Origin of the sequence: Paraburkholderia dipogonis, from assembly GCF_046027395.1 — a bacterium.
Classification (GTDB): domain Bacteria; phylum Pseudomonadota; class Gammaproteobacteria; order Burkholderiales; family Burkholderiaceae; genus Paraburkholderia; species Paraburkholderia dipogonis_A.
The window spans coordinates 1-115,343 of sequence record NZ_JAQQEG010000028.1 but is presented as its reverse complement, the minus strand read 5'-3'; the positions used below and the strand labels follow the sequence as shown (position 1 = coordinate 115,343).

Here is a 115,343-nt window from a genome sequence, read left to right as displayed (position 1 = left end):
TCGTCTAGCGGCCGGAAGCGAAACCGCGGCTGGAGATCGAGATGGAATTGCCGTCGGGGTCCTTGGCATTGGCAAATGTGTAGCCGTCCGCCCGATGCGTTGCGCCGAATTGCAGGCCGTCCTTCGCGCACTGCTCCTTGAACGCCTCGACGTCCCGAATATCGAAAACGAGTTTAACGGTCACTTGTCCGGACTTCACCGCCTTCCCCGCCTGATGAACCATGATGATGGCGCCGCCGTGCGGCGACACCAGTTCGACGACGCGGTCATCTGGGTCGACTTGGCAGGCGAATCCGAAGTGTCGTTCATAGAACGCGCAGGTCTTTGCGACGTCTTTTACATACAGCAAGATCCGGTTCAAAGTGGGGTGCATTGAATTCTCGATTGTTTTTATAACGGTGACTCGCAGTAAGCCTTGATCGTCACGGGCTCAATGCTATCGTCAAACTGTTGCAGCCTTACTGCGTCAATCGTCATCACATCTGATTCAGCATCACACTGTTCAATGTACGCCGCACGATCGGCGCGAGCGACGCGCCCAGCCGCTCGCCCTGACGTTCGTCGATCAGGCTCGTCAAAAGCTTGGAAAAACGCGGCTCTTCAACTCCCGATACGATGTATTGCCAGCGATACGCATCCAGCATCCCGGCTTTCACGCGCGCCTGTTCGTGATCCGTGAACGTGCGCCCGGCATTGGCGAGAAAGTACTCCGCGTCGGCTTCGGTCTGCAATTGCAGCAAACCGTCCAGCGCGCCGATCAATTCGATCAGGTCGCCAATCGCAGCATCACGCGCCGTGGCATCGAGTTTCGTGTCGTCGCGCACCCATTCGAGTTCGTCGATGATCGCGTGCTGCGACTCTTCCTTCCAGTGAAACAGGAAAACGTCTTTAAACAGCGGCGACAGACTGTCGTCGACCTCCATGCTCTGACGGTAATGCACTTGCGTCACGATCTCGATGCAGCAGGTCAGCGCGAGAATGGCCCACGTCGATTTGCCGAGAACGAAGTTCGCGACGTCGTCGGTCGGCGGCAGAAAACGGTAACCCGCCGGCATGTCTTCACCGGCCACTATCTCGATGCGGCGGAACAGTTCCTGATGCTTCAGTTCTTCTTCGGTGAAACGCATCACGGCTTCGAGCGCGATCTGGTCACCTAGCGCGTGATCGCGGCCCACTTCGAGCATCTTCGCGCCGACAAAACGCTCGACCAGTCGGAACATGTTCGCATAAGTGCGCCCCTGCACCTGCGACATCAACCGGCGTTCGCCCGTGTTCAGGAACGGCAGCCGGTCGACTTCCGTGAGACCGTCGGGCAGGAACTTGTGCGAGAGATCGAAGCGGCGTCCGCGAATCACGTCGCGGTCGATATCCCAGCGGATACGCCGGGACACTTCAATACATTTCGCGTAACGCTGGGACGGCAACTCAGCCTGGATAGCATTCATGGCACTACTCCTCGATGGAAAAGGGATTCGAGCGGCGCGGCGAGATTTCGCATGGGTCACCGTCTGAATCGAATGTTCCGTATCGGGGTCGTAGCGCACATGAGGCGGTGGTCCCGGCGCACCGCCGGGATAGTGTGGATTCGTGCGGTGCGAGGGGGACTTACGTCCCGGATCGCCGGGCAGGCCCGATATCGTCACGCGGCGGACGAATCGAAACCCGCCTTGCGGGCGAGCACGATGGCCTGCGAACGGTTCTCCACTTCGAGCTTCGCAAAGATGCTCGTGATGTGATTGCGCACGGTCTTTTCGCTGAGCGCGAGCCGCGCGGCAATCTGGGCGTTATCGCGTCCGCCCGCAATCAGCTCGACAATGTCGCGCTCACGCGGCGTCAGCGTGGCGAACACGGGGTCGATGCCGACGTCGGCGGAAAGGAAGTTTCTGATTTCTTCGCGCCAGCGCAGCCACGCGGGCTCCGTGTCGAGCAATAGATGATTTTCGCTTTCGAGCGGCACGAAACGCGCATCCGGAATCTGCCCCGCGAGCAGGCGGCTTTCTTCGAAGGGCACGCGGGCATCGCCGCTCGCGTGCAGCACCAGCGTCGGGCACGTGACCTGTTCGAGCAGATCGACGACATCGATCTCGTTGAAGACCCGCATGATCCGCGCGGCGTTGCGCGGCGTGGTGGTCATGCGCTCGAGTTCGTTGAACCAACGGTGCTGCTCGGGCGTGCCACCAGGGATGAACTGCGTCGTGAAGAATTGACGGAACGCCGGATTCTGCTGCCCCCAGCCGAGTTCGGCGAGCTTGACGAGTGTTTCGGCCTCGTCTCGCATCGCGTCGCCGCCCTGCCGCTTGAGCTTGCCGCGCGCATAGCCGCCGTAGAGTATCAGTTGCTTCACGCGCTCCGGATGCGCGACCGCGTAAGCGACGGAAATCGACGCGCCCTGCGATATGCCCAGCAATGTAAAGCGTTCGACGCCGCTCGCGTCGATCACGGCCTCGAGATCATGCAGCCAGGCTTCGAACGAAATCTCCGCTACGTCGCGATCAGACAAGCCGCAGCCGCGCTGGTCGTAGCGCACGAGCGTGTGCTTGCGGCTCAGCTCCTCGACCAGATGACTCCACACAGGACTCTTCAGATCGAGTTCGAGATGGCTCAGCCAGTTTGCAGCCTTGACGATCACCGGACCGGTGCCCGAGCTCGCATACGCGATGCGTACGCCGTCGCTGCTGGTACAGAAACGTATCTGCTGCCGGAGGCGGGGCGGACTAGCGGACATGAGACGCGCAATCTGGTTGTGGAGCCTGCGAGGCCGTGATTTGTCGGAGGAAAGAGACTTTCCCGCGACCCGCGCGGGATGACGTGATGAGCAGCTTTCAACATAGAAAGCCGTCACGATGTAATCAAACGCTGCAAACGTTCGAGCGCGGACGCGGGACGTGCCGTGGCACTCACGCAGTGCTACAAACTAGCCGCCGGCATCGCCGCGCCGAGCTTCGTCTTTTCCGAACCTTCGCTTCGCAATTAGCAGGTTTATCCGATCCTGAACGTACCGCAGACTGGAACTCATCTTCACTACGGACATCGTCCACGCAAGGAAAATCATGCGAACCTATCCGCGTAACAGCCCGCAAGCCGCAGCACGCATCGTCGCGCTGGCCCTCACTTCGGACGGTCACGTGTGCAGTTCGGAAGAGCGCGTGCTGCAGCGATTGAATATCGCCGGCGAACTCGGTCTCGCGCCCACGCAATTCGAGCAGATCGTGCAAACGCTGTGCGAGGACCATTCGGTCGCGCATCCGTCGTTCGCGCCGCCGGTGGGTCGTCTCGATCCGGCCATGCTCACCACCTTGATCGACGAGATCGACGATCCTGCGTTGCGCCGCAAGGTCATCCGCCTATGTGTCGCCGTGGCGGTCGCGGACGACTATCTGGCGGACGGCGAAATCGCCCTGCTGGCCGCCATGCTGAACGCGTGGGGGCCGAATCTGACGCCGGCCGCCAACCGTCACGGGCTGCCGTCGCGCGTCATGCGCGGTTATCAACGCGCGCCGGCCACCACCTGAGAGGCGAGCCCATGATGTTGGCCGCGACGCGAGCGGATGGCGTGAATCTCCTCGATCACGCCATCCGCACGGCCGAGCCAGCGCAGGCCCCGCAACAGCGACAGGTCCTCCGCGCCGAGTTCCGCGAGCGGAAACACGCCGAGACCGCGCGCGGCGAACACCGCCATCAGCGCGCTGTCCTCGAATTCGCCGACGATGCGCGGCCGGATGCCCTGTGCGTCGAACCACCGGTCGAGCCGCGCGCGCAAGGTGGCGTGGCGGGTCGGCAGAAGCACGGGCACGTCCGCGAGGCATTGCGGAAAGCCCGCGCGCGCGGATTTGCGCACGATTTCCGTCGGGCCGTACCAGTCGACCGGCGAACCGGCAAGGCGCTGGCTCAACACACGCAGATCAGCATTGTGCGGCGCCGGCTGGCAAGCGAGCACCAGATCGAGCCGATGCAGCGCGAGCTCCGAGATCAACTCGGCGTGCTCGCCCTCATGACATAAGAGCCTGAGCGACGGCGTACCAAGCACCGGCGCCAGCAGCGCGTGCGCCGCGAGCTTTGAAATGCCGTCGGAAAGACCGACGGCGAGCCGCGCCACACCTTCCCCGCCGGCCTCGCGCATCTCGTCGAGGAGCGCCTCGCCGAGCTGAAAAATCTGCTCCGCGCGATTGAACGCCGTCTCGCCGGCTTCCGTCATCGTGACGCCGCGCCCCGCCGGTTTCAGCAATTGGCGCCCGATCGATTTCTCCAGTTCCCGCACCTGCGCGCTGATGGTCTGAACCGCCATGTCGAGCCGCTCGGCCGCGCGCGCAAAGCCGCCCTCTTTCACAACGATCCAGAAATAGTACAGATGACGGTAATTGAGCATGACGTGACACTTCGAAAAAAACGATACGTCGCTCAGAGTATCACTGATTTATCCGAATCAAGGAGAAGGCGATCATGGCGTTAATCCGACATCACCCGCATTCATTCGCCCACGGACACCATGGATCCTCTGCTCACACTCGTTGCCGACCCCGCCGCCTGGGCCGCGCTGCTCACGCTGGTCGTGATGGAAATCGTGCTCGGCATCGACAACCTGATTTTCATTTCGATCCTCAGCAACAAGCTGCCGGAAGCGCAACGTGCGCGCACGCAGCGCATCGGCATCATGCTCGCGCTCGTCATGCGGCTCGGCCTGCTCGGCACGGTTGCGTGGATCGCGCAGTTGACCGCGCCTGCCATCACGCTGTTCGGCCACGCGTTTTCGTGGCGCGACCTGATTCTGCTCGGCGGTGGACTGTTCCTCGTCTGGAAGGCCACGCGTGAGATTCACCATCACGTGGTCCATGCGGAAGAGGAACGCAGCAAGGCGGGCAGCACCGTCCAGTTGACCGTGGCGGCCGCGATTGGCCAGATCCTGGTGCTCGATATGGTGTTCTCGGTCGACAGCATCATCACGGCGGTCGGCATGACCGAACACATGCCGATCATGTTCATCGCGGTGATCAGCGCGGTCCTGGCAATGCTGTTCGCAGCGCGCCCGCTGTCACGCTTTATCGACCGCAATCCGACCATCGTCACGCTCGCGCTCAGCTTTCTGCTCGTGATCGGCATGACGCTGATTGCGGAAGGTTTCGGCTCACACGTGCCTAAGGCCTACATCTACGTGGCGATGGCGTTCTCCGCCTTCGTCGAGGCGATGAACATGTTGGTGCGGCGCGCGAAATCGAAGCGCACTCAGCATCGGGCCGTGATCGATAGCGTGTGATGGTTTGTTTCCGGATCGGGCGGCACGCCCGGTCCAGCATTCGATGTCTTTCTACTCTTGAGGAGCGACACTATGAAATGCCCCGTTTGCAAGACCACCGACCTGCTGATGACCGAGCGCCGCTCGATCGAAGTCGACTACTGCCCGGACTGCCGGGGTGTGTGGCTCGATCGAGGGGAACTCGACAAGCTGATTGCGCAGGACGCCGCGGGTACCGACGCACCGCCCGCGCCGCGTGCGAGCCGCGATAGCCATCGGGAGCGGGATCATTCGTACGATAGCCACCGTGGCTACGACGATCGTCGAACGGACTATCGGACGCAGAAGAAAAAGCGCTCGATTTTCGACGTATTCGATTTCGACTGAGCGCCGTCAGCCATGAGGGAAGAAGCGCCGGGAACGTTCCGGCGCAAATCGCACTAGCGTGCTTTGCCGCGAACGCTCTTGCTGGCGTTGCCGGCGCGAGGCGCGTCTTTACCGGTGGGCGCGGCGCCGCCGTTTAGCTGCTCCATCCACGACAAGGCGTCGACGTAGGACAGAAACTGTTTGAGGTAGCCCGGCGAAACTTCGCGCATGAGCGAGAGCGCCCGGTGCACGAGGCTGCTCGAGTTGAGCGGGCCGGCGTTTCCAGGCACCTGCTCCAGCGACTGCCGCATCTGCTTCTCCGTGCGGACCTTCGACCAGACTTCCCTGAAGTAATCGAGCGCGGGCAGTTCGGGATAGGAAGCGGCGCGTGGCAAACCGGTCGCCGCGGCCACATGGTCCTGACTCGCGATGTAGTCGACAAGGCTCTTCAGCGTTGCATGCGCGGGCTCGTTCGCAGCGCGGACACCGGCGTCGTGGGCCGGAGATGCCGCGCGTTCGATATGCCCGGCATACGCGTCCAGCAGACCGGCTAGCCTCTCGTCCAGAATCCGCCGCGCTTCGCCGCTATGGCTGGCCGCGCGCCGCTCGAGCGCCTCGATGAAATGGAAGCGAACAGGATCCAGGCGATCGGCGCCGCGCTCGCGCCACGCGTCGAGCGTCGCACGGGCTCCGCTTGCCGGATCGTTATCACCGCCGTTACTCACGAGGCTTCACCGTTGCAGTCGATGGCCGCGGCACCGGCGCTATTTCCACGCGACGGTTTTTGGCGCGTCCCTGCTCGTCGGCATTCGAACTCACGGGTTGCCCTGAACCGAACGCAGCCGCAAACAGCGACGACGCGGGCACGCCGTCGTCGATCAGCGCGCGCGTCACCGTCAACGCGCGCTGCGCCGACAATTCCCAGTTGTCGGCGAAACGGCGATTGCCTTCGCGCAGGCGTTGGTCGTCGGTAAAGCCGCTCACCATCAGGATTTCGTCATTGGCGCCGAGATACGCGGACAGCGGCCCGGCCAGACTCCTCAGCAGATCCCGGCCTTGCGGCTGCAACTGATCCGAGTTCAACGCGAACAGCACATTGCCGCTGATGCCGATGCGCCCATTCACCAGCGTCACGCGCCCGGCCGCGAGCGGGCCCGCGAGCGCCTGCTCGAGCGTCTTGCGGCGCTGCGTTTCCAGTTGACGCTGCTTGACCTCCTGCTCCAGCTTGCTCGACAGCTCCAGTTGCACGCCGATCACGCCCACGAGGATCAGCACGAAGGCGCCCAGCAGCACCGACATCAGGTCGCCGAAAACCGGCCAGATCGGCGCGACCTGCTCCACGCCGCCGTCGATGTCCTCGCTCATGCCGCTTCAGCTCCCGCTGACGCGCGCCGGCCGGCGAGCTGCTGCAGGTCTTCGACGATCTGCTTCTGCGACATCACGCTCAGGTCGATGACTTCCCGCGCCTGCGCGACGTAGTACGCAAGCTGTTCGTCGCTGCGCGCGAGGGATTTGTCGAGCGCGGTTTCGATACGCTGCAGATGCGTCACCAGCTTGTCGTTCGACTCGCCGAACACTTGTACGGCGGCGCCGAACGCTTCGCCGAGACTCGCCACTTCGACGGCGCTGCCCGTGACTTGCGCGGCGACCGAGCCCAGCTTGCCGGTCTCGAGTTCGATCTTGTCGGTGAAGCGCGTGCCCACGCGCTCCAGCAAATCCGCCGACGTGGCAACGAGCGCATCGACCGCCGTGCGCTGCTCGGTGGATGCGTGATTGACGGCGTCGAGCAGGGTTTCCAGCGTTTCCAGCAGGCGGCTGCGCTCCTGCAGCATCGCGGTGTCGCGGACCATGCTGTCGGAGAGTTTCTGGCGCAGTTCGGCGACGACTTCGGCCGCGGCCTTGGGCGCTTCCGAGGCCGCTTGCACGAGTTGGCCGATCTCGGCGATCGTGTCGCTGGCGTGGGCCTGCGTCTGGGCCGAGATGTCGCGCGCGGTTTGCGCCAGCGTCTCGCAGATTTCCTGCTGACGGCTGGCGGTGCGTGCGCCCGCTTGTTCCCACTCCTGGCTCAACGTCGTGGCCATCGCGCCGAGCGCTTCGGTCCAGGCTGCCAGACGCTGCTGATCCCGCGAGGCCAATTCCGCCTGCAGGTTCGCCGCGGCCCTCGGCGCTTCCGCCGCGGCCTGCACGAGCCGCTCGATTTCGGCAATCGTGTTGCTGGCGTGCGCCTGCGTTTGGGCCGAAATATCACGCGCCGTTTGCGCCAGCGTCTCGCAGATTTCCTGCTGACGGCTCGCGGTTTGCGCGCCCGACTGCTCCCACTCCTTGCTCAACGTCGCTGCCATCGTGCCGAGCGTCTCGGTCCAGGCTGCCAACCGCTGCTGATCCCGCGAGGCCAATTCGGCCTGCAGATTCGCCGCGGCCTTCGGCGCTTCCGCCGCAGCCTCGACCAGCCGGTCGATTTCGGCAATCGTGTTGCGGGCGTGCGCCTGCGTTTGAGCCGAAATATCACGCGCCGTTTGCGCCAGCGTCTCGCAGATTTCCTGCTGACGGCTCGCGGTTTGCGCGCCCGACTGCTCCCACTCCTTGCTCAACGTCGTCGCCATCGCACCAAGCGCTTCGGTCCAAACCGCGAGCCGCTGTTCATCCTTCGAAGCCAGCGCGGTCTGCAAGTCCGCGTGCGACTGTCCGACGCCGCGCAGCAGGGACGCCGCGTGCTGCTCGAAAGTCGCGGCGGCCGCCGCCATTGCCTGCTGGTTGCTCGCCGCGAGCTTCTCGCCGACGCTCTCCTGACGCGACAGCGCTTCGTTCCAGGCCTGCGAGACGTTACCCGCCGTGCTGTCCAGCCGCGCGGAAACGCCATCCAGCAGACCGGCCGAGCGTTGCTCGAACGTGTCGGTGAAGCGATCCAGTGCGGCGCGCAGATGCTGCGCCAGTTCCTCGCTCGAACGCTGATGTCCCGCCAATGCCTTGTTCCAGATATCCGCGACGGTCGTCGTGCTCGTCTCGAAGCCGCTCGTCAGCCCGTCCAGTTGCCGCTGCACGGCGTGCGTGACGGTGTCGTGCAAGGCCGTCGTCTCGCGCGCGAGGCCGGCCATCGTGGCTTCCATGACCGGCTGCAGCGCCGCGCCGGCGGCGCGCGTGCTGTCCGCCACGCTCTCCTTCAACGACTGCTCGACCGAACTGGCGAGGCGCGCATAAGCGGCCTCGGCCCTGCCGTGGAAGGCCTCCTGGCTGGCGATCTGCCGCTCGTTCAACGCAAGGCTTTGTTGCTCGATGGCTGACATCATCGTCTGCAGCCGGTCGACCAGCGTGGGCATCACTTCAGCCTGACGTTGCAAAAGCCTGAAGGCCTCTTCGCGCTGATGGCTCTGCGAGTAGATGCGCAGGGTCGTCGCGATCTTCACGTCGAGCATCTGCGCTGCCTGCAGGCGCTCGCGCCGGCACAGCGCGGACAGCAGCCCCAGCATCGCGGAAGTCGCCACGCCCGCAATCGAGGTGCCAAACGCAAAGCCCAAGCCCTTGACCGGCGCGGCGAGCGAAGCGCGGATCGCCTGCAGGTCGGTCGCGCTTTCCAGCGCCATGCCGGTGCCGCGCAAGGTCACCACCATGCCGAGCAGCGTGCCGAGCATGCCTAGCAGCACCAGCAAGCCGACCAGGTAAGGCGTCAGCGCCGGACCCGGCAAGGCCACCCGCTCGCCCTCGACGCGCAGGCGCGCCGCGTTGCGCAAGCTCGGATGCAAAGGTTCGAGCCATGCGCCGAGGCTCGGCGGCGGCCCGGACAGCCCGGCGACCGCGTGCGTCAGCGTGGCCGTGGCCTCGTTGTAGCGGTGCAATTCGAGCGCGCCCGCCAGATAGCACACGCCGATCAATAAGGTGACGGCCAGCGCCAGCGGGTTCGAACCGAGGTAGCCGGCGGCGATCCAGCACACAGCGGCCAGACCGGCCAAAAACACAACGAGATCAATACGATATCTGGACATAGTGTCCCAGTTAGCTGGCGCGAAGGGCGGCGAGCAACCCTTCGACCGGTTGTAAACGAACATCCAGTTCGGCAAGCAACACGCTTTGCATGTCCTTGCGGAACACGTTCAGCCATGCGCCGGGAGGGAGCGCCGCTGCGTTGCTTGCCGCATCGCTTCCGAGGTCGTCCGCGGCCTCGGCGGCGGCCAGCGTCGCCTGCTCGGCCGCGCGCAGACGCTCGAAGTGGCCGGCGAGCAGCACAGGCACGCCAGCCAGCAGCGTGCGCTCGCGCTCCCCCAACGCGCGCTCCATCACCGCGTCCACCACCGCGAGCCGCGCCATGGCGGGCGTTCTGGTGGCCAGCATGCCCCGCAGACGGCCGCGCAGGTTGCCGATCGCCATTTCCATCGACTGCTGGATGGAGAGATAGCGTTGACGGAAAACCGCGTAATCGGCCGCCGGCTCCGCGGGCGCATTCTGCGACGACGCCTGTGCGGACCCATGCGCGGGCCCGCGCCGCCTGTCGGCCGCGAACACGCTATCGCCCGTGATGGTCTTCGCCAGCGAACTGCGCGCGCGCACGTACTCCGACTCTTCGGCGCTGCCGAAGCTTCGCGCGCCGGCGGCGACGGCGGGCGGATTGCCGCTCAGTGCCGAGGACAGCGCAATGGCGTCGGTCCAGCCGAGCCATTGGCTGAGCCGGTCCGAGAGCGATTGCCTGGATTCGGGGACATCGACATCCGCGAGGCGTGCCAGTAAGCGAATGAGCGCCGGGCCGCTGAGGGCGGTGCGCTGGGGGGCTTGCAACATACCACCGGAGACAAAAAAGTCGCCAGTTTACACGCTGTCGGCGCCTGGGCGGCTGCAAGTCGATCCGCGGATCGTGCGCGAGGCGCATTTTCTTGACCGGCGTTGTGCTCGGCGGCCCTGCCGGCTTGGTGATTCGGCCTGCTGCTTTGGCCTTCTTCGGCGTTGCGCTTCGGCTTGCTGCTTCGGCCTTCTGCTTCGGCCTTCTTCGGCCGTCTGCTCCGGCTCGCTGCTCCGGCTCGCTGCTCCGGCTCGCTGCTCCGGCTCGCTGCTCCGGCTCGCTGCTCCGCCGACCGCGCACTTACTGAAGCGACACGCCCTTGTTCGTCAGAAGATTTTCGCGCATCCAATGCTCCATGCTGCAAACCGCCATGCCGCGCCGCGCGTTGAACGTGCGATCCATGTCCCATGACACGCCCTCGCCTGCCGCGAACACCACGCGGTACTTCCTGATCGAGCTGTCGTGCTCCTCGGCCAGTTCGCCTTGCAATTGCGGCACGCTCCATTCGACGCGGCGAGCCTTGCGCCCGAACATCGCGTCGACGGCATCCGCCACCTGGCGATAAGTCACCGTGTCACCGGCGACGAACACGACCTCGTCCGCGATGCGCGGTTCGGCGAACACGATCTCCACGGTCAGCCTGCCGATGTCATCGGCCGTGGTGACCGTCACCGCGTTGTCCCAACTGCCGAGCGCGTGAACCGTGTTCTGCTCCAGATCCACCACGCCGAAGGACGGTTCGAACAGGAAACTCGTGAACATGCCGGTCGACACGATCACCCATTCGGTCCTGTCTTGCGCGCGCAGCAGGTCGCGTACGTCGAGCTGTTCGTCGAACAAGTCCTGCGCGCTGCCCCGGCCGATCACGTCGTAGTCCACGCCGAACTGCCACGGGAAATAACGCGAGACGCCAGCCGCGAGCACGGCACGGGCAATCTTCAACTGCACGCCTTTGCCGCCGACAAACCCGGTGCAGGAGATCACCGTATCGAAGCGCCGGAACAGCGCGGCAAGCGACGCCTCGGACTGCGCGGCCAAGTCGCCCGGCACAAGCTCGATGGAGAGCGCGCGCAGTTCGGCGACATCCTTCTGCTTGGCGGCATCGCTCGATTGCAGGGTTAATGGCCGCAGGAGAACCGCGACCGAGACGCCCGGCGTCGATACGGCCCGTCGCGCAAGACTGCGCAATACGGCGATGCCGAGTTCACCGGCGCCGAGGACGAGAATGGATTGAGTGTGCGACATGTGTAGGACCTTTTCGAAGTTCAGGAATGGATCACGTGGCGTTCGCTCGTGCGATCCGCGGTCACCGGTAACACGCTGCTGCGTAGTAGCTTCACGCAGACGTCAACCGGACGATCTGGAGTCTAGGTGCGCAAGTCGCCGCCATTGTTCGCCCTCACGGAATTGAGAAAGCGCCCGCGTCGAACCCACCGGCTCAAGCCGGATAAGCGAACGACTCCATGTAAGATGAACGCCCGCTGCAACGCGCCCGTGGACGGCGCCGCGCGAACCTGGACAGGTGCCCCGCTCATGGACAAACTTCAAGCGATGACGATTTTCATGCGCATCGTCGAGGCTCAGAGCTTCAGCAAGGCCGCGGAGACGCTTTCGCTGCCTCGTTCGTCGGTGACCACGATGATCAAGAATCTGGAGCATGAGCTGGGCGCGGCCCTGCTTCGGCGCAGCACACGCACGCTCAGCCTGACCGATGCGGGCGAGCGGTACTACGCGTCCTGCCGGGCGATTCTCGCGGAGATCGCGCGCGTGGAAAGCGAGTTGTCCGCCGACGCAGCGACCCCGCGTGGACGTGTCCGCGCGGACATGCCGGGCGTGATTGGGCGCGCGATGGTGTTGCCGCGGCTCCGCGAATTCGAGCAACGCTTTCCCGGCATCGAACTCGTGCTCGGTCTGAGCGACCGGCCCGCGGACCTGATCTACGACGGCATCGATTGCGTAATCCGCACCGGCGAACTGGCCGATTCGAGCCTGATTGCACGGCGGCTCGGAGAACTGAGCTGGATCACGTGCGCGTCGCCGCGATATTTGAAAGAATATGGCGAGCCCGAAAGCGTGAGCGCGCTCAACGATCACCGTGCGATCAATTACATCTCAAACGCGACAGGAAGGCCGCTCGAGTGGCGGTTCCACGTGCAAGACGAAGATCTCACGATGACCATGCCAAGCCGCTTCTCGGTCAACGAAACAGAGGCCTATCTGCAATGCGGCCTGGAAGGATTGGGACTGATTCAGCTCTCGGAGTTCGTCGCGCTGCCGTATCTGAAATCAGGACGTCTGAAAGAAGTCCTCGCCAGTGTGCGATCGTCGGCCGTGCCTGTTTCGATCGTTTATCCGCACGGCCGGAATGCAAGCGGCGCGACCCGAACATTTGTCGACTGGATTGCGGAACTCTTCGAACAAAGCGACTTCAAGCGAGGCCTATAAGTAGAATGAAATTCGATACCGTTGTGCTCGGGGCGGGCATTGTCGGCGTATGCGTTGCCGTGCATTTGCAGAAACGTGGGCGCCAGGTCGCGCTGGTCGATCGCAAGCTGCCCGGCAACGAGACCTCGTTCGGCAACGCCGGGCTGATCCAGCGCGAAGGCGTTTATCCTTACGCGTTTCCTCGTGGACTCGGCACGTTGCTGCGCTACGCGCGCAACCAGTCGGCGGACGTTCGCTACCATCCCGATGCGATCCTCAAGACAGCGCCGTTCCTGTGGCAATACTGGCGCAACTCTCATCCGGCGCGGCACGCCGCCATTGCAAAGTCGTACGCGACGCTGATCGAGCATTGCGTGAGCGAGCACCGGGCGCTCGCTACCGATGCCGGCGCAAGCGCTCTGTTGCGCCCGATCGGCTGGATGAAGGTGTTCCGCACCGCCGCGGCTCGCGACGCGGAAATGCGCCTTGCCGAACAGTGGCATCGTGAATACGACGTCGAGTTCGAGGCGCTCGACGCCGCTCGCCTGCAACGGATGGAGCCCGATCTCGACAAGACGCTACTGGGCGGCCTGCGCTATCCGGCGTCCGATTCCGTGAGCGACCCGAACGCGCTCGTCACCGCTTACGCCAGGTATTTCGAAGCGCTCGGCGGACGGTTTTTTATCGGCGATGCGGACACGCTGCGCGACGGCTGGCAGGTCGATACGGAAGCGGGAACGATCTCTGCCTCGTCCGCGGTCGTGGCGTTGGGGCCGTGGTCGGACCGCGCGAGTACGCGATTGGGTTACCGCCTGCCCCTCGCGGTCAAACGCGGATATCACATGCACTACGAGCCGCAGGGGACGGCCCGTCTGAATCATCCGGTGCTCGACGCGGAAGGCGGCTACGTGCTGGCGCCGATGGCACGCGGCATCCGCTTGACGACGGGCGCGGAAATCGCGGACCTCGACGCGCCCAGGACACCGACGCAACTCGCGGCGGTCGAACCGGTTGCCCGCACGCTGTTTCCCTTGGGCAAGCGTCTCGATGACGAACCCTGGATGGGCCGACGTCCCTGTACATCGGACATGATGCCGATCATCGGGCCCGCGAAAAAACACCCGGGCTTGTGGTTCGCGTTCGGCCATGCGCATCACGGGCTGACCTTGGGGCCAATAACCGGACGTCTGATCGCCGAGATGATCACTGGCGAAAAAACGGTGGTGGACCCACAGCCGTTCAACGTGGAGCGGTTCTGACGGCGCGGGTCGCGCTTCGAGCCACAATAAAAAACGCCGCGGACAAACAAGCTCCGCGGCGTTCGTTTACCTCGACATCGATCGCTTAGGCCGCAGCCGCCACCCTGCGCGGCGACAGAACCGACACGACGAAACTCACGACGATATTGGCCACCAGCGCGATCAGGCCGATATACACCGGGTAGACCGCATCGCCGAGATGCAGGGCGAACACCGGCTTGAGGCCTTGCGAGATCGCGAGACTCGTTCCGAGCACGATCCCGACCAGCCAGCCAAGGAACAGGCCCGGCGTGTTCAAACGACGCGTGTACAACGAGAACACGATTGCCGGGAAAATCTGCAGGATCCACACGCCGCCCAGCAATTGCAGATCGATCGCGTATTGCGTCGGCAGGAACACGATGAACAGCAGCGCGCCGAACTTCACGACGAGCGAGACGATCTTCGCCGTGGAAGCCTCGCCTTCTGGCGAGATATTCGGCGAAACGAGCGGACGCCACAGGTTGCGCGTGAACAGATTGGCCGCGCCGATCGACATGATCGCCGCAGGCACCAGCGCGCTGATCGCAATCGCCGCCGCCGCGAAGCCGACGAACCACGACGGGAACAGCGTGTTGAACAGCGCCGGCACCATGTCCGAAGCCGACTTCACATGCACGCCGGCCGCGATCGCCATATAGCCGAGCAACGCAATCAGACCCAGCAGCAGCGTGTACGCCGGCAGGAAGATCGCATTCTTGCGCACGGTTTGCGCCGACGAGGACGACAGCACTGCCGTCATCGTATGCGGATACATGAACGCCGCCAGCGCTGAGCCCAAAGCCAGCGATGCATAGGCGGTGAATTGCGTCGGCTTCAGAATGATGCCGGTCGCGCCGCCCTTGGCCTTGAAATACGTATCGGCCGCGTCGAACACATGCGCGTAGCCGCCGAGCTTGGCCGGAATCAGCCAGATCGCCGCGATCACCACGATGTAGATCATGATGTCCTTGACGAACGCGATCATCGCCGGCGCGCGCAGGCCGCTTGCATACGTATAGAGCGCGAGAATCACGAAGGCGACGATCAGCGGCATTTCGCCCGTCACGCCGAGCCCCTTGATCACGACCTGCATGCCCACCAGTTGCAGCGCGATGTACGGCATGGTCGCGATAATGCCGGTGATCGCGACGGCCGCCGGAAACCACTTGCCGCCGTATTCGCCCTGCACGTAGTCCGCTGCCGTGATGTGGTTTTTCGCCTGAGCGATCTTCCACAGTTTCGGCATCACCGCAAACACGAACGGATAGACGATGATCGTGTACGGCAACGCAAAGAAGCCATACGCACCGACCGAATAGACCAGCGCGGGCACCGCGATCACCGTATAGGCTGTATAGAAGTCGCCGCCCACGAGGAACCACGAAATGACCGTGCCGAACTGGCGGCCGCCGAGGCCCCACTCGTGCAATTGCGTCAGGTCGCCCCGTTTCCAGCGCGCGGCAAAGAAGCCGATCACGGTGACGAGAACGAAGAATGCGATAAAGACGGTCATCGCAACCGGATTCACAGGATTCAGATCGTTCATTTGACACCTCGGTACACGACGTAAATCAGTAGCGAGGTCAACGGCACCCACAAGAACTGATACCAATAGAAGAACGGAAAGCCGGCGAACGACGGACGCGTGTCGTTATAGAACGGCAGCCACAGCAATGCAATGTACGGGATCAGCAGGATCAGCCATAGCCATGAACGGCCGGCAGGTTGGGAGGTCTCCACAATCATCTCCTAAGTCTATTATCGACACCGCGCACCGGGGCTTGTGGCCCGGCACGCGGAAACCGGTTACGTGATATTAGTCGGCAAAACCGGAATGCGCTCCTCGCGCTGCGCAAACGCCCTCAAGGCGCACTACGCCGCGGGGATGTAGTATTCGCCTTCGTGAGCGTCCTCACAAGCGCGCAACTACGTAAGCCGGCTACGTAATACTACGTAGCCGGTCGGCCGTCTTTTCAACGATGAAACTCAAAGCCAAGATTGTCCTGCTGGCGATCGTGCCCTTTCTGGCTGCCATCGCGAGCATCGAAATCGGTGTGCGCCAGGAAGCCACGGCGCTCGCCGAGACGCAGCACGCGACCACCCAGGCCGCCTATATGGCAAGCAAGGAGATCGAGCTCAAGCATTACGTCGAGCTCGCCACCACCGCGATCGCGCCGCTCTATAACGCCGGCCAGGACAATGCGCGCGACGACGCGACGCTGCGCACGCGCGCGCTCGACGTGCTGGAGAAAATGGACTTCGGCAAGGACGGCTATTTCTTCGTCTACGACATGCACGGCCGTTCGTTGATGCATCCGCGCGAGCCCGACCTCGTGGGGCGCGACCTGTGGGAAATGCGTGACCGCGAAGGCACGCTGACGATCCAGCAACTACTCGCCGCGGCCTCGCGCGGCGGCGGCTATGTACGCTACCTGTGGCATCGTCCGTCGACGGGCAAGGTGGCATCGAAACTCGGCTACGTGGTGCCGCTGGAGCGCTGGGGCTGGATGATCGGCACCGGCATTTATCTCGACGACGTGGATAGCACGCTCGCGCATATCGACGAGGGCGCGGCCGCCAACATCGATCGTACGATGAAATGGATCGACGCGATCGCCGTGGCCGGACTCGCCGTGATCGCGCTGTGCGCGCTCGTGCTCAACGTCACCGAATATCGCAGCGCGGACGCCAAACTGAAGCGGCTTGCGCAGCAGGTGGTCGAGTCGCAGGAAAACGAACGGGCGCGCCTGTCGCGTGAATTGCACGACGGCATCAGCCAGATGATGGTCTCCGTAAAGCTGCTGCTCGAATCCGCGCTGGCGCGCTTCGAGCGCAGCGAAGTGCGCGTGCCCGCGGCAGAGGCCGCGCTGGCCACCAGCCTCACGCGGCTTGGCGATACCTTGCGCGAAGTGCGGCGCATTTCTCACGCGCTGCGTCCGTCGATGCTCGACGATCTCGGCGTGGCGGCCGCGCTCGAGCAACTCTCGCGCGAACTCAGCGAGCAGTCAGGCATCGAAATCGGCTTCACGCAGATCGCCCACACTCACGCGGCGGCTTTGCCTGACGCGGTCAATACCGTGCTGTTCCGGATCGCCCAGGAAGCGCTGACGAATATCGTGCGCCACGCGCAGGCGACGAGCGCGGCGCTCGCGCTGGAAGTATCGAACGACGCCGTCACCCTGAACATCGCGGACAACGGACGCGGCTTCGACGTGACGCATGCGTTCGTCGGCCGGCGCTCGGGGGTGGGTCTGCGCAATATGCGCGAACGGCTCGAAGCGCTGGGCGGCACGCTCTCGCTCAGTTCACAGGCCGGCCACACGCTCGTCACCGCACGCGTGCCGCTGGGATCGACCGAGCCGACATTGCCGGCCTTGCAGGAAACCTGACCATGAACGACGCCTCACCCGCTATCGCCCGTCTGATTCTCGTCGACGATCATCCGCTCGTGCGCGACGGTTTGCGCGCGCGGCTCGAAGCGGTGCGCAACCTCGAAGTGGTCGGCGAAGCGGGCAATGCGCAGGAAGCGCTCGCCCTCGCCGCGAGCGCGGAACCCCATCTCGTGCTAATGGATGTCGGCATGAACGGAATGAACGGCATCACGCTGGCCGGTATGTTTCACGAGCGCTTCCCGGCGATTCGCGTTCTCATGCTGTCGATGCACGACAATCTCGAGTACGTGACCCAGGCGGTGCGCGCAGGCGCGAGCGGCTACGTGCTCAAGGACTCGCCCTCGACGGAAATCATCCAGGCGATCGGCGCGGTGCTCGAAGGTAGACAGTTTTTCAGTGCGGGACTGGGCGCGCGTCTGATTCAGGCTTCGGCGACGCAGTCGCCCGTCGAACGGCTGACGCCGCGCGAGCGCGACATTCTCGACGCGCTCGCGGAGGGCCTGTCGAGCAAGCAGATCGCTCAACGCAACGACCTCTCCGTGCGGACGGTGGAAACGCATCGGCTGAATCTGAAGCGCAAGCTCGATATTGAAGGTCAGGCCGAGTTGATCAAGTTCGCGGTCGAGAACCGGCGCACGAGTCGGTGAAGACCTGGCTGACGCGAGTCAGCGATCTCCGCATAATCAGCACTGCATCCACTCAAACCACTGCCGTCGTTCCGTCTGATCTACTCAACGCCCGACATCTGGAGCTGATGAGGATGAAACGTTCATTCCCATTGCGGCTAGCAAGTCTGCTGATCTGTTTCGCCGCCACTTATGCACACGCCGAAACGATCCGAATCAATCGCGGCCACGATCCGTTCTTTCAGATCTCCAAAGCGATCAGCGACTGTCCGGTGCCTTTGGGTCCACTCGAAACCGGGCAGGAATGGCTCGACGACAGCCATTACCGGATCGAACGCGGCAATAGTTGCTGGGTGGAAGGCCGCTGCCGTTTGTCGAACGCCTATCTGTACGACGTGGAAATGGCCGACGCCGTGCAGCGGCGCCTCACCAGCATCAATTTCGCCACGCACTGGCGCGAACAGTCGACGCTCTGGCTAACGCTGCAACGCCGTTTCATCTACGTCGAAGGTTGTGTCGCACCGGGTTTCGACAAGCAGGCCTTCCTCACCGAACTCGCAAAAACCGCGGACGTCGAGCGTGTAATCGACGACACGACCAATAATCCGCGTGCCCCACAACTCCCCTATAGAACGCTTGCGGACCCGGACAAGCCAGTGCTCGATCCGGGCAACTAGCCTGATAAGCCGACAGGCGATAGCAGCGCATACGTGATATCCGGTATCACGCCGCAACGCCTATATCGGCAATCGAACATAGCAACGCAGAAATCAAACTTTGGGCGTTTGGCGTCATTGCTACCATCGGCGACCCGACATAATCCGGTCAGCACAACAACGACAACAGAACGATCGCAGCGCCCTTCTCTTCGCCTTGGCATGATCGGCGGCGCTTGGGCGCGTCGCCGCCGCGCGCTCGAAAGAGAACGTGAAGTGGGGGGCCGTGCTCTATTCGAATCGCTGCGCAAAGACCTGTTCGACTCGCCCACCGCATTGGCGCGCATTCCGCCGGGCGGCTTTCTGACGATCTCGATCGTGCCGGCGCTATTGTCCGTGGCCAGTACTTCCGCACGCTGTCGCCAGTTGTGTCTCGACTCTATCGACAGCCAGCTCGTGCTGATCGACCGCAGTATTGAGCAGGCGCTTTTGCGACGCCGACTGGATGACCGTCCGGTAACTCAGGAATTGCGCGGATTCGCTCGTGCATATCACCGTGCCAAAGCGCTTCTCGCCACACCGCTAGCCGCTATAGGAGCGGAGAGCAGCGTGCCCTCTTCCCTATCGAATACCGAAGCCTATCTCTCTGGCACCGGTCACTAATCAAAAGATTCGTCAGAGTTGCGTATCCAGCAGCGGCACGAACTTTTCGATCAGCTTTTCCGTAAAGGGCCGATGCATCCATGCTTCGAGCGTGATCTGCTGTGACTTCTTTATATCGTCGGCGAAAACGGCGGTTTGCTGCTTCGCGAAGTCACGGTCGTAGATGTTCAGATTCGCTTCGTCGTTGAGCTTGAACGAACGGTTATCGAAATTGGTCGAGCCGACCGACACCAGGTATTCGTCCACCACCAGCAATTTGCAGTGAAACATGGTCGGCTGATACTCGTACATTTCCACGCCCGCTCTGAGCAGGTCGCCCCAGCACGCACGCGATGCTTCCCGCACGGTATGCGTGTCGATCCGTTTTCCGGGCATGATGATCTGCACTTTCACGCCGCGTTTCGCCGCCTCTACGATTGCGTTGATAGTCAGCTTGTCGGGAACGAAATAGGCACTCGCCAGATGAATGGAGTGCGTGGCCGCCGTGATCGCCATCAGATACATTAACTGCATGTCGTCGCTGCCGCCCGAGGGCGAACTGCTGAACATATGCGCGAGGCCATCGCCCATTGACTCGACATCGGGAAAATAGCCGGGACCGTGCAGCACATTGCCCGTTGCCTTGACCCAGTTGTCCATGAATACGGCCTGCATATGGCCGACTACCGGACCCGCCACGCGGAAATGCGTATCGCGCCAATGTTTTTCATTCTGCGCGTGGCCGGTCCACTCCGGCGCAATACCGACACCACCCGTAAAGCCGATATGCCCGTCGATCACCAGCAGTTTGCGGTGCGTGCGATCGTTCATGCGGCCAAGGCCGGTCCAATGGGGCTTGTGATACTGAATCACTTCCGCGCCGGCATCGCGAAGCAGATTCAAATAGTGCTTGTCCATTTTCGACGAGCCGACCCAGTCGAGCAGCACGTGTACCGCGATGCCTTCGCGCGCTTTATCCGCGAGTGCCTGCGCAATCTGCTCGCCAATCTCGCCGGACCAATAGATGAAGGTTTCAAACGTGATGGTGTGACGTGCGGAACGGATGCCTTCCAGCATCGATGGAAAAATGCGGTCGCCGTTGAGCAGCATTTCGAAGCGATTGCCCGAGATGACTGGCGGCCCGAGCAGCAACCCCATTGAGCGAAGGAATTGCGGATCGTCGCTCGCATAAAGGCGTTCGATCTTATGTTCGATCTTCTTCTCGCCGCTCGATAAATTGGCAATCACCAAGATGATGACGAGCGTGACGAAGGCGGTAATGGGAATCGTCAGCATGCGTGGCCTCGATGCTAATCGGCGGGACGCGTCGCATGCGCGTCCTGCGGTTTGACGAAGACTCCGGGCCTCGGCCCCGGCTTTTACGACGAACGCAGGACGCATTGCGCGTGCCCGTTGCAGGCCCGCACCTTGCTAGTCAAACGCATTACCTGACCAGCGAGAACGCTTCCCGGCTGGCTATTTCACCCGCGCCATAGACACCGACCACCGTGTAGTCCGACGCTACGCATTCGAATGTGGACTCCTGAAACGTGATGACGAAATGGCGCAGCGCGGGTTCTGTCGATGCGGCCGCCGCAAGCTCGGCGGCAAGCGACGAATTCAGGACTTCATGAACCGAGTAGCCGGTGAGACCGTGCGCGGCGAGTGGATGAATCTCGAGATCGCCGTCGCCGGGCGGACCCAGGCGATGAAATACCGTGTCCGGAAATAGCACCGCGCAAAAGGGATCGTCGTCGGGATCGAATGGTCCGAACCGTTCAAAGTCGGATTCCGCAATCGGATAAGAGAGAATGACCCGGCGGTCACTCGCGACGATGAAAGGTTCGGCGGTATCTTCCGCCGGATGAGGAACGGAGTCCAGCAGGACGACCTGGTCTTCCTGCTGGGGTGATTCAAGCGTACTGGTCATCTACTTCACGACTCGGTTGCGCTCATGCGCCGGCTGACGCCGGCGCGGCTTGCGGCGTAGCCGCGACAGTCGTCGCGACGGCTTTTCTGGTTGCGGTCTTGCGCACAGGTGCTTTCCTGGCTGCTTTGGTCGCGGCGCTCTTCTTCGCGGCCGGCTTTGCAGCGCCTTTCTTTGCCGCTACTTTCCTGGTGGCCGCGGTGGCTTTCTTTGCAACCGTCTTTTTGGCCGCGCCTGCTTTCTTTGCGACGACTTTTCGGGCTGCGGCTTTCTTGCTTACTACGCCGCTAGTTGCCGCCGACTTCACTTTGCCGGCCTTCTTTGCGGCTTTGTGACCGGCATCCGCCACCGTTGCCGAAGCGCTATCGATCAGGAACCTGGTGCGGTCCTTGACCGTGGCGAGCCATGCCGGCGCCGGGCCGCGGCCGCTCCAGGTCGCGCCGGTTTTCGGGTTGATGTACTTGGGCGGTTGCGCGCCTTTCGGCTGACCTTTGCTGCCTTTCGCATGGGTGACAGCAGCCTTGGCCGCCGACTTCAATTCGCTCGCGCCTTCGACCAGGAACTGTGCGCGATCTTTCACGCCGGCAATCCAACCCGGCGCGCGGCCATGGCCCGTCCAGGTCGCGCCGGTTTTATGGTCGCGGTACTTTGCTATTGCCTTACCGGAGCTGACGGCTTTCGCCTTGCCATTGCCATTCAGGCCTCTCGCGGCGCGCCGGGCTTTTGCCTGGGCTTCGATATCCGCAGTAGTCAGGCCATGTTTGAGCATCAGGTCACGAATCTGGTCGACAGCGACTTGCGCTTTCCTGGCAATAAGGACGTCAGCTTGCGCCTGAAGCTTTTTAAGCTTTGCTTGGATTTGCTCTAACGTGGGCATTTGATTGCTCCTTATGTGGTAATCGATCGAACTATGCCACGAATGACGCGAGAAAGGCAGATCGGCGTGGTTATAAAAACACGAGTCGGAGTCGATCATGCATCCGGTGGAGTACGAACTTTTTGGGTTCTTTACTCCGTCGCCACACTTTTTCTGTCTTTTCCTTTGCCACTCCCCCCTCTCTTCTATTGTCTTTCCAATTGTTGGGCTGCCGATCACATCGGCGTAAACACGACGGCCTGACGGTCGGCGATGTACCGCACACTGCGCATGAAACGGTACTGCTGGTCATCCGCGGTAATGCGGTTCAGGCCCATCCGGGTCAACGACAGCATCTCGTCAGCCTGAAAGGCGGCCACCACACCGTGCCCGGTCAATGCCTCCAATGCGCCGGACGGGTCACCGACATAAACACTGCGCACATGCGTGCCGGCTCGCATCAGGACCACGCTTTCGCCTTCGTCGAGCGCCAGTTCGAGATAGCCGGCAAGCGTTCGCAACGACTCCGGCGTCGACGCCCGGGACTGATAGATTGCAGCATTCGATGGTGTCATTTTCGTTTCCCCGTCACACGCATCAAGAAAAGGCAGCCGCTGTGCATCGCGGCATTAGTCGCTTCTACTATAGGCAAGCATTCGAAGATTCAAAGGACGGCAGTACATTTTTATTGTTTGAGTGCGTTTGCGCCGGTCAGTTTTTATCAAAACACTTTTTGCCGGCCACGAAATCCAGCTTTCCCGAGATGCAATGCGCTAGCCGGAACCTCCGTAACCCCGCGTTACCAATCTCGCAGCGCTGTTTCACCTGTGTCCGGACCGCCCTTCTACACTCCGAACCGTAACTCGACGCAAAGCTCTGGAAAGCCCCCAAGGGCGAACCTGAGCCAATCGGAAGCATCGCACTTCGATATGCAAGGAGAAAACAAATGAACCAGAAGATCATCGGCGCGGTATTGGGACTGGCAGTGCTGGCGGCATCGTCGGCAGCCTCGGCGCACGTGGATGTGGCTGTCGGAGTCGGCATTCCAGTCGGCGTGGTTGCAGCGCCGCCGCCCGTCTATGTCGCGCGCGGTCCGGCTGCGGTCCCGGTTGCCTACGGCGGTTACGGCGACTGGCGCGCACGCGAGTGGCGCGAGCGCCGTGAATGGCGGGAACGCGAATGGCGCCGTGAGCATTGGCGCGAACACGAATGGCGTGAACGGCACTGGGGCGGCTATTGAAATGACGCCGAATAGCGCCACGTTGGAACACCTCAATTGAACGGTACTTTTCAGATGAAAGCGGGTTACGTCAGAACCGCCCTCGCGGCGGTCGCACTCACTTCAGCAGCGCTCGGCACGGCGAACGCGGCCGGCTGCATGAAGGGAGCCGTCGTAGGCGGGGTGGCGGGACACTATGCCGGACACCACGCAGTGGTCGGCGCGGTCGGCGGCTGTCTGGTAGGGCGGCACATGGCCAAAAAGCATGCGGAAGAACAGGCCGCGCAACGTCAGCAAGCCAGAATTGAATAACCAGGTTCGGGGCGCCGGCGCCCCGTTCAGGCAATTCGCAATCCGTGCGTCGGCAGGATCTCCTGCGTGGTCACGAAGCGGTGCTGCTTGACCGCGTCGTGAAATAGGCGGTAATCGCTTTTTTCAAAGGCGTCCGTCCATACCGGCTTGTCTCCGGTGTCGTCGTCGAACTTCAAACCGGTGGCCAGGAACTTCCAGGAGCCGGGACCTTTAGGCACATACTCCGGAATCGACTCTTTCAAACCCGGAATACCGCCGGCCTTCACGACGCGGCAAATGTGCCGCAAGCGATCATTGTCGTCCTCCAGCCGGTTCGTATTAAGCAGGTTCGTGAGCACGTCTCTCACATCGTCGGGCATGCCGGGCAAATTCTCGAAATCTTGCCGCCCCGCCAGATAGGCGCGCACCGCGCGGCACGCCATCTCGGCCGCTTGCACGAATTCCGGCAGGTTGTGTCGTTGGACGAACTCATTTCTACCATCGATGTAATGCCATTTAGCCCACGGCTGGTCAGGATAGTGCAAGGCAGCGCCATGACCGACGGGCAGCGCAACGGTCAGCACATCCTCCTCGATGTGTTCGATCAGGTGCTCGCTCGCGAGTCTGAGTTTGGCGAACCAGCCTTTGCGCGTGCAGTCCTGAGCCTCCAGCAGATGAACCCGATTCCACGGACTTTCGATGCCGGCGAACCCCTGATGCGCCCATGTATCGACATAGGTGTGAAGCGTCACGCCCAACCGATGCAGTCCTGTCTCGGTGTCGCGGCGCAGGATCGCGCGCCGCACCACCTCGCGCGCCACCGCGCTATCCGGCCGGCACACGGCTTTTTCGTGCAACGTCGAGCCAACGGCCGCCGGCAGAAAATGAAAGGGCGTCCACACCAGCCGGTTCTTGTCGTCCTCGGTGGTGGCGTAGTCGAATAACTTGTGGGCGGTGGCAAAGCGTTCGAACGTCTCGCCGCCCTTGAAGCGCAAGATGCCCGCGGTCGTCGCATCGTCCACATATTGGCAGGCGTGCGCCACGGTGATCGCGTCGCCGGCCGGCATGCCAGCCACGCGGGCGGCAATATAGACGACACCATAATGAAAGTCGATATTCATGGCAGGCGCTCCTGACGCGCGACGAATGACGACGGGGGATTCTGGACTGCGCGGCGAGGTGGATGCCGCGTCGGCGCGTGAGTAGATAGTAGACGACCGAACGCGCCGGGACTTTAAAAAACCGCGCGCCGCCCTGTTTCATGCCGAGTCCGGCGCATACGCGCCGTTCCGCTAAATAGACTTGTGACAATCGGGCGCTGCATTTTCCCGTTTTTATTATTTGCGCCGTCCGGCGGCTCAGCTATGCTGTGTGCCATTGGAAACCATTTGTAATGCGAAAAGGCATAACCGGGCGCACGACTCTCAGTCCAACCCTGCGGGCAGGACACGCTAACTCAAAGGATAATTCCTGTGAAACTCGACAATTGGAAAGAAGGCGCAAGTCCGGAACGGCGCAAGCTGCTACGCAGCAAGCTTCACGTCCTGCTGGCCACGATCGGCACGCTGGCGTCCGTGGTCGGGATCTGCGTGGCCATTAACGGCGGACTGGAATTCAATCGCACCAAAGTTTTCATCGGAGTCGGCATTACCGTCGTCTCTACCATCATTTATATCTCGATGCTTTTCGCGCCATCCGAGTGAGATCCGGCCTTCTCCTGTTGCGCAAAGGCGCCGCCATCGAGTCGGCGGTTACGACAGGTGGGTAATTTTCAGGCGGCTATTCCAACGCGAGTTCAGGTAGTCGAGCGCCAGCCGCCGGTGGCAGTGGTGTGGTAAATGTTCACTGCAAAGCAGGCAAGCCGAGCGGAATAGATCGACGTCCAGATTGCTTTCTACCCGGCGCTTTGCGATCAGTTCGACGTAAGCCGCCGAGAAATCGTCCCACGTCAGTTCTTTGGCCTTGTAGCGCTTGAACAGGTCGGGCTCCGGAGCCAGGTCGGGAATTTCCTGATAAGCGGCGCCGCACAACTTGTCGAGAAAGAAAGGCAGATCCTGTTTCTTGGCGAAGCCGGCAAGTTGCGAGGTATTGCTCAGGCGGATGTCGAGCACCATCCGCACCTGTGCGTCTTTTAGCAAGTCGAAAAATTCCTGAGCCGTCTTGCCGGTAAATCCGATGGTGGCCACCTGCACGGCATTGTTTTCGCGTCTCGTCACGATGAGTACCTGGCGGTGGGCAAACGCAGTGCCCGGAAAAAGAAAAGCCCCGCTGCGATATCCGGAGCGGGGCTCAGTCTCAGTTCACGTCGCGCTGGCTTACTTGACGATAGCGACCAGTTCGACCTCGAAGGTCAGGTCGCTGTTCGGCGGAATCACGCCGACGCCGCGATCGCCGTAAGCGGTCGCTGCCGGGCAGGTCAGTTTGGCCTTGCCGCCCACCTTCATTTTCTGCACGCCTTGCGTCCAGCACGGAATCACGCGATTAAGCGGGAACGTGGCCGGGCCGCCGTGTTTCGCGGAGCTATCGAACTCGGTACCGTTGGCCAGCGTGCCGCGGTAGTTGACCTTCACGACATCTTCGGCGGCCGGTTGGGCGCCAGTGCCTTGCGTCAGGTGTTCAACCACTACGCCGGAAGGCAGTTTTTCGGTGGTGGGCGCGGCGGCCATTGCCGTCGAAGACAGAAGAGCTGCTGCGACCAATGCAACGATAGATTTCAAAGCGAGTCTCCAGATGGGTAGTGCGCCTCATTGTAACGGATCGCATCTGGCGCACCGGTACCGCCGGTTTGCATGGGCAAAGCTGGACTGCGGACGTCGTCTATTGCGGCGCGTTCATAAGCGAGCCAGCACGCTTCACATTACTGATCGCGCGCATGATCGTACTGCTCTGGGCGACGCCCGCGTCGCAGCGCAGCACCTTGCGCGCAGTGCAGCCGGTTGCTTCAAAGTGACTTACGGCGAGCGTTTTTAGTCAGTCCAGGCTTTGTACCGCGTAGGCGCACGTCGTCGCGTGGCCGCGTGCGTTGAAGTCCGCGAGCACTGTCTCGCGTTCGCGGACATCGGCCAGCACGGCCGGATCGAGTAGCGCGGTAATCACTTCTTCGCGCTCGCGGCTCGCTTCCACCATGACGTCTCCAGACGGGCTCCAGATCGCGCTCGCACCGCACGTGGCCCAGCCGCCGGTCGTGCCGACGTGATTCGACAACAACGCGTACACGGTGTTGTCGAATGCCCGCGCGGGAAACCAGATGCGCGACTGGTGGTAGCCGGTCTTCACGCTGAAGAGCGCGCTCACGAGATACGCGTGCGCGCCGTTGACCGCCGCAAGCCGCGCGTGCTCCGGGAAGCCTGAGTCGTAGCACACGCCGAGCGCGAGGCGCCAGCCGTCGATTTCAAGCAAGCGGCCTTGCGTGCCCGGGCGATAGATCTTTGTCTCGCTGCTGTACAGGTATTGCTTGTGATACGGATCGAGCTGCTCGCCGGAACGGCTGAACACCAGCGAAGAAATATGCAGGCCGCCCTCGCCGCGCGTGGCCGCACCGACGATCACGGCAATCTCGCGCTGCCGGCAAATGTTCCGAATCGGTTCGAGGCGCGCGTCGTGTGCGTCGAACGCGTATTTCGCGGGATCGCCGGCGATCAGGTCCGGTTCGTAGCCGCTGAGGAATTTCTCGGGAAAAGCTGTAGATACCATTTGCTTTACAACGCCCCGCCCCGCTACACAAGGCTTTCCGGGCGGCGCGTGGGGAAAATTCCGTTCCCCACAGCCCCTCAATCATCCATTCCCCCACGTTTCCCCACACGCTGCGGTGCGGGGAAACCTTCGTCCCCCAACAGAGCGACTGCCCTACATATTAGACATGTGTCTCGTTTGAGATTCAAGCTAACAGCGGTCCCTCGCAGGGACCTACAAGGCACGTGCCTTGTTTAAAGTCCGAACAGGTGAACTGTCGATGCTGCGGCGCACGTGATATGGGTAACGACGCGCGCGTTCCCCACGAGTGCAAGGTGACAAGGGCTACAGGTCCCTGCGCTGGCCGGAAACTCAACGCCATAAATCATGCCCTATGATTTTTGGAGATCAGGCCGTTGCTTCCGCCGGTGCACGCTTGATCGCCTTCGGCGCATGCTTGCGCGCCTGCCACAGATCGTAATCAAGCTGCATCCCCAACCAAAGGTCAGCCCGCCCCCCACGCTCAACACCGAGCCACTGCTCGATGCGTAGGGCCATTTCGGGAGTGATCGCCGCGTGCTCATTCAGGAGCCGCGAAAGCATGACCCGCGACACGCCAAGCTGGCTCGCCGCCTCGGTGACGCTCAGATTCAGCGCGGGCAGAACGTCCTCGCGCAGGATTGCCGCCGGATGCGGCGGATTAAACATACCGGTCATAGCTTTCTTCACTATGTGAACTCAATAAACGCCGTGCACCAGCGTTGAAATATGGAAACTGCCTAACGGTAGTCTTCGTAGTCGACAAGGATTGCGTCCTCGCCGTCAAACTCGAATGTCAGTCTCCAGTTGCCGTTGACCCGAACGGACCAGCACGCCTTCCGCCTGCCCTCCAGTTCGTGCAACCCCCAGCCGGGCTGGTTCATATCGTCTGGCGATTTTGCCCTGTTCAGAGCGGTCAGCAGACGACCCAGTTTGGACGCGTGCGCCGCCTGAATGCCGGCCTTGGAGCCAGTCGAGAAGAAACGCTCCACACCCTTGTGTCTGAAAGATTTGATCATTTTTCATAGCTTTGCGTCGCGGAAGCCCGATGCGACGAATCCAACCCCGATCTGAGCAACAGTATAAACTGTAAATTAACACTTTACAAGTTAGCCTGCGCCTTGCAAGTGAGATCAAACACCTTGCATGGCTAGCGGAAGTCCGGCGAGCAAGGCCCGCGCGCCGGACGATAGTTAAGGCCGCATTTGTGTCATTTTCATACAAGGTTGCGAGAGTATTGCCCCTCGCAAACCCTAGAACGGCCAGCGTTACCTCAGTCGAGAGTTTCCCCCTCCGGTATCAGTTCTGGATGCTGCCTGCAAATCGGCACAATTGCTTTCTCAAACAATGTGTAAATGACGTCGGCCATGCCACGACGGAAGGTGGAAAAAACTTCCGGCGAGCAATTCGCTTGCACAACTTTGATTGCATCGTTGACAGACTTATTTGCGTCATACAGTAATGCAATCACTTCGGTGGCAGTTTCCTTATTTTCGATCATCCCTAGGCTCCTTAGTCATTAAGTCGGATGTCAAATGCGGGGACATCCATGCAGTTCAGCGCAATCGTTCACGCAGTTCCAGTATCTAAATCCGACGTCTACGCCTGTTGGTAACACAGCATCGCATTTTTCACGACACGCCGTTCTCACCTGCGCGCAATCTCCCGTGTCATTACATTTGATGAACCCTGCTGAATCAACTGTACTGCTTGCAAACAGCTTTGCGTAAAGTGCGTTCCGCTGCGACAGGTTGGGGGTCAAAACAGGAAACGGCAACTGGTTCTGCGCCGCGACCTGGATCTCAACCGGATTATCAGCAACCGGTTTTCCGGTCTGTGCATTGATATAGAGGCCATGGAGGAACAGGGACCACGCCGGGCGAGCCTGGATATAACCACATCCAGTACACAGGGTGCTGATGCTCGCAGGCGCATCCGACGCCGGCGATCTTACCCAGCCAAGAAGGCCGGCCGGAGGTCCGACAGGATCGAGACCCGCCTGATAGTTATCGAGCCACTTGTCCGTGTCATCACTACTGATGGCCGCCGCTGAGCCGCCATTTGTCGCGACAGTTGCGTTGCGAGACACCAGCTTTCCGTCGGCCGAATATCCGTAATCTACGGTTAGCAGACGGCGCGCTCGACCCGTTACAGGTCTCGCCTGTTCGTCGTACGTGAAGCGGGTGACTCGTCCTTTGGAGCCGTACGCGATACGGGCCTCACGATAATTGCCGGTCTGCCAGGTGACGCGGTGCGCTGCGTCCCTGTCCTGATCGCCAAAGAGCCACTGAGAGACCAAATTCTGCGCGGTGTTCAGATTCCCTGTGTAATCGTAGACGTAGACCCAGTCAGCGGTCTTGACGTTGTTAACATAGGTGATCGCCTCGACCAGCCGGTTGAACTGGTCATATCGCGCACCGACGGTCCGCTGTTGCTGCCCGTTCCAGGTCGCATTGAAACCCGCCTCGCCAGTCGGATCGTTTGTGATGCGCTCGCTATAGCCCGTGACGTTTCCGTTGCCATCGTAGACGAACGACATCAACTTTCCCGGCATGGCGACAGACGCCGGATGAAGGCTCGTTGCATCGGCGTACTGCACGGAAGTAACCGAGACGCCAGACGAGGCCCGCACCGTTGCCTTTACTGGACGACCAGTACCATCGTATGCATAGACAGCGTTACGTGCGGCCGCGTTAGTGCCCAGCAGAGCACCCGACGCGTCCCAGGTAAATCCATTTGATATGGCGCCACTGCTGCCCGTTGGGACAACCGTGTTTCCTATCGTCGAGAAAGAAAGCGTTCTTGCGCCATTGCTATCCGTGACAGCGGTCGTTCCCGATCCATACACAAACTGCACGTTCTTTGTTGTGTCGGGATGACTGACGGCAGTTGCCCGGCCCTGTGTGTCGTAGGTCCACGTCGCGATGCGCGAGCCGGTTTCGTCAATGATGCCCGTCAGCGCGCGCTTCGAATAGGCGTCGGCGTACGCATACTGGCGTACATTCCCGTCCGGCCATATGACGGACGTCAGATTGCCCCAGAGACCGTACTTATACTGTGTGATGCCACCCGTCGGATCAGTCAGTCGAGCGAGGCGGCCGCTCTGATCATATTCAAGCCGGAGCGTAAGATCGTAGGCAGCCTTGGTTCCGGGGCCATGCTGGGTGATCGTGACAAGGCGGCCCGATCCATCGTAGCTCAGTGTCCGGACGAACCCGGTCTTGGTCGTCTCCGACAACAGGACACCCTGCGCAGAATAGGTTTCGACGGCCTCGGTCACAAGATCCGTAAGCAACCAGCCAACGCCATTCCGGGCAAGGGTCAGGCCGCTGAAGACCGCGGTTCGCCACGTGCCGTTTGCCAGGGTAAAAGTTAACGGTTCACCGTTTGCGCGGTATGCATTGACCTTTACTGCATTGTCCCCCGTACCGACGATATCCAGCTTGCGTTGCCAGTTATGAACCCAGTTTGAGCCCATCGCCGGGGTGTTTAACGGGTAGGGTACGGAGCGGTAAGTGCGCGTGAATGTGACGGGGATTTCATCGCCGCTGACAAAGTCATTTTCGGTTGTCGTGACGACACCGCTAGCTGCAAATACAGGGTCGCTGACCGGACAGGTGACGTCGGACGGAGTACCGCCCGTCGCCCCGGCACAGTAGTCCGGTATCCAAGTTCCGCAGTTATAGTAATTCAGATAGTTGAAGGGATCATCTGGACCATCGTTCCCTGGCATAGTACCGCCCGTCTGTACCGCGCACTCCGGTGTCCCCGGGACTCCCAATGACTTCCGGAAGAGGTGCATACATTGGTCTTCTGTTGCTGCATTGCTGTAAGCAACAGACATGAGCAAGCCAGTTGCGACAATCAGGCGGCCGATCCCGCCCGGAAATCCACCTAAGACTTTCCACGCTTTCATTTTTCTCCTTTAATTTTTTCGTTTAGCCGACGCGCCCAGCAACTCTTGATGAGATTGCAATGCCTCCTATCCGACAATTCCTAAAATTGTGGCCTCCTTGCGTCCAGCTAAATCGCTCCATCAGCACTGACATAGCGCGCAGGAAATCGATGACGCACCTGTCAGGCATCACCGACGCGCGACGTGGGAAACTGCAAGCGGGAACGGCCGCAGGGTGTCGGCGAGCGCGAGAGAAATACTTGAGGAAATGGCCGGTGGCCGGAGCCCGGGCGTGGGGCCGTCGTCGGAAAAAAGACGGGGTGCCGTGAAGGCCAACCCAAAGGAAGTGCGACCACAGGGAAGGGATCGCCTCCAGATAGTAGTGCGAAGGTCTGCCCCGATAAACAGATGCGCGCTGCATCATCAAGTCACTTGTCACACTGCCCCCTACCGCCAGTAGCGGTCTGTTCAGGACAGGCTCCGCGATCTGTTAGCCCTGCACGCCCGCACGTACACCGATTGCCACGAGAGCGTCCGCGCGTTGGCGATAGGGCTGTGCCTACCGGCTCCCTCGGGTGCCGGAAAATCACAGGGTGTGATTTTTTCAGCGCTTTCGTCCCGTCTCGTACCACCGCACACCCGGCTCTTCATCCTTAGCCGGGTCAAGCGCGCGCCGCGCTTCATCGCGCGCATTCCCCTTGCCGAGTTCGGCCCAGCGCTGCAGGCTGCGGTGAATCTCCAGAACCTGCAGGGCGGTCGCCCGGTTCGCCCGTGCGGCCTCGATGGCCGCACTGCGCGTCGAGTCATACGGCGCGGTGGCTGCAATGCGAGCAAGCACGTCCGCCTGCTCGCGTAGCGTCATCCTGTACATGGTTCTCTCCTTCAGACTCTGTTCGGAGTTGTCCTTGCGCAGCGATGGCTCCCTGGAGGGTTGCGGTCGTTACCGGGCCGCCCGCGTCCTTTGTATTTGGCAACAGATATCCCGTATGCCCCGTCAGTTCGTGCAGTTCACGCAGCAGCCGTAACCCGAACGGCGACAGATGGATGGAGAAGCCCTTGCGGTTTTTCGACTGCGACGGCGGGATAAGCCACGTGGTCTTCTCGAAACTGACGTGCGCCCACTGCGCCGCGCAGATTTCGTTGACGCGCACGAGAGTCGCCAGCGTGATCCAGACGGCGAGTTCCTGCTCGCGGCGGATCGGTCTGGCAAATCCACGGCGGGGACCGGAACGAAAATCCCAGGCGTTGCGGATCAGTTGGAAACGGTTGCGTAGTTCTATGATCTCGTCGTCTTCCAGCACGCGGTCACACCAACTCTGGTAGTCAACGGGCATCATCCGCACGATATCAATCTCCTCGACAGGATTCATGTCAAGCAGCAACCTCCACGGCTTGCGCCTGCCCGCCCAGTTGAACATCGCATAGGAGTACATGTGAAGCGCCTTGCCGGTAGCAATTTTTCCTGCACCAATAAGTGCGCGGACGGCCCTGCGGATATGTTCAGGCCGAACATCACACACGCGCACATTGCCGGCAAGTGGCAGCAGGTGCAGCTCGAAAAAACGGCGGACTGTGCGCGCGCCCTTCGGCGTGTTATCCGCCATCGCTTCGGGATGCCACGCCTCGAACAGGGCCTGCACGGTCAGTTGGGATTCCGCGTTCTGGCACTCACGCTCGGACAACTCCTTCTGCTGCTGTACAACCTGAGCCTGCTCAACCCTGATCCTGTCCGTGACCAGCCTGCGCTGGCCCGCCGGATCGCCGCCGCGATGCACGCGCAGTTTCGTCTCATCGAGTTGCAGCCGGATGGCGGCGAGCGTGTCGCGCGGCCACGCGCCGAGCGGCATTTCACGGGAGTCGCCGTTGAAGCGGTAGCGATAACGGAAGTGGACGCTGATCCCTTTCTTTCCGGCATGTACCTTGCCGGACAGGCCGGTGCCGTCGTTCAGGATGTCGCCGTGATTGGCGGCACTGAGCTTTAGCAATGTACCCTCGCTAATCGATTGAGAGTCTTTTTTCCCCACGATATTCCCCACAAAACACCTGCGGCGTCCTAATTCTACGGACAACCGGAGGCCGTGTGCCAACAACTAGGTTGTTGAATTTAAACGGAATAGATGTTTATAGGGCTTGTGCGTTGCGGGATCAGTTGCTCCCAGCTTTCTCGGGAAAAACCACCAGTTTTGCGCCGGCGTCGGCGGCAAGAGCGGTCAATTCGACCGTTCTGGCGATGTTGGCCGCGACGTCGCCGGACACTGGTTGAGCTTGCGCAGCCGCGATTCGCAATGAAGTTTGCGGCAGCAATGCTTGTGCGTGATTCAACGCGCACTCCGTGATGAATGAAACGTTGCGACGCCCCCGCGCACTTTTTACCTTGGGCGGAGGCACGCGAAGCCTCGGCATTTAAACACGAGCGGCGCGCCGCGCGTAAGTGCGAAGATGCGTGGTGAACCACCTATGCGGTTTAGCGGTCCACATAGAAGATCCCCTCCTTCGAGTTGTTCGCCGACACGCGAATCCGATGCTAAAGAGCGCCTTCGATGACCGAGCCGGCTGATTCCGACGAGAACACAGTCCCAGCGCCTTCTGCGCTTACAGAGCGGCGCCGCGCGCCCCGGCCGCGCCGGATTCCGCGCAGCCGCGAGCAGCAGGCGCGGCTCGACGCGCGTGAGCCGGCGTTCGAGCCACTGCCTTTTTCCATCGACGAAACCGCTGCGCAACGCCCCTTTGCCGCGAAACTCGCCGAGTGGTTCGACGCGCGCCGTTGGCAGCCATTCGAATTTCAACGCGAGGTCTGGCAGGAAATTGGCCGTGGCGCGAGCGGTTTGCTGCACGCGACGACCGGCGCGGGTAAAACATGGGCGGTCTGGTTCGGCGCACTGGCCGCCTTCGCCGCCATGCCAACCACGCGAAAACGTGCGCCCCGCACACAGCCGGAGCCACTTACCGTGCTATGGATCACGCCGATGCGCGCGCTCGCCGCGGACACCGCTCGCGCGTTGCAAAGTTCGGCCGCGGAACTCGCCGTGCCGTGGAGCGTCGGGTTACGCACCGGCGATACGTCGTCGGCCGAGCGAGCGCGGCAGAACCGGCGCATGCCGTCGGCGCTGGTCACGACGCCGGAAAGTCTCTCGCTTATTCTCACTCGCCCGGATGCGCGCGATGTGCTCGCGCACGTGCGGTTGGTGATCGTCGACGAATGGCATGAACTGCTCGGCAACAAGCGTGGCACGCAGACGCAACTCGCGCTCGCGCGACTCGCGCATTGGCGGCCTGAATTACAGGTATGGGGCTTGTCGGCGACGCTCGGCAATCTGTCCTTCGCCGCCGATGTCTTGCTCGCGCCCGTGAAGACGCCACGCGTGAGCGTGCATGGCGCGCTGCCGAAAGCGTTGATCGTCGATACGGTGATTCCCGAGACCATCGAGCGGTTTCCGTGGGGTGGCCATGTGGGCATGCGCCAGGTCGGCGCCGTGGCCGAGGCGATCGGCGAGGCCCAGACCTCGCTCGTGTTTACCAATACACGCTCGCAATGCGAGGTCTGGTATCAGGCGCTGCTCGAAGCGCGGCCCGAATGGGCGGGTCTGATCGCGCTGCATCACGGCTCGCTCGATCAGGAAGTGCGCGAATGGGTCGAGCGTGGCCTCAAGAGCGGCTTGTTGAAAGTGGTTGTGTGCACATCGAGCCTCGATCTGGGCGTCGATTTTCTGCCGGTGGAGCGCGTGTTTCAGATCGGCTCGCCCAAGGGCGTCGCGCGCTTGATGCAGCGCGCGGGCCGTTCGGGTCACGCGCCGGGGCGGCCGTCACGTGTCACGATCGTGCCGACGCATGCGCTTGAACTGGTCGAAGCCGCCGCCGCGCGCGAGGCCGTAGAGAAGCGTCAGATAGAAGGCCGCGAAACGCCTGAGAAACCATTCGACGTGCTGGTACAGCATCTCGTCACCGTGGCGATCGGCGGTGGTTTCGACGCGCGCGAACTATACGGCGAAATTCGCAGCACCTATGCCTACCGGCAACTGACGCAGGCGGAGTTCGACTGGGCGCTCGGCTTCGTCGAAGGCGGCGGCACGGCGTTGCGCGCCTATCCTGACTACCATCGCGTGGTACGCGAAAGTGACGGCCTGTACCGCGTGCCGCGCGAGGATCTGGTGCGAAGGCATCGTAACAACATCGGCACGATCGTCGCGAACGGCACGTTGAATGTCGCTTATCTCTCGGGCGGACGGATCGGCGCGATCGAGGAATCGTTTATTTCACGGCTGAAACCGGGCGATATTTTTACTTTCGGCGGACGTGCACTCGAATTGATCCGCGTGCAGGATATGACCGCGTGGGTACGGCGCGCGACGTCATCCCGCGGAGCCATGCCGCAATGGGCGGGCAGCCGCATGCCGCTTTCCTCCGAACTCGCCGACGCCACGCTGACGATGCTCGCACGCGCCGCCGGCGGCATCTATGACGAACCCGAAATGCGCGCCGTGCGGCCGCTGCTCGAATTACAGCAGAAGTGGTCGGCCTTGCCTGAGCCGGGCGTGCTGGTGGTGGAGTTGGTGAAATCGCGCGAAGGACACCATTTCTTTTGCTATCCGTTTGCCGGGCGCACGGCGCATATCGGTTTGGGCGCATTGCTCGCATGGCGCGTCGCACGCGAAAAACCCGGCACCTTTTCTATTTCGATGAACGACTACGGCTTCGAGCTGTTGTCCGCGCAACCATTCGATTGGGCGGCGCAACTCGAAAGCGGTTTGCTCTCGCCTAAAGAACTGGATCACGACATTCTCGCCAGTCTCAATTCTTCGGAACTCTCGATGCGGCGCTTTCGCGAGATTGCACGCGTATCCGGGCTGGTGTTCCAGGGGCATCCAGGGCAGCAGAAAAGCGCGCGGCAATTGCAGGCGTCGAGTGGCCTCTTCTACGAGATCTTTCGCAATCACGATCGCGGCAATCTGTTGCTCAACCAGGCCGACGACGAAGTGCTGCTGCAGGAACTCGACGCCCGCCGCATTCGCATTGCGCTCGAACGCATGAACACGAGCCGTGTGGTCGTCACATGGCCGAAAAAGCCGACGCCGTTTGCGTTTCCGCTGATCGTCGGACGCCTGCGGGAGAAGGTCAGCACGGAGAAGCTCGCGGATCGCGTCGAGCGGATGCTGGCCGATCTCGAGAAGGCGGCCCGCACATGAAGCCGGCTTCGTTGCCGGTGGAGATCGCCGGGCACCCTCTTGTGCTGTCGAGCTTGCGCGCGATGTTCGATCCGGCGCTGCGCTGTCTGTTCGTCGCCGATGCGCATTTCGGCAAGGACGCGGTGTTTCGCGCACGCGGCATTCCCGTGCCGATCGGTTCTACCGCCGACAATCTGATGCGCCTGGATATTTTGATCGCCGAGTTCGAACCGGCCGTGCTGGTGTTTCTCGGCGACCTGCTGCATGCGCGCGAGGCGCATGTCAGCGAGACACTCGACGCACTGCATGTCTGGCGCGCGCGGCATGCGGGGCTGCGGGTTGTGCTGGTCGAGGGCAATCACGACCGGCATGCGGGCGCGCTGCCGGCGACGCTCGATGTCGAGTATGTGCAGGAACCTTGGCGTGTGGGGCCGTGGGCGTTGTGCCATCACCCGCAGAGCGTGGAAGGTGCGTATGCGCTCGCGGGGCATGTGCATCCGGTGTATCGGATTGCGACGCGCAACGATTCGGTACGGGTTCCGTGTTTCCGGTTCGGGACGGCGTGTGGTGTGTTGCCTGCGTTCGGGAGTTTTACTGGAGGCGCGCGCGAGGATAGTCGCGTGGCCGGGGAGAAGCTTTTTCTGGTGGTGCAGGAGAGGGTGATTGAAGTGGTGTGATGCGGGATTTCGTTATGGTTTTTTTGAGCGGACGGCTCGCGGAGGTTGAGGGTGGGAGCGAGCGTACGGGGGTCGTTCGCTCGCTCCGTTTGGCATCGGTAGGGAGGCCGGTCTCCCGGCCTCCGTGCGATGAAGGAGCGTCGCTCCCGCTCCGTTAGTGGTTGCCGCCGCCGTGGCCTCCGCCGCCGCCGCCGTAGCCGCCACCGTGGCCACCAAAGCCGCCACCGAAGCCGCCGCCGTGGCCCGAGCCGAAGCCGCCGCCGAAGCCGCCGCCGTGGCCTTGGCCTCCGTTGCCTGCGCCTGGGCCGTTTCCGCCATGGCCACCGTTGCCGTGGCCGCCTGCGCCTGGACCGTTTCCGCCGTTGCCGGGACCGCCTGCGCCATTGCCCGGGCCGCCTGCGCCGGGACCGCCATTACCAGCGCCGCCTCCGCCAGGACCGCTTCCGCCCTTGCCGCCGTTGCCGGGACCGCCATTGCCGGAGCCACCATTACCCGGGCCGCCTGCGCCAGGGCCGCCGTTGCCCGGGCCACCTGCGCCAGGACCGCTTCCGCCCTTGCCGCCCTTGCCGCCGTTGCCGGAGCCGCCGTTGCCCGGGCCGCCTGCGCCAGGACCGCCATTGCCAGGGCCACCCGCGCCGGGACCGCCATTGCCAGCACCGCCGCCAGGACCGCTTCCGCCCTTGCCGCCGTTGCCACCGTTGCCGGAGCCGCCATTGCCCGGGCCGCCTGCGCCGGGACCGCCATTGCCCGAACCACCCGCGCCAGGGCCGCCATTGCCCGAGCCGCCTGCGCCTGCGCCGGGGCCGCTTCCGCCTTTGCCGCCGTCGCCGTGACCACCGTCTCCGTGACCACCATTGCCGGGACCGCCTGCGCCAGGACCGTTTCCGCCATTGCCACCATCGCCGTGGCCGCCTTCTCCATGGCCACCATTGCCAGAGCCGCCTTCTCCATGGCCACCACTGCCAGAGCCGCCTGCGCCAGGACCATTTCCGCCCTTGCCACCATCGCCGTGGCCGCCGTCGCCATGACCGCTGTCACCGTGACCGCTAGCGCCGTGACCGCCGTCGCCCTTGCCACCATCGCCATGGCCGCCGTCGCCATGACCGCCGTCGCCGTGACCGCCGTCACCATGGCCGCCGTCGCCGTGACCGCCATCGCCATGACCACCGTCGCCGTGGCCGCCGTCGCCGTGACCACCGTCACCATGGCCACCGTCACCGTGACCGCCTTCGCCATGACCGCCGTCGCCGTGACCGCCATCGCCATGACCGCCTTCACCGTGGCCACCATCGCCGTGGCCGCCGTCGCCGTGACCACCGTCACCATGGCCACCGTCACCGTGACCGCCTTCGCCGTGACCGCCATCGCCATGACCACCATCACCATGGCCACCGTCGCCGTGACCACCGTCGCCGTGACCGTGACCACCATCGCCACCGTCGCCGTGACCGCCGTCACCGTGGCCGCCATCGCCGTGACCACCATCGCCATGATGACCACCGTCCCCATGACCACCGTCCCCATGACCGCCGTCGCCATGATGACCACCATCCCCATGACCATGGTGGCCATGATGACCGCCATCGCCGTGACCATGATGGCCATGATGACCATGCCCATGGCCGCCGTCGCCACCGTCACCGCCATCCCCGCCGGTGCCACCACCATCACCGCCATCACCCCCTGAGCCGGTCCCGCCGCTACCCGTTCCGCCGCTGCCACTACCCGTACTCCCGGAACCCAGTCCCGACGAGCCCGAACCAGCCCCGCCATTCCCGCCGCTATTGCCCGCGGTCGTCGACCCTGACGACGAAGTCCCGTTGCCGCCGCTGCCCGCAGCCGATACCGCCCCACCCGCAGCGGCGATTCCACTTCCACCAGGCATCACGAGGCTACTGATTTGCCGCTTGCAGCCAAGCGAGTCCAGACAATCGGCCGGTAGCGCTTGCGCCAACATCATCTTGTCCGAACTGACCGACGGCGCGGCCGACGCTGCCGGATTCGTTTGCGCACCCGCCATCGCCGCATACAGACTCACAGCAACTGCGAATACCGCCCGGCGCGTCCCCAGCGCCAGCGCGTCCCCGTTTTGCTTTTTCATTTCATTCTCCTAACTATATGCTTTGAGTGACCGGCCCTGGTAACAAGTGAATCTCTGTTCACTGTTAAAAATGAAACCTCAACGCCCAGTCGTCTTTGCCTCGCGTCACGCTAAAACCGCATGACGTTCGGCTTCTCTCGCGCGGAAAACCCCGGTCCGATTCAACGTGATTCGAAGAGAAGACAACTGGCTGTGCGCGAGCCTGTTTTTGAAAACGGCACAGCTGGGCCTGATGGACGTTGAAGTTATGCGCAGTGCCATTCAGTGACCGTGCGCTACCCCACGCAGTGCGATATCGCGGCGTTTTTTACGATTAATTGCGAAGCGGAACCGTCAAGGATCGTCAATTGCCCGCTTCATAAAGCGGCGAAAATTTCCGCCTTTAGATATGTACTCCAAACTATTATTTTTTTACATTTTCCTTGATCGGCTTGATCAGATGAATCAAGCCGATACGCTCGAATACTTCAAATACGTGTGTATCCGAACACAAAAGAGAAATTGCCCATGCACGAGTGAGGGCAATCACACAGACGGCGCAACTCGGACTATTTACTCTGCGCCATAATCACCTCCGTACTTCAGCAAGACGCAAAGACGGCAAGTGACTAAAAGCATGCCACCATCGGATCGGCTATCCCTCCTCGCCATAGAGAACTTGCGGCTCGCGCCGCATTCCAACTGTCGCGCGACCCCACCGCCACTTCCTTTTTGAATTCGTTTGCGATCTATGCGCCATCGCACGGACCAAGCGCGAATTCTGAATCGGGCGACAATACGAGCATCGCAATTCCATCGACAACAGGAGAACAGATGCTTCTATCCGAACAATGGGTGCTGGTCACAGGCGGCGCTCGCGGACTCGGCGCGGCGATTACGCGCGCGCTGGTGCGCGAAGGCGCGAGCGTGGTCGTGAACTACCGCAACAGCGAATCCCCGGCGCTCGCACTGAAAGACGAATTTGGCGATCGTGTGCTACCGCTTCGGGCGGACGTCACCGACGCGGCCGCCGTCACGCGCCTGTTTGAAAAAGCACAAACACAAACCGGACAACCCATCGTGTCGGTAGTGAACAACGCGCTGGCCGACTTCCAGTTCGACGGCGACGCTCGCCCGAAAATCGACTCCATCGACTGGGCGCGTTTCCAGCAGCAACTCGACGGCTCGCTCAAAGGCGCGCTCAACACGATTCAGGCGGCCGTCGCCGGCATGCGTTCGCAAGGGTTCGGCCGCATCGTCAACGTCGGCACCAATCTGTTCCAGAATCCCGTAGTTCCGTATCACGATTACACGGCGGCCAAAGCGGCGCTGTTGTCGCTCACGCGCACGGCCGCACACGATCTCGGCCCGGACGGCATCACAGTGAACATGGTGTCGGGCGGACTGCTGCGCACCACCGACGCGAGCGCGGCCACGCCGGAATTCGTCTTCGACCTGATCGCGAGCTCCACGCCGGTGCGCCGCGTCACGACACCGGAAGAATTCGCCGACGCCGTCCTGTTCTTCCTGTCGCCGTGGTCACGCGCGGTGACCGGCCAGAACCTGATCGTCGACGGCGGCCTCGTGAAGGGCTGAGCGGTTCGCTCACCACTCGCGCGCCTCCCGCGCGCGCGCCAAACCGGGAAGTGTCGCTGTGCGCCCACCACGCCGCGGCACAACCAACACTTCCCGTCAGTATCTTTTTCCGAAGTATTTCCACCATCCGCGGCGCCGGGACGACTTATCGCCGCTGGCGCGGCCCGCGGACGCTTGCCGCACGAGCTCTCGCGCACAATCGGTAAAAAACGCGGGTTTACCTTTGTTTGACTTCAGAGGGCAGGCTCGTTTACTGGACGCAAAACAAGCTTTCAGGACACTTCCGATTTGCTTTGGTCAGCTGAATAGTGTTCTGCAAAACTCTTCCACTATCTCAGGAGATTGAGCCATGGTTAATGTGTCCAGCAGCGCCGTCGACGAATTGAAAACCGCCATGCGGGGCCAGGTTCTGCTGCCCGGCGACGCGAGCTTCGATGAAGCACGCAGCATCTGGAACGCGATGATCGACCGGCGTCCGGCGCTCATCCTGCGTTGCGCAGGCGTAGCCGACGTGCGCCTCGGCGTGGCCTTCGCGCGCGACAACGGCCTGCCGCTCGCGATTCGCGGCGGCGGCCACAACATCGGCGGCAGCGCATTGTGCAACGACGGCGTCGTGCTCGACCTGTCGCAGATGAAATCGGTGCGAATCGATCCCGCGGCACGTCGCGCATATGTCGAACCGGGCGCAACGCTGCACGATTTCGATCATGAAGCGCAGGCCTTCGGACTCGCCACGCCGCTCGGCATCAACTCGACTACCGGCGTCGCGGGCCTGACGCTCGGCGGCGGCTTCGGCTGGCTGAGCCGTAGATACGGCATGACGGTGGACAATCTGGTATCAGCCGACGTCGTCACCGCCGAAGGCGAACTGGTCCACGCGAACGCCGACTCGCACGAAGATCTGTTCTGGGCGATTCGCGGCGGCGGCGGCAATTTCGGCATCGTCACGCGATTCGAGTTCGCCCTGCATCCGGTCGGACCGCTGGTATACGGGGGCCTCGTCGTCCTGCCGATCGACCAGGCGAGGGAAGCCCTGCTCAAGTACCGCGCGGCGAACGCTGGCATGCCGCAGGAACTGAGCGTATGGGCCGTGCTGCGACTCGCGCCGCCGTTGCCGTTTCTGCCACCGGAAGTACACGGCAAGCCGGTGATCGTCTTCGCGATGTGCTACACGGGTGCCGTCGAAAGCGGTCCGTCCGCGGTGGAATTCGTACGCGCTTTCGGGACGCCCGTCGGTGAACATCTCGGCCCGATGCCGTATGCCATGTGGCAACAGGCGTTCGACCCGCTGCTCACGCCGGGCGCGCGCAACTACTGGAAATCGCACAATCTCGTCGAGATCCCGGACGGTCTCATCGACGCGCTGCTCAACGCGATCGACAACCTGCCGTCGCCGCAATGCGAGATTTTCTTCGGGCAAATCGGCGAGCAGACCCAGCGCGTTCCAGTCGAAGCTACCGCCTATTCGAGCCGTGACACGCTGTACGCGATGAACGTGCACGGCCGCTGGGACGATGCGACCGACGACGAGCGCTGCGTCGGCTGGGCGCGCGCATTTTTCGATGCAGCGGCCCCGTTCGCGCTGGGCAGCGTCTACGTCAACTTCATGACGGAGGAAGAAGGCGGACGCGTCGCCGATGCGTACGGGCCGAATTACGAACGCCTCGTTGCCGTAAAAAACCGCTACGATCCACGCAACCTGTTCCGTCACAACCAGAACATCCGGCCGTCGGCGTAGCCGTAGACAGGCGGGGAACGGTCGTCGGGACCTTGCGCCCGGTCCCCCGCCACGCATGTCGAGCCCGCCGCGAACATGCGAGCGGCGGGACCGGGCACGCTGTATGCTGGTTAGCAATCGACGTACGGGCTTGCCTGCGTCACGGCACTATCGCTGCAATGAAACGAAAAACGCCGCCTTCATAACGTCAATAACGCAAAAGGACAACAATCATGCGCAGACGACAATTCATCATGACCACCAGCGCCGCGCTCGCCACCGCAGGTTTCGGCCTTGCCGGCTGCACGACGACGTCGCCGTCCTCAAGCGCATCGCCTTCGGCCAACGCCGGCAAGCGCGACAGCATCAACGCGGGGATCGATTCCACGCTGTCGCGTCTCTACGAGAACGTCACCGGCTCGCGCGAACTGGTGGCCAAGGCGCGCGGCATTCTGGTATTCCCGAACGTCATCTCGGCGGGCTTCTGGGTCGGCGGCCAGTACGGCGAAGGTGCGCTGCGCGTGGCCGGCCGCACGGCGGGTTACTACAGTACCGTCGCGGGTTCGTTCGGTTTGCAGATCGGCGCGCAATCCAAGGCGCTCATCTTCCTGTTCATGACGCAAGAGGCACTCGACAAATTCACCAGCAGCCAAGGCTGGGCTGCCGGCGCGGACGCCACTGTCGCCTTGCTGAAGATCGGCGCGAACGGCGCGGTCGACACGTCGACCGCCACCAGTCCGGTCGAAGCCTTTGTGCTGACGAACGGCGGCCTGATGGCAGGCGTATCGCTCGAGGGCACCAAGGTCTCGCGTCTGATGATCTGAGTTTGAGCGCATACGCGCATTGCCACGCAGCCACCTCGCCGGCTGCGTGGCATCTCCGCGCGACCCGGCACGCAAGCTGCCACGGCGTTGCCCGCCTCCGGTCACCCTGACCGCACTGCTGTAAAATTCACGCTTTTTGCAATCTTGCCCGGCCACCGCTGCGCCCCAGGCCGGGACACTCATCTGTCCGCCGACGCGCGTCTCGCTTGCATGCACGCCGTTTGCCCGGACTTCCCACCTCGCTGAAGATGAACACCGCTCGTCCCACTCACGGCTGGCTCGCCACGCTGCCCGGCATCAAAAGCAATGTCCTCGCAGGACTGACCTCGTCGTTCGCGCTGGTGCCGGAATGCATCGCCTTCGCGTTGGTCGCCCACCTCAATCCGTTGATGGGCCTGTATGGCGCTTTCTTCATCTGCGCCATCACGGCGTTGTTCGGCGGACGGCCTGGCATGATTTCCGGGGCCGCCGGTTCGATGGCGGTGGTCATCGTGGCGCTCGTCGTGCAACACGGTGCGCAATATCTGCTCGCGACGGTGATCCTCAGCGGCATGCTGATGGTGCTGTTCGGCGCGCTGCGGCTCGGCAAACTGATCCGCATGGTCCCGCATCCGGTGATGCTCGGCTTCGTCAACGGGCTGGCGATCATCATCGCGATGGCGCAGCTCGCCCACTTCAGACAGGGCACGCCGCAAGGCGAACAATGGCTGCACGGCAGCGCGCTGTTGATGATGTGCGGACTCGTCGCACTGACCATGGCGGTTGTCTATCTGCTGCCGCGGCTCACACGCGCGGCGCCGCCCGCGCTGGTGGCGATCGTCGGCGTGGGTCTCTTCACGCAGTCGCTGCATTTGCCGTCGCGCACGCTCGGCGACATGGCGCACATCGCGGGTGGCCTGCCGAGTCTGCAGATGCCGAACGTCCCGCTGAATCTGGAGACGCTGCATGTGGTGCTGCCCTATGCGGTGCTGATGGCGATCGTCGGTCTGTTGGAAACGTTGCTCACGTTCAATCTGACCGACGAGATCACTGAAACGCGCGGCCAGCCGAATCGCGAATGCCTCGCGCTCGGCGCGGCGAATATCGCTTCGGGTCTGTTCGGCGGCATGGGCGGCTGCGCCATGATCGGCCAGACCATGATCAATCTGAATTCTGGCGGCCGTTCGCGCCTGTCGGGTATCGTCAGCGGTGTGATGATCCTGATGTACATCCTGTTCCTGTCGCCGCTGATCGAGCGCATCCCGCTGGCGGCGCTGGTCGGTGTGATGTTCGTGGTCGCGCAGCAGACTTTCGCATGGGGCTCGCTGCGCGTGCTCGGCAAGGTACCGCGCAACGACGCGCTGGTGATCGTGGCGGTCACCATCATCACCGTGTTCTCCGATCTGGCGATCGCCGTGCTGTGCGGCATCGTGATCGCCGCGCTCAATTTCGCATGGCAGCACGCTCGTGAAATTCACGCGCATGTCGAAGATCGCGCCGGCGACAGGATCTACGCACCGCGCGGCACGCTGTTCTTCGCATCGACCACGCGTTTTCACGAGCTTTTCGATCCGGTAAAAGATCCCGCGCGCGTCACGGTCGACTGCCGCGATCTGCTGCTGGCCGATCATTCCGCGCTCGCGGCATTGCAAGGCTTGATCGAACGCTATCGAAAGGCTGGCAAGGAACTACGTATGAAGAATTTGTCCGAACGCAACCAGCGTCTGTTGAGCCGGGCCGGTATTGCATTTGCATGACAAATAGCACCACGGACACCTGAAAGTTGTGCGCACAACCTGACGGATTCCCAACGTCAATTTGCGCCTGGTGCAAATACTGACCGAAGGTAATATTTCCCGAGAACGTTGGTTTTTCGTACTACAGTAGACGTTCCGCGTGCAGTCTTCGGAGGCCACCGTGACAAGGCGCGTTTCGCTCGACGACGAATCCGAGTTTGCAATCTGGAAACGCAGAAGCGCAGCGGATGCCAGGCAATCGCGTCGCGTTCTAATAGGACATCGTGACAAGGCGATCGGCGAATCGCTGGTGCTGCTGCTTTCGCTGAAGGGCTACGACGCGATCTACGCCGCCGATCTGATCAAGGTGCAAAGCTTTCTGAAGTGGTGGAAGCCGCACGCGGTTTTACTCGACACGCGGCTCGACGCCGTTTCCAGCTATGAATTCACGCGCACCGCGCGCGCCGAACGATGCAACGCCGACGTCCTGATGCTGGCCATGAGCAACGTTTGGCCGCTCGACCCGATCGGCCTGCTGAAAGACGCCGGCTTCGACGGCCATTGCCGACGCCCCTGTTCGCTGTGGCGTGTCGCGGATATTCTGGAAAACCACTTCGCCCAGCCGTAAGCGGCCGGTCAGCGACCTTCCGGCAGCGTGAACACGGCAATCGCCGCGCTGAGTTGCCCGGTCTGCGCCTTCAGCACATCCGCTGACGCGCTCGCTTCTTCCACCAACGCTGCGTTCTGCTGGGTCGTTTGATCCATGCTCGCCACCGCGATGTTGACCTGCTCGATGCCCGAGCTTTGCTCCACCGAAGCCGCGCTGATCTCGCCCATGATGTCCGTCACGCGACGCACCGCCTGCACGACTTCATGCATGGTTTCGCCGGCGCGGCTCACATACTGCGAGCCACCTTCGATCTGCGCCGCGGACTCTTCGATCAGCGTCTTGATCTCCTTCGCGGCCGCCGCGCTACGCTGCGCGAGGCTGCGCACTTCGCCTGCCACCACGGCGAAGCCACGTCCTTCCTCGCCGGCGCGCGCCGCTTCGACCGCAGCGTTCAAAGCAAGAATGTTGGTCTGAAACGCGATCCCCTCGATCACGCCGATGATGTCGCCGATCCGATGCGACGACTGCGAAATGCCGCGCATCGTCTCGACCACCTGCCCGACCACTTCGCCGCCGCGCGCTGCCGTCTCCGATGCGTTATGCGCCAACTGGCTCGCCTGCTTCGCGTTGTCGGCGTTCTGCTTCACGGTCGCGGTGATCTGCTCCATGCTCGACGCGGTTTCGCCGAGCGCGGTGGCCTGCTGCTCAGTGCGTCGCGACAGGTCCGCATTGCCGGCGGCGATTTCGTTGGACACCGTCGAGATCAGCGTCGCGCCGCCGCGGATCTGCGCGATCGCGTGCGCGAGACGCTGCTGCATGCGCTGCATCGCGGCGAGCAGGCTGGTTTCGTCGCCGGCCTTGGTCTCCACCATCACGTCGAGGTCGCCGTCGGCGATACGCGCGGCAATCTGCGCCGCGTACGCCGGCTCGCCGCCGAGTTGCCGCAAGATGCTGCGCAGGATCACGCCGATCACGAGCGACACCACCAGACACAGCAGCAGCGCGGCGCCCACATACTGGATGAGCGTCGTGTAAAACGCGGCGTCGATATCGTCGGTGAAGACGCCGGTGACGATCGTCCAGTCCCACGGCTTGTACAGCCGCACGTAGTTGATCTTCGGCGCCATTTCATTGGAGCCCGGCTTCAGGAACTGCAAGTGGATGAAGCCTTCGCCTTCGCGCTGGGCGAGATCGGAGCCGTCCTTGAACACATGGCGCCCTTGCGGGTCGGTGAAGCCGCTCATGTCCTTGCCTTCGAGGTCGGCGCGCACGCCGTGCATCAGCACGCGGGCATGCGCGTCTTCGATCACGAGGTAGCCGCCGGCACCGTCGTAGCGCATTGCGCGCAGATCGGCCATCGCCGTGCGTTGCGCGTCGGCGAGCGGCATGGTGCCCGCGGCGACCTGGCCGTTATAGCGATCCAGCACGCTGTACGCGACGCTGACCACGCTCTTCAATTCGGCCTGGCGGTCGGCGATCATCGTGTCGCGTGTTTTGAAAGCGCCCCACAGGCCGATTGCCAGAATACCCATGCACATGACTGCTAGTGCGAGCCAAAGCCGCACCTTCAGGCGAAACCGTTCCATCTCCGTATCCCTTGTCCTTGTCGTCGACGCGCCGCTCGCGGCGGACGCCGCGGCGGTTCATGTCACTCTTTGGATTAACGGCGCAACGGGGGAAAACTTCAGGCTTTGCCGATCGGCTTCGGGCGCTGGGTCAGGGCAAGGGCGCGGGCTCTGACCAGAGCGATGACCCGGCTGGCTCCGCTTACCAAGAGACACGCGTGCGGCGGCGCCCTTCGCTCAATTTGATGTCGTGCTTGCGGATCGAGCTTGGTCTCACTCCGCCGGCAGCGTCAGCGAGGCGACTTCGCAGCGCGGCCACTGACGCAATACATCAGGCGCCAGCAATAGCTTGGCCGCTCGCACGCCCGCGCCCATGACGATCTGGGTCCGCTCCATGACGGCGGCATCGACGAGAATGCGCCAATCGTCCGGCAAGCCGAAAGCGGTGATACCGCCGAACTCCATGCCGCTGTGCTCCACCGCCGCTTCCCGCTTGGCGAACGAAAGCCGCTGCGCGCCCAGCGCCGCCTTCACCGCGCCGTTGATGTCGAGCCGCAGCGAACCCAGCGAGACCACCGCCGCGTAATGCTCGGCGCCCTCTTTCCTGTAGCGGATGACGATCGTGTTCGCGCAGTCTTCCAGACCGAAGCCGTAGCGCGCGCTGAATGCGGCGGTGTCCGACGCGTCGTCGGTGACGCAGAAAACCGTTACGCCTTGTGCCGGCAACTGCTCGACCACATGCGCAGGCAAATGCGCACCCAATTGTTCCGCTGCAATGACGTCCAGCCGCTGTACGAGTTCGTGCGAGTGCATAGTGAGCAAAAGTGTATGAGGATCCCTCGGCATTCTAACGGCACTCCTCGCCCGAGGTGCGCGGCCCGGCACGGTGGCGGCGCAAGCCGGTCGCGCTTGTTATAGTGACAGGCACAAGGTTTGCGAAAGGCTTTAACGCGAAGACTGCGGCGAAGCTGCTTGAGCAGTCCGCCCCGGTCCGCTCCCGCCACCTCGTATTGCCCGCACGGCGCAGCACCCATTGGGAAACACGACCATGGACATCGACACGCTTTCCGCCGAGAACCTCCAACTGGTGGCCCGCAAGCAGGCCAACTGGGCCATCGGCGCCTTCAAACAGTTCGCCGAAGACCGCTGCGCGGCCATGGCCGCCAGCATCGCCTTCTATGCCGCGTTCTCGCTCGCGCCCACGCTGGTCATGGTGATCGCCGTGGCCGGCTGGTTCTTCGGCGCCGAAGCCGCGCGTGGCGAGTTGTTCAACCATATCCACGGATTGCTCGGCGACCAGGCCGCCGCGGGCGTCCAGACGATCGTCGAAAACGCGCATCACAGCGGCAGCGCCGGCGGCATCGCGGCGATCATTTCGCTCGCGACGCTGGTGATCGGCGCTTCCGCGACCTTCTCGTCGCTCAATACCGCGCTCAATATAGTCTGGCCGAATACCGGGCCGCGCTCGTCGAGCGTGATCGCGCTAGTGCGCGTGCGTTTGATTTCGTTCGGGCTGGTGCTGGGCGTGGCGTTTCTGCTGATCGTGTCGCTGGTGCTCGATACGGTCATTACTTTCATCGGCAAATGGCTGTGGGGCGACTCGCCGTATGTAGTGATCGGCAATCTTCTGCAACTCGGCGTCGGCCTGCTCGTGCTGGCGTTCGCCTTCGCCGGCTTGCTCAAGTTTCTGCCGGATGCCCGCGTGCGCTGGCGGGATGCGCTCGTCGGCGGGATAGTCGCAGCCGTGCTGTTTTCGGCGGGCAAGAAGCTGTTCGCGCTGTATCTCGCGCACGCCGGCATGGCCACCTCGTTCGGCGCGGCCGGCTCGCTCGCCGTGCTGCTGATGTGGCTGTACTTCTCCGCCGCCGTGCTACTGCTCGGCGCGGAATTTTCGGCGGCGCGCGGGCGCATGCACGATCCCCGTGGAGGCTGGGGCATGCAGGACGACACGCCACCGGGCAGCCGCGCCAAGCTCGCCTCGGTGCTGGCGGCATCGACGGTTGCGGCGGATGCAGTGCCGCACGCGGACGCGGAAGCGGACGGCCGCACCGTGTCGGGCGACGCCGCGCTCGCCCCCGCCACGCGCGACGCAAAGGCTGGCGCGCTCAGCGGCGCAGCGCCGTCGGCGGCCTTCCGGGTGCAATCCAGAAACAGGCCGTCGGCGCGAGCGACGGCGCTCAAGGTCGGCCGTACGGTCGTGCTGGCCGAAGCGCAAGCGACGCGCATCGCCGCCGTCACGCTGGTCGGGGCGAGCCGCAAAGCCGTTGCGGCCGACCGCTACGTGAGGCGGCATCCGTGGACCTCGGTGCTATTCGCGGCCGCCGCTGGACTCGCTGCAACGATGGTTGCGCGCCGCAATGCCGACGGCGGCAGCGAACACTAAACCTCATGTCGCAACCAGCCCGGTACCAAGGCTGCACCTGTCAGCCTGGACGGTGGCGCCTGCTCACAGCGATGAAAACCTGTCCAGACGTCCCGTCAAGCGAGAACGGTCTCGATTTTTATAGAAACGCTACAAAATGAGCAGGAAAATTAGACGACTTCATTACAACTTACCTTCAAATCAGTGTCGAAAGTACATGTATTGAAGCCTTCACTGTCAACAAAACAACAATAATGCTGAGTCAACGATTAAATGTTGCGGAAACAGAAATAATCGTTAACGCGCTTTAAATACAAGGCTTTGCGTGGTTTGTCAGTTTTTGGAGACACTCTTTTTTTTCCAGTTCTTGCCGATTGACCCTCTGAGCTATTCTCCTTTCCGCAACAACGAAACTAATCATCTGCGTGGAGAAATGGATGAAACGAATCGCACTGTCTACCCTCTCGCTGGCGCTCCTCAGCGCCACTGGCGTGGCACATGCTCAAAGCAGCGTTACTCTGTACGGTTTGATCGACGAATCGATCCAGTACGCTCACAACACGGTTGACGCCAGCGGCAAGAACTCGAATCAAGTCGGCCTGGTCGGCGGCAACCTGCAAGGCGACCGTTTCGGCTTGAAGGGCACGGAAGACCTCGGCGGTGGCCTGAAGGCAATCTTCCAGTTGGAAAACGGCTTTGACCTGAACAGCGGCAAGCTGGCTCAGGGCGGCCGGATGTTCGGTCGTCAAGCCTACGTCGGCCTGACGGGCGACCAATGGGGTACGTTCACGCTGGGTCGTCAGTACGATCCGCTGGTCGATCTGGTCCAGCCGCTGACGGCTGACAACTACTTCGGTTCCACGTTCACCACGCCGGGCGACGTCGACAACAACGACAACTCCTCGCGCACGAACAGCGCCATCAAGTACACCTCGCCGGTGTGGGGCGGCTTCCAGTTCGAAGGCATGTACGCTCTGGGCGGCGTGGCTGGCGCAACGGGTTCGGGCCAAACGTGGTCGGGCGCGGCAACGTACGCAACGGGTCCGTTCAGCGTCGCGGCAGGTTACTTCCGCGCTGACAACGGCAACACGCTGGCTAGCCGTATCGCTGGCACGCCGCCGACGGCTGGCTGGAACGGCAGCACGTCGGACGGCACGTTCGACAACCAGGTCAACGGCGCCTACGCCGCGGCCAAGTCGATCGGCATCGCTTCGGTCGCTGTGCAATACGTCGCAGGCCCGTTCACGGCCAACCTGCGTTACAGCAACGCACAGTACAAGCCGGACGCGAACTCGGGCTTCGGTTCGACCGAGAAGTACAACATCGGTGGCGCATACCTGGGTTACCAGGCAACGCCGGCAATGCTGGTTGGCGTGGGCTACATCTACACCAAGGCTAGCGGCGATTCGAGCGCAACGTATCACCAGGTTTCCCTGGGCGGCGACTACAACCTGTCGAAGCGCACGGACGTCTACCTGGTTGGCGCATATCAGCACGCAAGCGGCCAGCAACGCACGTCGGCCGGCACGCTGGTCGATGCAGGCGCAGCAATCGGTTCGTACGGCTACAACTCGGCTTCCAGCTCGCAAGAACTGGTCAGCCTGGGCATCCGCCACAAGTTCTAATCGAACTTGACGGACTGCTGAAGCAACACGCAGTTGAAGACCAGCCACGGGCGAAAAGCCTGTGGCTGGTTTTTTTTCGTCCTGCGTTCCTGAATTCTTTGGGACGACGCAAATGAAAAAGGCCGTCAGCAAGCCTGATTCAGGCTCCAGACGACCCTTGGTGTGATGCCACGCGCCGAAGCGCTGGCGCGCTGAAGCAAGCGGATACGCGCTCAGCCTACTTTCGCTGCGCCTTGCCCCTCTCCGCCTGCGCCAACGTCTGCGCGGGCTTTGCATCGAGTTCATGTTCGATGCCGTCAGCGCCGACCGGCGCACGATGCAGCACCAGCGTCCGCTCCCGCTGCAACAGCGGCACATTCGGCGATTCCTGCCAGTCCGGATCGGGGATCTCGCCGAACACCTGGCGTAGCCGCTCGCCCCACGTCCGGTGAATCATCTCGAAGTACGTATTGTCGTGATCGATCGAGACGAAGCGCGTGACGCGCAGCGTGTCCTTCTGGTAGACCAGCAGATCGAGCGGCAAGCCAACCGACAGGTTCGAGCGCAGCGTCGAGTCCATGGAGATCAGCGCGCACTTGGCGGCTTCGTCGAGCGGCGTGGACGGCGTCAGCACACGGTCGATGATCGGCTTGCCGTACTTGGCCTCGCCGATCTGGAAATACGGATTCACCGCCGACGCCTCGATGAAATTCCCCGCCGCATAGATCATGAACAAACGCGGCCGGTTGCCCGCGATCTGGCCGCCGAGGATGAAGCTGCAATTGAAGTCGACGCCGAATTCCTGCAACGCCTCCGCCTCGCGCTGATGCACGCAACGCACCGCGCGGCCGATCACGCGGGCCGCGTCGGCCATGGTGGGCGCGCTCCAGAGGGTGGGCTGGGAAGGATCCGTGGGCTCGGACAGCTCGTGCAGCACCGCCTGAGTGAGCGACAGGTTGCCCGCGCCCAGCAACGTGAGCATCCGCTCGCCCGGCTGCTCGAACACCGACATCTTGCGCGCGGTGCTGATGTGATCGACGCCCGCATTGGTGCGCGTGTCCGAGAGGAACACGAGACCGTCGTCGACGGACATCGCTACACAGTAAGTCATAAGGAAAGGTACCCGCAAAAAACAACTGAACGGCGCTATTGTAATGCGGCGCGCATGCGCCCTATCCCGCTATACCCCGTTTATCGGCCTTTGCGGGCCTGATCTGAATGGTTATGAGGGCTGGCGCTCGCTCGCGCCTTCAGGGCAGTCTCCACGGCCCGCCCTCGTCTGCCTCTATTGTGACAGCTGCGAGCTGACCTTAACGGACACTTTCAGCTGCTCTTCCAGCCCGCCGATACGCCGGCCACGCACCGGCGCGGCCGCTTCATAGTCCCGCGCGACGGCGAGGCGGCAGTAGATTTCGCTGGCAAACGCGGCGTGCGTGACGTCGATGGAAATCCAGCCCTTGCCTTCGAGCCACACGTCCACCCAGGCATGGCTCGCGCCGTGCGTCACCTCGCCGGGTTCGATATAGCCGCTCACGTAGCGCGCCGGGATGCCGCGCGCGCGGCAGCACGCGAGCATCAGATGCGCGTGGTCCTGGCACACGCCGTTGCCGAGCGCGAGCGCCTGGGCGGCCGTGCTGGTGACTTCGGTAATGCCCGTGTTGTACTTCACGCGCTGCACGATCTGTTCGGACAGCGCGATCAGATTCGCCGAGCTCGTCAAGGTCGGCACCGATTCGGCCAGTTCGCGGACCGCGGCATCGGCCTCGGTCAGCCGCGTCGAGCAGGTGAAATGCTCGAGCGGAATCGGGCCGACGGCGTCGGGCAAATGGCCATCGATCAGCGGGATCGTGTCCACTTCGCCGGCCACGTGTAGACGAATCTCGCTATGAGGCTTGTTGATGACGAGCGTGTGCAGCACGTTGCCGTAGGCATCGAAGGTCGCGTCGAGCTTTCCAGGCGCGTCGATGCTCCAGCGCCGCACGACCTGTGAGGCGCCGCTCGCCGGCGTCAGACGCAGTTGCTGGATCGAATAATGGACAGTCGCTTCGTAGCGATAGGACGTGTCGTGGCGGATCGTCAGGTACATAAAGAAACTCCGTCAGGCGACTGGCAACATCAGATAGGTACGCGCAACCAGATTGCCCAGCTCGAACACGCGAGCGAGGAACTGCGTCAGATAGGCGTGCAGGCCGGCTTCGAAAATCTGCCGGATGTCGGAGTACACGAGTTCGGCGCGCAGCTTGCCGGCGAACCGTTCGCACTGGTTCGAGCCCGAGGTGCGCAGCATCGCCAGATTCGCGCAGACGCCTTCGAGCGACGCCAGCAGCGAACGCGGCATCTGCTGATTCAGGATCATCAGTTCAACCACGCGCGCCGGCGTGACGACGTCGCGATACACCTTGCGATAAATTTCCAGCGCCGACACCGAGCTCAGAATCGAGGTCCAGTAATAGAAGTCTTCGAGCTGGCGCGCGGCGTCGCGTGAATTCGGTTCGACGTCGGCAAAGCGCACGTCGAGAATCCGCGCGGTGTTGTCGGCGCGTTCGAGAAAGGTGCCCAACTGCGTGAAGAAGAATGCATCGTCCTGCAGCGCAGTGCCGATCGTCACGCCACGCGACAGATGCGAGCGGAACTTGACCCATTCGAACAGCGCGCCCGGATTGCTCGCGGCCTGGCCGGACGAAGCGCGCTCATTGAATTCGAGCCATGTGTCGTTGATGGTTTCCCACCACTCGGTCGTCAGCGTGCCGCGCACGGCGCGGGCATTTTCGCGCGCGGCCTGCAAGCACGAATGGATACTCGACGGATTGGTCGCATCGGCCACCATGAAATCGAGCACGTGTTCGCGGGTCGGTTCGTCGTAGCGCTGCGCAAAGGCGGTTTCGAGTTCGGAGATGCGCAGCACCGAGCGTTGTGCGCGCGCCTCCTGCTCGGGCGTCTGCGGCAACAGCAGCGCCTTCAGGTTGATATCGAGCATGCGGGCGGTGTTCTCCGCGCGCTCCATGTAGCGGGCCATCCAGAAAAGGTGATCGGCGGTTCGGCTTAGCATGACGGCGTTCCGTATCTGATGACGCGAGGCCTTGTCGAAGTAAAAGGCCCGCGCTGGTTATCCGTATGCGCTGGTGGCGTGCGTGTTGCGTATCGCGTGCTGCCCCGGCGCGTTGGGTTGCGGGCGCGGTTGCGTGAAGCCCGTGCAACCGCATCGGCAACCGCGTCAGTCGACCATCCACGTATCTTTGGTCCCGCCTCCCTGCGACGAATTGACGACGAGCGAGCCCTCCTGCAACGCCACGCGCGTGAGTCCGCCGGCGACCATCGTGACGGTCTTGCCGGACAGCACGAACGGACGCAAGTCGATGTGGCGCGGCGCGATGCCCGCCTCGACGAACGTCGGACACGCCGAAAGCGCCAGCGTCGGTTGCGCGATGTACCCTGCCGGCCGCGCAATCAGGCGCTCACGGAACGATTCGATTTCCGCTTTCGTCGATGCCGGTCCGACGAGCATGCCGTAGCCGCCCGCGCCGTGCACTTCCTTGACGACCAGCTCCGGCAGATGCGCGAGCGTGTAGGCCAGATCGTCCGGCTTGCGGCACTGAAACGTGGGCACGTTATTGAGGATCGGCTTCTCGCCGAGGTAAAACTCGATCATTTCCGGCACGTACGGGTAGATCGATTTGTCGTCGGCGATACCGGTGCCCATTGCGTTCGCGAGCGCCACGCGGCCCGCGCGATACGCGGTCAGCAGACCCGGCACGCCGAGCGCCGAGTCGTTACGGAAGGCGAGCGGGTCGAGGAAATCATCGTCGACGCGGCGGTAGATCACGTCGACGCGCTTCGGTCCCTGCGTGGTGCGCATGAACACGTAGTTGTCGTCGACGAACAGATCCTTGCCTTCCACCAGTTCCACGCCCATCTGCTGCGCGAGGAAGGTGTGCTCGAAATACGCGGAGTTGTACATGCCCGGCGTGAGCACCACCACGACCGGATCGTCGACGCCTTCCGGCGCCACCGAGCGCAGCGTATCGAGCAATAGATCGGGATAATGCGCGACCGGCGCAATGCGGTTCTGCACGAACAGCTCGGGGAAAAGCCGCATCATCATCTTGCGGTTTTCCAGCATATAGGAGACGCCCGACGGCACCCGCAGGTTGTCTTCGAGCACGTAGAACTCGCCCTCGTCGCCCGCGCGCACCACGTCGACACCGGCGATATGCGCGTAAACACCGAGCGGCACATTCACGCCCTGCATTTCAGGCCGGTATTGCGCGTTGGTATACACCTGCTCGGCCGGCACGATACCGGCGCGCACGATGTTGCGGTCGTGATAGACGTCGTGGATGAACAGATTGAGCGCCTGCACCCGCTGGCGCAAACCGGCCTCCAACGTCTGCCATTCGCTGCGCGGAATGATGCGCGGAATCAGGTCGAAGGGGATCAGCCGCTCAGTGCCGGACAGGTCGCCGTTCACCGCGAAGGTGATGCCGACCCGGCGAAACAGCAGGTCGGCTTCCGCACGCTTGCGCGCGATCGCCTCGTTGCCCTGCTTCACCAGCCACCGCTCAAAGCGCGCGTAGTGTGGCCGCACGGCATCGTCATGATGACGCATCTCGTCATAGCATCGCATATCACGCCCCGCTCTTGTTGTCGGATAGAAGGCGAATGCGCTGCGCATTCGGTGTTCGACAATCGATCAAGCAAGCGCTATGCCATTGAGCTTTTCGCGGACTACACAGGTTGCATGCACGCGAATAGCGCATCCCGGCCGGCATGGCTTCGATGCCATCGTACTGCGGCGGCCCATGATGCGCTAGTACGGTGCATGTGCGGCACCGCGGTGCTTCTGCGGATCAGTCCACGAGACGGCCCAGCGACACCACAATACGCTAACAGCGCGCATAAAAAATCCCCGTGGATTTGCACCCACGGGGATTCGGACAACGTGCACTGCGGATCGTCCCCAAGGGGACTTCCTTCGAAGCGTCTCAAACGTCAGCCATTGTTAAACAACGGCAACGCGTGAAGCGCGATCAGCCTGCAGCTGCATCTTTCAGCTTCTTCAGCGGACGTGCCTTGATGCGCACGCTAGCCGGCTTGGCCGGGAACCAACGCTCTTCGCCCGAGAACGGGTCTTTGCCGAAGCGCTTCTTCTTCGCCGGCACAGCTTGCACGACGATCTTCAGAAGACCCGACAGCGTGAATTCGCCAGCGCCCTTCTTATGCACGGCGCCGAGGATCGTGTCTTCGAGCGCGGCCAGAACAGCCTTGGCGGTCTTCGGTTCCACAGCAGCGCGTTCAGCGACGTGTGCAGCCAGCGAGGCCTTCGTGAAGGTGTCCTTGATCGGCGACGGAGCGCTGGACGCCTTCACGGCGACCTTCTTAGCTGCGACGGCCTTCTTCGCAGGAACTTTCTTTGCAGCAACCTTCTTGGTCGGTACCGGGGCAGCAGCCTTCTTGGCCACCTTTTTTGCGGAAGTCGGCATGTTTCTCCTACCTGTTGTGGTCAGTGAATTGCACGAAGCGCACACGGTATGTGCACGCTTCAACGCCGGATTCTACAAGCGCTAATACGATTTGCGCGACTCTTTTATGTATAACAGCGAAGGTTTGTTGCGCGGCGCAGACTGCGCAACACATTTTGATGCTTGTTTTAGCGGGTAAACGTGCGTCGAGGGGCCTGGCAACACCAACACGTAACGTGCGTTACAAGTCATTTCGATGCATGAATAACGGCACTTTCTGCACGGACGATGGCCGGTGGATCGCTCGAGCATCGTAAAAAAACACGTCACGGCTCGCTCGTCACCGCCTTCCATGCGGCGGAAAAAACACGCCCCTGCAGCGAAAAGCGCTGCAGGGGGCGGCCAATCTCGCCCTGCGACAGAAAATCGCGGGCGGGAGTCAAAACACTTTTACTGCCGGCTGACGTGTTTGAGATCGTGTTCGCTTTCCTTCACGTGAGCCCAATACTCGTTTTCGTCGCGCGCCATGCCGAGCTCGCCGTTGCGATAAGCCATCGCCAGCGCGAGGTTGGCTTCGGGTAACTCCGCATTGGCCGCGCGCGTGAGCCATTGCAGCGCCAACGCGTCGTCGTGCGGCCGCGTCGCGCCGAAGCGATACTCGTTGGCAAGCTGGAACTGCGCGAGCGGCAGGCCCGCTTGCGCCGCCTGTTCGAGCCAGCGAATCGCCAGGCCGGCGTCGCGCGCCACACCGTAACCGTTGCGATAGAGCGTCGCGAGATCGTAGGCCGCCTGGGCATCGCGTGAATCATGCGATGCCGCCAGCGTCAGCCAACGGCGGCTTTCCACGTAGTCCGGCGCGACGCCGGACAACCCGCGCAACAGCAGATGCCCGAACGTGGCTTGCGCGCGCGGCGCGCCGTCGAGTGCGAGTTGCCGGTAAAGCTCGACGCCTTCGCGTTGCTCGTCGATCTGCGGCGAACTCACCAGCACGTCCGCGAGCGCTTCGCGCGCAGCCGCGTTGCCGAACGCCGAGGTCAGCCGCAACTGCCACAGCGGCCAGGCCGCATGCGTCGGGGTGCCTTGCATCTGCCAGTCGTCGATCTGCACGTCGGACACGCGCGTGGCCGCCACCGTGGCGAGCGTCCCGACGCAGATGGCCACGGCCGCCGCCAGCGTCAAAGAGAGGCGCGCGTTCATTGGTTGAGATTCACGGAGTAGACCGCGAGACCCTTGCCGGTGCCGTCGTCGGCCTGGATCTGGGCGACGTTGGCGATGCCGTTGGCCTGCGCGAGCGCCGTCAGGTTCGGCGCCGACAGGAAGGTCACCGGACCGGCCGTCGCTACCTTCGTGAAGCGCCAGCTACGATCGCCGCCGTTGCTCGCCGCTTTGATGGACTGCGCTTTCTTGATGTAGGCGATCAGCACATCGCGGCTCGCATCCGGCGACGCGTAAATCGTCTTGCTGCCGTCGAGCCCCGGGAAATTTCCGCCGCCGCTCGCGCGATAGTTGTTGGTCGCGACGATGAACGACTGCGTATCCGAGATCGCCACGCCCTGATATTTCAGGTCGCGAATCCGGCTGCCGACTGCCTGCGTCACGTCGATTTCGTAGCTGAAATCCTTCGACGTGATCATGTCGAAGTTATAGCCGGGATACGTGCTGACGAGGGCCTGCGCCACCGTGTTGGCCGGATCGATCGTGTTGAAACGCTTCGCCGCGGTTTCGAGCCACCCCTTCAGATCGGCGCCCGTCACCTTCACCGCGCAGATCGTGTTCGGGTACAGGTAGAGGTCGGCGGCGTTGTTGATCGCCACGTTGCCTTGCGCGACGTCGGTGAAATCGTTACCGCCGCCGAAGCCGCTCTTGAACGGCGCGCTCACCGACAGCACCGGAATGCCCGCATATTGCGGCAGATTCGCGTTGATGTAGTCCTGCGTGTAGGCCGCCTGCGCCTGGTTGACGATCTCGATGGCCGACACGTCGCCCACATCGGCAAAGTAGGTGGTCATGCGGAAATCCGTCGTGCCAATCGGCGTTTTCACATAGTTGATGGTCGCGACGTGTTCGACGGCGATTGCCTGCGAGACCGCCTGATCGACGGCTACGTAGCTGTTGTCCGCGTTCTGGATCGACCGGGCTTCCGCGGTGCTCGCGTTGCGATCCACCGTCCACGTGCCGTTGGCCTAGTTCAGCGCGAGCTTGATCACGCCGAGATGTTTGCCCCAAAAATTCGCCATCACGGTCGGCACGCCGTTGACGGTGCCCTTCACCTTGTCGACGCCCGGCAGGTTGAAATGCGTGACCGTGCTGTTTCTATCGGGGAAAACCTGATGCGAGTGGCCGATCAGCATCGCATCGATGCCGGGCACTTTGGACAGATAGTAGCTGCCGTTTTCCATCGACGGCGAATAGGCCGAGTTGTCGAGCCCACCATGCGACATCGCCACGATGATCTGCGCGCCCTTCGCCTTCATTTCCGGCCCGTACTTCGACGCGCTTTCCACGAGCCCTTGCGTGTAGACGTTGCCGTCGAGCCAGCGTTTGTCCCACGTCATGATGGCGGGCGGCGTGAAGCCGATCACGCCGATCTTCACCGGCGCGCTGACGGTCTTGCCGTCGGGCGTCGTGGCCGTGATCGCGCGTTCGAGGATCGTGTAGGGCTTGAAGATCGGCTGCTGCGATTTCGCGCCGAGCACGTTGGAGAGCACCAACGGAAAGTTCGGTCCCGCGCAGGCCGGCTGCGACGCAACCGGGCTCATGTTCGGCACGTCGAACGCGCTGCCGGTCACTTGCGCGAGAAACGGCAGGCCGTAGTTGAACTCGTGATTGCCGATCGTGCCCGCGTCGTACTTCAGCAGATTCATGACCTTATAGACGTCGAGCGTGGTCTTGCAATCGACCGGCGCGACCTGCGCCTGATAGTCGGCGAGCGCGGTGCCCTGGATCGTGTCGCAGTCGTCGAGCAACATGGTGTTGGGGAATTCCTTGCGCGCCGCCGCGATCAGCGTCGCGTGCGCTCGAGGCCGAGCGACTTGTCTTCCGCCAATGCGCCGATCACGCCACGCGCGCGCAGCCGCTTTCCTGCCATCAAAGTCACTCGTATCCTTGCCGCCCTCGGTTCGTTGTGTTGCCGTGCCGGTCCATCGGGCCGGCTGTGCACTACAAACAATTCCAGAGGCGCAAGAGTACGGTGGGTTTATGACAATGCTTTGTATGGCATTAGATAGCCTTAAGTAATATGCCCAAGCGACTCGCCAACTTACCGCGTGAGCCGCGACAGGATGCTAGCGAGCTTCGTGAGCGCGGTGTCGATGTGCTCGACCGCGATATTGCCGTAGCCGAACATCAGACCCGGCTGCGCCTTCACGCGCAGATGAAACGGCGCGAGACCATACAAGCCGATCGATGCTTCACGCGCCGCGTTCACCACCGCTTCTTCCGTCAACGGCGCTTTCAGACGCGCCGCCATGTGGATGCCGGCCGTCGGCACGATCGGTTCGAACCAGGGCGCGAGGCCGCCATGCAGATGGTCGAGCAACATCTGGCGGCGCGCCGCATAGGTCTTGTGCATGCGCCGCAGATGCTTGGCGAAATCACCGTTGAGCATGAACGACGCGAGCGCGGTTTGCGTGAGCGTGCAGCCGTGCCAGTCGCCAATCTGGCGCGCCTTGATGAGCGGGCCATAGAGCGAGGCCGGCGGCACCACGTAGCCGACTCGCAGTTCCGGAAAGATCGTCTTCGAAAACGTGCCGACGTAGGCGACGAGTCCGGCGCGGTCGAGGCTTTTCAGCGGCTCCATCGGCCGGCCTTCGAAACGGTACTCGCAGTCGTAGTCGTCTTCGATGATCACCGCGCCGCGTTTCTGCGCCCATTCGAGCAACTCGACGCGGCGCTCGAGGCTCATCGGCATACCGAGCGGAAACTGGTGCGAAGGCGTCACGTAGACGAGCCGCGCCTTGTCCGGCAGCTTGCTGACGATCAGCCCTTCGGCATCCACCGGCACGGGCACCACGCGCGCGCCGGTGGCCTTCAGGCATGCATGCGCCGGCGTATATCCGGGGTCCTCGATCGCCGCGACTTCGCCGGCACGCAGGGTAATGCGCGCCAGCAGATCGAGCGCATGCTGCGCGCCTTGCGTGACGATCACGTCTTCCCAGTTGCTCGCGACGGCGCGGTTGAAGGCCAGGTAGCGCGAGATCGCGAGGCGCAGCTCCTGCTCGCCGGCCGTGTCGCGATAGATGCCGGGGCCGCGCGCTTGCGCACGCAACGCGTGGTTCACGCAGCGGCGCCAGACGTCGAAGGGAAACAGCGTCTTGTCGGTCGCGCCGCCGACGAAGTCCTGCGGCGACGCCACCGAAGGCCGCGGCAACGGCAAGCTCTCGGGCATCTCCTCCCACAGCGGCTGGGCGCGAGCAGCGGCCTTTGCCTTGGCCCGCTCGCGCGACGACTCCGCCGCCCGCGCATGCGCGGAGCGCTCCACCGGCAGACGCTCCAGGCCATCGGCGACGAAGGTGCCCGAGCCGCCACGCGCGCTCAGATAGCCTTCGGAGAGCAGCCGTTCGAACACGTCGAGCGTGGTCTTGCGCGACACGCCCAGTTGCGTGGCGAGATCGCGCGTGGACGGCAGGCGCGTGCCGCCGGCGAGGCGCCCTTCAAGAATGCCGGCTCGCAACTGCCGATAGATCTGTCCGGACAGATCGTGATGACCTTCGACCGCGATATGGATTTCCATCCGGGTGGTTACCTTGAGTGTCCGGGGAGCGGTTATTTTGAAAAGACCAATGGCAACCGCTAGCTTACCTCTGCCGACGATCGTGAAGGTGGATGAAACACCGCTAACGGACTGTAGGAAGGCCGACCCGCCTAGGTCGGCTTTTTCCGCCGAGACAAGCGGGCCAACCGAGCATTCCTCCGCCCGGAAGAAACGACAAATATCCCAAAAACATGGACATCCGGCAATCTGCCAGGTTTACGCGGTCACCAAGGAAGCGACCTGGCGATGTGTTGACGCGCTAAGCGGGTCCGGAACTTCCTCTCAGAACAAGTAAAGCAGGTCTGCCTATGTCGCACTGGAATACGCTTTCGGTCCCGCTGGCGAACGGTTGGCAATGTACGTTGCTTCCCGCCAGCGATTACCTCAGCCCGTCTGGAGAATGGATTTTTTTCGTGCGGAGCAGCGAGCATAAGCAGCTTGAACGGGACCGGAACGATTTTGACTGGTACTTCCGGCCAACCAGCGACCTGAGAACCGTGACCGGAGGAGCGGCACTGCGCGCGATTCGATCGTTCCTGAGCGAGGCCATGAATGTGTCCCACTGGAACCTGCCAACCGATAACGCAGGGGTCCAGCGCATGCTTCGGGAGGCAGTGGCAAACGGTCGGCTGGTGCCCGTCATCAATCGTGAAGAAGACTCACCGGGCAAGGTATCCCGTCCTACGCCCGCGCCGCTGAGATGGCCGACGGGCGGTGGCGGATACTGTGGCAGCGGCCAGAAGTGGGCGACCTTCGCGGGGGCAGGTTCAGGCCCGCTGTCTTTCAACGGCGAGCCGATCCTGTCGGGCCCGTATGATCCGGAGACCCAGGAAGCCATGCTTACGACTGCACGCGGGACGATGGCTGCAAGTGGCGGAGGCGGTGGGCTGCCAGGCGCGATCGAGGCCGTGGTGGGTGCCGCACCTGGCATGAACTCCGGCGCGGAGGATGGTGGCGAGCACATGGTCTACGATGGCGGCGATACACACACGCCGCTTGGTGACGCGCTGCCTTTTGAGTACGCGCCGGATATGCCTGCTAACGATACAGAGGAGCTCGCCGCGCGTGGCGTTGGGATGACGGGCAACGAACCGGGCGGATACCGCATCAACCCGAATGGTCTTGACGTAGATTACTTCGATTCAAATGGCAGCCTTTGCGCCCAATATCATGAGAGTCATGGGGAAGTACACGGTCATAATTTCGTCGACGGGAAGAGAGATAACGTTCATATCCCAATGTCTCCCATTAACTGTAGATAACACCCAACCCACAAAAAAGGAGAGCGATGGACAGTTCAAACAAGACTTGGGGGTGGGACCTGGCAAAAAACGGCGCATGGCTTGCGGTGATTCTGGGGGGATACCCATCTTTTCACGATTCGGCCGTGCGGTCCTTCTGTATGCGGAGGTGTCGGCAATCGCGCGAAGGCGTCGACGGGCGGCCATTGCCGGGCGGCCGCACGCGTGAGCTCGTGGATATCCAACTGGAAGTGCTTCATAACCGCTATGGCGCGCCTCCGGTTGCGGATCGCCCCGATCACCTCGTCGTGCTCGATTGCCTGGACATTCGAACCTCAGAGATTGACGTAGACGCCATGCTCGAAGAGGCCACAATTATGGACATGTCCTTGTCCGCGATGCCGGATGGATTGATCAAGGTGGATCTTGTGCCGAATGTCGGTCTCGATATCCGCATAACTTGTAAAGAGGTCTTCGTTAGTGCGGTTCGCCCTTACAGTCGAAGCGATTTTTAAGCCTTACAGTGAGTCTGGTTGCGGGCACGAAAAAGCCATCTAGCCCTAGCCGACGCACGCCCCGTGGCGCGCGCCGCGTTCACCACTCCAGCGGATTACTCCGCCACCACCCCATTCAACGCCGCCGTCTGCCGAGCGCTCTCACGCGCCTCATCGCTGCAACGCTGATGTTCGCGCGAAAGCTTGCGCATCAACGGCAGCAACAGAACCGCCACCAGCGCGCCCACTGCCGCGAGCCAACCAAGGCCAGTAAACAGCTTCGTATAAAGCGGCAACGATTCGAGCGGATCCATATCGCCCGCCGGCATCTGCGCGAAGTTCGCGACCACGCTGCCCAGATATTGCGACACGCCAGTCGCCACGAAGTAAGCGCCCATCATGAAACCGCTCATGCGCGCCGGTACGTAGCGCGCGATCATGGCAAGCCCCAGACCGCTCACCAGCAATTCGCCGAGCGAATACAGCCCGTAGCCGCCCACCATGAACCACGACGACACGCGTCCGTTCACCGCGTAATTACCGCTCGCCGCGTAGACGAAGAAGCCGGCCGCGACCACCGCGAAACCGAACGCATACTTCACCGCCACCGGCACGTCCTTGCCGCTCTTCGCGAGCTTCGTATACAGCAGCGCGAGCACCGGGCTCAGCAACATGATCCAGATCGGGTTGAGCGCCTGGAACTGCGCGGCGCTCCAGGTGAACCACGTCTGGCCGAACAGAATGAAACGCGGATCGACATTGCGCAGCGCGAACAGCGTGAGCGACGTCGACATCTGCACGTAGAACACGAAGAACAGGATCACCTGCGCGGTCAGGATCAGCGCGGCGACCAGACCCGAGCGCTCCGAGCGTTCGCACTTCACCAGCATATAGCCGAAGATCGCCAGAATCGCGACGCCCGCCGTGTACACGCAAGCCACCGCGATCGCCTTGTGCTGCAGCACGAACATGGTCGCCGCACCGAGCGCGAGGCCGCCCAGCGCGACCGCGCCGACACGCTTCCAGCGCACCGGTTCGGCGTCCGGCGCGGAGCCGATATGCTCAAGCGTGCGGAACATGATGAAGTAGTTCAGCACCGACAGCAGCATCCCCGCGCAGCAGACGGCGAAGGCCGTATGCCAGCCCCAATGGTCCTTGATCCATGGCGTGGCGAGCATCGACACCGTCGAGCCGATGTTGACCGCCATGTAATAGATCGTGAACGCGCTGTCGATACGCGCGTCGTCGCCTTCATAGATACGGCGCACGAGATTCGCGGCGTTGGCCTTGAAGAGACCGTTGCCCACCACGATCACGCCGAGCGACGCGTACATATAGGCGAGTTGGTCATTGGGCAGCGCCAGCATGAAGTAGCCGACGGACAGCACGCCGGCGCCGAAGATCATCGTGCGGCGCGCGCCGAGAATCTTGTCGCCGATCCAGCCGCCGATCGACGGCGACGCATACACCAGCGCCGTGAATGCGCCCCATGTGAGGGTGGCGTGGCTGTCGGTGAATTGCAGCTTGTCGATCATGAACAGCACGAGCAGCGCGGCCATGCCGTAGTAGCCGAAACGCTCCCACATCTCGATCAGGAAGACCGTCGAAAACGAACGGGTCTGCGAGACGCGTGCGCTGGGCGGATTGGACGAATTCATCATGTACCTCTTGTTCAAACGGTTGCGGCGTCGCGCGATCTGGGCCGCGCGGCGCGTGAAACGAATCTGGAAAGACAGTCGGCGAAGCGTGCGCGTCACCGGTGCGCATAGGCACGGTGCGGACACAGCGCGTAGGCGCGCTCATCCGCGCGCTAGAGCGCCAAACCAGCAGATAAACCAGGGGATGGGATCGAGGCCCGCCACGCAAAATGCCCCGCAGGAAGTCCCCTTCGGGAACACTGCGTCACACCGGGCTCGGACTCCGGCATGCGGAGCGGGCTCAATGATAAAGCGTCGCGACGAACGGGGATTCTGAGGCCGACAGAGAGCGGCGTTGCCACGCGGCGGCAGGCGGAAAGCCCGCGGCGAGAAAAATCGGCAGTGATGGTCATGTCCTTACGCCGGCTGCCGTTCGGTTGGAACGTGCCGGACAGTGCTCCGCCGCGCAGGATCGCTGCGGGGCGGAATGATAAACAGCGGCCGGATTCGCGTGTGGTGTGCACACGCCCGCCCTTCCGCAAGCGGGGCTGATTCTGCAAACAGAAGCATGCTGAGTCACTCAGGGAATTCACTGATGCCACGTCAATAACCTGTCCTTACACGCCATACGCCTTGGCCGCACCGGCGCTTGCCGTCGAAAATAGTCTTTTGCGTCATACCTTTAATCTTCCTGATACTCATATTGCATAAAGTGGTTACCGGTGGGCAATACGGCAGCCGTTACCGCGTTTGTTTCCTATTTCTCGAAATAACCGGTCAATTTGGCTGGGATTAGATCCGGTTCTGGCAACATAGAGCGTTGTCTCGAAATGTGGTCTCTCGCATCACCGGGGCTAAAAAGGCCCGAAGCCCGGCCTGGACGCAATCAAACCATATTTACTTATATCAAACAAATTTTGACGGGCTAATTTCCTCCTGCTATGGTCACGACAATTCAAAAAAGCAATCCGGCACTAGAAATCGGCAGCAAGATCCGCGCGCTGCGCCAACGGCTCAAGCGCACGCTGGATGACACGGCAACCGCGGCGGGGATTTCCAAGCCGTTTTTGTCGCAGGTAGAGCGCGGGCTGGCGTCACCGTCCATCACATCGTTGGCCGGTATCGCCCACGCACTCGGGGTCACGGTGCAGTATTTCGTCGACACACCCAGCGAGGAACGCTGCGTGAGCCGAGGCGATCAGTTGAAGTTTTTCGGTTTTGCGGACTCGGCCAATCTGTTTGCGCGGCTGACCAACGTGACGGGCGGCCGTCAGCTCGAAGCGATCCTCGTGAGGATGCCGCCCGGGCAGAAGCGCTCTGAAGTCACCACGCATGCCGGGGAAGAGTTTGTTTATGTGATCGACGGCGAAGTGTCGTTGACGCTGGAAGGCAAAACGTTCGTGTTGCACGCGGGAGACAGCGCGCATTACGAATCGACGGTGCCGCACAGTTGGGTGAACACCGCGCGCATCGAGTCGGTGGTCGTCTGGGTGGGCACACCAAGACTGTTCTAAAGAGCAGGCACCTTATCCGGTTGAGCCGGCCAGGGATTGCCTGCATTACGAAATGTAAGGAATCCTGCATGTCGCGCTACCACCACGAGCAACAGGGGCCGCCCTGGTCCGAGCGACGCAGCTAAACGGGCGTCCCGGCGCCAGCGCGTTTCTCTCTCGACCTTTCCTGCGATCTCAACCGATGAAAACCCCGTTCGTCTACACGACGGCGCTGACCGCGCTCGTCCTCACGTTTGCCCCTTCCGCTTTCGCTGTCACGGTGCCGCCTGGCGTCACGCTCGCCGCCAGCCAGGAGATGACCCGCCAGGTGCCGGGCGAAACCGAATCGCTCGACCCCGCGCATATCGAGTCGTGGACCGGCAACACGATCGGGCTCGACCTGTTCGAAGGCCTGACGCGCATGGACGCGAGCGGCGCGATCGTGCCGGGCGTCGCGGAGTCGTGGTCGCGTAGCGGACCGAATACATGGGTTTTCAAGCTGCGCCACGATGCGCGCTGGAGCAACGGGCAGCCCGTCACGGCGGCCGACTTCGTCTACTCGTGGCAACGCGTGCTCGATCCGAAGACGGGTTCGAAATACACGGTGCTGGTCGAATTCGTGAAGAATGCCAAGGCGATTCTCGCCGGTAAAGCGCCGCTCGCGAGCCTCGGCGTGCGCGCCGTCGATCCGTACACGCTCGAAGTGACGACCGAAGTGCCCGCGACGTTTTTCCCGCAGCTGACGGCCATGGCGACGATGACGCCGGTCAATCGCGCGGTCGTGGCGAAGTTCGGCGGCGACTGGACCCGTCCGGGCAACTTCGTGGGCAACGGCCCGTATGCGCTGACCGACTGGCAACCGAGCAATCGCCTCGTGGCCACCAGGAGCCCGACGTACTGGAACAACGGCAAGGTCGTGATTTCGAAAGTGACCTACCTGCCGATCGAAAACGACGAAACGGCGATGCGCATGTATCAGGCCGGCCAGTTCGACTACACGTATTCCATTCCGTCAGGCGTCTATGCGCAAGTCAGCAAACAGTTCGGCTCCGAGCTGAAAACCGGCCTGCAGATCGCCACGTACTACTACAGCCTGAACAACGACGACCCGGCCTTCAAGGACAAGCGCGTCCGCCAGGCGCTGGCGATGGTGCTGGACCGCGACCTGCTGACCAAACGTCTGACGGCCGACGGCGAAGTGCCGATGTACGGCCTGATCGCCAAGGGCACCGAAGGCTCAGGCGTCTTCACGCCGGAGTGGACGAGCTGGCCGATGCCCAAGCGCATCGACTACGCGCGCAACCTGCTGAAGACCGCGGGCTATTCGGACGCGAAGCCGCTGACGTTCACGCTCACCTACAACACCAACGACCTGCACAAGAAGGTCGCGCTGTTCGCCACGTCCGAATGGCGCACCAAGCTCGGCGTGACCGCCAAGCTTGAAAACGTCGAATACAAGGTACTGCTCAAACAGCGCCACGACGGCAAGGTGCAGGCCTCGCGCGACGGCTGGTTCGTCGACTACAACGACGCCAACTCGTTTTTCGATCTGATCCGCTGCAACAGCGTGCAGAACGACCAGCGCTATTGCAATCCGCAAGTCGACAAGCTGATCGACGAAGGCAACCAGCAACTCGACGACGCGAAGCGCACCGCGTTGTTCACGCAGGCGCACGATCTGGCCATGAACGATTACCCCGTGGTATCGCTCTTCCAGTATTCGGCCGACCGGCTGGTCAAGTCGTACGTAGGCGGCTACAAGCCGACCAACTACCTCGACATGCGCGCCACGCAAGACATGTATCTGACCAAGCACTAAACGCGGGGAGCACCGTCATGCTGGCCTATACGCTGCGCCGCACGCTCTGGGCGATCCCGACGATTCTCGCCGTGATCACCGCGTGCTATCTGCTGCTGCATCTCACCCCGGGCGGCCCGTTCGACACCGAGAAGCAACTCTCGGCGGCCGTACTGGCGAACCTGAACGCGAAGTATCACCTCGACGAACCGTTGTGGCTGCAGTACCTCCACTACCTCGGCTCGCTGCTGCACGGCGACCTCGGGCCGTCGTTCCGCTACGCCGACTGGTCGGTCAACGACCTGGTGTGGAAGGCGCTGCCGGTCAGCCTTGGCGTGGGCGGCGTGTCGGTGCCGATCGCGCTCGTGATCGGCGTCGCACTAGGCACGATCGCCGCGGTGCGGCGCGACCGCTTCGTCGATCATTTCGTGATGGTGCTCGGCAATATCGGCAACGTGGTGCCGCCCTTCGTGCTGGGCCCGGTACTCGTGTGGATCTTCGCGATCCTGCTGAAGACCTCAGAAGGACACGGCTGGCTGCCGGCCGGCGGTTGGGGCGACGGCGAGTGGCGCTATCGCGTGCTGCCGATCGTGCTGCTCACCATCATCAACGTCGCCGCGATTGCCCGCGTGATGCGCGGCAGCATGATCGAAGTGCTGTCGGGCAACTTCATTCGCACCGCGCGCGCCAAGGGTTTGCCGGGCCGCACGATCGTCTTGCGCCACGCGATGAAGCCCGCGCTGATGCCGGTCGTCTCGCTGCTCGGCTCGATCTGCATCTCGTCGATCACCGCGGCAGTGGTCACCGAATCGGTGTTCGCGCTGCCGGGCCTCGGCCAACTCGTCGTCAACGGCGCGATCAATCGCGACTACACCCTCGTACTCGGCCTCGTCGTGCTGACGACCGCTGTCGCCGTGCTGTTCAATCTGCTGGTCGACCTCGCGTATGCGTGGCTCGATCCGCGCATCCGGTATTGATCCATGCCCCGCTCAATTCAATCGACTGCCGCGGCGCTCGATCCGCTCGCGGCCATCGCCAGGGCGCCGCGTTCGCGCGGCCCGCTCGCCACCGCCGCGTGGCGCTTCGTGCGCAACCGCGCCGCCTTCGCCGGCTTCGTCGTGCTGATGCTGATCGTGATCGCCTGCGTGGCCGGTCCGTGGTTCCTGCCGAACAATCCGATCGATAGCGACTGGAGCGCGATCAGCCTGCCGCCCACGCTGCAAAACATGCACTGGTTCGGCACCGACGAACTCGGCCGCGATCTGCTCGCGCGCACGCTGCAAGGCGGGCGCGTGTCGCTCGAAGTCGGCCTGCTCGGCACGCTGGTGTCGGGGCTGATCGGCGTCGCGTACGGCGCGACCGCGGGTTATCTGGGCGGACGCGTCGATGCGGTGATGATGCGTATCGTCGACATGATGTACGCGATTCCCTACATGCTGATCGCCATCCTGATGATGACGATGTTCGGCCGCGCCTTCTATCTGGTCGTGCTCACCATCAGCGCATTTTCGTGGCTCGACATGGCGCGCGTGGTGCGCGGCCAGACGCTATCGCTGCGCTCGCGCGAATTCATCGACGCGGCGAAGGCGATCGGCGTGAGTTCGCGTTCGATCATCGCGCGTCACATCGTGCCGAATCTGTTCGGCGTGGTCGTGGTGTACGCGAGCGTGACGGTGCCGAACATCGTGCTGACGGAATCGGTGCTGTCGTTTCTCGGCCTCGGCGTGCAGGAACCGATGACGAGCTGGGGCGTGCTGATTCAGGACGGCGCGCAGAAGCTCGAATCGATGCCCTGGCTGCTGCTGTGCCCGGCCGTGATGCTGTGCGTGACGCTGTATTGCGTGAATTTCGTCGGCGATGGTTTGCGCGACGCATTCGATCCGAAGGACCGTTGAGATGCCGCTACTCGAAGTCAAAGACCTCAGCGTGCGCTTTACGCGCCGCGAAGGCGCACCCGTCGACGCGGTGCAAGGCGTGTCGTTTTCGCTCGAGGCCGGCCGCACGCTTGGCATCGTCGGCGAATCGGGCTCCGGCAAGAGCCAGACCGTGATGGCGTTGCTGGGCCTTCTGGCCGGCAACGGCCGCGTGTCGGGCGCCGCGACCTATCGCGGCGAGAACCTGCTGACCATGAACGAAGCGGCGCTGAACCGGATTCGCGGCGACCGCATCGGCATGATCTTTCAGGACCCGATGACCTCGCTGAATCCGTTCCTGACGATCGAACGGCAGATGACCGAGACGCTGCAACTGCATCGCAAGATGTCGCGCCGCGAAGCGCGCCGCCGCGCGATCGAAACGCTCGAATCGGTGCGCATTCCCGACGCCGCGCGGCGCATCAACATGTATCCGCACGAGTTTTCGGGCGGCATGCGGCAGCGCGTGATGATCGCGATGGCGCTGCTTTCCGAGCCCGAAATCCTGATCGCCGACGAACCCACCACCGCACTCGACGTGACCGTGCAGGCGCAGATCATCGAACTGCTGCGCGAACTGAATCGCGAACGCGGCACGGCGATCATTCTGATCACGCACGACATGGGCGTCGTGGCCGGCCTGTGCGACGACGTGATGGTGATGTACGCCGGCCAGACCGTCGAGCAGGCGAGCGCCGCCGCGCTATTCGCCGCGCCGACGCATCCGTACACGCTCGGTCTTTTGAATGCGCTGCCGCGTCTGACCGACGATGACGACGACCGTCCGCTGCAAACCATTCCTGGCAACCCGCCGCTGCCCGGCGAAGTCGGTGCGGGTTGCGCATTCGCGCCGCGCTGCGGGTATTGCACCGAGCGCTGCCGCGAATCGCGTCCACCGCTTGCCGCTTCCGCTGATCACGCCGACGCGCTGCGCGCGTGCCATCGCCCAGTCGGGGAAATTCTCGAGGCACAACACGTATGAACACCACTCCCCTTGCAAATCAGGATGCGGCAACGTTGCTGCGCGTCGACAATCTCAAGGTGCAATTCGGCGTGCCGCGCGGCGGCTTTCCGTGGTCCGGCAAAGCGACGCTGCGCGCGGTGGACGGCGTGTCGTTCAACGTGCGGCGCGGCGAAACCGTGGGGCTCGTCGGCGAATCGGGTTGCGGCAAGTCGACGCTCGCGCGCGCGATCATCGGACTCGTGCCAGTGGCGAGCGGCAGCGTACGCTGGCTCGGCGACGAAACCGTGCTGCCGGGCGCGCGCCGCGATACCTCGCGTTTGCGCCGCGACGTGCAGATGATTTTCCAGGACCCGCTCGCCTCGCTAGATCCGCGCATGACGATCGAACAGATCGTTTCCGAACCGTTGATGACGCACGGCCAGGAAATCGCGCGTACCGACGTGCAGCGGCGCGTGCTGACCATGCTCGAACGCGTCGGTCTCAACGCGCAGCATCTGCGCCGTTATCCGCACGAGTTTTCCGGTGGCCAGTGTCAGCGCGTCGGCATTGCGCGCGCGCTGATCGGCGAGCCGCAACTGGTGATCTGCGACGAGCCGGTGTCCGCGCTCGACGTGTCGATCCAGGCGCAGATCGTCAACCTGCTGCGTGATCTGCAGCGCGAACTGTCGCTCTCCCTGCTATTCGTCGCGCACGATCTGGCCGTAGTCAAAGCAATCAGCCACCGCGTGCTGGTGATGTATCTGGGACGTGTGATGGAGTTCGGCGACAAGCGCGAGGTGTACGGCACGCCGCGTCATCCGTACACGCGGGCGTTGCTCTCGGCCGTGCCGGTGCCCGATCCGGTCGTCGAGCGCGCGCGCCGTCATCTGCTGTTGCGCGGCGAGATTGCCTCGCCGCTCAGTCCGCCCTCCGGTTGCGCGTTTCGCACGCGCTGCCCGGATGCGATCGAAGCCTGCGCGAGGGAGATTCCGCAGCCCGTCACGCACGGCGCCAGGGCGACACGGGTCGCGTGTATTCGCGTGGAAGACACCGTGAGGTAAGTGCCGCTGGCGCACCGCCAGAACACCGAAGAACCTGAGAGATTAAAACCGTATTCCCGGCGCGACGGGCCGTCGCGCCGTTGGATTCGTTCGTCCTGCCAAGCGCTGGACGAATGTTAAGCGTGGACTGGCTAACCGCCAGCCAAAGATTCACCACAATAATCAGAGACGTACTCAATGAAAGATACCCGATCAAAAAACCGGTCAAAAAAAACCGGAGCAGGAACGTTCTTTTACTGCGCATTCACGCTTCCCGCACTGACACTAGCCGCTAACGCGTATGCCGACGACGGCGTCACGGAGCCCACCTCCGAGGCGTCTAAAACTCAAACGCTCGCGCAAACGTTGTCGTCCCCCACGCAACTCGCGCAAACCACGCCGACGCAGCAAAACGATACGTCCGGCAAGCGCCGCGCTGAACAAGGCGGGCAAGTGCGCAACGACCAACCCGATACCACCAACGCCATCGTCAACGCCGAGGCCAGTCAGACGGTCACGCCGCCCGCGCCGCTGTCGAGCCAGGCGGCGAGCAAGGGCTTTATCGCCGACAGCCATCTGAATCTGCAGTTTCGCAACTACTCCGATTACTTCCAGGCGCCCAACACGATCTACCGTCACGCGTGGGTCCAGGGCGTGCAGGCCAACTATGAATCCGGCTACACGCAAGGGCTGGTCGGCTTCGGCGTCGATGCGTCGCTGTTCGGCGCGCTCAAGCTCGACGGCGGCAATGGCGCGGGCAACATGGTGCACGTGGGCAAGGACGGCGGCGGTTCGCAGCAGCTCGCGTGGGCGTATCCCGGCATGTACGACATCAAGGGGCGCATTTCGGAAACGGTCGTGAAGTACGGTTTGCAAGACGTGACGAACCCGTTCCTCGAACCGCACGACAACCGCGCGTTGCCGCCGACCTTCCTCGGCGTCTCGGTGGTCAGCAACGATCTCGCGCACACCGAGCTCCAGGCCGGCAGCTTCACCAAAGTCGACGCGCGCGGCCACACGAACCTGAGCAATCTCACCACCTCGTACGGCGGCACGCGGATCGATCGCCTGACTTATGTGGGCGGCACGTGGCACTACGCGAAGAACGGCGAGATGGCCCTATACGTCGATCAGGCCGACGACGTCTGGCGTCAGTACTACGGTTCGGTCGCTCAGTCGTTCGGCGATCCGACCACCATCAAGTGGAGCGGCCTCGCGAACCTCTACTCGACGCACGACACCGGCGCGTCGCGTCAGGGGCACATCAACAGCAATGCGTACAGCGTGTCGGTCTCCGCGCAGCACGGCCCGCATGCGGTTCTGCTCGGTTACCAGCAGGTGCTCGGCGACCAGTTCTTCGACTACGTCAACGAGACCAACGGCATCTACCTGACCAACTCCATGGACGTGGACTACAACGCGCCACACGAGCAGTCGCTGCAATTGCGCTATACGTTCGACGGCAAATACGCCGGCGTGCCGGGACTCAAGGCTATGTTCTGGGGGCAATACGGCTGGGGCGCGGATGCATCGGCGGGCGCGGCGGAGAATGCCTCGCCTTCCGCGCCGCTGCATGATCTGTACTGGAAGAACGGCGAACCGGTGCATGGCCATCACCACGAATTCGGCTTCATTCCGAGCTACACGCTGCAAAGCGGACGCTTCAAGGATACGAAGATCACGTTCATCGCGATGTGGCACAACAGCCAGTATCACTACTCGGACGGCAACAACATGGAGTACCGGCTGGTGGTGAATGTGCCAGTGAAGGTGTTCTAAGCGGTCCCAGGCGGTCCGCGAGGTGGCGCGGTTTGCGCGCTGCCTCGTTCATCGCGCGTGCGCTCAGCCGGTGATCCGTTCAGTGGTCATCGCACGCGACAAGCCGTGCATCGGCCGGCGCAACGCGACATCGAACGGATTGGTTTGCGGGCCGATCGCATCGGCCTGCGGCCGCAGCAATTCGACCACCATCGGCAGGCGGTCGTCGCCGAGACGCGCGGCCAGCGTGCCGACGCTCAACGCCGCCACCGCCACGCCGGTGCGATCCAGAATCGGCACCGCCACGCCCGCCGTCGGGCTGCGCTTCAGACAATGCGCGGATTACAACAACCCCGATCCGCAACTAGCGCAGAAGCTCGCGCAATTCCTGCTGTCCGCGCCGGCGCAGACCAAGGCCGCCGAGGCCGGCCGTCAGATTCCCACCAACCGTCTCGCGAAGATGACGCCGCCCATGCAGCAAAGCCTCGGCAACGTCGACGATCTGGTACGCAAGGTGACGGTGGTGGATTGGGATACGATCAACGCGCACCGCGTGCAGTGGGATACGCGCTGGAACCGGCAGATCGAGCGCCAAGCCTGGTCGGTGCGCTTCAACGAAAACGCGCGCCTTGCATCTCTGCAAGGCGCGCGCTTTTTTGTGCGTGAGAATGGGTGTCGTTCTAGAAGATCACCGACATCGCCACCGCAAGCCAGATCCCTACCACGCCGACAAGAAACAGATGCCGCGCAATGCGAATCCGGCTATCGCTGGACTCGGGCTCGACAGGGCTCGTGGCGACCCACGGCACGAGTCCGAGGCAGCCGAAACCGATCAGCGCGGACACGAACACGAAGACGTCGGCGACTCGCCACTGCGTCGGTTCATACAAACCCCAGTAGCCGAGAAAGACGATGCCGATCGAGAAGATCGTGGCCGAAGCGGCGCTGAGTGCGGGCACTGATCCGATTGGACTCGGCATGCTTCACCTCTGATCGTTAAGCTGTCATGGCCTGCCCGCTGAGTCCTGGCTCGCACCGTGGCATCGTTCAGGACGTGCGGGCCTGCCTCGCTTCATACGTCTTCAGATGACTATAGGCGATACGCAGCAACGACAAGCCGTGCTCACCCTTTTGCGCGTCGCCGCCGCGCGAGATCAGATCGCCGAGAATATGATCCGCCTCGGTATGCGAATGGTTTTCCACATCCCGCAGCATGGAAGCGGTAAGCGGCGAAGGCGTGAAGAGCGTTTGCGTGGCGCGTGCGTCGAAGTCCGGGCCCATCGTGAAACCGTTGTGCTCCGCCACCGCGCGGCATTCGCCCAGCAGATTCTCGATCACGCGCTTGCCGTCCGGCGCAGCCAGAATATCGCCCACCGAACCACGCATCAAGCACGTGCTGGCCGCCAATGTGGCCAGGAACACCCACTTCTCCCACATGCGCAGCAAAATGTTGTCGCTGACCAGCGCGTCGAAATTCGCGCCGGCCATGGCGTCGGCGATAGCCTGAACACGTTCCGACGTGCCGCCGGCCTGTTCGCCGAAAGTGATCGCGTGGGTGTCGTTCAGATGCACGATGTGCTGCTCGGCGTTGAGCGTGGCGGCGATCACGCATTGGCCGCCCAGCACGCGCGCGGCGCCGAACTTTTCGTTGAGCACGTCGATATGGCGCATGCCGTTGAGCATCGGCAGAATCAGCGTCGACTCGCCGACCAGCGGCGCGAAGGAATCGATGGCGTCGTCGAGACTGAAGGCTTTGCAGCTCAGCAGCACCAGATCGAACGGCTCTGCGCTGACGCCGGCGAGAATCGTTTGGGGATCGGGCAGTTTGAGATCGCCGCGCACGCTGCTGATGACGAGTCCGTCACGCTTGAGCTTTTCCGCCCGGCCTGGGCGCACGAGGAAGGTCACGTCCTGGCCCGCCGCTGCGAGACGCCCGCCGAAGTAGCCGCCCACGGCGCCCGCCCCTACTACTAGAATTCGCATCTTTGGCCTCTTGATAGATTTCGGTCACGCACTGGCGTCCATGAGCCACGGGTTCAGGAGGAGCTTATGCAGTGCGTTTGCAGAAATGTAGCAAAGATTGAAGATCGGCACCGACTCGATTGCCGTTGCCCGGATGTGTTGCATTGCACAGCGGCTTACGTCAGATCAATCCGCGTGATGCCGCTTGTGCGTCAGGTGTAGGACAGCGTCATTCTCAAAGCGTGCCGCAAATGGTGCGCTCGTAAAGCGCCAGCATGCTGGGCACATCCACGTCGATACATACTTTGCAGTCGGGCCGGCTATCCCAGGCTGGCGCGGGCACGGGCATTGTCGATGGCTTCTGGATGGTTTGGCCGACCGCGATACCGTCCGTCAACACACGCACGGGACCGCTGCGCGTCGTGTAGAGGTGCGGCGCCAGCACATAAGCCACCGCCGACGAATCATGCACATAGATGCCCTCGAGCTGCGCGCTTTGCTCGTGAAACGCCTCGTAGTGCCGCGACACTTGCCACACGAACTCGCCTGCCGCGCCGCCTCGATTGCGCAGCGACGCCAGATAATCATGGCTCATGATAGTGCGCTGCGTGACATCCAGACCGACGATCGCGACCGGCCACCCCGCGCCGAGCACAATGTCGGCGGCGTCCGGGTCGCCCAGAATATTGGCTTCGGCCGCGGGCGTGACGTTGCCGAGCACGCCGTCCGTGCCGAACGCGCCGCCCATGATCACCACCTGTTTGACGAGCGGGGCGATCTGCGGATCGTCGGCGAGCGCGAGAGCAAGGTTCGTGAGCGGGCCCACGGCGAGCAGCGTCACTTCGCCGGGATGGGCGCGCACCGTGTCGATGATGAAGCGGTGCGCGGGGCGCGCGTCGAGCGCGGCCTGCTCCGTTGTATCCGGTGCGATATTGCCGAGCCCGTTGTCGCCGTGAATCCACGCGAGCGGTTCAGGCGCAGTGCGCTTGAGCGGCGCCGCCGCGCCCTGCGCGACCGGCACGCCGGCGGCGAACCGTCCGGCGAGAAAGCGCGCGTTGCGCGTGGTCGTTGCGATCGTCGCGTTGCCGAATACGCTCGTCAGACCGAGCAATTCGAGATCCGGATGCAGCGCCTGAAACACGAGCGCCATCGCGTCGTCCACGCCTGGGTCGGTGTCGTAGATGACCTTGTGCTTGCTCATAGGTAGAACGCATCCGGCAATTGTTCGCGCGCGGTGGTGTCGCGCGTGGCGCCATGCAGATTGCCGAGGCGAATCGGCAGTTCAGGGCCGCCCAGTTCGATGATCACCTGGCGGCACGCGCCGCATGGCGCGATCGGGCCGTCCGTATCGCCGATCACGGCGAGCGCGGCGAACTGGTCACGCTGATAACCCGCCGCAATGGCGCTGAAAAACGCGGTACGTTCCGCGCAATTGCACAAACCGTACGAGGCGTTCTCGACGTTGCAGCCGTCGAACACCTGGCCATCTTTGGTCAGCAGCGCCGCGCCGACCTTGAATTTCGAATAAGGCGCATAGGCCTTTTCTCGCGCGACGCCCGCGCGTTCCAACAGTTGTTCCATATTCATCCAGCAATCCTCGATTCAATTCAGCGTAATGAACATGCCCGCAATCGTGGCGCTCATCAGGTTCGAGAGCGTCGCGGCGAGCACGACACGCAGGCCGTAACGCGCGACTTCGGCACGGCGCCCCGGCGCGACGGCGCTAAAGCCGCCCGTCAGCACCGCGATCGACGAAAAGTTCGCGAAGCCGCACAACGCAAACGACAGGATAGCAATGGTACGCGGATCGAGCGCCTGCAGACCGGCGGCGGTTACGCTCGCGGCGTCTTTCAGATACGGCGACAGCGACGCGTACGCGACGAACTCGTTGAGTATGACCTTCTGCCCGAGGAAATTGCCGGCAATCGTGGCCTCGTTCCAGGGCACGCCGATCAGATAGGCAAGCGGCGCGAATATCACGCCGAGCACCGATTGCATCGACAGTTGCGGATGGCCGAACCAGCCGCCGACGCCGCCCACGATTCCGTTGAGCAACGCAATCAGCCCGACGAACGCGATCAGCATCGCGCCGACCATCACCGCGATTTTCAGGCCCACGGTCGCGCCGGCACTCGCGGCTTCGATGATATTGGCGGGACGCTTCTCGTCGAAGTTGAGGTTGTCGAGATGAACGCGGCTTGGTTCGGTCGATGGGTGAATGATCTTCGCGAACAGCAAGCCGCCCGGCACCGCCATGAACGACGCCGCCAGCAGATACTCGATGCGCACGCCAAGCCCCGCATAACCCGCGAGCACCGAACCAGCGACGGCCGCCATGCCGCTCGACATCACCGCGAACAACTCGGCGCCGGTCATATCGCGCGTGAAGGGTTTGACCACGGCGGGCATTTCGCTTTGGCCCAGGAAGATCGTGGTGACCGCGGAGAACGACTCGAGTTTCGACACGCCGAGCAGCCTCTGAAACACCGTGCCGAGCACGATCACGATCCAGCGCATCACGCCGAGGTAGTACAGCACCGAGATCAACGCCGTGACGAAGATGATGGCCGGCAGCACGCGCACGGCGAACACGAAACCGCCGTCGCCGAAGACCTGGAACATCTTCGCTTGCACGAGTCCGCCGAACAGGAACTCGATGCCCGCGTTGCCGTAGCCGAGCACATGATTGACGCCGGACGCCGCGCCCGAAAGAATCGACTTGCCGACCGGCACGAACAGAATGAACGCGCCGATACCGATCTGCACCAGCAGCGCGCTGATTACAGTCCGTAAGCGGATGGCGCGACGGTTAGTAGAAAAGATGAACGCGATGAGTAGCAGTACGGCAATACCGAGGATGTTTCGAGCGATCAGTGCCATGTCTCGTGATGTTCTTGTGAAATGGCAATGATGCTAAACGAAACTGATGCCGGAATAAAAACTTTAAATATGGGACGGCACTCTAGTGCCGAAGAATGCATCACGGTTAATGCGTTGTGCATTGATCGAATGCGCAGCGAGGGTGCGTCGAAGTATTTCGCACGCCGACGCACCCTGCCGCTATTAACTCAAACTCACAGCATTTCCAATGCGAGCGCGATACCCTGACCGCCACCGATGCACAAGGTCACGATGCCGCGTTTGAGACCGTCGCGCCGCATCGAATGAAGCAGGCGTGTCGTCAGCACGGCGCCCGTTGCGCCGATCGGATGGCCATGCGCAATCGCACCGCCTTGCACGTTGATCAGTTCGTCCGCAATGCCGAGTTTGCGCGCGACCGCGATCGGCACGGCGGCAAACGCTTCATTGATTTCGAAGCGCTCGACGTCGTGCAATTGCCAACCGGCTCGCGCCAACGCCATCTCCACGGCCGGTACGGGACCGAGGCCGAACATGCCGGGCTCGACCGCGGCAACGCCATAAGACACGAGCCGCGCGAACGGCACGATCCCGCGTGCTTCCGCGAAACCACGCTCGGCCACCAGCATCGCGGCCGCGCCGCTGTTCAACCCGGGCGCGTTGCCTGCGGTGATCGTGCCTTCGGGGCGAAATGCCGGACGCAGTTTCGCGAGCGTTTCCACGGTGGTGTCGGGGCGCGGCTGTTCATCGCGCGTGAAATGCTGCGGGCCTTTGCGGCCGGCTATTTCCACGGCAACCAGTTCGGCGTCAAAATCGCCGCGCGCCTGCGCTTCGCTAAATCGCTGCTGCGAACGCGCGGCCCAACGGTCCTGGGTTTCGCGCGTGATGTCGAATTGCGCGACGAGGTCTTCGGTGTGCCAGCCGGAATGCTCGCCGGAAAACGCGTCGTTCAAGCCATCGCGCAACAGGCTGTCGTGGATTTGCGCGTTGCCCATGCGGTAGCCCCAGCGGCCGCCGTCGAGCAGATATGGCGCGCGGTCCATGTTCTCCATGCCGCCCGCCACGGCCGCATCGCCGAGACCCAGCAGGATTTCCTGGGCCGCCGACGCGATCGCCTGCGCGCCCGAGCCGCACACGCGATTGACCGTCAACGCCGGCACGGCCACCGGCACACCGCCGCCGATCGATGCCTGGCGCGCGGGATTCATCTTGTTGCCGGCCTGAATCACATTGCCCATCACAACCGACGCCAACTCGGCCGCGTCGAGCCCGCTGCGGCGCAACGTCTCACGCACGGCGACCGCGCCTATTCCGGTGGCGGGCACGTCCTTCAACGATCCGCCGAATGCGCCGATCGGCGTTCTCACCGGATTGCAGATCACTACTTCTCGCTGGTTCGCCATCATTTCTCTCCAGTTGGTTCAACACCTCATTGGCCACGCCCGTGCATCAGTCGATCAGTTGTTCGCCGATACCGCCGTGACCGCGTCAGGCACATCCCAGCCGCCGCCAAGCGACCGGTACAACGCGACCGCCGAAAGCGCATGTTCGCGTTTAGCCTGGTTCAACGACTCCGCGTCACGCAGATACGCCTCCTGCGCCGCGAGCACATCGAGGAAACTCGACGCGCCGCCCTTGTACAGTTCGCTCGACAGACGCAGCGCCTGGTTCGATGCATCGAGTGCGCCGCCAAGACGTTGCACCTGCACTGCGCCGCTCACCAGATCGCTGCGGTTGTCCTCGATTTCTTTCAGCGCTTGCAGCATGGTTTGCTGCAAGCCGAGTTGCGATTCGCGCATGCGGCTTTCGCTCGCGTCGATATTCGCGGTGATGCGGCCCGCGTTGAAGATGGGGCTCGTCGCGTTCAACGCGGCGCTGAAGAGGTTGTCGGTCAGCGTCGGCAAGCCGAGATAGGACGAGGCCAGCAAGCCGTCCGCGAGACTGAGCCGGAACTGCGGATAGCGCTGCGCTTTCGAGACGCCCACTTCCGCCGCGCGCTGTTCGACCGTCGCGTACGCTGTGCGCACGTCGGGACGCTGCAGAAGCGCTTCCGAGGGCAGCATCTGCGGCACGCTTTGCGCGGGCACCGGAATGTCGCGTGCGTTGGCGAGCAGCAAGCTGTCCACGCTCTCCGGCGTGCGGCCCGAATACACCGCGATCAGACTCAATTGATGTTGCACCGCCGATTGCACGAGCGGAATCTGCGCCTGCAAATCCTCGAGCTGGTTCTGCGCGCGCGCGACGTCCAGTTGCGTGGACAGCCCATAGTGCAGACGCTGCTGCGTGAGCTTCAGCGCGCGTGCGCGGATCTGCTCGTTGTCGCTCAGAATCTGCAACTGCGATTGCGCCCAGCGCAGATCGATATACGCTGCCGCGGTATTCGCCGCGAGCGCGAGGCGCACTTCGTTCAACGCCGACTGGCGTCCCGACACTTGCGCCTGCGCCGCCAGCACGGCGAGACGTTCGCCACCGAACACGTCGGGCGTCCAGCTCGCCGTCAAGCCGACGCCGGCCTGGCGCACATAGCCGAGCGGCGGCGGCGTGTTCTGACGCGAATCGGACGCGGTCGCGCTCGCGTTCAACTCAGGCAACAGAGCCGCGCGATTTTGCTTCGCCAGATCCTGCGCCTGCTTGACGCGCTCCACTGCCGCCTGCACATCGAGATTGCCGGTCAATACGGATTCGACCAGTTGATGCATGACCGGGTCGCCGAATTGCTCCCACCACGCGTTGGCGCTCACGCTGTCTTGCGGCGCGTCGACATTCCACGCGGCAGGCGCGACGGTCTTCACGGTTTGCGGCAAATCCGCGTGCGTTTCCGGTTGCACCGCGCACGCCGCGAGCGTCAGCAAGGCGGCGCTCGCCAGTACTTTGACAAGGATCGGTTTCATGTTGAATTCCTCAATGGGCATCAGGCGGCGGTGCGGTATTGCCGAACGGGCGCGAGAACAGCACGCTCAGCAGGCCGACCACGAAACAGAGCGACAGGGCGTAGAACGTGTCGGAGAACGTGAGCACGAGTGCTTCGCGCATCAGCAGCGCATGTAGTTCTCCGAGTCCGGCGTTGGCCGCGTTCAGTACGTTGCCGCCCACTGCCGCGAAATGCGCGCCTTGTTGTTGCAGGATCGATTCGACCACCGGACGGCCCACGTTCAGATGTTCATCCAGCCGCTCGTAGTGCAGGTTCAGGCGGTCGTTGAGCATCGTGCTGCTCACCGCAATGCCGATCGCGCCGCCGAGGTTACGCATCAAGTTGAACAGGCCGCTTGCCGAACGAAGCCTCGACATCGGCAAAGAACCCAACGCCATCGTGACGATCGGCGGAATGCAGAACTGCTGGCCGATGCCGCGCAACGCCTGCGGGATCAGCAACTCCTGCCAGCCCCATTGATTGGTCAGCGGCACATACAGATAACAGCCGACGCCGAACAGCACCAGGCCAAACACCAGCAGGATCCGCATATCGACGAAGCGCGCGACCATCGAATACGCCACCATCGCCACCAATTGAAAACAGCCGACCGACAGCAACGCCACGCCGATCTGCAACGAATCGAAGCCACGCACACGCGATAGGAACACCGGCGTCAGGAACACCGCGCAGAAAATCCCGATCCCGGTGATGAACGACAGCAGACTGCCGATGCCGAAGTTGCGGATCGCCAACGCGCGCAAATCGACGATCGGCTCTTTGGCGGTGAACGCATGCACGAGGAACAGGAATCCGCAGATCGCCGCTATCCACGTACACGTCACGATCACGTCGTCGCCGAACCAGTTTTTGCGCGGCCCTTCCTCCAGCACGTATTCGAGGCAACCGAGAAAACCGGACATCAGAAGGATGCCGAGGTAATCGCCTTTCTTCAGCAGCGACAGGTCGACGTTGTCGAAGTGCACATACTTCGGCACCATCAGCGTGACGGCTAAACCCGGCACCAGGTTCAGATAGAACAGCCAGTGCCACGACCATTGCGACGTGATCCAGCCGCCGATCACCGGACCGATAGTCGGTGCAAGCGTCGCGAGCGCGCTGATGGTGGTGGACGCAATCAGGCGCTCCTTGCCCGGGAACAGCACGAACGCCGTGGTGAATACAGTCGGGATCATCGCGGCGCCGAGCGCCCCCTGCAAACCGCGGAACAGGATCATCGAGTTGATGTCCCACGCGAGACCGCACAACATGCTGGTGATGGTGAAGCCGAGCGCGGAAAACGCGAACACCCAGCGCGTGGAGAACACGCGGGTGAGCCAGCCGGACATCGGAATCACCAGAATTTCGGCGATCAGATACGAGGTCTGCACCCACGAGAGTTCGTCCTGGCTCGCGGACAAACCGCCGCCGATATCCTTGAGCGACGACGCCACGATCTGAATATCGAGCGTCGCCATGAAAAACCCGATGCACATCAACGTGAAGGCCAGGACTTTGGTTCGCGTCGGTAAGTCGGCGGGGTTGGCGAGAACTTGGGTCATGATCGGCTCATCCACGCGCCGGCGTGCTGCCGCTATCGACATGCACTTTCACCGTGGCCGACAGGCCGGGACGCAGCACGCCTTGCATGGCCTTCGGCACATCCAGCCGCACACGCACCGGCACACGCTGCACGATCTTCGTGAAGTTGCCCGTGGCGTTCTCGGCGGGCAGCACGCTGAACGTCGCGCCGGTGGCCGGCGCAAGGCTTTCCACCACGCCGTGAATCGCAGTGCTCGATGCGTCGAGATCGACATCGACGTTGTCGCCGACGCGCATCTTCTTCAACTGGTCTTCCTTGAAGTTGGCGTCGATCCACAATCCGCTCGACGGCACCACGGTCAGCAGCGACACGCCGGTGTTCGCCAGCAGGCCGACACGCGCCGTGCGATTGCCGACATAGCCGTCGATCGGCGAGCGGATCGTCGTGTACTCCACATTCAGGGCCGCGACGCGCTGGGCGGCTTGCGCCGTCGCGATACGCGCCTCGGCGTCGCCGATCTGCGCATCGAGCACGGCGATCTGGCGTTGCGCCGCGATCAGCGCGGCGCCACTGCGATCGACCGCCGCGCGTGCTTTGGTCAGATCGGCATCCGCGCGTTCGACGACCTGGTTCGATACCGCGTCGTCCTTCACCAGTTCGCGGTAACGCGTCTGGTCCGCGGCGCTGCGCGTCAACTCGGCGCCGGACGCGCGCACCTCGGCGGCCTGCTCGTTGATGGTGGCGAGTTGCAAGGATTTCTTCGCCTGCAGTTCGGTCACCGCGGCTTGCGCGCTCTGCACTTCCGCCGTGGCTTGCGCGAGCCGCGCGTCGTAGTCGCGCGCATCGAGCCGGATCAGCACCTCGTTCGCGTGGACGAACTGGTTATCGTGCACGAGCACATCCGTGACGAAGCCGTTCACCTTCGGCGCCATCACGGTGACATCGCCGCCCACGTAGGCATCGTCAGTCGTTTCGACGAAGCGGCCGACGAAGAACCAGTACGACGCCGCAAGCGCCAGCACGACGAGCACTGTGATGACCGCGAGCAGCATCCAGGGAATGCGACGTGCCGGTTTGGCGGTCTGCGCCGCGCTCGGCGGGGCGATAGTCGATGGAGTAGTGGACATGATGTCGGTATGTGCGTATGCACTCGTTACGTTGAAAAAAACGGCGCGTGGGTGCGCCGGCCGTACGTCGCCGTATCCGCGACTTCAGATTGAATCCCGTGTGATGGCGAACAATTCGCCTCGCAATGCAGCCGCGCGCCGTTCGCCGAAACGATGCTCGAATTCGGCTTGCGCGGCATGCCAATGTTCACCGCCTGCCTTGAGACGTGCTTCGCCTGCTGGCGTGAGCGTGATCGTCAGCGCCCGCGCGTCGGCGCCGAGTGCGTCGCTCGACACGAGGCCGTTGCGGCGCAGCGGCTGGATCGTGCGGACCAGGGTGGTGCGCTCCACGCGCATGGCTTCAGCCATTTGTTTCATCGTCATGGGGCCGGTGCGTTTGAGCCGTCCCAGCAGCGAAAACTGCGTGATGGTCAGCCCGACATTCGCCAGGTGCCGGTCGTATATCTGCGAGACATAACGCGCGGCCTGGCGGATGGCAAAGCAGTCGTCGTCGAAGAGCCCTTCCATTGCTACACTTCCTCGTTAGTGAGTGCGTATGCACACAAACAGGCGAACCGATGCTCGTCAGAACGAGCGGGTGCGCCTCAACTAGCCGGTGATGCTGAAGAGTTCGGCGCGCAGCGTTTTGGCGCGCGCATGGCCGAACTTCTTTTCAAACTCGTCCTGCGCGGCGCGCCACGCGATGGCGGCCTGATCGAACGTGGCCTCGCCCTTCTCCGTCAGGCTGAACAGAAACGTGCGGCCGTCATGTTCCGCCGATTCGGCCACCACCAGCCCGTCGCGCTGCAAGGGTTTCATCGCGCGGACCAGCGTGGTGCGCTCCATCACCATCGCGTCCGCCAGATCCACCATGGGCAGATTCGGCGTGCGCGCGAGCTTGGCGAGAATCGTGAACTGCGCAGCCGTCAGGCCTACCTCGCCGAGGTGGCGTTCGTAGATTTGCGTGACGTGCCGCGCCGCCTGGCGCAGCGCAAAGCAGTTGCATTCGTCGTATGAGATGGGACGGTTCATGAGGTGGAGTCTATATGTGCATACGCACAGAGTCAAGTTGGGCTGCGTTGAACAGAGTGTTGCAAAAACCGGTCAGCGGCCAGTTCGAAATCGGACGTCTATAAGATAGATGTCTGCTTGCAATCAGGGCGGAAAATGGAAAACGGCTCGCAGCATGACGCGGCGAGCCGTTGTGCTCCATCAGCAACGAAGTGCAATAGGCGCGGCAAGCGCCCTCAAAGCAGCCTATAAGCCAATCGCGCCGCCGCCCTCGCGGTGCGCTTGTCCTGGTCGAGCGACGGGTTGCACTCCGCGATATCCGCCGCGCGCAGCTTGCCCGAGTCACGCACTTGCCGCACCATCGCCTCCACCACGGACAGCGGCACGCCCAACGCCGCGGGCGCCGACACACCCGGCGCGGTGGCGGCAGGAAGCACGTCGAGGTCGATGGTCAGATAGACGTCGTCTACATCGTCCAGCATCTGATCGAGTTCTCGCAAACGCAGGGCCAATTGCGTTTCCTGCATATCGACGTCGAGTACGTAGCGCACGCCGAGCCGTTGAGCATGCGCAAACAGCGAAGCCGTGTTGCCCAGATCGCTAATGCCGAAGCAGACGTAATTGAACGGCACGCCGCGTTCGGCGCAGTCGGTCGCGATCTGATCGAACGGCGTGCCCGAATTCGCAGGACGTTTCTGGCGCAGATCGAAGTGCGCGTCGAAGTTGATGATCAGCAGTTTGCGGGGCGTCGCCGGTTCAGAGGATTCACACCGCTGCTGGTGCAAACGCAGACCGCTATATGTTCCCCACGCCACTTCATGTCCGCCGCCGAATACCAATGGCCGACTACCGCTTGCCAGCACCTCGCTAACCACGCTTGCCAGTTCGGCTTGCGCGCCTTCGAGGTCGCCGTCGTCGCACACCACGTCGCCCGCGTCGGCAAGCGACGCCATCGAACTCTTCGCCGGCAGGCCCGCCAGCGCTCGCCGCAATTCCTTCGGTGCGTGCGCCGCGCCGATGCGGCCTTGATTGCGGCGCACCCCTTCATCGGACCCGAAGCCGACGATCACCGGCACCTCGCCCTGAATACTGGACGCACTGTCGAACGGCACGATCTGATTGAAAACACGCCGCGTATCACCGGGTTCGCCGTCGTCCGAGCGGCCCGCCCACACCTTGTCATCGAATGGAACTCTCATGCGCGCGACAACACCGCCTGCAAGAAAGCGCGCGTACGCGGCTGCGAAGGCGCCGAGAAAATCTCCGCCGGCGGACCCGCTTCGACGATCACCCCGCCGTCCATCACCACCACCACGTCGGCGACTTCTTTCGCGAAACCCATTTCGTGCGTGACGACCACCATTGTCATGCCTTCGCTCGCGAGCAGTTTCATGACCTGCAACACTTCGCCGACCAGTTCGGGATCGAGCGCGGAAGTCGGCTCGTCGAACAACATCACGCGTGGCTGCATAGCCAATGCGCGTGCAATCGCGACCCGCTGCTTCTGGCCACCCGACAGACTCGCCGGCATCACGTGCGCTTTGTGCGCAAGTCCCACTTTTTCCAGCAACGCAAGCGCGGCCGCTTCGGCCTCGGCCTTGCTGGCGCCGCGCAACATGCGCGGGCCAACGGTGATGTTATGCAGCACCGACAGATGCGGAAACAGATTGAAAGACTGAAACACCATGCCCACTTCGGTGCGCAGTGCATTCAGAGACCGCTCCTTGAGCATCTCGCCCTGATCGACCAGCCGATGCCCGCAGATATCGATCGTGCCGCCTTCCGCCTCTTCAAGGCCGTTGCAGCAGCGCAGAAACGTACTCTTGCCCGAGCCGCTCGGCCCGATCACCACTACGACCTGCTGCGGCTGAATGTCGAAATCGATGCCGTTGAGCACGGTATGCGAGCCGAACGACTTGGTCAGCCCGCGAATGCTGACGATGGGTTCATTAACGTTGGTCACGGTATTCATTGCACCATCCCTCCTGCACGCAAACGGCGCTCGACACGATGCAGCGCGTAGTTGGTCACCTGCGTCAATACCAGATAGACCAGCGCGATGGCCAGGTACACCTCGAGCGAACGGTACGACACGCTGATGATCTTTTGCCCTTCATGCATCAGATCGTCGATGGTCAGCAACGACACCAGCGCCGAGTTCTTGATCAACGCGATGAACTCGTTGCCGAGCGGCGGGATCATCCGCACGATGGCTTGCGGCAGAATGATCGCGCGCATGGCCTGTCCCGACGACATGCCGATGGAACGCGCCGCTTCCATCTGCCCGCGATCCACCGACTGAATCGCGCCACGCACGATCTCGGACACATAAGCCGCCGAATACAAACCGAGCCCGAGCATGCCGCACACAAAAGCCGGCAACAGAATGCCGAATTGCGGCAAGCCGAAAAACAGCAGAAAGAGCTGCACGAGCAACGGCGTGCCGCGGAAGAACGTCAGGTACGCCGTGCACAGGTAGTACACGATGCGCCGCTGCGGCGTGAGCCGGCCAATGCCGATCAGAAGGCCCAGCACACAGCTCAATGCGAGCGAGGCGGCGGTTACTTCGACCGTCACCAGCGCGCCGTGCATGATGTCCGGCCAGCCGGCGATGACCGGCGAAAAATCGAGTTCCATTTGGTTTGCTCAGCCGGTTATTGCGCGGTCGCGCCGAACCACTTCTTGACGATCGCCGCATAGGTGCCGTCGGCCTTGATCTTCGCGAGCGCGGTATTGAACGCGGCCTTCAGTTGCGGCTCGTCCTTGCGCACGGCAATGCCATAGGCTTCTGTCGTCAGCGGCTTGTCGAGCACACGGAAACCGCCGCGCGTTTTCACGAGTTGATACGCGGCCGGCTTGCCGGTCACGGCGGCGTCGGCGCGGCCGATGCCCACGAGGTCGAACATTTCCTGATTCTTCTCGACTTCGACGCGATTGATCTGCGGGAAGTTGTCGCGCAAGAAGTTCACCGACTTCGTGCCCACCTGAACCGAGACTTTCTTGCCGTTCAGCTCTTCCGCCGACTTGATCGGTGAATTGCTCTTTACCAGCACGACCAGGCCGCCCGCGTAATACGAGTCGGTGAAGTCGACCACTTTCGCGCGTTCGTCGGTGATGTAGATGCCGGAAATCGCCGCGTCGAAACGATGGGCGATCAAACCAGGAATCAGGCCTTTGAAGTCGATGTCGGTCCATTGGACCCGCTTGCCCATCGCCTTGGCGAGCGCATTCATCACGTCGACGTCGAAGCCGGTGCGTGCGCCGTTCTCGGTGTATTCCATCGGGGGGAAAGTGGCGTCGGTGGCCACGTTCAGCACGTCCGGCGTTTGGGCCGACGCGGCGCCGGAGAATCCTGCGCAGGTCACGGCAAACGTGACGCAGGCAAGAGACAACAGTCGTTGCAGCTTCATGGGGTAGGCTCCTTGTGGTTTTGCTCAGTTCGTTCGGAATCCAGATTGAAGGCGGGCCGCGAGCGGCTTCGCCCGGTCAATCGGTTTGCATATGCTCGGAAATGGCGCGGGCCGTACGTAGCGTCCCGTCGATGAATTGGCTTTCGCGGCCGATGGCGCGCGTGGACGGCGCCATCAGCGTGATCGACGCGCTGCTGCCGGCGCCGCGTCCGCTGCGATGAAATATCGGAGCGCTCACGCCCCACACGCCCGGATCGACTTCGCTGTCGCTGACCGCGTAGCCTTGGGCGCGAATCTGTTCGAGTTCGGCTTCGATCGCGGCGCGGCCGGCCGGGTCGTTGTCGAATACGCTGTCGAGCACTTCGGTGCGCGCTTTGTCGGCCATGAACGCGAGCAGCGATTTCGCCGACGCGCCCGCCTTGAGCGGCACGGCACGGCCTTTTTCGAACGAGCAGCGCAGCGAGTGCTGGCTGTCGACCATCTCGAGACACATCACTTGATGCTTGACGGCGACCACCAGTCCAATGCTTTCCTGCGAAGCCCGCGCGAGTTGCTGCATCTCGCTGCGGCTCGCTTCGACCAGCAGTGAATTCACGTCGAAGCCGAGCGCAAGCTGCAAGCTGATCGGACCCGGCGCGTAATGCCCCGCGTTTTCCGCGACGAAACCCCAGCGCTTGAGCAAGGCGATCTGCCGGTACAAGGTGCTTTGCGCGAGCCCGGTGACGGCAAGCAGATCCTTCACCGACATGGCCTTGCCGTGACTGGCAAGCGCCGCCAGCACGAGCAATACCCGTTCAGCCCCTGTCACACCTTGTTCCGCATTCACGATGACACCACCCGCAATCGATCACGGACTCAGAATGCCAGAACGTTCTCAGATTTCAAAAATCGGATTCCCGGCGAATGGGAATGAATGGCAAGGGTTTTCCCCGAGCAGGGCGAAATGAGAGTGTCGCGACGAATGCACGACAGGTCGAGCGTATTCATCTGGTCAGCAAGAGCGTGCCGCAAGCTCTAAAGCGCAAGCACCGTCACCCCCACTTCCACCCGATGCGCCCCACCACCGAGAATCATCCCGCGCAGCAAGGACACATCGCTGTAATCGCGGCCGATCGCAAGCGTCACATGATCCATATCGGCGAGCACGTCATTAGTCGGATCGAGATCGATCCAGCCGCTGCCGGGGCAATACACCGAGACCCACGCGTGCGACGCATCCGCACCGATCAACCGCGGCTGTCCCGGCGGCGGATCGTTGCGCAGGTAGCCGCTCACGTAGCGCGCCGGCAAACCCAGCGAGCGCAAGCAGCCGATCATCACCTGCGCGAAGTCCTGACACACGCCGCTTTTCAATTCAAAGGCGCGTTCGGCCGGCGTATCGAACATCGTCGCGGAAGGCTTGTAGGCGAAGTCTTCGTGAATGCGGTGCATCAGATCGATCGCGCCCGCGGCGACCGGCATGCCGGGCGGAAAACTCGGCAATGCATAGTCGCGCAGCGACGGCCGCGGCACGATATTCGGCGACGCGAAACAGAACTCCACCTCGGGCCGGAACTGGCCGCCGACGCGAAAGCGCAGCGCGTCGGCCACGTCGTCCCATTCGGGCGTCGCTTCCGGATCGAGATCGGTCCAACGCGGCATGAGCGCCACGGTCGTTTCGCTGACGAGTTGCAAGCGCTCGTGCGGCGCATCCAGCGCGAAATACAGCACGTCGTTGCCGAATGCGTCGATCCGACTGTTCAGATACGACGGTTCGGGTTCGATCTTTTCGCTATGCGAGACCACGCGTTGCCATGAACAGGCAATCGGCCGGATCGTCGCGAGATGCTGCGCGGTCTCCACGTACGTGGAGTAGCGATACGTCGTGCGATGCGAGACGGACAGCACGGTCGGCGTGTGCTTCATGACCACACCTGCGAGGCGACCGTGCTGGCATGACTGAAATAGCGCGCGCTGATTTCATGCGCGGCCGCGCCAACAAATCCGCCGATCTGATCGCACACCGCGATCAGATTGTCGTAGGCGCCGTTGTCGTCGACCGTGCACAGCGATTCGAGCGTCGATAACGCAGCGGCGGGCGCCATCAATTCAGCGAACGGACGATGCCGCGTGCTGCCCGCCGCCACGGCGATCTCATCGAGTTTTTTACGCAGACGCTCATACACGCCGTAGATGCCGCGCGGATTGGTCGGCTCGATGACCAGCAGGTCGAGCAAGGCCGGCACTTCGAAGCGGCCCGGATAGAGCGAGCGGTACGTCAGCGTGCTGTCGAACAACTGCAGCAGCAGATCGAATCCGGCGGGCGTCGAGAGTTGGCCTTTGTCGGCGACAACGCGCAGGAACGAGGTCATCGCGGACACGCGTTCGATGTGACGGCCCACGAACAGCAGACGCCACGCTTCGTCGCGTGTCATGCGGTCGCCCTGTGCGCCGCTGATTGCCGACAACTGCACCGACAGGTGTTCGAGCGCGCTCATCAGCGTGACGCGGTCGTAACGGTCGTAGCGCTCGCCGCGGCCGTTCCCGTTGCCTTGTGATGAAGATGACCCGCCGCTGTAACCCGGCGCCGGCATCAGCATCTGCAACGCGTCGCGGAAGTCGTTGCGCGCCGCGAGAATCGTGCGCCAGTGATCGTTCGACAGACGCCCGCGCACTTCGCCGTTCGAGCGCGCCTGGGAAGTCAGGTTCTGGCCAATGCTGGCGGTGCCGGTGCTCTCGCTCAGATTGGCGACCAGCGCGCGCTCGAAAGCTTGCGGCGAATGCGGCGAGAACAGGTCGCCGGATTGCACGAGCCCACAGTGCATGGCGAGTTCGACCAGGGTCGGAAACATCGCGTCGGCATCGTTGCCTTCCAGCGAGCCGAGGATCAGGCGCAACAGCCGCACGTTGTTCTCAGCGCGTTCGCCATAACGTCCGGCCCAGAACAGGTTTTCCGCCGCGCGGCTCGACACGGTGCGGTGCTTGCGCGCGAGGTCGGCGGGCTGCATCGGCGAAGGCAGCAGCGTGAAGGTCGACGTCGGCTGGCTCGACAGCACCCACGTATCGACGCTGCTGCCACCGTACTGCATGGACACGGTGGCCTGGCGCTCGGCGGCCATGCGGGTAAAGCCGCCCGGCATCACATGCCAGCCGCCGTTGACGTCCGCAATCGCATAGACGCGCAACACCGACGGACGGCGGCCGATGGTGCCGTCTTCGTAACGCGGCGTGCAGGAAAAGCGCTGCGCCTGCTGGATCGTGTAGGTGTCGGGCATGGCTTCGATCCGCTCGCGCCACGTCGACAAACGCTGCCGGCCTTGCTCCACGCCGGGCGGCGCATCGCGCCCGGTAACCGGCCACGTCGGCACGATGAACGCCTCATCGAGCCGCGTGAATGCATGCTCGCGCGCCGCCTCTTCGCCGCACCACCACGTCGCCACGCTCGGCAACACGAGGTCTTCATCGAGCAGCACTTCCGCGATGCCAGGCAGAAAACCGTGCAACGCCGGCGATTCGACAAACCCGGAACCCGGCACATTGGAGACGATCACATTGCCCGCGCGCATCACCTGCAACAAGCCGGGCACGCCGATGCTCGAATCGGCGCGCAGTTCGACCGGGTCGCAGAACGCATCGTCCAGACGCCGCAGCACCACGTGCACGCGTTCGAGACCGGCGAGCGTCTTCAGATAGAGCTTGTCGTCGCGCACGGTCAGGTCCTTGCCCTCGACCAGCGTCACGCCGAGATAGCGCGCCAGAAACACGTGCTCGAAGTAGGTTTCGCTGAACGGCCCCGGCGTGAGCAAGGCAATATGCGGCGAATGCTCGGCGCCTTCGCTGTCGTGCCGCATCGTGGCCTGCGCCGCCTGCGCGAGTGTCGCAATCAGTTGCGAGTAGGTCGGCGCGAGCCGGCTCACGCGCAGGGCACGGAACGGATCGGCGAACAGTGTCGACACGATCAGGCGGTTTTCCAGCGCATAACCGAGGCCGGACGGCGCCTCGGTGCGATGCGCCATCACGGTCCAGTCACCGTCGGGCGTGCGCGCCAGATCGACCGCGACCACTTGCAGGTATTGGCCGCCCGGTGGCGTAAAACCCTTCACCGAGCGCAGATAGCCAGGATGGCCGAAGACCAGCGCGGGCGGCAATTGCCCACGCTCGAGCAAGGTCTGCGGCCCATAAATATCGGCGACGATCGCGTTCAGCAGATGCGCGCGCTGCGTCACGCCGTGCTCGATATGCGCCCACTCGTCCTCGCTGATCAGGAACGGCAGCAGGTCGAGCGCCCAGGGCCTCGGCTCGCCGTTATCCGCGTAGACGTTGTAGCTGATGTCGTTGTCGCGGATCTGCTGCGCGACCGAGGCGAGGTGGTCGTCGAGCCGCGCAATGCCGTCTTCGCCGAGCCGCGCGAAGAATTGCCGCCACGGTTCGCGCAGCGCGCCCGAGGCGTCGCGTAACTCGTCCCAGTGTCCCTCGTAGGCCGGCAGCAGGCGCAAAAGGGACGAAGCGTCCGCGCGCGCCGCGGACGTTTCGAAGGGAAAAGTCGATTGAAAGGCCAAGGTCGTATCGTTTTAAGAGTGTGCTGGTTTCACCAGTAGCGCAGATCCAGTGTGAACGGAAATTCCAGACTGCGGTGCGGCGCATCGACCGTGAGCGGCCCCGGCGTATGTCCCGACGCAAAGAAGCGCGCGCGCCGCCGGCTTTCCGCCTCATAGGCGTTGACCGGGAAGGTCTGGTAATTGCGCCCGCCCGGATGAGCGACATGATACTGGCATCCGCCCACCGAGCGGCCGGCCCATGTATCGACCACATCGAAAGTCAGCGGCGCATCCACGCCGATGGTCGGATGCAGCGCCGACGGCTGTGACCACGCGCGAAAGCGCACGCCGGCCACATATTCGCTGACACGGCCGGTTGGCTGCAAAGGCACCGGCACGCCGTTGACGGTCAGCACATGGCGGTTGTCGTTCAGCCCGAGCGCGCGCACTTCGAGCCGCTCCACCGATGAATCCACATAGCGCACCGTACCGCCCGGCGAGCCCTCCTCGCCCATCACGTGCCACGGTTCGAGCGCGTTGCGGATGGTCAGCGAGACACCGTTCACCGTCGTCTCGCCCACCAGCGGGAAGCGGAATTCGAAGTGCGGCGCGAACCAGCTGCTGTCGAAGGCGAATCCCGCGCGGTTCAGTTCGCCGAGCACGTCGTCGAAATCCATCTTGACGAAGGTGCCGAGCGGGAAGCGGTCGTGCAGCTCCGTGCCCCAGCGCGTGAGCCGCTGCGTGTACGGCGTGTGCCAGAAGCGCGCCACCAGCGCGCGCAGCAGCAGTTGCTGCACGAGACTCATGCGCGCGTGCGGCGGCATTTCGAAGCCGCGCAATTCGAGCAAACCGAGACGGCCGGTCGGACCATCGGGCGAATAGAGTTTGTCGATGCAGAACTCGGCCCGGTGCGTGTTGCCCGTCACGTCGATCAGGATATTGCGCAGCGAGCGGTCGATCATCCACGCCGGCAGGTTCGCGCTGTCGCGGCCGCCGAGCATGTCGATCTGCCGCTGCAATTCGCGGAACGCCACTTCGAGCTCGTAGACCTGATCGTTGCGCGCTTCGTCGATGCGCGGCGCCTGGCTGGTCGGCCCGATGAACAGGCCGGAAAACAGATACGACAGCGACGGGTGGTTATGCCAGTACGCGATCAGGCTCGCCAGCAGATCGGGACGGCGCAGGAACGGACTGTCTGCGGGTGTCGCGCCGCCGAGCACGAAGTGATTGCCGCCGCCGGTTCCGGTGTGCCGCCCGTCGGTCATGAACTTCTCGCTGCTGAGATAGCTTTCAGCCGCCGACTGGTACAGATACTCCGTGTGATCGACCAGTTGATCCCAGTTCGCCGCGGGATGAATGTTCACCTCGATCACGCCCGGATCCGGCGTGACCTGCAGTATTTTCAGGCGCGCGTCGCGCGGTGGCGGATAGCCTTCGAGCACCACCTGCATGCGCAACTCGGCGGCCGTCGCTTCGACGGCGGCGAGCAGATCGAGATAGTCATCGAGTTCGGTGAGCGGCGGCATGAACACATGCAGCAGCGTGCGGCCGCTGCCGAACGCTTCCGCTTCGGCTTTCGGACCGGCCGCGCGTTTCGGGTCGCGCGCCTCGACGCAAATCGCGGTGCGGATCGTTTCCTTCGATGACTGTCCACGCGCCGGCACCGCCTGGTCGCCGGGCTCACGCGCATAGGCCAGCACGCCGCCGCCTGGCATGCCGCTCAGCAACTCCGCCGCCGAGGACGACAACGCCGCCGCGCGCCGCGCATCGGCGGGGCTCATGCTGGGCTGCTCGCCGTCGTACTGCATGCGCAACTGCGCGGCCGAACGCAACGGCACGGGCGGCGCAAACGGGTCGTGCGCATGCTGGTACGGATAGTCGGTCTTCGACACCCACGGCAGCGAATCGAGCGGCAAGCGATAACCCATCGGCGAATCGCCCGGAATCAGGAACATGCGCTCGTCGCGGAAAAACCAGCGCCCGCTGACCCATTGCGGCGCCTCGTTGGGCACCTCGCGTTCGCGTGCGAGCGGCAGCACAAAGCCGGTCGCGCCGCCGAGGCCCGCGTCGAACACGCGGCGCAGGCGCACGCGCTCCAGTTCGTCGTCCAGCCGCGCGTCGAGTGGATCGACGTTGACCGGCAAACGACGTTCGCGCCACAGGTAGTACCAGACATCCTCGAAACCGGGCTGGATGCAGTCCGTGTCGAGCGAGAGCCTGGTTGCGAGATGCGCGAGGAAGCGTTGCGCGTCGGCGGCGGTGTAGGTGCCGGGCTCGCGTTCGTCAGCAAACAGCGACGGGTCGTGCCAGCAAGGCTCGCCGTCCGCGCGCCAGTACAGCGACATCGCCCAGCGCGGCAACTGCTCGCCCGGATACCACTTGCCCTGGCCGATATGCAGAAAGCCGTTCGCGCCGTAGCGCGAGCGCAGCTTGTCCATCAGCGCGACTGCGTAGCCGCGTTTGGTTGGGCCGAGCGCGTCGGTGTTCCATTCGGCGGCGTCGCGGTCGCGCACCGACACGAAGGTCGGCTCTCCGCCCATCGTCAAACGCACGTCCATGTCGGCGAGTTGTTGGTCAACCTGCGTGCCCATTCTCAGCACGTCGGCCCACACCGCTTCGCTGAACGGCTTGGTGACGCGCGGCGTCTCCAATATCCGTTCGATCGACATGGTGTGCTCGAACTCGACCTCGGACTCGTCGACGGCGCCAGAGATCGGCGCCGCGCTGCCCGGTTCTGGCGTGCAGGCGACGGGGATATGCCCTTCGCCCGCCAGCAGCCCCGACGTCGGATCGAGGCCGATCCAGCCGGCGCCCGGCAGGTAGACCTCGCACCACGCGTGCAGGTCGGTGAAGTCGACCTCGGTGCCGCTGGGGCCGTCGATGGATTTGACGTCGGGCGCGAGTTGCAGCAGGTAGCCGGACACGAAGCGCGCCGCCAGCCCCAGTTGGCGCAGGGTCTCGACCAGCAGCCAGCCCGAATCGCGGCACGACCCCGCGGCGCTCACGAGCGTTTCCTCGGGCGTCTGGACGCCCGGCTCCATGCGGATCAGGTAGCGGATCTCGCGTTGCAGCCGCTGATTCAGGCCGACGAGGAAGTCGGCGGTGGCGGCCGGCGTGAGGTCGATACTCGCGACGAACTCGGCGAAGCGCGGCGTCATCGGCCGCTTGACGCGGTACGGCGCGAGTTCCAGCGCGAGGCCGGGCGAATACTCGAAGGGAAACTGCTCGGCCGAGGGCTCGAGAAAGAAGTCGAACGGGTTGTAGACCGCCATTTCGGCAACCAGATCCACAGTCACCTTGAATTCACGCGTCTTCTCGGGGAACACGAGCCGCGCCTGATAGTTGGCGAACGCGTCCTGCTGCCAGTTGATGAAGTGTTCGGCCGGCTCGACCCGCATCGAATACGACAGAATCGGGGTCCGGCAATGCGGCGCAGGCCTGAGACGCACGACCTGGGGCGACAGTGAAACCAGCCTGTCGTAACGGTAATGTGTGACATGATGCAACGCGACGCGTATGGACACACCGGACTCCTGGACGAAGGATGGCAGCCCGCCAAAAAGCAAGCTTCATGCCGTTTGTTGAACGCTTGTTGAACAAGCGCGAAAAACCGCGTGCACAACACGTATTGCCCGGATCACCGCCTGCCGTGAAGTTTGCCGCGCTTCGCCGACCGTCCGGTCGATCGAACAAAGCGCCCTTCCCCTGTCGTTTTCAAGGCGGCGCACCAAAGCGGCGCAGCCGTCATGCACGATCATGCACGTAATGTGCGTTAAACCAGTGACGTCTGGCAAATGCGGCATGAAGATTGCGACCGTTGATCGTTTACGACCGCTCTCCCACCTCCCAGGCTCGACCGATGAAAACCTTCCATTGCAATCGCTGCTCGCACCTTGTGTTCTACGAAAATGTTCGTTGCGAACGGTGCGAGTCGTTGCTTGGCTATGTGCCTGAACTGGCGGAAATCAGCGCGTTCGAAGATGCCGGCGAAGGCCACTGGCGCAGCCTGCATCCGGGCGCTGAAGGCGCGTTGTTCCGCCAATGCCACAACTATGCGGTCGAAAACGTCTGCAACTGGATGATCCCCGCCGACTCGCCGGACGTGCTGTGCCGCGCCTGCCAGTTGACCCTCACGATTCCGAATCTGAGCGCGCCGGACAACCGGCTCTACTGGTACCGGCTGGAGATGGCCAAACGCCGTTTGCTGTACACGCTGGCCGAACTCGGCCTCGACGTGAAAGCGCGCCAGGCCGATCCCGAGCACGGCCTCGCCTTCGAATTCCTCGAGGACGGCGGCGACGGTTCGCGCGTCATGACCGGCCATGATAACGGGCTCATCACGCTGAACATCGCCGAAGCCGACGACGCCTATCGCGAGAAAGTCCGTACCGCGATGGGCGAGCCCTACCGCACCTTGCTCGGCCATTTCCGGCACGAGACCGGGCACTACTACTTCAGCCAGCTGGTGGAGAACAACCCGCGCTGGCTCGAGCCGTTCCGCAAACTGTTCGGCGACGAGAGCGTCGACTACGGCGAGGCGCTGAAGGCCTACTATCGCGACGGCGCGCCGGCCGAGTGGCAGGCGTCCTATATCAGCGCGTATGCCACGATGCATCCCTGGGAAGATTGGGCCGAGACGTGGGCGCATTACATGCTGATTGTCGACGTGCTCGATACGTCGACTTCGTACGGGGTGGCGTTGCTGCCCGATGACCCGAGCGAGCCGACGCTGACCGATCGCACGCCGGTGGAAGACGCGAGCTTCGAGAATCTGATGAAGCGCTGGTTTCCGCTCACCTATGCACTGAACAGCCTGAACCGCAGTCTCGGCATGCCGGACGGGTATCCGTTCACGCTGGCTGCGCCGGTGGTGGAGAAGCTGCGCTTCGTGCATCGCGTGATCGAAGGAGCTGGCGACAAGTCGCAACCGAGAGAAGCGGCGACGCCGCCGGGTCAGGCCGCGGTGGTGCCGGCGCAGGAGCCAGCGGCGCAGGCTGAGGCGGCGCAAACGGTGGAAGCGGCAGCGGCCGCGGCGCCGGTCGAAGCGATTGACGCACCGGCCGCGCAGGCTGAGCCGCAGGCCGCTGAGGTCGCGGTGTCAGCCACCGTGCCGGCAACGCAAGCCAGCTTGCAGCCGACGGCGTCGGTTGAGACTTCAGCCGCGCCGCTGCAACCGGTGGACGCGGCGGCTCCGCCGCAGCAACCCGTGGCATCCGAGCCACCGTTGCAGCCCGCGCCTATCGCCGCTCAGACCGCTCCGGCGAAGCGGGCTAGGCGGCGCTAGCCCGGGTTCGCGGAGCGACGGGCCTAGCTGAGGCCAGACCCGCGACATGCCAGACACGTTCAGCGCAGGCGACAACTGGTCTCTAGCGCCATGCACGGCGACGGCGGCGATGGCGGCGATGGCAGCGACGGCTCGTCCGTGCCCGCCGCACCGTCCGATCGTCTCGCGAAGCCTATCCGCCCGTCAAAGCCCGTCGCGCGGCTCATTTCAAGACGCCGAGCAATCCCGCCTCGTGATCGCTCCCAAAAACCCTTTCTCAAAATAAGACTCTTCCTAGATGCAGCCCGGTCGAATTCTTTGACAATCGGATTCCATTGGCGACACACGCAGCACGTGCAAATCGCCCTCAGTCGGTGCGACGTGCTTCGAATCACGCGTCACAACCCGCTATGGGTTGCAAACGCTCCGCCGCCCGCCTCCTTGTCATTGAACACAACGCGCACGCAGAACAACGCAGGCCGTTCACCATCGACCCAAGCCATGAGCACCGAATTTTCCCTCGATCGTTTCGAATCCCAGATCCAGTCCCGTGACTACGACGCCGCACACGAGGAATTCTGCGCGTTACTCCAAACGCTTTGCGATAAGCGAGGCAAGCTCGGCACTGAACCCTTCGCCCGCAGCAATCCGAACTCGCCTGGCGACGAAACCTCGCGGGACACCTTGCAGCGCATCGCCGACGGTTTCACAACGCTCTTTTCCGCCCCCGAGTACCCACTCGAAGCGGAAAAAATGAACATCATGTTCTGGGGGCGGCCGTGGATCAACATGATCTTCGCCGTGACATCGTATGGATCGACGGATCACATCGTGCGCAGACTCCTCGAAAACGTACAGGACAACGACGACGCCCGTGCTGCACTGACCCGCAAGCAACTCGTGCTCTACACCTCAGGCTCGCAATACGATATCGATTTCGCCGACCTGCATCAGCGCGACCCCGTGCTCGCCACGAGCCTCGGCGTTTCGATGGTCGCCGGTGCGGTGCACATTTCGCCCGCGGCGCACGAAAAACGCGAACGTCTGCTCGAATGGCTGCCGGGTGCGCTCGACACCATCGAAGACCTCGACGACTTGCCGACCGGCGCTGTATGCGGCGCCTACATGCATTGCAGTTATTCGACATCGCCGGACCGGCACGCGATCAAGCGCAGCATCAACAGGCTGGTGCGCAAAAAACTCGACACGCTCGGCCTGCTCGGCCACGAGGCCAGCGTCGCGCGTACACGAATCAGAGGACGCAAGCCGGTGATGCTCGTGGTGCTCGAATGGTTCACGGGCGGTCACTCGATTTATCGAACCCATTCGCGCACCATGCTCGCCGCGCGCAAGCATTTCGAAGTCGTCGCAATCGGCGAGGCACAGCACGTGGACGAAGCGGGACGCGCGATTTTCGACCGCTTCGTCGAATTCGAGCATCCGGAATATATTGGCGACTGCATCCGCCAGATCCAGGAATTCGCCACGCGCGAGAAACCGGACGTGCTCTATATGCCGAGCGTCGGCATGTTCTCGCACACGATCTTTCTGTCGAACCTGCGCGTGGCGCCGCTGCAGATCGCGGGTCTCGGCCATCCCGCCACGATGCACGCGGCGCATATGGACTACGTGAGCGTCGAGGAAGATTTCGTCGGCGACCCAGCATGCTTCAGCGAAAAAATGCTGCGTCTGCCGAAAGATGGCCAACCGTACGTGCCGTCGAAACTGCTCACCAACGTCGTGCCCTCTGTGCCAGAGCGCGGCGAAGTGGTCAACATCGGCGTGACTGCCAGCGCGATGAAGATCAATCCACACTTTCTCGAGGCGTGCAAGGCGATCGTTCACACCGCGCGCGTCCCGGTCAAATTCCATTTCATGACGTGCTGGAGCGAAAGCATCGATCTCGCGTACGTCAGAACGTCGATTTACGCGACGCTGCCGGAATCGAACGTAGACGTCTACGGCTCGCTCAACTACCCCGAGTATCTGAAGATCCTCAACACGATGGACATGTTCGTGAGCCCGTTCCCGTTCGGCAACACCAACGGCATCGTCGATTCGTTCACGATGGGACTGCCCGGCGTCAATCTGTGCGGGCGGGAAGTGTTCGAGCATATCGACAGCGGCCTCTTCGAGCGCGCGGGTCTGCCGTCATGGCTGACGGCTCACTCGGTCGACGAATACGTGCGCGCCGCCGCCCGGCTCGCTGAACAGCACGATGAGCGCGAAGCGCTGTGCCGGCGCCTGATCGACGAAAAGGCGGTCGAGCGTATCTTCGAGGGACGCCCCGAAACGTTCGGCGAAGGCATGTTGAAGTTGCTGAACGGTCTCGACAAAAAGTAAGCAATTCGCCCGCGTCAAACCAACGGGCCGCGACGGAAGATGTTCCGTCGCGGCCCGTTTTCACATCCGCCGAATCCGGCAAGCGCCGGCTGTCAACCGACTCAATACGCGACGTAAGGCCCCGCGCCGCCAGGCGTCGGCTGCTGCTCGACGGCGGCGTACACATTGCGGCCGTAGAAGAACGGCAAGCCCCAGTCGAAGATCGTGGACGTGACGAAAGCCGGTCCCGCCAGCAGGGGCAGCGCCGAATCGCCGCTATATGTCTGCGCAATCGTCGTGGCATTGCCGACGCTGAAATTCACCGCGCTCGTGGCGCCGTTCACGCCCTGGATCATCGCGCTCAGTTGCTCGGTCGAAACCGGACAGTAATACGAACTGTTCGGGCTCGCGCAGACCGGCAATGCGCTGGTCTGGAAGAACAGGCCAGTCGAGCCGCTGTCCAGGATACTGCGCGAATACGTGGTGCCGTTCTGCACGGTCGTGAAGGTGCCATTCGACGGACTCACGCCGATCACCTGCGCGCCGCCCAGCGTGTTGTTGGTCTGCGTGCCGATGCCGAACACCAGTTGTCCCGTGACCGACTGCGCGGCGCCGGATACCGTCGGCAGGCTCAGCATCGAACCGTTGTTGTCGGTGGCGAAGTACGGAATCGGATTGGCCACCTGCAACGCTTCGGCGAGCGGAATCGACGAGCATGTCGCACCGCCGCAGCCGTAGTACGTGCCGGCCAGCGCCTGCTGCACGCAGTTCGCGCCGCAATCGTGCTTGAACACACCGATGCCGAGAATGCCGTTGGCCTGCAACGTGGCCGGCGTGTTGCGCGATGCACCGAAGTTCGCGCAATCGGCCGGTAGCGCTGCGTAGTTCGGGTCGATCACCTGGATCGGCAGCGAAGCGGCTTTTTCGCCGGCAATCTGCAAATCGGCGAGCTTGACCGGGCCCCACGTGTAGCCGTCGAAAAACTGCATGCATTCGGCGACCAGATGGCCTGATGCGTCTTTCTGTTGCGGCAGCGTCATCGAAGCGGGCAACTGGGACGCGAACAGGCGCACGCCCCACGACCCGGTATCGACCAGCACATGGTCGATGGTTTGGCATTGCGTCGTGCCCGGCGCGCAGATCGTGAGGCTGACGAACGGCATGTTCGGCACATCGCTCACGCCGGAATCGATCGTCACGCGCACCGCGTTCGCGGCCAGCGTTTGCGACGACGGCGCGGTGTTGACCACGGAGGGACCGGACGAGGAACTGGTCGAACCGTTGGTGCCGGCCGCGCTGCCCGAACCGCTGGAGCCGCCGCCCCCGCCGCTGCACGCACTGACGAGTAACGCGAGCAGCGCCACGCACAGCAAAGTCTTGAACGAAGACATATCACGCATGATCCGCTCCGTTATTGAATGATGCCGACATCGACGCCCGCGGGCACCGCTTGCGGCAGATAGGCATAGCCGGAGAAAGCGCGCAGATGCCCGCCGGAGTACACGACCAGGTCGCTGCTGGAGACCGCGAGCGGCGTGCCGCGGCGCGTCGCGGTGGCGGCGACGTACACGTCGAACGACGTCCCCAGCATGGATTTCAGATCGGGCAGGGTCGGCCCTTCCCACGCGACACCGAACACGATGCCGTTTCGCGCGACGTACTCGCGCACCAGCGTGCCGGACGGCAGCGTCATCAGGTGTACCGAATACGCGCTTTGCGTAGTGGACGTGTGAGCCACTGCGCGCAAGCGGGACTGATCGCCGTCGACGGTGCTGACGTTCTGGCCGAGCGTCGCGTGCGCGGCAAACGACAGCGCGCAGCTTGCCCCGAGCATCGCGCGAGCAATGCTGGAATAAAGCATCGGTTTCAAGTGAGTTCCTTCGAAGTGAAACGCTCGTGACCAGACATCGAGCCGATCACGAACGGGAAACCAGGGGCGCACGCTTCGCCGGTGGTGCCGTGCTGCATTCACACCGGTTGGGCTGCGTGAATGCGTCTACGGAGTAGCGGCGAGAAACTTTAACCATCGCGGCGAGACGCTGCAATCGTTTGCGGAAGGATTTAAACCTTTCCGCCGCGTGGCGTCGTTTTAGCCTGTTTGATATTTCAGGACCAGATCACCAACGGGCGGCGCTTGAGCAAGCGTTCTTGCTTCGTGGCTCGTTTAAAGCGAACAGAAAAGCGAACTGTCCAAGGTCCGTGCAGAAAAAAATCAACGCGCGCAGCATTGCTCGACCAATGTAAGCGAATGCTGAAAACATCAAGCAAAATGTCCGTTTTCCTCTGACAATACGAAGCGCTAAAAGGCTTTTCGTGTGAAGAGAAAATCGACGCAGTGATCGTGATTCGCAGAACAAAAAAATGCCGCGGATGACTCGAGGGTCATCCGCGGCATGGGTCATTCGAACGTAACGCGTCAGCGATTCGACGCATCAGCGCCCGTTACTTTTTCTGCTGTTGCAAAAGCGATTTAAGCTCCTGCACGTTTTCTTCTACGCGTTTTGCGATCACCGCATACGACTCGGCTTGCGTTTGATACGCCGCTTGCGCCAGTTGTTGCATATCGGCAAGCGACTTGTGCAGGCTCTGCTGGATCAACTCGGCAGCTTTGCCCGATGGTGCAGCACCACCGGCCGACAATTGGCCCGTCAGCGACTGCAATTCGCTCAGCGTCGAGCGCAACATGTCGGCCTGTTTCTGGGCCAGCGACTGCATGCCCTGGAAGGCCGTCTGATTCGCCTGAACCAGTGCTTCCATGTCCTTGCGTCGCGCTTCCATGATGGCGGGTACGTCGAAGCCGGGGAGCTTGAACTGCTCCAGCATTTTGGTGAGATCGCCAAACGGATTGGCGGCGTCAGGTCGGTCCATGCGAAATCCTCCTTAACGGTTGAATACTCGCCGGCGGTGCATCGCCGCGTTGTGTCTCCGTGACGCATGCACTGGCGGCGTCGCGTGCGCCGCGCGTCCGCAGGAACGGGCTGGTTCTGGGGTCGGACGGCACATCGCTCAATCATGCGCCATCCGGAAACAATGCGCCAGCGGGCACACCCTGGCTCACGCGTCACCCGTCGACGGGACTTGGCGGCCATCGGCCGCGCGGCATGGAAGGCGCGGTAAGTTGCAAAGCGGCTTCAGTAACCCTACGAATCGGCATGTCGACTATCGTCGCTCATGTGCTGGCGCACTGTAGCGCCGGCCCTGTCTCGATGGGAGCGAGTTCATGAAAAAAGCAATCTTGAGCGCGGCGCTGAGCGCCGTTCTGACTCTGGCCGCGACGGCCGCATTTGCCCAGGAAGCGCCGCCGCCCGCGGCTCCTCAGTCGCATGGCGAGCCGCAGCGCGGCGACGGGCCGCCGCCGCATGGCCGGATGGGTCCGATGGGCCCCGGCTTCGCGGTGATCAACGATCTGGAACAGTTACGCCGCCTGTATGCAATGAGCGGACATCAAGGCGAAATCATCGCCGTGTATCACGACGTGCTGAACAAGACGCAAGATCCGATGCTGCGTCACTACGTGTATGACTCGCTGGCTCGCGAGCAGTTGAAGCCCGCCAATCCCGATCAGGCGATCGCGACGCTGCGCACCAGTCTGTCGGAAGACCTCGCCGCCGCGAACAAGGCACCGCACGGCGCGCCGGGCGGGATGCCGCCGCCGGCTCAGGCGCAGTAAATTCTTGCCGCGGCGTCACGACGTAAGCTTCGCCGTGACGCCGCGCATGAACCAGGTGATCAGTCCATGCCGTGCTTCACCGCCGCGTGCCTCGCTAACTGAGTGACCGTTCGACGCGCACGTTAGGGCGCCTCGAATGCGGACATTTTTTCCTTCGAGAACAGCCGCGCGGCAACTCAAACCGTCGAGCTTCCGATTGGAAGCGCTCCCGTCTGCACCTTGCCTAACCATTCATGATGCTGCGTTAGCTTTCCCACATTGCCGCTTCACTGACCACTTCTCATCTTCCGTCAGGTGATTAGGATATGAGCACTGCAACTCTGGTGCCCTGGTGAAGAATGCGCTACCCGCTGAACATGGCCGTCGCCGCCGTCCTACTGGTTTTTGTTCTTGTCTGCATCATCAAGCTCGCCTTGAACTGATGGGCGATACGCATGGCGCCGCCCGCGCCGTTGCATGACCTCACGCCGCTGGCCGGCGCGGTCGATCCACATCCGCACATCCTCTCTTTTCCCGCCACGTCCGCTGACTTTCGCGACACGCGAAAGCCCCGCCCGACGCCACTTCGCGCCGTGACATAGGACGAAATAATTGTTGAATGGAGTTCGGGAAGTGACGCGACCATACTTCGTTTCGCTGCCGGTGCGTACGAAACAGAACGCATGAGATCGAGGGTGCTTCACGAGCGAGACGTTTCGCCGATGATCAACGATCCTACGGTTGCCCGATCATCGAGAGAACCGTTCGAACATTCCGGCACCGCGTGCCGACGACAGGATCAACATGTTGACTTCAGTGAAATTCCTCAGAAAAAATGCCGCCCGTTTGGCCTGCGTGACGATGGTCTGCTGCAGCGCGCTGCTGACCGGTTGCGCCGGCAGCGGCATCAAGGATGCAAGCGCGGCGAGCACGCCGGTCCAGGTGCGCCCGGACAACATCTATGTCTACACCTTCGACGCCAATCCGGACGAGGTCAAACTGGACGGCGGCATGATGCAGAAAGTGAAGACGCAACTCGAAGGTTCGTCCGCTGCGCAAAAGCAAGCCGCCGATGCCGCCGAAGTCCGCGAACAGGTCGCCAACGAAATCGTGCATCAATTGCAGTCGATGGGTCTGCGTGCGATCCGCTCGGACATCCCCGCACCCGCCGATCAGAATGTGCTGCTCGTGCAAGGCAGCTTCGATACGATCGACTCGGGCAATCGCCGTCGCCGCATGTTGGTCGGCCTCGGTGCGGGCAAGAGCCAGGTCAGCAGCTCGGTGCAGATTCTGTATAAGCCCGCGGGCGGCACGCCGCGTCTGGTGCAAACCTTCACCGCCAACGCCGACAGCGGCAAGGCGCCGGGCATGGCCGAGACCGCGGGCGTGGGCGCGGCGGCCGGCAGTATCGCGACTTCGGCGGCCGTGGGTGGCGGCTTGCACGCCGTATCCGAAACCAAACGCGCGGGTGTGTCAGCGGATGCGAAGCGCCTCGCCGACGCGGTGGCCAAACAGATTGGTGAGATCGGTGTGAATGGCGGATGGCTGTCGACGGAGCACATCAAAGGTTGATAACGCATGGCCGGTGTGTTGAACCGGAACGATCATGAACAGCGCGCGGCAGAGTCGGGTTTCGATCCCACTCTGCCGTTCGCTTTTCAGGCCTTCGTATAACGCAGCCACACCGCACCGTGTTCCTTTTGTTCAACGGACGTGAGCTTCAGATACGCGGGCGCTTGCCACTTCTCCATCGCCACTTCGAACGAGGAAGGATGTTCGCTGCGGCCATCCACCAGCGGCAAAATCAGCACGCTCACTTCGTCGACTAGACCGGCATTCACGAACGCGCCGCTCACATGCGAACCGCCCTCCACGATCAGCTTCTTCACGCCGAGCTCACGCACCAGTGTCTGCACGACCTTGCCGAGATCGATTTCGGTCTTGCCGCCGAACACGTATGACACGCCGATCGATTGCAGGTAAGCGAGGTAGTCGTCGGCAACCTGTTCGGTCAGCACTTCGATCACGTGCGACTTGAGCGCGGTGTTGCTTTTCCAGGCCACGCGGCCCTGCGGGTCGATCGAAATCGCGTATTGGTCCGCTTTGCGTTCGACGAAATGATCGGTGCGAGGCACGGTGCCCTTGGCGAGCCCTTTCGGATAATCCGTGCCGTGGGAAATCTCCTGCATGGTGACGCGCCCGCAGATCCAGCCGTCGGCTTCGAAAGTGGCAGCCGTGTCTTCGTACAGGTCCGACGCGTAGTCGAGGTGCCAGCCGTCCGTCAGGCTGCGGCCGTCGAGCGAGGACATCATGTGAGCGACGATATAAGGGTTCATGCGTCAAGCCTCCGTGTCAGGTCAATGAAAAGACCTTGCAGCAAGGGCCGTTCCGCGAATCAGTAAAGGCCGCCGTGATGCGGCGCATGTCGCGCCTCGACCATGGCGCGTAGCGACTCCAGCCCACGGCTGATCCAGCTCTTGACCGTGCCGACCGGTGCATCGAGCGTATGCGCGATCTCCGATTGCGACTGCCCCCGGAAATAGGCGAGCGCGATCGCCTGTCGCTGACCCGGAGTCAACCGGCCGAGATAGCAGGACAGACGTTCGGCGTCCAGCGCGAACTCCTGCCAGAAGTTCACGTCGGCGTCGCTCGCGGCGATGCGCTCGTCGAGTTCCTCGACATACACGCCCGAGTACGGATTGCGCCGCAGATAATCGAGCGCCTGGTTCTTCACGATGGTCGACATCCACGTGGACGGCGAGGCCTTGGCCGGGTCGTACGAACCGGCGAAGCGCCAGATCTTGATGAAGCCGTCCTGCACCACTTCTTCGGCCGACTCGCTGGTGCGGGTCACACGCACCGCAAGGCCGAACAGCGACGGCGCCGACGCCCGGTACAGCGCCTCGAACGCGCCGGCCTCGTGCCTTGAAACACCCTCGAGCAGCGCTGCGAGATACGCGCTCTTCTGATCCAGCGCGGACGCGCAGAGGGTCGCGTCGGTCGAAGCATCATGTGACATTGCACATCCTCCGAGACGGTGCGCGCGTATTACGCCTGATCGGCCTGTGGCGACTGAGGTCCGGCAAACCAGCCCTCCTCCCGCGCGACGCGCTCGAGCGCCGCCTCGACCATCGCGCAAGCCCGGTTGCTGACGTCGCCCAGATAGCGGTGCAGCGCGGCGTCCTGCGCCGAACGCGACGTACACACGTCGCTGTAGCGTTCGAACGCTGAGAGCTTCATGACCAGCTCCGCCAAATGGCGCGGACATTCGCACGCGATCGTGGATGAACGGCCTGCGATGGCTTCCAGCTCGCGGTCGTCGTAGCGACGGCGCACGCGCGACCACACGGCGTCGTCGCCGATGCGTTCCTGAACGCGGACGCGTTCGCACAGGTCACCGAGCATCTGACGGAATTCCGTCCGGCTGTCGGGCTCGCGATAAAGACGCACGCCCGCCACGCGCAGAATCTCCGCCGCCGGGCCGGTACCGAAGCTGTAGACCACCGCGATCGCCTTCGCGCGGACGGCGTCGCCGAGCGCGATGATCTGCGACGCGATGTCCTCTTGCAGCGAGTCGACGCTGACCAGCAAGGCGTCGATCGATTCGCGGCGCTCACCGCTCGTGCCGGTGCCGGCCCCGGCGATAGAGAGATCGGCAAACGTGATCAGCTCGTTTACGCCGTAGGGCCGCAAATCGACACCCGACGCCTGAAAACGCTGTGCAAGGCCGCCGCCCACCAGAGCCATCCGCAGATCGACGGACTCGACGAGCGGTAGGTCAGCCGCGCCGCCGCTCTCGCGTCCGCTGCGCGCGGCCAGAAACTGCAATTGCTCGCGATCGAGCCGCGCGATTGCGCCGATCGCGTGGCCGCGGCTCACCAGCAGTTTGATCAAACTGAGTCGCCTGACGTCGTCTTCTGTGTAGAGACGCTGGCCTGACGCGGTTTTGGCCGGCCCTACCACACCGTAACGGCGCTCCCAGATTCGCAGGGTCGTGACCGGCATCTTCGCCAGGCGCGCCGCCTCGCCGCTTCTGTAGCCCTGTTGAGCCGGTTGTTGCTCGTCAGACGAAGTCATCATGAAACCCTAAGTGATTCGATTCTCGATTCAAGCATACTGCATTTCTAGCGAAACGAAACGAATTAGCGACTCACAATCCATTATTGAAACGGATTTTTTGATGCACTATGATTCTTAACGTCGCTCCCCATATTTCGCCTCCTCAGCCTGAAGACCACCCAAGACGCCCGCGCACGCGGCCAGCGGCCGCCTCGTCCGGCGCCGGACAGCCCTTCCAGCCATCCAGGTCAATGCACCGTGAAGACTTCTGACTCCCGCCCCCATATCGCGGTCGTCGGCGCAGGCATTGCCGGTCTGTCGTGCGCCACGACCCTGCGCGCCGCCGGATGCCGGCTGCGCCTGTTCGACCGAAGCCGCGGCCCGGCCGGCCGCATGAGCGCGCGGCGCGATGGAGACTGGCAGTGCGACCACGGCGCGCAATATTTCACCGCCCGCGACCGCGCGTTTCGGGCCGAAGTCGCGCGCTGGCAGAAAGCCGGGGCGGCAGCGGCGTGGCCCGCGCGCCTCGCCGTGCTGGGCGCGCCGGGTTCGATGGCGCACACCACGCGGATCGAGCGCTTCGTCGGCACGCCGCGCATGAGCGCGCCGGCGCGGCTGCTGGCTGAAACGCTGCCGCTCACCACCGAGTGCACGATCGAGAAAGTGTTGTGCGAGCCGCAAGGCTGGCGGCTCTGGTCGGCCGAGCACGGCGCCATTGATGACAAATTCGATGCGGTCGTGCTCGCCATGCCGGCGCCGCAAGTCGCGCCGCTGCTGCACGCGCCGGCGCCCGAACTCGCGTCGATGGCGCGCAGCACCGTAATGCGCGCGTGCTGGGCGCTGATGCTGCGCTTCGACGGACATGTGCCGCTGGCGTTCGACGCCGCGTTCGTCAACCACGGACCGCTTCGCTGGATGGCGCGCGACAGCAGCAAGCCCGGCCGCGGCGGTCCGGAAACCTGGCTGCTGCACGCGACCGCTGAGTGGAGCGAAGCGCACCTCGACACGCCGCCCGAGCAGGTGGCGGCCGCCATGCTGGAAGCCTTTCAGCATTGCGGCGGACCAAAGCCGGCGGCGTGGACCGCGCACCGCTGGCGTCACGCGGACGTCGCACCGGACGGCGATCCCACGCCGGGTTATGTATGGCGCGACGTCGATGGTCTGGGCCTGTGCGGCGATTGGCTGAATGGCGGACGAGTGGAAGGCGCATGGCTGAGCGGCAGAGCGCTCGGGCATGAGATGCTGCGGGCGCTGCAGTCCATCTAGCGCGTGGAGAGACGGGGCGCCGGGCGCTCGCGTGGGGACAGGATGCGATGTGCCGCCTGCCCCGGCGCATGAATTGGCGGGACAAGCGGCACGATCAATCGATACAGCAGACTTCGAGACGGAAGCTTAAGCGACCTTGTAGCGTTCCAGCCAATGCGCGTAAGGCGCCGGCAACGTCCATGACGGACGTTCGAGGCCGAGCTTTTTCGCCGCATGGTACGGCCAATGCGGATCGGCCAGATGCGCGCGGCCGACCATCACCAGATCCAGTTGCCCGTCCTTCACCGAACGATCCGCCAACTCCGGCGTGTCGATGCCCCAAGCCGACGAAACCGGGATGCCGGCCTCGCGGCGCACGCGCTCGGCGATCGGCGCGAGAAACGCCGGCGCCCACGGAATCGCCGCCGTCGGCGTGGAGAAGCCGACGCTGACGCTCAGCATGTCCAGCCCTTCGCGCTTGAAATTCTTCGCCAGTTCGATCGATTCGACCAAGGTTTCCTCGTCACGTCCGTCGTACTCGATCACGCCGAAACGCGCCGTCAACGGCAGATGCTCCGGCCACACCTTGCGCACCGCCGCCAGCGTTTCGAGCATGAAGCGGCTGCGGTTCTCGAGGCTGCCGCCGTAGGCGTCGTCGCGCTGATTGGAGTGCGTCGAGAAGAAGCTCTGGCCGAGATAGCCATGCGCGAAATGCAGTTCGAGCCATTCGAAGCCCGCGTCACGCGCACGCTTCGCAGCGGCGACGAAATCTTCGCGAACGCGCGCGATGTCGTCGAGCGTCATGGCTTTCGGCACCTTCGGCAGGCCGCCGCCGAACGCGATCGCCGAGGGCGCGATGGTTTGCCAGCCGCGGCTGTCGCCGTCGGCGATGTGGTCGTCGCCTTCCCACGGACGGTTCGCGCTGGCTTTGCGCCCCGCGTGGCCGATCTGGATGCCCGGCACCGCGCCGGCCGCCTTGATCGAGGCCACGACCGGCGCGAACGCCTGCGCCTGCTCGTCGGTCCAGATGCCGGCGCAGCCCGGCGTGATGCGGCCTTCGGGCGACACGGCCGTCGCCTCGACGATCACCAGCCCAGCGCCGCCGCGCGCCAGACCCGCCAGGTGGACGCGGTGCCAGTCGTTGATCAGGCCGTCTTCGGCGGTGTATTGGCACATCGGCGGAATGGCGATCCGGTTGCGCAGGGAAACGTCTTTGAGCTTGTAGGGCTGGAACAATGCGGACATCAGGCTAAACTCCTCTGGACTTGCTTGTACGGTAGTTCGATAAACATCGAATAACGAAGTATCGCAGAAACCTTTATCATTTGCAGGATGCGCACTTATAACCACCCCGCCGCCGAGGATTTCGCGCTCGGGCGGCTCTTTCATGCCCTGAGCGACCCGGTCCGCCTGGAGATCGTCCGGCGCCTCGCGTCGGTCGACGAGGCCACCTGTGGCGAACTCGACGGCGGCCGCCCGAAGTCGAGCGTGTCCCATCACTTCCGGATCCTGCGTGAGGCGGGCCTCGTGCGCACGCGCGTGGCCGGCACCGTGCATCAGAATTCGCTGCGCCGCCCGGAACTGGACGCCCGGTTCCCGGGGTTGATGGAGGCGATTCTCAAGCAGATCGTCGAGCAACCGGCGGAGAGCGAGCTGGCTTGAGTTTGGGAGCCGCCGCTTGCGCCGACGTGACTCAAGCGACGCGATCCGGCGCAGCTATTCCCGCCAGAGCTTGCGCATCAGCGCGAGCAGCGCCGTCGGTGCCGTGCCTTTTTGACAATAACCGTCGAAATTGTGACGTGCTTTGCCGGTTTCCCTGACGTGATCCTCATCGAGCGACGTGAACGCGACAATCCCCAGACTCTGCGTCGGCAGATAGCTGCGCAGCGCGCTCGCGGTTTCATAGCCGTCGCGCTCCGGCATCATGATGTCGAGCACCACGACGTCTGGTACCCAGTCCCGCACGCAGCGCAGCGCCTGCTCGCAGCCATTGGCGGCACGGGCTTCCACGCCTTCGTAGGAGAGATAGGTGGCGAGTGCCTCGGCGGCGCCGGCGTTGTCGTCGACGACCAGCACGCGCGGCATTTCGTGCAAGACCCGGATCTCACGGGCGCTCCACCTTTGGCAAGTAGCGGGGGTTCGGGGCATGTGTGACAGCTTGCGATAAAAACATCAGCGGTCAGCAAGCGGCGTACCAATGGTCAGTGGAAACGGGCGTCACGACGCCGGTGACGTTGCCTCGACCGCATCGCGTCCGGCTCCGTCACCGGGCGCGCACGCATGTCGGAGTGACGCCCCGAAGCTCAGCCACAACACCAGCGAACCCGTCGACACCGCGCCGAGCGCGATAAACGCGGCGGGATAACCGAAACGGTGCGCGAGGATTCCGCCCAACGCCGGGCTCAACGCCGCGCCGGCGCCCTGCACGGTCATCACGATGCCCTGCCCGACGTTCACCCGCCCGCTGCCTTCCAGCAGGCGCACCACCAGCGCCGGCACCGCGACGCTCTGCAATCCCGCGCCGATGCCGTCGAGCGCTTGCACCGGCCACACGCCCCACGCGTGTATCACCGACGCGGCGATCAGCCCGCGCATCGGCAGCGCCAGGAAAGTCAGGAGAATCACCCACCAGTAGCCGCGCCAGCGGATCAGCCGGCTCGCCAGCATCGCGGCCGCGACCATCACGAGTTGCGCGATGACGATGGTCTGCGCGGTGAACGCGCTCGGCTCGCCCTGATGGGCCGCGACGATCGCGAGCCCATAGAGCGGCAGCATGGCCGCGTTGCCCAGATGGAACAGGCCGAGCGCCGCGGCGAGCACTAGCAACGGACGGGATTGCAACAGCACCCGCAAGCCGCTCGCGGGTGCTTTGGCGTCGGCATTCGCATCGGGACCAGCGCCCCGCGCGGCATCGTGATCGATGGCATCGCCTGGAATCGACGCCACGGCGGCAATCGACAGCAAGCCGAACAACGCGCTCAGGACGAATACCGCGCCGAACCCGTAACGCCAGCCTAACCAACCCGACAGCGCCGCCGCAACGACATTGCCGCCATGATTGGCCACCTGATTGCGGCCGAACTGCCGGTCGAAACCCTGCTGCCTGACCATGCCCAGCGTCATGCCCGCCAAGGCCGGGCCGATCGCCGCGCCGGTGATCGCGGTCGCCACCTGGGACGCCGCCACCATCCAGTAGCCGTGCGAGATCCACAGCAAGCCGGACGCGAGCATGGTCATCAGACCGGCGCTCACGACGAGGCTGCGCTTATGGCGCGTCGCGTCGACCAGCGCGCCGGCCGGCGAAGTCGCGAGCATGCCGGCGATGCCGCCGATCGTCATGACCGTGCCGATCTGATCCGCGCCCCAGCCGCGCGCCTGCAGAAATACGCCGAGAAACGGTCCGATACCGGCTTGCACATCGGCCACGAAGAAATTCAGCGCCTCGAGCGCGCGCTGGGCTTTCACGATGCACCGCGCACGGCGCACCGGTCCCGCGCGCCGCGTGGCGAACGGTTCAAGCGTATCGGCTTCAACATGCGGACGACCTCACTGGCGACGAGTGCCGGGACGGCGGCCAGCCTGACGCAACTCGTATGCCATTGAGCCGCGAACGCCGCGAGTATGACCACGCGGCCAACGGTGACTCAACGTGCTGTCCGCTTCGTGGACAGCGGTTGTCCAGCGGCGCAACAGCCAGCCCGCGCCCGTCCGCTTGCAGCGTCGTCGAACGCCTGACGGTGGCTCGCGCACCACGGGCCGGAATTTTGCTACTGTCTAGCTCCAATCCTTCACCGCGCACTCATGGCCGCTGCTCCCCGACGTTTATCGTTCGCCAGTCAGCTGATCGTTTTCTGGCTGCTGGTCGCGGTGATGTGCGCGGTCCTGATCGGGCTCGTGTGGTTCATGGCGCAAGCGAATCTCGGACGGCAGATCGGCCTCGCGCGTCAGCAGGGGCTGGCCGGCTGCGAGACGATCGGGTCGCGCTACGACCTGTCGATCGACCGGACGCCCGAGCCGCTCGCCGCGCCACGGGCCGGTCAGCCCGCGGCTGCGTCCACCCCGCAACCGGCGTCGCCAAATGTACCGAACACGGACCTGATGCACGCGATCCTCGACATCGTGCTCGCGCAAATGGACGGCGTGGAAGGCGGCTTCTGGCGGCCGGACGGCGCGCCACGCGGCAGCTTCGACGCTTACGCGTTTCCGACCTATCAGGGCAGCGGCATCAAGCGCGACATCCCCGACGCCGAAACGCCGCTGATCCTGCGCACCTTGCGCGCTGCGTCCACGACTCGCGCGGCGGCATCCGGATTTGTCGAAGGCCAGCAGGACGCCGTGATCGTCATCGCCTGTCCGGTGCCGCATCGGGATGGCCTGTTTGCGTGGACACTGTCGCGCGTGCATCCGCCGCTCGGACCGTCGGGCAAAGCGCTCATCACGACGCTCGCGGTGCTGCTCGCGGTGATCGTCGGAATCGCGATCGCGCTCGGCGTTCTGCTGCGACGCTGGCGCGCCAATCTCGCGCGCATCGAGGCCAGCTTGAGCCGGCCTGCCGACCTGTTTGCGCCGATTGCGCCGACTGGCGAGCCCGACCTCGACAAGATCGTCCACGCCTTCAACGCTTATGGCGCGCGCACCACGTCATTGCAGCAGCAAGCCGGCGAACTGCATTCGCAGCTCGCGGCCGCGGAGCGCTTTGCGGCGATCGGCCGGTTTTCGGCGCAAATGGCGCACGAGATCCGCAACCCCATCGGCGCAATGCGGCTCAAGGCGGAAAATGCCCTGAACGGCGACGCCGAGCGCAAGCAGCGCGCGCGCGGCGCGATCCTCGAGCAGATTCAGCGGGTGGAGCGGCAACTGTCGGGTCTGCTCGCGCTGACCCAGCCCGTACGGATCGACGCCCATGCCGTCGACTTGCGCAGTTGGCTGGCCGAGCGCGTGGAATGGCATCACGACGCGGCCGCGCGGGCCGGTATCACGCTCGCGTTGGAGTGCGCCGACAGCCTTCCCGCGGAGGCCCGTTTCGACGCGGAGCAACTGGCGCGCGCCATCGATAATCTGATCCTCAACGCGCTGCGTCATACGCCATCCGGCGGCCACGTCACGCTGCGCGTGGCGCACTCCGCCGCGGCGCTGCGGATCGAAGTGACCGACGACGGCCCCGGCGTGCCACATGCCGAGCGCGAGCGCATCTTCGAACCGTTCGTGACCGGCCACGCTGCCGGTTCGGGGCTCGGCCTCGCCGTGGTCCGCGAGATCGCTGCCGCCCATGGCGGCAGTGCCTTCTATGAAGCGCGCGAGCGCGGCGCCTGTTTTGTGATCGAGATCCCATGGCGCACATCCTGATCGTCGACGACGACGACGCCTTCCGCGAAAGCCTCGCCGAAACGCTCGGCGACCTTGGCCATGTCATCGAGCAGGCGGGCAGCGGCCACGATGCGCTTGCGAGGCTTGCCGGCGACGCGCGTATCGACTGCATGTTTCTCGACATCCGCATGCCGGACCTGAGCGGCATCGACGTGCTCGAGCGTCTGCGCGCGATGCCGGCGCGCGCGGCGCTGCCCGTAGTCGTGCTGACCGCCTTCGCCACCAGCGACAACACCATTCACGCGATGCGGCTCGGCGCCTTCGAGCACCTGACCAAGCCGGTCGGGCGCGATGCGATCGCGTCCCTGCTGCACAAGATCGAAGCATCCAATCGCGGGGCGGCGGGCCCGCCCCGGCCGGCGGGGCCCGCACACGGCCCCCCCCCCCCCCCCCCC

Annotated in this window: 102 protein-coding genes and 4 pseudogenes; 40 read left to right on the top strand and 66 right to left on the bottom strand. The window is 63.1% G+C overall.

Annotation, left to right across the window (positions count from 1 at the left end; translation table 11 throughout):
• Positions 1-4 precede the first annotated feature (4 nt).
• From PQR32_RS27080 to PQR32_RS27070, 3 genes are all read right to left on the bottom strand, one after another.
• On the bottom strand, positions 5-373 hold the full coding sequence (locus PQR32_RS27080) for a VOC family protein (protein WP_408234091.1): 369 nt from the start codon (positions 371-373) through the stop codon (positions 5-7).
• 103 nt (positions 374-476) lie between these two features.
• Complete coding sequence (locus tag PQR32_RS27075) at positions 477-1,445, bottom strand: hypothetical protein (RefSeq protein ID WP_408234088.1); 969 nt, start codon at positions 1,443-1,445, stop codon at positions 477-479.
• Positions 1,446-1,639: 194 nt separating this feature from the next.
• Positions 1,640-2,725, bottom strand: a complete 1,086-nt coding sequence (locus tag PQR32_RS27070; RefSeq protein WP_408234085.1) for an alpha/beta fold hydrolase — start codon at positions 2,723-2,725, stop codon at positions 1,640-1,642.
• Between the two features lie 325 nt (positions 2,726-3,050).
• Between PQR32_RS27070 and PQR32_RS27065 the strand changes: the two genes are divergently transcribed.
• On the top strand, positions 3,051-3,512 hold the full coding sequence (locus PQR32_RS27065) for a TerB family tellurite resistance protein (protein ID WP_408234082.1): 462 nt from the start codon (positions 3,051-3,053) through the stop codon (positions 3,510-3,512).
• Here the strand turns inward: PQR32_RS27065 and PQR32_RS27060 are convergent.
• Positions 3,488-4,366 (bottom strand): LysR family transcriptional regulator, encoded by an 879-nt coding sequence (locus PQR32_RS27060; protein ID WP_408234079.1) that lies wholly within the window; start codon positions 4,364-4,366, stop codon positions 3,488-3,490. The two genes, PQR32_RS27065 and PQR32_RS27060, sit on opposite strands and share 25 nt — an antisense overlap.
• A gap of 120 nt (positions 4,367-4,486) precedes the next feature.
• On the opposite strand from PQR32_RS27060, the gene PQR32_RS27055 reads away from it, so the two are divergent.
• Both PQR32_RS27055 and PQR32_RS27050 read left to right on the top strand, forming a co-directional pair.
• Entirely contained in the window at positions 4,487-5,251 is a 765-nt protein-coding gene (locus PQR32_RS27055; protein WP_408234076.1) for a TerC family protein, read from the top strand.
• A gap of 72 nt (positions 5,252-5,323) precedes the next feature.
• A complete protein-coding gene (locus PQR32_RS27050; protein ID WP_408234073.1) occupies positions 5,324-5,617 on the top strand; it encodes a TFIIB-type zinc ribbon-containing protein in 294 nt (97 codons plus the stop codon).
• 53 nt (positions 5,618-5,670) lie between these two features.
• Here PQR32_RS27050 and PQR32_RS27045 read toward each other — a convergent pair whose 3' ends face one another.
• The 5 genes from PQR32_RS27045 to PQR32_RS27025 form a co-directional block, all read right to left on the bottom strand.
• Positions 5,671-6,321 (bottom strand): DUF2894 domain-containing protein, encoded by a 651-nt coding sequence (locus tag PQR32_RS27045; protein ID WP_408234070.1) that lies wholly within the window; start codon positions 6,319-6,321, stop codon positions 5,671-5,673.
• On the bottom strand, positions 6,314-6,961 hold the full coding sequence (locus PQR32_RS27040; RefSeq protein ID WP_408234067.1) for an OmpA family protein: 648 nt from the start codon (positions 6,959-6,961) through the stop codon (positions 6,314-6,316). Before PQR32_RS27040 ends, PQR32_RS27045 begins: the two co-directional genes overlap by 8 nt.
• Positions 6,958-9,576: a DUF802 domain-containing protein gene (locus PQR32_RS27035; RefSeq protein ID WP_408234064.1), complete on the bottom strand. Its 2,619-nt coding sequence runs from the start codon at positions 9,574-9,576 to the stop codon at positions 6,958-6,960. The genes PQR32_RS27040 and PQR32_RS27035 overlap by 4 nt, the downstream gene beginning before the upstream one ends.
• Before the next feature lie 10 nt (positions 9,577-9,586).
• Entirely contained in the window at positions 9,587-10,366 is a 780-nt protein-coding gene (locus PQR32_RS27030; RefSeq protein WP_408234061.1) for a DUF3348 domain-containing protein, read from the bottom strand.
• A 298-nt stretch (positions 10,367-10,664) separates the two neighbouring features.
• Positions 10,665-11,609 (bottom strand): aromatic alcohol reductase, encoded by a 945-nt coding sequence (locus PQR32_RS27025; RefSeq protein WP_408234058.1) that lies wholly within the window; start codon positions 11,607-11,609, stop codon positions 10,665-10,667.
• A 288-nt stretch (positions 11,610-11,897) separates the two neighbouring features.
• On the opposite strand from PQR32_RS27025, the gene PQR32_RS27020 reads away from it, so the two are divergent.
• Together PQR32_RS27020 and PQR32_RS27015 are read left to right on the top strand one after the other, a co-directional pair.
• Complete coding sequence (locus PQR32_RS27020; RefSeq protein ID WP_408234055.1) at positions 11,898-12,809, top strand: LysR family transcriptional regulator; 912 nt, start codon at positions 11,898-11,900, stop codon at positions 12,807-12,809.
• A gap of 5 nt (positions 12,810-12,814) precedes the next feature.
• Positions 12,815-14,047, top strand: a complete 1,233-nt coding sequence (locus PQR32_RS27015; protein WP_408234052.1) for an NAD(P)/FAD-dependent oxidoreductase — start codon at positions 12,815-12,817, stop codon at positions 14,045-14,047.
• Positions 14,048-14,132: 85 nt separating this feature from the next.
• Here the strand turns inward: PQR32_RS27015 and mctP are convergent, their stop codons facing one another.
• Positions 14,133-15,614, bottom strand: coding sequence for a monocarboxylate uptake permease MctP (gene mctP / locus PQR32_RS27010; RefSeq protein WP_408234049.1), 1,482 nt, complete (start codon positions 15,612-15,614; stop codon positions 14,133-14,135).
• Positions 15,611-15,808 carry a DUF3311 domain-containing protein gene (locus PQR32_RS27005; protein ID WP_007177944.1) on the bottom strand — a complete coding sequence of 66 codons (198 nt, stop codon included), beginning with the start codon at positions 15,806-15,808 and terminating at the stop codon, positions 15,611-15,613. Before PQR32_RS27005 ends, mctP begins: the two co-directional genes overlap by 4 nt.
• A gap of 239 nt (positions 15,809-16,047) precedes the next feature.
• Between PQR32_RS27005 and PQR32_RS27000 the strand changes: the two genes are divergently transcribed.
• The 4 genes from PQR32_RS27000 to PQR32_RS26985 all read left to right on the top strand — a co-directional run bounded on the left by PQR32_RS27000 (position 16,048) and on the right by PQR32_RS26985 (position 19,405).
• Positions 16,048-17,457 carry a cache domain-containing protein gene (locus tag PQR32_RS27000; protein ID WP_408234045.1) on the top strand — a complete coding sequence of 470 codons (1,410 nt, stop codon included), beginning with the start codon at positions 16,048-16,050 and terminating at the stop codon, positions 17,455-17,457.
• Positions 17,458-17,459: 2 nt separating this feature from the next.
• The gene (locus PQR32_RS26995; RefSeq protein ID WP_408234042.1) at positions 17,460-18,107 is read left to right on the top strand and encodes a response regulator; all 648 of its coding nucleotides are present in this window, start codon (positions 17,460-17,462) and stop codon (positions 18,105-18,107) included.
• Positions 18,108-18,220: 113 nt separating this feature from the next.
• Positions 18,221-18,763, top strand: coding sequence for a hypothetical protein (locus tag PQR32_RS26990; RefSeq protein ID WP_408234039.1), 543 nt, complete (start codon positions 18,221-18,223; stop codon positions 18,761-18,763).
• Positions 18,764-18,796: 33 nt separating this feature from the next.
• Entirely contained in the window at positions 18,797-19,405 is a 609-nt protein-coding gene (locus PQR32_RS26985; protein WP_408234036.1) for a hypothetical protein, read from the top strand.
• Positions 19,406-19,417: 12 nt separating this feature from the next.
• Here PQR32_RS26985 and cls read toward each other — a convergent pair whose 3' ends face one another.
• The 4 genes from cls to PQR32_RS26965 all read right to left on the bottom strand — a co-directional run bounded on the left by cls (position 19,418) and on the right by PQR32_RS26965 (position 22,742).
• Entirely contained in the window at positions 19,418-20,680 is a 1,263-nt protein-coding gene (cls, locus tag PQR32_RS26980) for a cardiolipin synthase (RefSeq protein WP_408234033.1), read from the bottom strand.
• 148 nt (positions 20,681-20,828) lie between these two features.
• Positions 20,829-21,314 carry a hypothetical protein gene (locus tag PQR32_RS26975; protein ID WP_408234030.1) on the bottom strand — a complete coding sequence of 162 codons (486 nt, stop codon included), beginning with the start codon at positions 21,312-21,314 and terminating at the stop codon, positions 20,829-20,831.
• 22 nt (positions 21,315-21,336) lie between these two features.
• A complete protein-coding gene (locus PQR32_RS26970; protein ID WP_408234127.1) occupies positions 21,337-22,188 on the bottom strand; it encodes an H-NS family nucleoid-associated regulatory protein in 852 nt (283 codons plus the stop codon).
• Between the two features lie 215 nt (positions 22,189-22,403).
• The gene (locus PQR32_RS26965) at positions 22,404-22,742 is read right to left on the bottom strand and encodes a hypothetical protein (RefSeq protein ID WP_408234027.1); all 339 of its coding nucleotides are present in this window, start codon (positions 22,740-22,742) and stop codon (positions 22,404-22,406) included.
• 371 nt (positions 22,743-23,113) lie between these two features.
• Between PQR32_RS26965 and PQR32_RS26960 the strand changes: the two genes are divergently transcribed.
• Positions 23,114-23,407: a hypothetical protein gene (locus tag PQR32_RS26960; protein ID WP_408234024.1), complete on the top strand. Its 294-nt coding sequence runs from the start codon at positions 23,114-23,116 to the stop codon at positions 23,405-23,407.
• Positions 23,408-23,461: 54 nt separating this feature from the next.
• Positions 23,462-23,698 carry a hypothetical protein gene (locus tag PQR32_RS26955; protein ID WP_408234124.1) on the top strand — a complete coding sequence of 79 codons (237 nt, stop codon included), beginning with the start codon at positions 23,462-23,464 and terminating at the stop codon, positions 23,696-23,698.
• 26 nt (positions 23,699-23,724) lie between these two features.
• Here PQR32_RS26955 and PQR32_RS26950 read toward each other — a convergent pair whose 3' ends face one another.
• The gene (locus PQR32_RS26950; RefSeq protein WP_132377813.1) at positions 23,725-24,798 is read right to left on the bottom strand and encodes a DUF6765 family protein; all 1,074 of its coding nucleotides are present in this window, start codon (positions 24,796-24,798) and stop codon (positions 23,725-23,727) included.
• 351 nt (positions 24,799-25,149) lie between these two features.
• On the opposite strand from PQR32_RS26950, the gene PQR32_RS26945 reads away from it, so the two are divergent.
• The gene (locus PQR32_RS26945) at positions 25,150-25,380 is read left to right on the top strand and encodes a DUF2964 family protein (protein WP_132377815.1); all 231 of its coding nucleotides are present in this window, start codon (positions 25,150-25,152) and stop codon (positions 25,378-25,380) included.
• Positions 25,381-25,428: 48 nt separating this feature from the next.
• Here the strand turns inward: PQR32_RS26945 and PQR32_RS26940 are convergent, their stop codons facing one another.
• The 10 genes from PQR32_RS26940 to PQR32_RS26895 all read right to left on the bottom strand — a co-directional run bounded on the left by PQR32_RS26940 (position 25,429) and on the right by PQR32_RS26895 (position 33,605).
• A complete protein-coding gene (locus PQR32_RS26940; protein WP_408234021.1) occupies positions 25,429-25,869 on the bottom strand; it encodes a DUF488 domain-containing protein in 441 nt (146 codons plus the stop codon).
• Between the two features lie 123 nt (positions 25,870-25,992).
• On the bottom strand, positions 25,993-26,394 hold the full coding sequence (locus tag PQR32_RS26935) for an FKBP-type peptidyl-prolyl cis-trans isomerase (RefSeq protein ID WP_408234018.1): 402 nt from the start codon (positions 26,392-26,394) through the stop codon (positions 25,993-25,995).
• Positions 26,395-26,647: 253 nt separating this feature from the next.
• Positions 26,648-27,370: a carbon-nitrogen hydrolase family protein gene (locus tag PQR32_RS26930; RefSeq protein ID WP_408234015.1), complete on the bottom strand. Its 723-nt coding sequence runs from the start codon at positions 27,368-27,370 to the stop codon at positions 26,648-26,650.
• Between the two features lie 387 nt (positions 27,371-27,757).
• Complete coding sequence (locus tag PQR32_RS26925) at positions 27,758-28,066, bottom strand: HigA family addiction module antitoxin (RefSeq protein ID WP_408234012.1); 309 nt, start codon at positions 28,064-28,066, stop codon at positions 27,758-27,760.
• Between the two features lie 62 nt (positions 28,067-28,128).
• Positions 28,129-28,407 (bottom strand): type II toxin-antitoxin system RelE/ParE family toxin, encoded by a 279-nt coding sequence (locus PQR32_RS26920; protein ID WP_408234009.1) that lies wholly within the window; start codon positions 28,405-28,407, stop codon positions 28,129-28,131.
• Between the two features lie 254 nt (positions 28,408-28,661).
• Entirely contained in the window at positions 28,662-28,889 is a 228-nt protein-coding gene (locus tag PQR32_RS26915; protein ID WP_408234006.1) for a hypothetical protein, read from the bottom strand.
• 30 nt (positions 28,890-28,919) lie between these two features.
• The gene (locus PQR32_RS26910) at positions 28,920-31,304 is read right to left on the bottom strand and encodes a DUF6531 domain-containing protein (RefSeq protein ID WP_408234003.1); all 2,385 of its coding nucleotides are present in this window, start codon (positions 31,302-31,304) and stop codon (positions 28,920-28,922) included.
• A 583-nt stretch (positions 31,305-31,887) separates the two neighbouring features.
• Complete coding sequence (locus tag PQR32_RS26905) at positions 31,888-32,154, bottom strand: hypothetical protein (protein WP_408234000.1); 267 nt, start codon at positions 32,152-32,154, stop codon at positions 31,888-31,890.
• Entirely contained in the window at positions 32,087-33,307 is a 1,221-nt protein-coding gene (locus tag PQR32_RS26900; RefSeq protein ID WP_408233997.1) for a tyrosine-type recombinase/integrase, read from the bottom strand. The genes PQR32_RS26905 and PQR32_RS26900 overlap by 68 nt, the downstream gene beginning before the upstream one ends.
• A gap of 121 nt (positions 33,308-33,428) precedes the next feature.
• Positions 33,429-33,605 carry a nitrilase-related carbon-nitrogen hydrolase gene (locus PQR32_RS26895; RefSeq protein ID WP_408233994.1) on the bottom strand — a complete coding sequence of 59 codons (177 nt, stop codon included), beginning with the start codon at positions 33,603-33,605 and terminating at the stop codon, positions 33,429-33,431.
• Between the two features lie 218 nt (positions 33,606-33,823).
• Here PQR32_RS26895 and PQR32_RS26890 point away from each other — a divergent pair, with 218 nt between their 5' ends.
• The 8 genes from PQR32_RS26890 to PQR32_RS26855 all read left to right on the top strand — a co-directional run bounded on the left by PQR32_RS26890 (position 33,824) and on the right by PQR32_RS26855 (position 45,682).
• Positions 33,824-36,466 carry a ligase-associated DNA damage response DEXH box helicase gene (locus PQR32_RS26890; RefSeq protein WP_408233991.1) on the top strand — a complete coding sequence of 881 codons (2,643 nt, stop codon included), beginning with the start codon at positions 33,824-33,826 and terminating at the stop codon, positions 36,464-36,466.
• Positions 36,463-37,122, top strand: a complete 660-nt coding sequence (gene pdeM, locus PQR32_RS26885; RefSeq protein ID WP_408233988.1) for a ligase-associated DNA damage response endonuclease PdeM — start codon at positions 36,463-36,465, stop codon at positions 37,120-37,122. Before PQR32_RS26890 ends, pdeM begins: the two co-directional genes overlap by 4 nt.
• A gap of 205 nt (positions 37,123-37,327) precedes the next feature.
• On the top strand, positions 37,328-38,809 hold the full coding sequence (locus PQR32_RS26880; protein WP_408233985.1) for a hypothetical protein: 1,482 nt from the start codon (positions 37,328-37,330) through the stop codon (positions 38,807-38,809).
• A gap of 1,227 nt (positions 38,810-40,036) precedes the next feature.
• On the top strand, positions 40,037-40,798 hold the full coding sequence (locus tag PQR32_RS26875; protein WP_408233982.1) for a 3-oxoacyl-ACP reductase: 762 nt from the start codon (positions 40,037-40,039) through the stop codon (positions 40,796-40,798).
• Positions 40,799-41,147: 349 nt separating this feature from the next.
• Positions 41,148-42,536: an FAD-binding oxidoreductase gene (locus PQR32_RS26870; RefSeq protein ID WP_408233979.1), complete on the top strand. Its 1,389-nt coding sequence runs from the start codon at positions 41,148-41,150 to the stop codon at positions 42,534-42,536.
• 212 nt (positions 42,537-42,748) lie between these two features.
• Positions 42,749-43,339, top strand: coding sequence for a BPSL1445 family SYLF domain-containing lipoprotein (locus PQR32_RS26865; RefSeq protein ID WP_408233976.1), 591 nt, complete (start codon positions 42,749-42,751; stop codon positions 43,337-43,339).
• A gap of 248 nt (positions 43,340-43,587) precedes the next feature.
• The gene (locus PQR32_RS26860) at positions 43,588-45,075 is read left to right on the top strand and encodes a SulP family inorganic anion transporter (RefSeq protein WP_408234121.1); all 1,488 of its coding nucleotides are present in this window, start codon (positions 43,588-43,590) and stop codon (positions 45,073-45,075) included.
• Positions 45,076-45,235: 160 nt separating this feature from the next.
• Positions 45,236-45,682, top strand: a complete 447-nt coding sequence (locus PQR32_RS26855; RefSeq protein ID WP_408233973.1) for a histidine kinase — start codon at positions 45,236-45,238, stop codon at positions 45,680-45,682.
• 8 nt (positions 45,683-45,690) lie between these two features.
• Here the strand turns inward: PQR32_RS26855 and PQR32_RS26850 are convergent, their stop codons facing one another.
• Positions 45,691-47,250, bottom strand: a complete 1,560-nt coding sequence (locus PQR32_RS26850; RefSeq protein ID WP_408233970.1) for a methyl-accepting chemotaxis protein — start codon at positions 47,248-47,250, stop codon at positions 45,691-45,693.
• A gap of 252 nt (positions 47,251-47,502) precedes the next feature.
• Positions 47,503-48,042, bottom strand: a complete 540-nt coding sequence (locus tag PQR32_RS26845; RefSeq protein WP_408234118.1) for a YbaK/EbsC family protein — start codon at positions 48,040-48,042, stop codon at positions 47,503-47,505.
• Positions 48,043-48,277: 235 nt separating this feature from the next.
• Here PQR32_RS26845 and PQR32_RS26840 point away from each other — a divergent pair, with 235 nt between their 5' ends.
• Entirely contained in the window at positions 48,278-49,612 is a 1,335-nt protein-coding gene (locus tag PQR32_RS26840; RefSeq protein ID WP_408233967.1) for a YihY/virulence factor BrkB family protein, read from the top strand.
• Between the two features lie 416 nt (positions 49,613-50,028).
• Positions 50,029-51,216: a porin gene (locus tag PQR32_RS26835; protein WP_408233964.1), complete on the top strand. Its 1,188-nt coding sequence runs from the start codon at positions 50,029-50,031 to the stop codon at positions 51,214-51,216.
• A gap of 217 nt (positions 51,217-51,433) precedes the next feature.
• On the opposite strand, the gene PQR32_RS26830 is transcribed toward PQR32_RS26835, so the two are convergent.
• The 8 genes and pseudogenes from PQR32_RS26830 to pdxR all read right to left on the bottom strand — a co-directional run bounded on the left by PQR32_RS26830 (position 51,434) and on the right by pdxR (position 61,386).
• Positions 51,434-52,306, bottom strand: a complete 873-nt coding sequence (locus PQR32_RS26830; RefSeq protein WP_408233961.1) for a proteasome-type protease — start codon at positions 52,304-52,306, stop codon at positions 51,434-51,436.
• A 174-nt stretch (positions 52,307-52,480) separates the two neighbouring features.
• Positions 52,481-53,281, bottom strand: a complete 801-nt coding sequence (locus tag PQR32_RS26825) for a transglutaminase family protein (protein ID WP_408233958.1) — start codon at positions 53,279-53,281, stop codon at positions 52,481-52,483.
• 12 nt (positions 53,282-53,293) lie between these two features.
• On the bottom strand, positions 53,294-54,244 hold the full coding sequence (locus tag PQR32_RS26820) for an alpha-E domain-containing protein (protein WP_408233955.1): 951 nt from the start codon (positions 54,242-54,244) through the stop codon (positions 53,294-53,296).
• 165 nt (positions 54,245-54,409) lie between these two features.
• The gene (locus PQR32_RS26815; protein WP_408233952.1) at positions 54,410-55,819 is read right to left on the bottom strand and encodes a circularly permuted type 2 ATP-grasp protein; all 1,410 of its coding nucleotides are present in this window, start codon (positions 55,817-55,819) and stop codon (positions 54,410-54,412) included.
• Between the two features lie 403 nt (positions 55,820-56,222).
• Complete coding sequence (locus PQR32_RS26810) at positions 56,223-56,675, bottom strand: HU family DNA-binding protein (RefSeq protein ID WP_007177969.1); 453 nt, start codon at positions 56,673-56,675, stop codon at positions 56,223-56,225.
• Positions 56,676-57,104: 429 nt separating this feature from the next.
• Complete coding sequence (locus PQR32_RS26805) at positions 57,105-57,851, bottom strand: tetratricopeptide repeat protein (protein WP_408233949.1); 747 nt, start codon at positions 57,849-57,851, stop codon at positions 57,105-57,107.
• Positions 57,848-59,700: pseudogene (locus PQR32_RS26800) on the bottom strand (bifunctional 2',3'-cyclic-nucleotide 2'-phosphodiesterase/3'-nucleotidase); the annotation flags it as partial. The gene PQR32_RS26805 and the pseudogene PQR32_RS26800, both read right to left, overlap by 4 nt.
• A gap of 213 nt (positions 59,701-59,913) precedes the next feature.
• Complete coding sequence (gene pdxR / locus PQR32_RS26795) at positions 59,914-61,386, bottom strand: MocR-like pyridoxine biosynthesis transcription factor PdxR (protein WP_408233946.1); 1,473 nt, start codon at positions 61,384-61,386, stop codon at positions 59,914-59,916.
• Positions 61,387-61,715: 329 nt separating this feature from the next.
• Between pdxR and PQR32_RS26790 the strand changes: the two genes are divergently transcribed.
• Entirely contained in the window at positions 61,716-62,669 is a 954-nt protein-coding gene (locus PQR32_RS26790) for a hypothetical protein (RefSeq protein WP_408233943.1), read from the top strand.
• 26 nt (positions 62,670-62,695) lie between these two features.
• On the top strand, positions 62,696-63,163 hold the full coding sequence (locus PQR32_RS26785; protein WP_408233940.1) for a hypothetical protein: 468 nt from the start codon (positions 62,696-62,698) through the stop codon (positions 63,161-63,163).
• A 95-nt stretch (positions 63,164-63,258) separates the two neighbouring features.
• Here PQR32_RS26785 and PQR32_RS26780 read toward each other — a convergent pair whose 3' ends face one another.
• On the bottom strand, positions 63,259-64,800 hold the full coding sequence (locus tag PQR32_RS26780; protein ID WP_408234115.1) for a peptide MFS transporter: 1,542 nt from the start codon (positions 64,798-64,800) through the stop codon (positions 63,259-63,261).
• A gap of 920 nt (positions 64,801-65,720) precedes the next feature.
• Between PQR32_RS26780 and PQR32_RS26775 the strand changes: the two genes are divergently transcribed.
• The 7 genes from PQR32_RS26775 to PQR32_RS26745 all read left to right on the top strand — a co-directional run bounded on the left by PQR32_RS26775 (position 65,721) and on the right by PQR32_RS26745 (position 73,745).
• Positions 65,721-66,293, top strand: a complete 573-nt coding sequence (locus PQR32_RS26775; protein WP_408205054.1) for a cupin domain-containing protein — start codon at positions 65,721-65,723, stop codon at positions 66,291-66,293.
• A 181-nt stretch (positions 66,294-66,474) separates the two neighbouring features.
• Positions 66,475-68,091 (top strand): peptide ABC transporter substrate-binding protein, encoded by a 1,617-nt coding sequence (locus PQR32_RS26770; protein ID WP_408233937.1) that lies wholly within the window; start codon positions 66,475-66,477, stop codon positions 68,089-68,091.
• 17 nt (positions 68,092-68,108) lie between these two features.
• Positions 68,109-69,047 carry an ABC transporter permease subunit gene (locus tag PQR32_RS26765; protein WP_408233934.1) on the top strand — a complete coding sequence of 313 codons (939 nt, stop codon included), beginning with the start codon at positions 68,109-68,111 and terminating at the stop codon, positions 69,045-69,047.
• A gap of 3 nt (positions 69,048-69,050) precedes the next feature.
• A complete protein-coding gene (locus PQR32_RS26760; RefSeq protein ID WP_007177975.1) occupies positions 69,051-69,965 on the top strand; it encodes an ABC transporter permease in 915 nt (304 codons plus the stop codon).
• Position 69,966: 1 nt separating this feature from the next.
• Positions 69,967-70,965 (top strand): ABC transporter ATP-binding protein, encoded by a 999-nt coding sequence (locus tag PQR32_RS26755; RefSeq protein WP_408233931.1) that lies wholly within the window; start codon positions 69,967-69,969, stop codon positions 70,963-70,965.
• A complete protein-coding gene (locus PQR32_RS26750; protein WP_408233928.1) occupies positions 70,962-71,987 on the top strand; it encodes an ABC transporter ATP-binding protein in 1,026 nt (341 codons plus the stop codon). Before PQR32_RS26755 ends, PQR32_RS26750 begins: the two co-directional genes overlap by 4 nt.
• Positions 71,988-72,164: 177 nt before the next feature.
• Positions 72,165-73,745 carry an OprD family outer membrane porin gene (locus PQR32_RS26745; RefSeq protein ID WP_408233925.1) on the top strand — a complete coding sequence of 527 codons (1,581 nt, stop codon included), beginning with the start codon at positions 72,165-72,167 and terminating at the stop codon, positions 73,743-73,745.
• Between the two features lie 63 nt (positions 73,746-73,808).
• On the opposite strand, the pseudogene PQR32_RS26740 reads toward PQR32_RS26745, so the two are convergent.
• Positions 73,809-74,036: pseudogene (locus PQR32_RS26740) on the bottom strand (IclR family transcriptional regulator); the annotation flags it as partial.
• Between the two features lie 22 nt (positions 74,037-74,058).
• Here PQR32_RS26740 and PQR32_RS26735 point away from each other — a divergent pair.
• Positions 74,059-74,316, top strand: a pseudogene (locus tag PQR32_RS26735) (ABC transporter substrate-binding protein); the annotation flags it as partial.
• An 88-nt stretch (positions 74,317-74,404) separates the two neighbouring features.
• Here the strand turns inward: PQR32_RS26735 and PQR32_RS26730 are convergent.
• The 19 genes from PQR32_RS26730 to PQR32_RS26640 form a co-directional block, all read right to left on the bottom strand.
• On the bottom strand, positions 74,405-74,704 hold the full coding sequence (locus tag PQR32_RS26730) for a hypothetical protein (RefSeq protein WP_408233922.1): 300 nt from the start codon (positions 74,702-74,704) through the stop codon (positions 74,405-74,407).
• Between the two features lie 67 nt (positions 74,705-74,771).
• The gene (panE, locus tag PQR32_RS26725; protein ID WP_408233919.1) at positions 74,772-75,707 is read right to left on the bottom strand and encodes a 2-dehydropantoate 2-reductase; all 936 of its coding nucleotides are present in this window, start codon (positions 75,705-75,707) and stop codon (positions 74,772-74,774) included.
• A 214-nt stretch (positions 75,708-75,921) separates the two neighbouring features.
• A complete protein-coding gene (locus tag PQR32_RS26720) occupies positions 75,922-76,887 on the bottom strand; it encodes a nucleoside hydrolase (protein ID WP_408233916.1) in 966 nt (321 codons plus the stop codon).
• Positions 76,884-77,273, bottom strand: coding sequence for a cytidine deaminase (locus tag PQR32_RS26715; protein WP_012426313.1), 390 nt, complete (start codon positions 77,271-77,273; stop codon positions 76,884-76,886). The genes PQR32_RS26720 and PQR32_RS26715 overlap by 4 nt, the downstream gene beginning before the upstream one ends.
• A gap of 15 nt (positions 77,274-77,288) precedes the next feature.
• Positions 77,289-78,566 carry a NupC/NupG family nucleoside CNT transporter gene (locus PQR32_RS26710; protein WP_408233912.1) on the bottom strand — a complete coding sequence of 426 codons (1,278 nt, stop codon included), beginning with the start codon at positions 78,564-78,566 and terminating at the stop codon, positions 77,289-77,291.
• Positions 78,567-78,760: 194 nt separating this feature from the next.
• Entirely contained in the window at positions 78,761-79,948 is a 1,188-nt protein-coding gene (locus PQR32_RS26705; protein WP_408233909.1) for a thiolase family protein, read from the bottom strand.
• A 54-nt stretch (positions 79,949-80,002) separates the two neighbouring features.
• The gene (locus PQR32_RS26700; RefSeq protein ID WP_408233906.1) at positions 80,003-81,436 is read right to left on the bottom strand and encodes an efflux transporter outer membrane subunit; all 1,434 of its coding nucleotides are present in this window, start codon (positions 81,434-81,436) and stop codon (positions 80,003-80,005) included.
• A 10-nt stretch (positions 81,437-81,446) separates the two neighbouring features.
• The gene (locus PQR32_RS26695) at positions 81,447-83,018 is read right to left on the bottom strand and encodes a DHA2 family efflux MFS transporter permease subunit (protein ID WP_408233903.1); all 1,572 of its coding nucleotides are present in this window, start codon (positions 83,016-83,018) and stop codon (positions 81,447-81,449) included.
• Positions 83,019-83,025: 7 nt separating this feature from the next.
• Positions 83,026-84,126: an HlyD family secretion protein gene (locus PQR32_RS26690; RefSeq protein ID WP_408233900.1), complete on the bottom strand. Its 1,101-nt coding sequence runs from the start codon at positions 84,124-84,126 to the stop codon at positions 83,026-83,028.
• 84 nt (positions 84,127-84,210) lie between these two features.
• Positions 84,211-84,633, bottom strand: coding sequence for a MarR family winged helix-turn-helix transcriptional regulator (locus tag PQR32_RS26685; protein ID WP_408233897.1), 423 nt, complete (start codon positions 84,631-84,633; stop codon positions 84,211-84,213).
• 81 nt (positions 84,634-84,714) lie between these two features.
• On the bottom strand, positions 84,715-85,137 hold the full coding sequence (locus tag PQR32_RS26680; RefSeq protein ID WP_408233894.1) for a MarR family winged helix-turn-helix transcriptional regulator: 423 nt from the start codon (positions 85,135-85,137) through the stop codon (positions 84,715-84,717).
• A gap of 215 nt (positions 85,138-85,352) precedes the next feature.
• Positions 85,353-86,315 carry a formimidoylglutamase gene (gene hutG / locus PQR32_RS26675; RefSeq protein ID WP_408233891.1) on the bottom strand — a complete coding sequence of 321 codons (963 nt, stop codon included), beginning with the start codon at positions 86,313-86,315 and terminating at the stop codon, positions 85,353-85,355.
• Positions 86,312-87,088 carry an amino acid ABC transporter ATP-binding protein gene (locus PQR32_RS26670; RefSeq protein ID WP_408233889.1) on the bottom strand — a complete coding sequence of 259 codons (777 nt, stop codon included), beginning with the start codon at positions 87,086-87,088 and terminating at the stop codon, positions 86,312-86,314. The genes hutG and PQR32_RS26670 overlap by 4 nt, the downstream gene beginning before the upstream one ends.
• On the bottom strand, positions 87,085-87,753 hold the full coding sequence (locus PQR32_RS26665) for an amino acid ABC transporter permease (protein WP_408233886.1): 669 nt from the start codon (positions 87,751-87,753) through the stop codon (positions 87,085-87,087). Before PQR32_RS26665 ends, PQR32_RS26670 begins: the two co-directional genes overlap by 4 nt.
• A gap of 17 nt (positions 87,754-87,770) precedes the next feature.
• Complete coding sequence (locus PQR32_RS26660) at positions 87,771-88,526, bottom strand: transporter substrate-binding domain-containing protein (RefSeq protein WP_408233883.1); 756 nt, start codon at positions 88,524-88,526, stop codon at positions 87,771-87,773.
• Between the two features lie 76 nt (positions 88,527-88,602).
• Positions 88,603-89,352, bottom strand: coding sequence for an IclR family transcriptional regulator (locus PQR32_RS26655; protein WP_279224520.1), 750 nt, complete (start codon positions 89,350-89,352; stop codon positions 88,603-88,605).
• Between the two features lie 188 nt (positions 89,353-89,540).
• Positions 89,541-90,431, bottom strand: coding sequence for a transglutaminase family protein (locus PQR32_RS26650; RefSeq protein WP_408233880.1), 891 nt, complete (start codon positions 90,429-90,431; stop codon positions 89,541-89,543).
• On the bottom strand, positions 90,428-93,064 hold the full coding sequence (locus tag PQR32_RS26645) for a circularly permuted type 2 ATP-grasp protein (protein ID WP_408233877.1): 2,637 nt from the start codon (positions 93,062-93,064) through the stop codon (positions 90,428-90,430). The genes PQR32_RS26650 and PQR32_RS26645 overlap by 4 nt, the downstream gene beginning before the upstream one ends.
• Positions 93,065-93,093: 29 nt before the next feature.
• Positions 93,094-96,567, bottom strand: a complete 3,474-nt coding sequence (locus PQR32_RS26640; protein WP_408233874.1) for a transglutaminase family protein — start codon at positions 96,565-96,567, stop codon at positions 93,094-93,096.
• Positions 96,568-96,902: 335 nt separating this feature from the next.
• Between PQR32_RS26640 and PQR32_RS26635 the strand changes: the two are divergent.
• Together PQR32_RS26635 and PQR32_RS26630 are read left to right on the top strand one after the other, a co-directional pair.
• Positions 96,903-97,967: pseudogene (locus tag PQR32_RS26635) on the top strand (zinc-binding metallopeptidase family protein); the annotation flags it as partial.
• 840 nt (positions 97,968-98,807) lie between these two features.
• Positions 98,808-100,649, top strand: coding sequence for an adhesin (locus PQR32_RS26630; protein ID WP_408233871.1), 1,842 nt, complete (start codon positions 98,808-98,810; stop codon positions 100,647-100,649).
• 101 nt (positions 100,650-100,750) lie between these two features.
• Here PQR32_RS26630 and PQR32_RS26625 read toward each other — a convergent pair whose 3' ends face one another.
• From PQR32_RS26625 to phaP, 3 genes are all read right to left on the bottom strand, one after another.
• Positions 100,751-102,028 (bottom strand): DUF3443 domain-containing protein, encoded by a 1,278-nt coding sequence (locus tag PQR32_RS26625; protein ID WP_408233868.1) that lies wholly within the window; start codon positions 102,026-102,028, stop codon positions 100,751-100,753.
• Between the two features lie 11 nt (positions 102,029-102,039).
• On the bottom strand, positions 102,040-102,489 hold the full coding sequence (locus tag PQR32_RS26620; RefSeq protein ID WP_408234112.1) for a DUF2844 domain-containing protein: 450 nt from the start codon (positions 102,487-102,489) through the stop codon (positions 102,040-102,042).
• A 581-nt stretch (positions 102,490-103,070) separates the two neighbouring features.
• Positions 103,071-103,496 carry a TIGR01841 family phasin gene (gene phaP / locus PQR32_RS26615; protein WP_408205019.1) on the bottom strand — a complete coding sequence of 142 codons (426 nt, stop codon included), beginning with the start codon at positions 103,494-103,496 and terminating at the stop codon, positions 103,071-103,073.
• Positions 103,497-103,848: 352 nt separating this feature from the next.
• Between phaP and PQR32_RS26610 the strand changes: the two genes are divergently transcribed.
• Positions 103,849-104,298: a hypothetical protein gene (locus PQR32_RS26610; RefSeq protein WP_408233865.1), complete on the top strand. Its 450-nt coding sequence runs from the start codon at positions 103,849-103,851 to the stop codon at positions 104,296-104,298.
• A 783-nt stretch (positions 104,299-105,081) separates the two neighbouring features.
• A complete protein-coding gene (locus tag PQR32_RS26605; protein WP_408233862.1) occupies positions 105,082-105,849 on the top strand; it encodes a DUF4410 domain-containing protein in 768 nt (255 codons plus the stop codon).
• Between the two features lie 86 nt (positions 105,850-105,935).
• Here PQR32_RS26605 and PQR32_RS26600 read toward each other — a convergent pair whose 3' ends face one another.
• The 3 genes from PQR32_RS26600 to PQR32_RS26590 are packed head-to-tail and all read right to left on the bottom strand — an operon-like array spanning position 105,936 to position 108,357.
• Positions 105,936-106,613: a dihydrofolate reductase family protein gene (locus tag PQR32_RS26600; protein ID WP_408233859.1), complete on the bottom strand. Its 678-nt coding sequence runs from the start codon at positions 106,611-106,613 to the stop codon at positions 105,936-105,938.
• A 59-nt stretch (positions 106,614-106,672) separates the two neighbouring features.
• Complete coding sequence (locus PQR32_RS26595) at positions 106,673-107,296, bottom strand: RNA polymerase sigma factor (RefSeq protein WP_408233856.1); 624 nt, start codon at positions 107,294-107,296, stop codon at positions 106,673-106,675.
• Positions 107,297-107,325: 29 nt separating this feature from the next.
• Complete coding sequence (locus PQR32_RS26590) at positions 107,326-108,357, bottom strand: MerR family transcriptional regulator (RefSeq protein WP_408233853.1); 1,032 nt, start codon at positions 108,355-108,357, stop codon at positions 107,326-107,328.
• Positions 108,358-108,594: 237 nt separating this feature from the next.
• On the opposite strand from PQR32_RS26590, the gene PQR32_RS26585 reads away from it, so the two are divergent.
• The gene (locus PQR32_RS26585) at positions 108,595-109,602 is read left to right on the top strand and encodes an NAD(P)/FAD-dependent oxidoreductase (RefSeq protein WP_408233850.1); all 1,008 of its coding nucleotides are present in this window, start codon (positions 108,595-108,597) and stop codon (positions 109,600-109,602) included.
• Positions 109,603-109,728: 126 nt separating this feature from the next.
• Here the strand turns inward: PQR32_RS26585 and PQR32_RS26580 are convergent, their stop codons facing one another.
• Positions 109,729-110,826, bottom strand: coding sequence for an NADH:flavin oxidoreductase/NADH oxidase (locus PQR32_RS26580; RefSeq protein ID WP_408233847.1), 1,098 nt, complete (start codon positions 110,824-110,826; stop codon positions 109,729-109,731).
• An 87-nt stretch (positions 110,827-110,913) separates the two neighbouring features.
• On the opposite strand from PQR32_RS26580, the gene PQR32_RS26575 reads away from it, so the two are divergent.
• Positions 110,914-111,243, top strand: coding sequence for an ArsR/SmtB family transcription factor (locus PQR32_RS26575; RefSeq protein WP_408233844.1), 330 nt, complete (start codon positions 110,914-110,916; stop codon positions 111,241-111,243).
• A gap of 54 nt (positions 111,244-111,297) precedes the next feature.
• Here PQR32_RS26575 and PQR32_RS26570 read toward each other — a convergent pair whose 3' ends face one another.
• Both PQR32_RS26570 and PQR32_RS26565 read right to left on the bottom strand, forming a co-directional pair.
• Positions 111,298-111,729: a response regulator gene (locus tag PQR32_RS26570; protein WP_408233841.1), complete on the bottom strand. Its 432-nt coding sequence runs from the start codon at positions 111,727-111,729 to the stop codon at positions 111,298-111,300.
• Positions 111,730-111,798: 69 nt separating this feature from the next.
• Positions 111,799-113,046 (bottom strand): MFS transporter, encoded by a 1,248-nt coding sequence (locus PQR32_RS26565; RefSeq protein ID WP_408233838.1) that lies wholly within the window; start codon positions 113,044-113,046, stop codon positions 111,799-111,801.
• Positions 113,047-113,382: 336 nt separating this feature from the next.
• On the opposite strand from PQR32_RS26565, the gene PQR32_RS26560 reads away from it, so the two are divergent.
• Positions 113,383-114,927: a sensor histidine kinase gene (locus PQR32_RS26560; protein ID WP_408233835.1), complete on the top strand. Its 1,545-nt coding sequence runs from the start codon at positions 113,383-113,385 to the stop codon at positions 114,925-114,927.
• Positions 114,912-115,343, top strand: a 432-nt coding sequence (locus PQR32_RS26555) for a response regulator (RefSeq protein ID WP_408233832.1), incomplete at its 3' end; no start/stop codon positions are given. The genes PQR32_RS26560 and PQR32_RS26555, both read left to right, overlap by 16 nt.

Coding starts and splice junctions, on each gene's coding strand:
- PQR32_RS27080 (WP_408234091.1), bottom strand. CDS start 373: ATGCACCCCACTTTGAACCGGATCTTGCTGTATGTAAAAGACGTCGCA.
- PQR32_RS27075 (WP_408234088.1), bottom strand. CDS start 1,445: ATGAATGCTATCCAGGCTGAGTTGCCGTCCCAGCGTTACGCGAAATGT.
- PQR32_RS27070 (WP_408234085.1), bottom strand. CDS start 2,725: ATGTCCGCTAGTCCGCCCCGCCTCCGGCAGCAGATACGTTTCTGTACC.
- PQR32_RS27065 (WP_408234082.1), top strand. CDS start 3,051: ATGCGAACCTATCCGCGTAACAGCCCGCAAGCCGCAGCACGCATCGTC.
- PQR32_RS27060 (WP_408234079.1), bottom strand. CDS start 4,366: ATGCTCAATTACCGTCATCTGTACTATTTCTGGATCGTTGTGAAAGAG.
- PQR32_RS27055 (WP_408234076.1), top strand. CDS start 4,487: ATGGATCCTCTGCTCACACTCGTTGCCGACCCCGCCGCCTGGGCCGCG.
- PQR32_RS27050 (WP_408234073.1), top strand. CDS start 5,324: ATGAAATGCCCCGTTTGCAAGACCACCGACCTGCTGATGACCGAGCGC.
- PQR32_RS27040 (WP_408234067.1), bottom strand. CDS start 6,961: ATGAGCGAGGACATCGACGGCGGCGTGGAGCAGGTCGCGCCGATCTGG.
- PQR32_RS27035 (WP_408234064.1), bottom strand. CDS start 9,576: ATGTCCAGATATCGTATTGATCTCGTTGTGTTTTTGGCCGGTCTGGCC.
- PQR32_RS27030 (WP_408234061.1), bottom strand. CDS start 10,366: ATGTTGCAAGCCCCCCAGCGCACCGCCCTCAGCGGCCCGGCGCTCATT.
- PQR32_RS27025 (WP_408234058.1), bottom strand. CDS start 11,609: ATGTCGCACACTCAATCCATTCTCGTCCTCGGCGCCGGTGAACTCGGC.
- PQR32_RS27020 (WP_408234055.1), top strand. CDS start 11,898: ATGGACAAACTTCAAGCGATGACGATTTTCATGCGCATCGTCGAGGCT.
- PQR32_RS27015 (WP_408234052.1), top strand. CDS start 12,815: ATGAAATTCGATACCGTTGTGCTCGGGGCGGGCATTGTCGGCGTATGC.
- mctP (WP_408234049.1), bottom strand. CDS start 15,614: ATGAACGATCTGAATCCTGTGAATCCGGTTGCGATGACCGTCTTTATC.
- PQR32_RS27000 (WP_408234045.1), top strand. CDS start 16,048: ATGAAACTCAAAGCCAAGATTGTCCTGCTGGCGATCGTGCCCTTTCTG.
- PQR32_RS26995 (WP_408234042.1), top strand. CDS start 17,460: ATGAACGACGCCTCACCCGCTATCGCCCGTCTGATTCTCGTCGACGAT.
- PQR32_RS26990 (WP_408234039.1), top strand. CDS start 18,221: ATGAAACGTTCATTCCCATTGCGGCTAGCAAGTCTGCTGATCTGTTTC.
- cls (WP_408234033.1), bottom strand. CDS start 20,680: ATGCTGACGATTCCCATTACCGCCTTCGTCACGCTCGTCATCATCTTG.
- PQR32_RS26975 (WP_408234030.1), bottom strand. CDS start 21,314: ATGACCAGTACGCTTGAATCACCCCAGCAGGAAGACCAGGTCGTCCTG.
- PQR32_RS26970 (WP_408234127.1), bottom strand. CDS start 22,188: ATGCCCACGTTAGAGCAAATCCAAGCAAAGCTTAAAAAGCTTCAGGCG.
- PQR32_RS26965 (WP_408234027.1), bottom strand. CDS start 22,742: ATGACACCATCGAATGCTGCAATCTATCAGTCCCGGGCGTCGACGCCG.
- PQR32_RS26960 (WP_408234024.1), top strand. CDS start 23,114: ATGAACCAGAAGATCATCGGCGCGGTATTGGGACTGGCAGTGCTGGCG.
- PQR32_RS26955 (WP_408234124.1), top strand. CDS start 23,462: ATGAAAGCGGGTTACGTCAGAACCGCCCTCGCGGCGGTCGCACTCACT.
- PQR32_RS26950 (WP_132377813.1), bottom strand. CDS start 24,798: ATGAATATCGACTTTCATTATGGTGTCGTCTATATTGCCGCCCGCGTG.
- PQR32_RS26930 (WP_408234015.1), bottom strand. CDS start 27,370: ATGGTATCTACAGCTTTTCCCGAGAAATTCCTCAGCGGCTACGAACCG.
- PQR32_RS26925 (WP_408234012.1), bottom strand. CDS start 28,066: ATGACCGGTATGTTTAATCCGCCGCATCCGGCGGCAATCCTGCGCGAG.
- PQR32_RS26920 (WP_408234009.1), bottom strand. CDS start 28,407: ATGATCAAATCTTTCAGACACAAGGGTGTGGAGCGTTTCTTCTCGACT.
- PQR32_RS26915 (WP_408234006.1), bottom strand. CDS start 28,889: ATGATCGAAAATAAGGAAACTGCCACCGAAGTGATTGCATTACTGTAT.
- PQR32_RS26910 (WP_408234003.1), bottom strand. CDS start 31,304: ATGAAAGCGTGGAAAGTCTTAGGTGGATTTCCGGGCGGGATCGGCCGC.
- PQR32_RS26905 (WP_408234000.1), bottom strand. CDS start 32,154: ATGTACAGGATGACGCTACGCGAGCAGGCGGACGTGCTTGCTCGCATT.
- PQR32_RS26890 (WP_408233991.1), top strand. CDS start 33,824: ATGACCGAGCCGGCTGATTCCGACGAGAACACAGTCCCAGCGCCTTCT.
- pdeM (WP_408233988.1), top strand. CDS start 36,463: ATGAAGCCGGCTTCGTTGCCGGTGGAGATCGCCGGGCACCCTCTTGTG.
- PQR32_RS26875 (WP_408233982.1), top strand. CDS start 40,037: ATGCTTCTATCCGAACAATGGGTGCTGGTCACAGGCGGCGCTCGCGGA.
- PQR32_RS26870 (WP_408233979.1), top strand. CDS start 41,148: ATGGTTAATGTGTCCAGCAGCGCCGTCGACGAATTGAAAACCGCCATG.
- PQR32_RS26865 (WP_408233976.1), top strand. CDS start 42,749: ATGCGCAGACGACAATTCATCATGACCACCAGCGCCGCGCTCGCCACC.
- PQR32_RS26860 (WP_408234121.1), top strand. CDS start 43,588: ATGAACACCGCTCGTCCCACTCACGGCTGGCTCGCCACGCTGCCCGGC.
- PQR32_RS26850 (WP_408233970.1), bottom strand. CDS start 47,250: ATGGAACGGTTTCGCCTGAAGGTGCGGCTTTGGCTCGCACTAGCAGTC.
- PQR32_RS26845 (WP_408234118.1), bottom strand. CDS start 48,042: ATGCACTCGCACGAACTCGTACAGCGGCTGGACGTCATTGCAGCGGAA.
- PQR32_RS26840 (WP_408233967.1), top strand. CDS start 48,278: ATGGACATCGACACGCTTTCCGCCGAGAACCTCCAACTGGTGGCCCGC.
- PQR32_RS26835 (WP_408233964.1), top strand. CDS start 50,029: ATGAAACGAATCGCACTGTCTACCCTCTCGCTGGCGCTCCTCAGCGCC.
- PQR32_RS26830 (WP_408233961.1), bottom strand. CDS start 52,306: ATGACTTACTGTGTAGCGATGTCCGTCGACGACGGTCTCGTGTTCCTC.
- PQR32_RS26825 (WP_408233958.1), bottom strand. CDS start 53,281: ATGTACCTGACGATCCGCCACGACACGTCCTATCGCTACGAAGCGACT.
- PQR32_RS26820 (WP_408233955.1), bottom strand. CDS start 54,244: ATGCTAAGCCGAACCGCCGATCACCTTTTCTGGATGGCCCGCTACATG.
- PQR32_RS26815 (WP_408233952.1), bottom strand. CDS start 55,819: ATGCGATGCTATGACGAGATGCGTCATCATGACGATGCCGTGCGGCCA.
- PQR32_RS26810 (WP_007177969.1), bottom strand. CDS start 56,675: ATGCCGACTTCCGCAAAAAAGGTGGCCAAGAAGGCTGCTGCCCCGGTA.
- PQR32_RS26805 (WP_408233949.1), bottom strand. CDS start 57,851: ATGAACGCGCGCCTCTCTTTGACGCTGGCGGCGGCCGTGGCCATCTGC.
- pdxR (WP_408233946.1), bottom strand. CDS start 61,386: ATGGAAATCCATATCGCGGTCGAAGGTCATCACGATCTGTCCGGACAG.
- PQR32_RS26790 (WP_408233943.1), top strand. CDS start 61,716: ATGTCGCACTGGAATACGCTTTCGGTCCCGCTGGCGAACGGTTGGCAA.
- PQR32_RS26785 (WP_408233940.1), top strand. CDS start 62,696: ATGGACAGTTCAAACAAGACTTGGGGGTGGGACCTGGCAAAAAACGGC.
- PQR32_RS26780 (WP_408234115.1), bottom strand. CDS start 64,800: ATGAATTCGTCCAATCCGCCCAGCGCACGCGTCTCGCAGACCCGTTCG.
- PQR32_RS26775 (WP_408205054.1), top strand. CDS start 65,721: ATGGTCACGACAATTCAAAAAAGCAATCCGGCACTAGAAATCGGCAGC.
- PQR32_RS26770 (WP_408233937.1), top strand. CDS start 66,475: ATGAAAACCCCGTTCGTCTACACGACGGCGCTGACCGCGCTCGTCCTC.
- PQR32_RS26765 (WP_408233934.1), top strand. CDS start 68,109: ATGCTGGCCTATACGCTGCGCCGCACGCTCTGGGCGATCCCGACGATT.
- PQR32_RS26760 (WP_007177975.1), top strand. CDS start 69,051: ATGCCCCGCTCAATTCAATCGACTGCCGCGGCGCTCGATCCGCTCGCG.
- PQR32_RS26755 (WP_408233931.1), top strand. CDS start 69,967: ATGCCGCTACTCGAAGTCAAAGACCTCAGCGTGCGCTTTACGCGCCGC.
- PQR32_RS26750 (WP_408233928.1), top strand. CDS start 70,962: ATGAACACCACTCCCCTTGCAAATCAGGATGCGGCAACGTTGCTGCGC.
- PQR32_RS26745 (WP_408233925.1), top strand. CDS start 72,165: ATGAAAGATACCCGATCAAAAAACCGGTCAAAAAAAACCGGAGCAGGA.
- PQR32_RS26730 (WP_408233922.1), bottom strand. CDS start 74,704: ATGCCGAGTCCAATCGGATCAGTGCCCGCACTCAGCGCCGCTTCGGCC.
- panE (WP_408233919.1), bottom strand. CDS start 75,707: ATGCGAATTCTAGTAGTAGGGGCGGGCGCCGTGGGCGGCTACTTCGGC.
- PQR32_RS26720 (WP_408233916.1), bottom strand. CDS start 76,887: ATGAGCAAGCACAAGGTCATCTACGACACCGACCCAGGCGTGGACGAC.
- PQR32_RS26715 (WP_012426313.1), bottom strand. CDS start 77,273: ATGAATATGGAACAACTGTTGGAACGCGCGGGCGTCGCGCGAGAAAAG.
- PQR32_RS26710 (WP_408233912.1), bottom strand. CDS start 78,566: ATGGCACTGATCGCTCGAAACATCCTCGGTATTGCCGTACTGCTACTC.
- PQR32_RS26705 (WP_408233909.1), bottom strand. CDS start 79,948: ATGGCGAACCAGCGAGAAGTAGTGATCTGCAATCCGGTGAGAACGCCG.
- PQR32_RS26700 (WP_408233906.1), bottom strand. CDS start 81,436: ATGAAACCGATCCTTGTCAAAGTACTGGCGAGCGCCGCCTTGCTGACG.
- PQR32_RS26695 (WP_408233903.1), bottom strand. CDS start 83,018: ATGACCCAAGTTCTCGCCAACCCCGCCGACTTACCGACGCGAACCAAA.
- PQR32_RS26690 (WP_408233900.1), bottom strand. CDS start 84,126: ATGTCCACTACTCCATCGACTATCGCCCCGCCGAGCGCGGCGCAGACC.
- PQR32_RS26685 (WP_408233897.1), bottom strand. CDS start 84,633: ATGGAAGGGCTCTTCGACGACGACTGCTTTGCCATCCGCCAGGCCGCG.
- PQR32_RS26680 (WP_408233894.1), bottom strand. CDS start 85,137: ATGAACCGTCCCATCTCATACGACGAATGCAACTGCTTTGCGCTGCGC.
- hutG (WP_408233891.1), bottom strand. CDS start 86,315: ATGAGAGTTCCATTCGATGACAAGGTGTGGGCGGGCCGCTCGGACGAC.
- PQR32_RS26670 (WP_408233889.1), bottom strand. CDS start 87,088: ATGAATACCGTGACCAACGTTAATGAACCCATCGTCAGCATTCGCGGG.
- PQR32_RS26665 (WP_408233886.1), bottom strand. CDS start 87,753: ATGGAACTCGATTTTTCGCCGGTCATCGCCGGCTGGCCGGACATCATG.
- PQR32_RS26660 (WP_408233883.1), bottom strand. CDS start 88,526: ATGAAGCTGCAACGACTGTTGTCTCTTGCCTGCGTCACGTTTGCCGTG.
- PQR32_RS26650 (WP_408233880.1), bottom strand. CDS start 90,431: ATGAAGCACACGCCGACCGTGCTGTCCGTCTCGCATCGCACGACGTAT.
- PQR32_RS26630 (WP_408233871.1), top strand. CDS start 98,808: ATGAGCACCGAATTTTCCCTCGATCGTTTCGAATCCCAGATCCAGTCC.
- PQR32_RS26625 (WP_408233868.1), bottom strand. CDS start 102,028: ATGCGTGATATGTCTTCGTTCAAGACTTTGCTGTGCGTGGCGCTGCTC.
- PQR32_RS26620 (WP_408234112.1), bottom strand. CDS start 102,489: ATGCTTTATTCCAGCATTGCTCGCGCGATGCTCGGGGCAAGCTGCGCG.
- phaP (WP_408205019.1), bottom strand. CDS start 103,496: ATGGACCGACCTGACGCCGCCAATCCGTTTGGCGATCTCACCAAAATG.
- PQR32_RS26610 (WP_408233865.1), top strand. CDS start 103,849: ATGAAAAAAGCAATCTTGAGCGCGGCGCTGAGCGCCGTTCTGACTCTG.
- PQR32_RS26605 (WP_408233862.1), top strand. CDS start 105,082: ATGTTGACTTCAGTGAAATTCCTCAGAAAAAATGCCGCCCGTTTGGCC.
- PQR32_RS26600 (WP_408233859.1), bottom strand. CDS start 106,613: ATGAACCCTTATATCGTCGCTCACATGATGTCCTCGCTCGACGGCCGC.
- PQR32_RS26595 (WP_408233856.1), bottom strand. CDS start 107,296: ATGTCACATGATGCTTCGACCGACGCGACCCTCTGCGCGTCCGCGCTG.
- PQR32_RS26590 (WP_408233853.1), bottom strand. CDS start 108,357: ATGATGACTTCGTCTGACGAGCAACAACCGGCTCAACAGGGCTACAGA.
- PQR32_RS26580 (WP_408233847.1), bottom strand. CDS start 110,826: ATGTCCGCATTGTTCCAGCCCTACAAGCTCAAAGACGTTTCCCTGCGC.
- PQR32_RS26575 (WP_408233844.1), top strand. CDS start 110,914: ATGCGCACTTATAACCACCCCGCCGCCGAGGATTTCGCGCTCGGGCGG.
- PQR32_RS26570 (WP_408233841.1), bottom strand. CDS start 111,729: ATGCCCCGAACCCCCGCTACTTGCCAAAGGTGGAGCGCCCGTGAGATC.
- PQR32_RS26560 (WP_408233835.1), top strand. CDS start 113,383: ATGGCCGCTGCTCCCCGACGTTTATCGTTCGCCAGTCAGCTGATCGTT.